The sequence below is a fragment of the Nonlabens dokdonensis DSW-6 genome, from assembly GCF_000332115.1.
GTDB classification, from domain to species: Bacteria; Bacteroidota; Bacteroidia; order Flavobacteriales; family Flavobacteriaceae; genus Nonlabens; species Nonlabens dokdonensis.
The window spans coordinates 57672-173014 of sequence record NC_020156.1; the positions used below are offsets into that span (position 1 = coordinate 57672).

The 115343-nt window shown below is 34.3% G+C and carries 90 protein-coding genes, 1 tRNA gene and 3 pseudogenes (2 of these 94 cut by a window edge); 50 read left to right on the forward strand and 44 right to left on the reverse strand.

The features are described from left to right. The 17 genes from secA to DDD_RS00355 form a co-directional block, all read left to right on the forward strand. Positions 1-2959, forward strand: partial view of a preprotein translocase subunit SecA gene (gene secA / locus DDD_RS00285; RefSeq protein ID WP_015360682.1) — the 3' portion only. It extends 461 nt beyond the left edge of the window; the window shows 2959 of its 3420 coding nt (coding positions 462-3420); the start codon falls outside the window, past its left edge; it ends in the stop codon at positions 2957-2959. Between the two features lie 133 nt (positions 2960-3092). Next, the gene (locus DDD_RS00290; RefSeq protein ID WP_170120286.1) at positions 3093-3602 is read left to right on the forward strand and encodes a hypothetical protein; all 510 of its coding nucleotides are present in this window, start codon (positions 3093-3095) and stop codon (positions 3600-3602) included. Positions 3603-3733: 131 nt separating this feature from the next. Next, the gene (locus tag DDD_RS00295) at positions 3734-4078 is read left to right on the forward strand and encodes a DUF3140 domain-containing protein (RefSeq protein ID WP_041566805.1); all 345 of its coding nucleotides are present in this window, start codon (positions 3734-3736) and stop codon (positions 4076-4078) included. A gap of 185 nt (positions 4079-4263) precedes the next feature. Further along, positions 4264-4683 carry a hypothetical protein gene (locus DDD_RS00300; RefSeq protein WP_015360685.1) on the forward strand — a complete coding sequence of 140 codons (420 nt, stop codon included), beginning with the start codon at positions 4264-4266 and terminating at the stop codon, positions 4681-4683. Beyond that, positions 4684-5697, forward strand: coding sequence for a methylmalonyl Co-A mutase-associated GTPase MeaB (gene meaB / locus DDD_RS00305; protein ID WP_015360686.1), 1014 nt, complete (start codon positions 4684-4686; stop codon positions 5695-5697). A 39-nt stretch (positions 5698-5736) separates the two neighbouring features. Beyond that, positions 5737-6207 (forward strand): hypothetical protein, encoded by a 471-nt coding sequence (locus DDD_RS00310; RefSeq protein WP_146250804.1) that lies wholly within the window; start codon positions 5737-5739, stop codon positions 6205-6207. Between the two features lie 37 nt (positions 6208-6244). Next, positions 6245-7378 (forward strand): helix-turn-helix domain-containing protein, encoded by a 1134-nt coding sequence (locus DDD_RS00315; protein WP_015360688.1) that lies wholly within the window; start codon positions 6245-6247, stop codon positions 7376-7378. Positions 7379-7530: 152 nt separating this feature from the next. Continuing rightward, on the forward strand, positions 7531-8589 hold the full coding sequence (locus DDD_RS00320; protein ID WP_041566806.1) for a serine hydrolase domain-containing protein: 1059 nt from the start codon (positions 7531-7533) through the stop codon (positions 8587-8589). Between the two features lie 228 nt (positions 8590-8817). After that, positions 8818-9234 carry a hypothetical protein gene (locus DDD_RS00325; RefSeq protein WP_041566807.1) on the forward strand — a complete coding sequence of 139 codons (417 nt, stop codon included), beginning with the start codon at positions 8818-8820 and terminating at the stop codon, positions 9232-9234. A gap of 201 nt (positions 9235-9435) precedes the next feature. Further along, on the forward strand, positions 9436-10521 hold the full coding sequence (locus DDD_RS00330) for a hypothetical protein (RefSeq protein ID WP_015360691.1): 1086 nt from the start codon (positions 9436-9438) through the stop codon (positions 10519-10521). A 225-nt stretch (positions 10522-10746) separates the two neighbouring features. Further along, positions 10747-12609 carry a M1 family metallopeptidase gene (locus DDD_RS00335; protein WP_015360692.1) on the forward strand — a complete coding sequence of 621 codons (1863 nt, stop codon included), beginning with the start codon at positions 10747-10749 and terminating at the stop codon, positions 12607-12609. Positions 12610-12868: 259 nt separating this feature from the next. Beyond that, a complete protein-coding gene (locus DDD_RS00340; protein WP_015360693.1) occupies positions 12869-13120 on the forward strand; it encodes an endonuclease domain-containing protein in 252 nt (83 codons plus the stop codon). Further along, positions 13077-13241, forward strand: a complete 165-nt coding sequence (locus DDD_RS18285; RefSeq protein ID WP_262491815.1) for a DUF559 domain-containing protein — start codon at positions 13077-13079, stop codon at positions 13239-13241. The genes DDD_RS00340 and DDD_RS18285 overlap by 44 nt, the downstream gene beginning before the upstream one ends. 219 nt (positions 13242-13460) lie before the next feature. Continuing rightward, positions 13461-13712 (forward strand): endonuclease domain-containing protein, encoded by a 252-nt coding sequence (locus tag DDD_RS00345; protein ID WP_083892357.1) that lies wholly within the window; start codon positions 13461-13463, stop codon positions 13710-13712. Further along, positions 13669-13833 carry an endonuclease domain-containing protein gene (locus DDD_RS18365; RefSeq protein WP_262509953.1) on the forward strand — a complete coding sequence of 55 codons (165 nt, stop codon included), beginning with the start codon at positions 13669-13671 and terminating at the stop codon, positions 13831-13833. The genes DDD_RS00345 and DDD_RS18365 overlap by 44 nt, the downstream gene beginning before the upstream one ends. A gap of 330 nt (positions 13834-14163) precedes the next feature. After that, on the forward strand, positions 14164-16470 hold the full coding sequence (locus DDD_RS00350; RefSeq protein ID WP_015360696.1) for an acyl-CoA dehydrogenase family protein: 2307 nt from the start codon (positions 14164-14166) through the stop codon (positions 16468-16470). A 110-nt stretch (positions 16471-16580) separates the two neighbouring features. Continuing rightward, the gene (locus tag DDD_RS00355; protein WP_015360697.1) at positions 16581-17204 is read left to right on the forward strand and encodes a MarC family protein; all 624 of its coding nucleotides are present in this window, start codon (positions 16581-16583) and stop codon (positions 17202-17204) included. A gap of 50 nt (positions 17205-17254) precedes the next feature. Here DDD_RS00355 and DDD_RS00360 read toward each other — a convergent pair whose 3' ends face one another. The 3 genes from DDD_RS00360 to DDD_RS00370 are packed head-to-tail and all read right to left on the reverse strand — an operon-like array spanning position 17255 to position 18513. Beyond that, the gene (locus tag DDD_RS00360) at positions 17255-17701 is read right to left on the reverse strand and encodes an OsmC family protein (protein ID WP_015360698.1); all 447 of its coding nucleotides are present in this window, start codon (positions 17699-17701) and stop codon (positions 17255-17257) included. Between the two features lie 6 nt (positions 17702-17707). Further along, the gene (locus DDD_RS00365; protein WP_015360699.1) at positions 17708-18286 is read right to left on the reverse strand and encodes a phosphatase PAP2 family protein; all 579 of its coding nucleotides are present in this window, start codon (positions 18284-18286) and stop codon (positions 17708-17710) included. Then, the gene (locus DDD_RS00370; RefSeq protein ID WP_015360700.1) at positions 18286-18513 is read right to left on the reverse strand and encodes a hypothetical protein; all 228 of its coding nucleotides are present in this window, start codon (positions 18511-18513) and stop codon (positions 18286-18288) included. The genes DDD_RS00365 and DDD_RS00370 overlap by 1 nt, the downstream gene beginning before the upstream one ends. A 105-nt stretch (positions 18514-18618) precedes the next feature. On the opposite strand from DDD_RS00370, the gene lptB reads away from it, so the two are divergent. From lptB to DDD_RS17445, 4 genes and pseudogenes are all read left to right on the forward strand, one after another. Continuing rightward, positions 18619-19365 carry an LPS export ABC transporter ATP-binding protein gene (gene lptB / locus DDD_RS00375; protein WP_015360701.1) on the forward strand — a complete coding sequence of 249 codons (747 nt, stop codon included), beginning with the start codon at positions 18619-18621 and terminating at the stop codon, positions 19363-19365. 78 nt (positions 19366-19443) lie between these two features. Further along, on the forward strand, positions 19444-19680 hold the full coding sequence (locus DDD_RS00380; RefSeq protein ID WP_015360702.1) for a hypothetical protein: 237 nt from the start codon (positions 19444-19446) through the stop codon (positions 19678-19680). Beyond that, positions 19670-19960: a type II toxin-antitoxin system RelE/ParE family toxin gene (locus tag DDD_RS00385; protein ID WP_015360703.1), complete on the forward strand. Its 291-nt coding sequence runs from the start codon at positions 19670-19672 to the stop codon at positions 19958-19960. Before DDD_RS00380 ends, DDD_RS00385 begins: the two co-directional genes overlap by 11 nt. Before the next feature lie 78 nt (positions 19961-20038). Then, positions 20039-20176 (forward strand): annotated as a pseudogene (locus DDD_RS17445) (ABC transporter ATP-binding protein C-terminal domain-containing protein); the annotation flags it as partial. 8 nt (positions 20177-20184) lie between these two features. On the opposite strand, the gene DDD_RS00390 reads toward DDD_RS17445, so the two are convergent. Then, the gene (locus DDD_RS00390; protein WP_146250803.1) at positions 20185-20646 is read right to left on the reverse strand and encodes a hypothetical protein; all 462 of its coding nucleotides are present in this window, start codon (positions 20644-20646) and stop codon (positions 20185-20187) included. A 246-nt stretch (positions 20647-20892) separates the two neighbouring features. Here DDD_RS00390 and DDD_RS00395 point away from each other — a divergent pair, with 246 nt between their 5' ends. Next, positions 20893-21432 (forward strand): RNA polymerase sigma factor, encoded by a 540-nt coding sequence (locus DDD_RS00395; RefSeq protein WP_015360706.1) that lies wholly within the window; start codon positions 20893-20895, stop codon positions 21430-21432. Further along, positions 21422-21820, forward strand: coding sequence for a DUF6768 family protein (locus DDD_RS00400; protein WP_015360707.1), 399 nt, complete (start codon positions 21422-21424; stop codon positions 21818-21820). The genes DDD_RS00395 and DDD_RS00400 overlap by 11 nt, the downstream gene beginning before the upstream one ends. A 7-nt stretch (positions 21821-21827) precedes the next feature. On the opposite strand, the gene DDD_RS17160 is transcribed toward DDD_RS00400, so the two are convergent. After that, positions 21828-22781, reverse strand: a complete 954-nt coding sequence (locus tag DDD_RS17160; RefSeq protein WP_052329245.1) for a hypothetical protein — start codon at positions 22779-22781, stop codon at positions 21828-21830. A gap of 10 nt (positions 22782-22791) precedes the next feature. Then, complete coding sequence (locus DDD_RS00410) at positions 22792-23547, reverse strand: CDP-alcohol phosphatidyltransferase family protein (RefSeq protein WP_015360710.1); 756 nt, start codon at positions 23545-23547, stop codon at positions 22792-22794. Positions 23548-23663: 116 nt separating this feature from the next. Between DDD_RS00410 and DDD_RS00415 the strand changes: the two genes are divergently transcribed. Both DDD_RS00415 and lnt read left to right on the forward strand, forming a co-directional pair. Continuing rightward, the gene (locus DDD_RS00415) at positions 23664-24734 is read left to right on the forward strand and encodes a putative type IX sorting system protein PorV2 (protein WP_015360711.1); all 1071 of its coding nucleotides are present in this window, start codon (positions 23664-23666) and stop codon (positions 24732-24734) included. Positions 24735-24798: 64 nt separating this feature from the next. Then, complete coding sequence (lnt, locus tag DDD_RS00420; protein ID WP_015360712.1) at positions 24799-26463, forward strand: apolipoprotein N-acyltransferase; 1665 nt, start codon at positions 24799-24801, stop codon at positions 26461-26463. Between the two features lie 141 nt (positions 26464-26604). Here lnt and DDD_RS00425 read toward each other — a convergent pair whose 3' ends face one another. From DDD_RS00425 to DDD_RS00450, 5 genes are all read right to left on the reverse strand, one after another. Next, positions 26605-27990 (reverse strand): exopolysaccharide biosynthesis polyprenyl glycosylphosphotransferase, encoded by a 1386-nt coding sequence (locus DDD_RS00425; protein WP_111474747.1) that lies wholly within the window; start codon positions 27988-27990, stop codon positions 26605-26607. A 33-nt stretch (positions 27991-28023) separates the two neighbouring features. Beyond that, complete coding sequence (locus DDD_RS00430) at positions 28024-29037, reverse strand: glycosyltransferase family 4 protein (RefSeq protein WP_015360714.1); 1014 nt, start codon at positions 29035-29037, stop codon at positions 28024-28026. Beyond that, a complete protein-coding gene (locus DDD_RS00435; protein ID WP_015360715.1) occupies positions 29037-30410 on the reverse strand; it encodes an O-antigen ligase family protein in 1374 nt (457 codons plus the stop codon). Before DDD_RS00435 ends, DDD_RS00430 begins: the two co-directional genes overlap by 1 nt. Positions 30411-30494: 84 nt before the next feature. Further along, positions 30495-30821, reverse strand: coding sequence for a MerR family transcriptional regulator (locus tag DDD_RS00440; RefSeq protein ID WP_041566809.1), 327 nt, complete (start codon positions 30819-30821; stop codon positions 30495-30497). A gap of 277 nt (positions 30822-31098) precedes the next feature. Beyond that, entirely contained in the window at positions 31099-32079 is a 981-nt protein-coding gene (locus DDD_RS00450) for a M23 family metallopeptidase (RefSeq protein WP_015360718.1), read from the reverse strand. A 155-nt stretch (positions 32080-32234) separates the two neighbouring features. Here DDD_RS00450 and alaS point away from each other — a divergent pair, with 155 nt between their 5' ends. The 6 genes from alaS to DDD_RS00480 all read left to right on the forward strand — a co-directional run bounded on the left by alaS (position 32235) and on the right by DDD_RS00480 (position 37266). Beyond that, positions 32235-34859, forward strand: a complete 2625-nt coding sequence (gene alaS / locus DDD_RS00455) for an alanine--tRNA ligase (protein ID WP_041567261.1) — start codon at positions 32235-32237, stop codon at positions 34857-34859. Between the two features lie 36 nt (positions 34860-34895). Further along, on the forward strand, positions 34896-35264 hold the full coding sequence (locus DDD_RS00460) for a hypothetical protein (RefSeq protein ID WP_015360720.1): 369 nt from the start codon (positions 34896-34898) through the stop codon (positions 35262-35264). Between the two features lie 311 nt (positions 35265-35575). Beyond that, the gene (locus tag DDD_RS00465; protein ID WP_041566810.1) at positions 35576-35788 is read left to right on the forward strand and encodes a hypothetical protein; all 213 of its coding nucleotides are present in this window, start codon (positions 35576-35578) and stop codon (positions 35786-35788) included. Positions 35789-35878: 90 nt separating this feature from the next. Beyond that, the gene (locus DDD_RS00470; RefSeq protein WP_015360723.1) at positions 35879-36649 is read left to right on the forward strand and encodes a Fic family protein; all 771 of its coding nucleotides are present in this window, start codon (positions 35879-35881) and stop codon (positions 36647-36649) included. 30 nt (positions 36650-36679) lie between these two features. Then, entirely contained in the window at positions 36680-36970 is a 291-nt protein-coding gene (locus DDD_RS00475) for a hypothetical protein (protein ID WP_015360724.1), read from the forward strand. A 5-nt stretch (positions 36971-36975) separates the two neighbouring features. After that, entirely contained in the window at positions 36976-37266 is a 291-nt protein-coding gene (locus tag DDD_RS00480; RefSeq protein ID WP_015360725.1) for a hypothetical protein, read from the forward strand. Between the two features lie 28 nt (positions 37267-37294). Here the strand turns inward: DDD_RS00480 and DDD_RS00485 are convergent, their stop codons facing one another. Then, a complete protein-coding gene (locus DDD_RS00485; RefSeq protein WP_015360726.1) occupies positions 37295-38131 on the reverse strand; it encodes a formate/nitrite transporter family protein in 837 nt (278 codons plus the stop codon). Between the two features lie 171 nt (positions 38132-38302). On the opposite strand from DDD_RS00485, the gene DDD_RS00490 reads away from it, so the two are divergent. Both DDD_RS00490 and DDD_RS18170 read left to right on the forward strand, forming a co-directional pair. Beyond that, the gene (locus tag DDD_RS00490) at positions 38303-39220 is read left to right on the forward strand and encodes a GSCFA domain-containing protein (RefSeq protein ID WP_015360727.1); all 918 of its coding nucleotides are present in this window, start codon (positions 38303-38305) and stop codon (positions 39218-39220) included. 165 nt (positions 39221-39385) lie between these two features. After that, positions 39386-39840, forward strand: a pseudogene (locus DDD_RS18170) (DUF4230 domain-containing protein). Between the two features lies 1 nt (position 39841). Here the strand turns inward: DDD_RS18170 and DDD_RS00500 are convergent. After that, on the reverse strand, positions 39842-40183 hold the full coding sequence (locus DDD_RS00500; protein WP_015360730.1) for a hypothetical protein: 342 nt from the start codon (positions 40181-40183) through the stop codon (positions 39842-39844). A 144-nt stretch (positions 40184-40327) separates the two neighbouring features. On the opposite strand from DDD_RS00500, the gene DDD_RS00505 reads away from it, so the two are divergent. Further along, positions 40328-41038: a DUF6498-containing protein gene (locus DDD_RS00505; RefSeq protein WP_015360731.1), complete on the forward strand. Its 711-nt coding sequence runs from the start codon at positions 40328-40330 to the stop codon at positions 41036-41038. A 75-nt stretch (positions 41039-41113) separates the two neighbouring features. Here the strand turns inward: DDD_RS00505 and DDD_RS00510 are convergent, their stop codons facing one another. From DDD_RS00510 to DDD_RS00520, 3 genes are read right to left on the reverse strand one after another with little or no spacing between them, the layout of a single operon-like run. Then, entirely contained in the window at positions 41114-41584 is a 471-nt protein-coding gene (locus tag DDD_RS00510) for a hypothetical protein (protein ID WP_015360732.1), read from the reverse strand. Then, on the reverse strand, positions 41581-42105 hold the full coding sequence (locus DDD_RS00515) for a hypothetical protein (RefSeq protein ID WP_015360733.1): 525 nt from the start codon (positions 42103-42105) through the stop codon (positions 41581-41583). Before DDD_RS00515 ends, DDD_RS00510 begins: the two co-directional genes overlap by 4 nt. A gap of 30 nt (positions 42106-42135) precedes the next feature. Then, a complete protein-coding gene (locus DDD_RS00520) occupies positions 42136-42684 on the reverse strand; it encodes an RNA polymerase sigma factor (protein ID WP_015360734.1) in 549 nt (182 codons plus the stop codon). A gap of 115 nt (positions 42685-42799) precedes the next feature. Between DDD_RS00520 and DDD_RS00525 the strand changes: the two genes are divergently transcribed. Then, a complete protein-coding gene (locus DDD_RS00525; RefSeq protein WP_015360735.1) occupies positions 42800-43534 on the forward strand; it encodes a Bax inhibitor-1/YccA family protein in 735 nt (244 codons plus the stop codon). A gap of 4 nt (positions 43535-43538) precedes the next feature. Then, entirely contained in the window at positions 43539-44384 is an 846-nt protein-coding gene (locus DDD_RS00530) for a zinc-dependent peptidase (RefSeq protein ID WP_052329246.1), read from the forward strand. Between the two features lie 210 nt (positions 44385-44594). Here DDD_RS00530 and ettA read toward each other — a convergent pair whose 3' ends face one another. The 3 genes from ettA to DDD_RS00545 are packed head-to-tail and all read right to left on the reverse strand — an operon-like array spanning position 44595 to position 46872. Then, entirely contained in the window at positions 44595-46286 is a 1692-nt protein-coding gene (gene ettA / locus DDD_RS00535) for an energy-dependent translational throttle protein EttA (protein WP_015360738.1), read from the reverse strand. Further along, positions 46273-46692, reverse strand: a complete 420-nt coding sequence (locus DDD_RS00540) for a hypothetical protein (protein WP_111474744.1) — start codon at positions 46690-46692, stop codon at positions 46273-46275. Before DDD_RS00540 ends, ettA begins: the two co-directional genes overlap by 14 nt. Further along, positions 46693-46872, reverse strand: coding sequence for a CAL67264 family membrane protein (locus DDD_RS00545; RefSeq protein WP_015360740.1), 180 nt, complete (start codon positions 46870-46872; stop codon positions 46693-46695). Positions 46873-47146: 274 nt separating this feature from the next. On the opposite strand from DDD_RS00545, the gene DDD_RS00550 reads away from it, so the two are divergent. Next, the gene (locus DDD_RS00550; protein ID WP_146250802.1) at positions 47147-51988 is read left to right on the forward strand and encodes a T9SS type B sorting domain-containing protein; all 4842 of its coding nucleotides are present in this window, start codon (positions 47147-47149) and stop codon (positions 51986-51988) included. A gap of 126 nt (positions 51989-52114) precedes the next feature. Here the strand turns inward: DDD_RS00550 and DDD_RS00555 are convergent, their stop codons facing one another. From DDD_RS00555 to DDD_RS00585, 7 genes are all read right to left on the reverse strand, one after another. After that, entirely contained in the window at positions 52115-52888 is a 774-nt protein-coding gene (locus DDD_RS00555; protein WP_015360742.1) for a TPM domain-containing protein, read from the reverse strand. Then, positions 52888-53325 (reverse strand): TPM domain-containing protein, encoded by a 438-nt coding sequence (locus tag DDD_RS00560; protein WP_015360743.1) that lies wholly within the window; start codon positions 53323-53325, stop codon positions 52888-52890. Before DDD_RS00560 ends, DDD_RS00555 begins: the two co-directional genes overlap by 1 nt. A gap of 3 nt (positions 53326-53328) precedes the next feature. Further along, the gene (locus DDD_RS00565) at positions 53329-53928 is read right to left on the reverse strand and encodes a LemA family protein (protein ID WP_015360744.1); all 600 of its coding nucleotides are present in this window, start codon (positions 53926-53928) and stop codon (positions 53329-53331) included. A gap of 72 nt (positions 53929-54000) precedes the next feature. After that, on the reverse strand, positions 54001-54837 hold the full coding sequence (locus DDD_RS00570) for an ABC transporter substrate-binding protein (RefSeq protein WP_015360745.1): 837 nt from the start codon (positions 54835-54837) through the stop codon (positions 54001-54003). Continuing rightward, a complete protein-coding gene (locus tag DDD_RS00575) occupies positions 54837-54989 on the reverse strand; it encodes a hypothetical protein (RefSeq protein WP_015360746.1) in 153 nt (50 codons plus the stop codon). Before DDD_RS00575 ends, DDD_RS00570 begins: the two co-directional genes overlap by 1 nt. A gap of 108 nt (positions 54990-55097) precedes the next feature. After that, positions 55098-57851: a M56 family metallopeptidase gene (locus tag DDD_RS00580; RefSeq protein ID WP_015360747.1), complete on the reverse strand. Its 2754-nt coding sequence runs from the start codon at positions 57849-57851 to the stop codon at positions 55098-55100. A 1-nt stretch (position 57852) separates the two neighbouring features. Beyond that, a complete protein-coding gene (locus tag DDD_RS00585) occupies positions 57853-58212 on the reverse strand; it encodes a BlaI/MecI/CopY family transcriptional regulator (protein WP_015360748.1) in 360 nt (119 codons plus the stop codon). Positions 58213-58381: 169 nt separating this feature from the next. On the opposite strand from DDD_RS00585, the gene trmD reads away from it, so the two are divergent. From trmD to DDD_RS00610, 5 genes are all read left to right on the forward strand, one after another. Continuing rightward, positions 58382-59062 (forward strand): tRNA (guanosine(37)-N1)-methyltransferase TrmD, encoded by a 681-nt coding sequence (gene trmD, locus DDD_RS00590; RefSeq protein ID WP_015360749.1) that lies wholly within the window; start codon positions 58382-58384, stop codon positions 59060-59062. A gap of 47 nt (positions 59063-59109) precedes the next feature. Then, positions 59110-59475, forward strand: coding sequence for a T9SS type A sorting domain-containing protein (locus DDD_RS00595; RefSeq protein WP_041566811.1), 366 nt, complete (start codon positions 59110-59112; stop codon positions 59473-59475). A gap of 127 nt (positions 59476-59602) precedes the next feature. After that, positions 59603-59956, forward strand: a complete 354-nt coding sequence (gene rplS, locus DDD_RS00600; protein ID WP_015360751.1) for a 50S ribosomal protein L19 — start codon at positions 59603-59605, stop codon at positions 59954-59956. Between the two features lie 349 nt (positions 59957-60305). Continuing rightward, positions 60306-62525 (forward strand): NADP-dependent isocitrate dehydrogenase, encoded by a 2220-nt coding sequence (locus tag DDD_RS00605; protein ID WP_015360752.1) that lies wholly within the window; start codon positions 60306-60308, stop codon positions 62523-62525. 168 nt (positions 62526-62693) lie between these two features. Next, a complete protein-coding gene (locus DDD_RS00610; RefSeq protein ID WP_015360753.1) occupies positions 62694-63098 on the forward strand; it encodes a DUF2306 domain-containing protein in 405 nt (134 codons plus the stop codon). Between the two features lie 115 nt (positions 63099-63213). On the opposite strand, the gene DDD_RS00615 is transcribed toward DDD_RS00610, so the two are convergent. The 3 genes from DDD_RS00615 to hutI all read right to left on the reverse strand — a co-directional run bounded on the left by DDD_RS00615 (position 63214) and on the right by hutI (position 66775). After that, positions 63214-64011 carry an MBL fold metallo-hydrolase gene (locus DDD_RS00615; RefSeq protein ID WP_015360755.1) on the reverse strand — a complete coding sequence of 266 codons (798 nt, stop codon included), beginning with the start codon at positions 64009-64011 and terminating at the stop codon, positions 63214-63216. A gap of 346 nt (positions 64012-64357) precedes the next feature. Continuing rightward, positions 64358-65377 carry a formimidoylglutamase gene (locus DDD_RS00625; RefSeq protein ID WP_015360757.1) on the reverse strand — a complete coding sequence of 340 codons (1020 nt, stop codon included), beginning with the start codon at positions 65375-65377 and terminating at the stop codon, positions 64358-64360. Positions 65378-65524: 147 nt separating this feature from the next. Further along, on the reverse strand, positions 65525-66775 hold the full coding sequence (hutI, locus tag DDD_RS00630) for an imidazolonepropionase (RefSeq protein WP_041566812.1): 1251 nt from the start codon (positions 66773-66775) through the stop codon (positions 65525-65527). A 127-nt stretch (positions 66776-66902) separates the two neighbouring features. Between hutI and DDD_RS00635 the strand changes: the two genes are divergently transcribed. From DDD_RS00635 to DDD_RS00665, 7 genes are all read left to right on the forward strand, one after another. Beyond that, on the forward strand, positions 66903-68057 hold the full coding sequence (locus tag DDD_RS00635) for a trans-sulfuration enzyme family protein (protein ID WP_015360759.1): 1155 nt from the start codon (positions 66903-66905) through the stop codon (positions 68055-68057). A 361-nt stretch (positions 68058-68418) separates the two neighbouring features. Next, entirely contained in the window at positions 68419-69135 is a 717-nt protein-coding gene (gene bshB1, locus DDD_RS00640) for a bacillithiol biosynthesis deacetylase BshB1 (RefSeq protein WP_015360760.1), read from the forward strand. Positions 69136-69254: 119 nt separating this feature from the next. After that, positions 69255-69330: transfer RNA gene (locus DDD_RS00645), tRNA-His, on the forward strand. Between the two features lie 209 nt (positions 69331-69539). Then, a complete protein-coding gene (gene pta, locus DDD_RS00650; protein WP_015360761.1) occupies positions 69540-71639 on the forward strand; it encodes a phosphate acetyltransferase in 2100 nt (699 codons plus the stop codon). 10 nt (positions 71640-71649) lie between these two features. Continuing rightward, complete coding sequence (locus DDD_RS00655) at positions 71650-72837, forward strand: acetate/propionate family kinase (RefSeq protein ID WP_015360762.1); 1188 nt, start codon at positions 71650-71652, stop codon at positions 72835-72837. Positions 72838-72898: 61 nt separating this feature from the next. Continuing rightward, positions 72899-73150, forward strand: a complete 252-nt coding sequence (locus tag DDD_RS00660; protein ID WP_015360763.1) for a hypothetical protein — start codon at positions 72899-72901, stop codon at positions 73148-73150. Between the two features lie 36 nt (positions 73151-73186). After that, positions 73187-73969, forward strand: coding sequence for a DNA-formamidopyrimidine glycosylase family protein (locus DDD_RS00665; protein WP_015360764.1), 783 nt, complete (start codon positions 73187-73189; stop codon positions 73967-73969). A gap of 71 nt (positions 73970-74040) precedes the next feature. Here DDD_RS00665 and DDD_RS00670 read toward each other — a convergent pair whose 3' ends face one another. From DDD_RS00670 to DDD_RS00680, 3 genes are all read right to left on the reverse strand, one after another. Beyond that, a complete protein-coding gene (locus tag DDD_RS00670; RefSeq protein WP_015360765.1) occupies positions 74041-75036 on the reverse strand; it encodes a metal-dependent hydrolase in 996 nt (331 codons plus the stop codon). Positions 75037-75579: 543 nt separating this feature from the next. After that, positions 75580-75792 carry an outer membrane beta-barrel protein gene (locus DDD_RS18290; RefSeq protein ID WP_015360766.1) on the reverse strand — a complete coding sequence of 71 codons (213 nt, stop codon included), beginning with the start codon at positions 75790-75792 and terminating at the stop codon, positions 75580-75582. A gap of 19 nt (positions 75793-75811) precedes the next feature. After that, positions 75812-76261, reverse strand: coding sequence for an outer membrane beta-barrel protein (locus DDD_RS00680; protein ID WP_015360767.1), 450 nt, complete (start codon positions 76259-76261; stop codon positions 75812-75814). Positions 76262-76919: 658 nt separating this feature from the next. Between DDD_RS00680 and DDD_RS00685 the strand changes: the two genes are divergently transcribed. Further along, the gene (locus tag DDD_RS00685; RefSeq protein WP_015360769.1) at positions 76920-78065 is read left to right on the forward strand and encodes a glycosyltransferase family 9 protein; all 1146 of its coding nucleotides are present in this window, start codon (positions 76920-76922) and stop codon (positions 78063-78065) included. A gap of 29 nt (positions 78066-78094) precedes the next feature. On the opposite strand, the gene DDD_RS00690 is transcribed toward DDD_RS00685, so the two are convergent. The 12 genes and pseudogenes from DDD_RS00690 to DDD_RS00745 all read right to left on the reverse strand — a co-directional run. Then, positions 78095-78802, reverse strand: a complete 708-nt coding sequence (locus DDD_RS00690) for a 4'-phosphopantetheinyl transferase family protein (protein WP_015360770.1) — start codon at positions 78800-78802, stop codon at positions 78095-78097. After that, positions 78771-79442 carry a thioesterase II family protein gene (locus DDD_RS00695; RefSeq protein WP_015360771.1) on the reverse strand — a complete coding sequence of 224 codons (672 nt, stop codon included), beginning with the start codon at positions 79440-79442 and terminating at the stop codon, positions 78771-78773. The genes DDD_RS00690 and DDD_RS00695 overlap by 32 nt, the downstream gene beginning before the upstream one ends. 361 nt (positions 79443-79803) lie before the next feature. Continuing rightward, a complete protein-coding gene (locus tag DDD_RS00705; RefSeq protein WP_015360773.1) occupies positions 79804-82110 on the reverse strand; it encodes a penicillin acylase family protein in 2307 nt (768 codons plus the stop codon). Further along, the gene (locus DDD_RS00710; protein ID WP_041566814.1) at positions 82110-83753 is read right to left on the reverse strand and encodes a cyclic peptide export ABC transporter; all 1644 of its coding nucleotides are present in this window, start codon (positions 83751-83753) and stop codon (positions 82110-82112) included. Before DDD_RS00710 ends, DDD_RS00705 begins: the two co-directional genes overlap by 1 nt. A 106-nt stretch (positions 83754-83859) precedes the next feature. Continuing rightward, positions 83860-86256, reverse strand: coding sequence for an ABC transporter permease (locus DDD_RS00715; protein ID WP_015360775.1), 2397 nt, complete (start codon positions 86254-86256; stop codon positions 83860-83862). A gap of 72 nt (positions 86257-86328) precedes the next feature. Further along, positions 86329-87006, reverse strand: a complete 678-nt coding sequence (locus DDD_RS00720; protein ID WP_015360776.1) for an ABC transporter ATP-binding protein — start codon at positions 87004-87006, stop codon at positions 86329-86331. A gap of 29 nt (positions 87007-87035) precedes the next feature. Further along, positions 87036-88286 carry an efflux RND transporter periplasmic adaptor subunit gene (locus DDD_RS00725; protein WP_041566815.1) on the reverse strand — a complete coding sequence of 417 codons (1251 nt, stop codon included), beginning with the start codon at positions 88284-88286 and terminating at the stop codon, positions 87036-87038. A 170-nt stretch (positions 88287-88456) separates the two neighbouring features. After that, a pseudogene (locus tag DDD_RS18175) lies at positions 88457-89266 on the reverse strand (ISL3 family transposase). 3 nt (positions 89267-89269) lie between these two features. Then, positions 89270-89575 (reverse strand): helix-turn-helix domain-containing protein, encoded by a 306-nt coding sequence (locus DDD_RS18295; protein WP_322785956.1) that lies wholly within the window; start codon positions 89573-89575, stop codon positions 89270-89272. A 158-nt stretch (positions 89576-89733) separates the two neighbouring features. Beyond that, positions 89734-91335, reverse strand: a complete 1602-nt coding sequence (locus tag DDD_RS00735; RefSeq protein ID WP_015360779.1) for an MBL fold metallo-hydrolase — start codon at positions 91333-91335, stop codon at positions 89734-89736. Between the two features lie 356 nt (positions 91336-91691). Further along, positions 91692-106499, reverse strand: a complete 14808-nt coding sequence (locus DDD_RS18185) for a non-ribosomal peptide synthetase (protein WP_015360780.1) — start codon at positions 106497-106499, stop codon at positions 91692-91694. A 33-nt stretch (positions 106500-106532) separates the two neighbouring features. Continuing rightward, positions 106533-115343: the 3' portion of a non-ribosomal peptide synthetase gene (locus DDD_RS00745; RefSeq protein ID WP_015360781.1), read on the reverse strand. It continues 552 nt past the right edge of the window; only the last 8811 of its 9363 coding nucleotides appear in the window; the start codon falls outside the window, past its right edge; the stop codon is at positions 106533-106535.

A 115343-nucleotide genomic window follows, 5' to 3' on the forward strand; every position in this document is an offset into this window, starting at 1 on the left:
AGTATGGAAAAACTCTTGGGATGCGGCTGGAAAACCTATCGTATGGGACATGATTCATTATGATGTACAATTAATAGGTGGTGCTACGTTACACAGCGGTAAAATTGCTGAAATGCAAACTGGAGAAGGAAAAACACTTGTTGCTACCTTACCTGTTTACTTAAATGCATTGACCGGTAATGGTGTTCACGTAGTAACGGTAAACGATTACCTAGCAAAACGTGATGGTGCATGGATAGGACCTTTATTTGAATTTCATGGTCTTACTATAGACTGTATCGATTACCACAAACCTAATTCTGAAGAAAGAAGACAAGCTTACTTAGCTGATATCACTTATGGAACCAATAATGAATTTGGTTTTGATTACCTACGTGATAACATGGCTCACGCCCCTAAAGATCTAGTACAACGCAAGCATAATTATGCCATTATTGATGAAACCGATTCGGTTCTTATTGATGATGCACGTACACCTTTGATTATTTCTGGACCTGTTCCACAAGGAGATCGACAAGAATTTGACGTTTTAAAACAACCAGTTGCAAATATTGTTGAAGTTCAAAGAAAGGAACTGATTAAGACTCTTGCGCAAGCAAAGAAACTCATTGCAGATGGTGATCTAAAAGAAGGTGGAAAACAGTTACTACGTGTTTATCGTGGTCTTCCTAAAAACAAAGCATTAATTAAGTTCTTGAGTGAAGAAGGAATTAAAACCTTACTACAAAAAACAGAGAACTTCTACATGCAAGATAACAATCGTGAAATGCCTAAAGTAGATGAGGCACTTTATTTTGTTATCGATGAAAAAAACAATCAAGTAGAATTAAGTGATAAAGGAATAGAATTCCTTTCTGGTGAAGACCAGCCAGACTTCTTCGTGATGCCAGAAGTAGGTATGGAAATAAGCCGTATCGAGAGCGCTGGACTTTCTAAAGAAGAAGAAGCTGAGAAAAAAGAAGAACTGTTCCGTGAATTCTCTGTAAAATCAGAACGTATTCACACTTTGAACCAGTTATTGAAAGCTTATACCCTATTTGAAAAAGATACGGAGTACATCGTTGACGCTCAAGAAAAGAAAGTTCCTAATGGTGCTGGAGGTTTTAGAGTAGAAACAGAGATGATCGTTAAGATCGTAGACGAGCAAACTGGTCGTGCTATGGATGGACGTCGTTATAGCGATGGTTTGCACCAAGCAATTGAGGCAAAAGAGAACTTAACGATCCAAGACGCAACACAAACTTTTGCTACCATTACATTACAGAATTACTTCCGTATGTATAAGAAGTTAGCTGGTATGACTGGTACTGCGGTAACAGAAGCTGGAGAATTCTGGGAGATCTATAAACTAGACGTTATAGAAATTCCTACTAACAGACCTATCGCGCGAGATGATAGACAAGATTTAGTTTATAAAACAAAGCGCGAGAAGTACAACGCAGTAATTCAAGAAGTAATAAAATTAAAAGAAGCTGGTCGTCCAGTGTTGATAGGTACGACTTCGGTTGATATATCTGAATTATTAAGTAGGACATTACAACGTGCAGGGATCGAGCACAATGTCCTGAACGCAAAACAACATAAACGCGAGGCAGATATCGTTGCTGAAGCTGGAAATCCAGGACAAATTACGATTGCCACAAACATGGCTGGTCGTGGTACAGATATCAAATTATCAAACGAAGTAAAAGCCGCTGGTGGACTTGCCATTATCGGTACAGAACGTCACGACTCTCGTCGAGTAGATAGACAGCTGCGTGGTCGTGCTGGTCGTCAAGGAGATCCAGGAAGCTCACAATTTTATGTATCTCTAGAAGATAACTTAATGAGACTTTTCGGTTCTGAGCGTATGGCTAAAACTATGGACAGACTAGGAATGAAAGAAGGCGAGGTAATCCAGCATTCTATGATTTCAAAGTCTATAGAACGTGCGCAGACTAAAGTAGAAGAAAACGCATTCGGTGTTCGTAAGAGATTACTAGAATATGATGATGTGATGAACGCGCAACGTGAAGTGATTTACAAGCGACGTCATAATGCGTTATTTGGTGATCGTCTTGCTGTGGATATCGCAAACATGATTTATGATATCTCAGAAAATGTAACCGAAGGAAATAAGCTGGCTCAAGACTATAAGAATTTTGAATTTGAATTGATTCGTTTCTTCTCTATGAGCAGCCCTATTTCTAAAGAAGAGTTTGAGTCTAAGGACGATAAAACCATCACCGACATTGTTTACAAAGCGGCTTACGAGCATTATAAACAAAAGATGGAGCGCACCGCTTCTGAGGTATATCCTGTGATTAAGAATGTAATGGAAAATGACGAGCGTAATTATGAGCGTATCGCTGTTCCATTTACAGACGGAATTAAAACCTTAAACGTAGCAACTAACTTACAAGAGGCTTACGATTCTGAAGGACGTTCCTTAGTGACTGATTTTGAAAAGAACATCACTTTAGCAATTATTGACGATGCTTGGAAAACACACCTGCGTAAAATGGATGAATTAAAGCAAAGTGTCCAACTGGCCGTACACGAGCAAAAAGACCCTTTATTGATCTATAAATTTGAAGCTTTTGAGTTGTTCAAATCTATGATCGACAAGGTTAACAAAGATGTTATTGGTTTCATGTTTAAAGGAGACCTTCCTTCCAGAGATGCCGCTGCAATTAGTGAAGCGAGACAACGTCAGGCTGTAAAAACGAGTACTCAAAAAGAAGAAGTTTTAAATAGCGACGAGCAAGCAGCACAAGCAAGAGCAGTAGGCGCAGGCGCGAGTCGCCAGCAACAAAGACCGCAGGTGACTGAAACCATTGTACGCGACCAGCCTAAAATAGGTCGTAACGATCGAGTTATTATCAAGAACATCATGAACGGTGAGACTAAAGAGGTAAAGTATAAAGCGGCACTTCCTTTAATTAATAATGGACAATGGGTTTTAGATAAGAAAGCTTAATTTATTTCTGAGAATTATAATTATTCCGCTTTCCGTCTTTTTAATGGAAGTTTATCCTGAGGTAGCTCAGGGCGAAAGCGAGAACATCAAAAATGCCTTACTGAAAAGTGAGGCATTTTGCATATATTTGATTATGAAACATTTGTCTTTTTATCCTTATTTAATAATAGTCTTTATTTTACTCCATCAAAATTTGTTAGGACAAGAAAACGAAACCACAAAAGCAAATAATAAAATATCTAAAGAATTAAAACTAAATGCAAACGAATGTTTTCTAGTAAATGCCATACTTAAACTTGATTCTCAAAAAGTAACGGCAAATCGTTGGAAACCTACTAAAGAACAAGTGAAACAAATGAGAACTCTGTATGATACAGCTGTAAAGAATGGAGTTTTTGATGGGATTAAAACCGCAAATTTTCAATCCAACTACTTTTTTCAATACATTCCTTACATTAATAATTATGGTGAAAAGATGATATTAATTAATGCGGTGATCTATAATAGTGAAACTTACAACACTTCGACTGATGATGCTGGTATCAATTTTTGTGAAGATTTAATAGAGATCCATCATAACAATCAATGGCAACTTTTTTTGAATTTAGATGACAATAGCTATGGTAATCTTTATATACTGTAGTATCATTTCGCTTTGAGAGTCGCAAACCCAAACGCTTTTAAAACCTAAGGAGTTAGGCGTTAAAATTATCTCATTTCAAAAGTCCTTAACAGCTGGAGCTGTAAAAAGATTCTATCTTAAAAGAAAAAATTATGAGCGATAGAACCAAAGACGAAACTTACGACGAATTTTATAACGTAGTCAACATGACACCTAGCGAGTTAGAGGATTGGCTCGATACCGATAAATCAAAAAGTGTTGGGAAAGACAGCGGTGACGGCGAATCCATAGGTCATAAATCTGGACGCAAAATCATCAAGATCAAAAGAAAAAAGAAAGACGAGCTTACTGACACTAATTACAATCACATGAATGAAGTAATAGGTTATGTGCATAGACATAGCGCGCAAAAGCCAAAAAGCGATATCAAAGAAAGTAACTGGAGATACAGTTTAAAAAATTGGGGACACGACCCATGTAAAGAAATGGACTGTTAATTAAAATAAACTCTGATTTACCAAGAAATAATATAGCTAACCTCAAAGTTTTTTTGAAATCTTTGGGGTTTAGCATTATAGAAAATTTTCCATTTAAAATCCAACCTCACAGGTTTTGGAAACCTGTGAGGTTTGGCTGTAGTAACAACTATTATTAGTATTTTTAAATCCTAAACCCAACCCTTATGAACCCTATTGTTAGAAATATTATCGCTGTTGTTGCAGGCTGGATTGTAGGAAGCGTAGTGAACATGCTGTTGATCAATGCTGGTCATAGCTTTTTCCCTGTTCCTGGAATCGACATTAATGATATGGATGCCTACGCAGGAGTTATGCCCGATTTAGAACCTAAGTATTTCTTATTTCCGTTTTTAGCCCATGCCGTGGGAACACTAGTAGGTGCTTTGATCGCCGCAAAAGTTGCTGTATCACATCATATGAAAATGGCGTTGATCGTAGGTGGATTGTTTTTGCTAGGTGGCATTGCTGTTAACTACATGTTACCAGGTCCTACTTGGTTTACGGCTTTGGACGTGCTTGTCGCATACATTCCTATGGCTTGGTTAGGTGGTAGAATCGGTATGAAGAAAAACCCAACAGCTTAATTGGCTACCAACTCACATATAAATCCTAACGCTAGACGCAGGAAAGAAAAGCTTGACGTAAATGAATTATTTAACGAGCTGCATTCTGGTCAAGTTAGCGCGTTGAGTAGAGCGATCACTTTAGTGGAGAGTACTGCTGGTGGTGATTCCGCTTTCGCGAAAGCAATAATAAAACAAGCCTTACCAGAGTCTGGAAAATCCTTTAGATTAGGAATAACCGGCGTGCCAGGCGTGGGAAAATCTACCTTCATAGAATCGCTAGGAAGACAGCTGATAGAACGTGGTAAAAAGGTCGCTGTACTCGCCATAGACCCATCCAGTAACATTTCACGAGGCAGTATATTAGGCGACAAAACCAGAATGGAAGAACTGGTTAAAAGCGACCAAGCCTTTATAAGACCAAGTCCAGCAGGAACCACATTAGGTGGCGTAGCTCGCAAAACACGCGAGGCTATCATTTTATGCGAGGCCGCAGGATATGATTTTATCATTGTAGAAACCGTAGGCGTAGGACAAAGCGAGACTGCAGTACATTCCATGACCGATTTCTTCTTACTACTCAAACTCGCAGGCGCTGGAGATGATTTACAAGGCATCAAACGCGGCATCATGGAAATGGCAGACGCTATCATCATTAACAAAGCCGATGGCGAGAATCAAACCGCCGCAAAACATGCCCGACGGGAATTTAAAAACGCGATACACCTCATGCCGCAAAAAGACCACGGCTGGCCTACACAGGTACTGACTTGTAGCGGATTGAACAACATAGGGATCACAGAAGTAATAGAAGAAATCAATAATTACCAAACTCACGCGACCGCAAACAGCAGCTTTACTAATAAACGCAACGCGCAAGAACTCTACTGGTTCCATCAGACAATAGAAGACGCCATTAAAACCAACTTCTACAACCGTCCAGAAGTCATCGCAAAACTGGCAGTTCTAGAACAAAAAGTATTGAGCAAAAAGAAAAGCCCTTTTGACGCGGCTGGGGAATTGTTGGCGTTGTGATAATTTGAAGAAATAATGCTAGTCATTTATAAAAAAACATTGAAAATAACTACCGATTCCATAAAATATTACTTTAAAATAAAAGAACTCCTAACATGTGATTTTGATGTAAATTGGACACCTGAATGGATTTATTGCGAAATGACGTCAGTACCAATTGAAGGACACTCTTGGACTTTATTAGTTAGAAACGGATCAGAAAATTTCAAACTAATTTATAGATCTAGTAAGCCTTCACAACAAAACGAAATGAATAATTTAGGTGTTTTTAATTTTGATACCATAAAAATAAACGAAAAAGTCGTACATATTTCTCATAATGATATTTCTGAAATTGAACATCTATTAGAATCTAACTTGACTGTAAACAAAACAAATAGGATAATTCTGGACGGTAATGATAATGAATTAACCGATTTTGAAAACCAAAACAATTATAGCTGGAAATTAGATGAAGAAATTAGTTCCAATCTGAAAGAACTAGTTCAGACAATTAAAAGAATTAATTAAATTTTTAAAAAAGAACTAGAACCAAAAGGAAGTAATAATGAATCTATCAAATTTATTAAGTCTTGTAGCGGTAATAACCATCTTCCTAGCGGTTTTACTATCCTTTTTTTTAGTTTCTGTAAAGACTCAAAATAAGTTGAGCAATAGGCTTTTTGCACTATTTTTAATTTGGACAGCGATTGATATAAGTGGTGTTGTGATCGACTCATTCCTTACTGAAGTTGGTAACCTTCAAATGTTGCGACCATTATTCATTTTTTTACAATTACCTACATTTTATCTCTATGTAAAATCGGCGTGTTATTCAGATTTTAAACTGAAGTGGATTCACTTGTTACACATCATTCCTTTTTTACTGGTGAATACAATCTTGATTCCGCGTTATTATGCTGTGGACTTGCTAGGTAAAGTAGATTTCTTGAGCAACATTCAATCCATGTGGGAAATACAGTTTAATTTTATATTAATTCATATTCAGATAGCTGTTTATTTGATTCTTGCTTTTTTAAACATAAAAAAAGCTAAGAGATTATACTTAGAAAATTATGCTGGAGAAAGTATAGAAACTTTTAATTGGTTGTTTCAATTTACCGTGGCTTTGTCTATTTTTTACGGAATTGCTTTATTGAAAAATATTTTCAAATTCTCAGAATATCAAGAATGGAGTGACTCTTTAACGGTAGGATTATTTGTATTTGAGTTATTAATTATAAGTTGGTATTTATTAAAAGCTCTGACGCATCCTAATTTGTTCAGAAGCTTAGATTCTAAGCTACAATTGGTAGAGCATATTATCTCTGAAGATGAACAGGAAGAAGATAACGACACCAACGAAACAAGCGAAGAGCTCATCGCTTTAAAAAAGTACATGGAAGAAGAGCAACCTTATTTGAATCCTGGGCTAACTATTCAAGATATTTCTGATGCCATTGAGATTCCTGTGCGCGAATTATCTCTGCTCATTAACCATCAATTGAATCAGCATTTTTATGATTTTGTGAATAGCTATCGCATAGAACACGCTAAGAAAATGCTTAAAGATCCCTCAAAAAATAAGTGGACGGTACTTGAAATTCTCTATGAATCTGGCTTTAATTCAAAATCTTCTTTTAATACTGCTTTTAAAAAGCATACGGGAACTACACCTACTTCCTATCGTAAGAGCTTGTAATAAAGCTGTTTGTAACTATTCGTACTTATACTTAAAACTACTCATACTCATTTTATTAGAAGAATTCGTTCGACTACTTGCATTCGGTCGCATAGGATGATGTCTTGCCACATATTTGTATCATTAAAATAATAATCTTAAAAAATGATACTATGAAAAATTCCATTCCAATGTTTACATTCTTCCTATTACTAAATACAATTTGTTATGCACAGGACATTACTCAAAAAATAGATTCTATTGTGCAAGAGGTGCATTTGAAATATCCTGAAGTTGGCATAAGTCTAGGTTTTATTCAAAACGATCAAGAGTTTTACACCGCTTATGGTAAGAACCATAAAGAAAGTACGGTTGATATTAATAAAAATTCGGTTTTTGAAATTGCTTCTATCACAAAACTGGTTACCGCAAACTTATTAGCACAAGCGGTTCTGGAGAATAAAATTAAATTAGAGGACTATATAGACGATTATTTACCAGAGGTATATGTCTTACAAGACGCCATTAAAAACAAAATTAAAATATCAGATCTGGCGTCACATCAATCGGGACTGGAAGATCTGGATTTTGGCAAACTAATCGCTGCAAATTCACAACAACCTATTGATGGAGTTACTCAAGAAGATATCAGCGCGATCATAAATAATTGCACAGAATTAATCGACTATGGAAGCTATCGCTACTCTACTATCGGTTATGTGTTGCTAGGAGACATTCTAGAAAAGGTTTATGGGAAAAGCTACGATCAGATCATCACAGAAAAACTAATCACGCCTTATCAATTAACTAACACGCTAACAAAAGAATTTGATGTTCCTAACCTTACCAAAGGTTATAATCAAGATGGTGGCGAACAAGAATTTTTTAACTGGCACACAACTGCACCAGCCGGATTGTTGAAATCAAGCACAGCAGATATGGTTACGTTTTTAAAAGCCATATTAAATAATAAAACAAAAGCTGGAAAAGCAGCTCAACTTTGTGAAACTACCTACTACAACAAGGATGATCGACAATTAGGATTAGGAACCAATATCCTTATAGACATCCAGAATACAATCTATGCAAAAACTGGTGATTCCATGGGACAGTCTTCCATACTTTGTTACAACAGAGGTAAAAACTGGGGAATTGTGATCTTTATTACTCAACGTAATTTCAAAATACGTTCAGAATTGTTTAATGGGATTTATGAGGTGGTTTTGAAGTGAGATGATCAAATATCATTCTAACGATATTGTGTAATAATTGCAAGAAACTGGAATTGACAGATAAATGATTTAGTATATTTATATCTTACTCAAAATCTCCCAACTTAGTTAGTTTAACTTGTTGTTCTAGAACAACAAGTCTTGAGTAAAGAGAAAAGCCCTTTTGACGCAGCTGGAGAATTGTTGGGGTTGTGATTTGTAGTAAAACTTTGACTGATATTATTGCTAATGAGAAATGTGATTTTGTATATATGGTATTGGAAAATACTCTGGACTCATAGGAATAAACTTCCTGAAAAATTAGAAATAAAAAATCCCAAATTACAATATGAAGGTATGTCCGGCGCATTTTTTTGGGAAGATGAAAATTTGTGGGAATTACGCTATCCTTTGACAGAGCCTTTTAAATCAGTATTATGTCACAGAACGAAATTAGTTTTAGGTACACAAAGTCAAATAGAAAACTTTTCTTCTAGTAAATTTGATAAAAGTATTTTTCAGTTAGCTAAAAATTACTTTCCTGATTGGATTGGTTTTGAAGAATCTAGATGTACTTATCATCCAAAATCAGCAAATAGAATGATAAGAATATTGAAAGTTGCTGATTGGAGAATGGAGAAATTAATGAATGAGGATTACGATTGAATTGACGCTATTAAAACCAACTTCTACAACCGTCCAGAAGTGATCGCAAAACTGGCTGTTTTAGAAAAAGAAGTATTGAGCAAAAAGAAAAGCCCTTTTGACGCGGCTGGGGAATTGTTGGGGTTGTGATAATTTTTAATTTTATAGAGTTTTCGAATTTAGTACTTGAAAATTTATAAGAAAAAGGATAAATTTTATTTATTGAATGAAACCCTTATTAAATCGAAAATAAAAACATTGAAATCGAATAAAATAATGTCACCTGAAAAAAAATTAGCTCAAATAGGATATTCTGGATTAAAGAAATTATTTGTGGTATTAATGGCTTTTATTGGATACTGGCAGGCTTATGAATTTATCAATGAGACTTCAGATTTAACAATTTACTTAGAAGAATCAAATAAAATATATAACAAATATGAAAGTATGATATCGATTAAAAATGGTTCCGAATCAATAATAGAAGGAGACATTGTTGAACCATTAACGATAAATTTAAATATTCATATAGATAGTTTAACTACTTCAAATAACTCAACCAAACTATTATTTGAAATTCAAGATAAAACTATTACCATTTCTTTTGACTTACTAAACCAAAATGAGAAAATAGACTTTAGAATTTATTCTAAAAAGAGACCTAAGATTAATTCAATTAACTTTAGAATCAAAAACATTACTTCAACTGATTTTTACGATTATGAAATTAAAAAGTCGCCATTTAATAGAATATTTAATTTCTGGCTAATAATTTCAATAGTTTCAATTATATTATTCATCGATGCTTTATTAGTGGTTGCGAAAGACAAAGAACTACAAGATATCAAGAATTTTGTAAATAACTTCCCACTGACCTCTAGTAACAGAAAAAAATTTACAAAAGGATATAAAAAAGTTTACAAAAGTTATAAAGTAAGAATAAAACCTAGTCACAAATTTATGACACAAATAATTAAAAATTTATTTAGGTCCTTCCCTATCCATACAGATACTGATAAGTTATTCATAAAGTCGATGGCTAATTTCAAAACTGAATTTTATATTTTTTATAGATTCAGAACAGCTTTTCTTATTATCTCTCCTATCGCTTTGCTTGCATCAATTCTTGCACTTACATTTAATTATTTTTATTATGAGATTGAAATTTTAAATAAGAACTTATCTATAAATTTTTTAAATAAAACCTCATTAACAATTATTTTAATGTTTTCATTATTAATAATTATCTTTCCGAGAAGAGCAATGAACATCGCTTTTTTGAAAAAAGGATTTAGAAAAGGTTTTTAAATTATTGTACAAATGGCATATCAAAGTTGGAGTACGAACAATTTACAGTGATAATTTTAGACAATAATTCTAATTTATTAGAATTCAGAACTTCGATTAAAATGCAGTTACACAATTAATCACTTTGCTTGCATTTATAACTTTTGATACATACTCAGCAAATACAATGCTGCATTCACGATTTAGAGCATAAGACATGATTTTAACACTATCAATACAATGTACATGAAAAACACAATTTTTCTAATTCTTACTAGCATATTGGCACTCACAAGCTGCCAAGAAAACAAACAAACACAACCAGCTGAAGAGAATGCAAAAACCTACCTACAAGAACCTCATTCCTACGCACAACCTAATGATGCTGTGATCACTCATTTAGATCTAGACATCAATGTAGATTTTAAAAGCCAAGTCATTAGTGGAACGGCAACTTATGATATTGAGAATAACGGTAGCAATAAAATCATTCTAGACAGTAAATATTTAGAAATTGAAAGCGTTACTCAAAATGGTGAAACAACTGATTTTAAGTTAGGAGGTTTTGATGAATCCTTAGGTCAACCGTTAACCGTTGCCATTAAAGAAGACACTAAGCAAATAGCCATCACCTACTCTACCACGGCAAAAACAGAAGCCTTACAATGGCTTACCGCTCAACAAACAGCTGATAAGACTAATCCATTTTTATTTACACAAGGTCAGGCGATTCTAACACGCACCTGGATTCCAATTCAAGACAGTCCACAAGTGCGTATTACTTATGAGGCAACAGTAAAAGTTCCTCAAGAATTGATGGCTGTTATGAGCGCCGAGAATCCTAAGGAAAAGAACGAAAATGGCGTTTATCATTTTAAAATGGAACAACCTATTCCGGCTTATTTAATTGCACTTGCTATAGGTGATATTGAGTATAAAGCAATAAGTAATAGAACTGGAGTTTATGCAGAGAAATCCATGCTCGATAAAGTCCAAGAAGAGTTCTCAGACATGGAAAAAATGGTTGTCGCGGCAGAGAATCTATATGGCGATTATGATTGGGAGCAATTTGATGTGATTGTATTGCCGCCTAGTTTTCCTTTTGGCGGTATGGAGAATCCGCGATTGACCTTTGCGACTCCTACGGTTATTGCAGGCGATAAAAGTTTGACATCGCTGGTCGCGCATGAGTTGGCGCATTCTTGGTCTGGGAATTTGGTGACCAATGCCACTTGGAACGACTTCTGGCTTAATGAAGGTTTTACCGTTTATTTTGAGATTAGAATCATGGAAGCATTGTACGGAAAAGACCGTGCTAATATGCTCGCCTTAATAGGTAGACAAGATCTTGAAGATGAACTAGAAGCTCTAAAAGAATCACCTAATGACACGAAGTTAAAACTAGATTTAAAAGGTCGTAATCCAGATGATGGAATGAACAGTATTGCTTATGATAAAGGTTATCTCTTTTTACGCACGCTAGAAGAAAAAGTAGGTCGTGAAAACATGGATGCTTTCTTAAAATCATATTTTAAAAAGAATGCTTTTTCCACCACAAATACTGAAGATTTCATCACTTACCTCAACGAGAATTTACTAGATAAAAACAACATCACCTTCAATACTGAGGAATGGATTTACCAGCCTGGTATTCCAGCAAACGCCGCTGTTATAGAGTCTGATGCTTTTTCTAACGTAGAGAAAACGCTAGAAGAGTTCTTAAAAACAAACAGAATAGACGTTACTAAAACTGAAAACTGGACACCACAAGAATGGGTGCACTTCGTCCGTAATTTCCCAAAGGATATTTCTGTAGAACAAATGCAGCAATTGGATAATACCTTTGACTTTACTCATTCCACTAACTCCTACATCACCATGGTTTGGTATGAGCAATCTATTTTGAACGGCTATCATGGTAATAACGTAGACGCTAAAATCGCTGAGTTTTTAAATACCGTTGGTCGTCGCTGGTATGTGACTACTTTATTTTCCGCTTTCGCGAAAGCGGAACGAATAGAAGAAGCAAAAGAAATTTACAAAACGGCAAGAGGCAACTATCATAGTGTCACTGCCAATACGGTGGATGAGATGTTGGGAATGGATTAGAGATTTTTCTCAAAACTAGCATCTTTCAACCACTCTTGGTTTGCAGCAAAGCTGCTGAACCTGTCTTGTGCATTCCTCTCGCTGAAAAAGCTCGTCGGATGCAGATTCTCAGGCGAGGAGTTTTATTCAATCTCTATATCAAAAAAACTCCTTTCCTTGGAAAAGGAAAGGTGGGCAAAATGAGCGAGAGCGAATTTTGGTCGGAAAGGATCGATTCGGTGCATAAAATTATCTAAGTAAATTTGATTAAATTCCTAACATGAAACGCAGGAAACCTATTCATGATTTGCCACATCTTAGAAATCATCGAAAATCCCTACGTAAAAACTTAACACCTGCCGAAGCCTTTTTATGGAATGAATTAAAAACCCAAAAGTTTCATGGATTGAAATTTCGCAGGCAGCATTCTATTAAAAATTACATAGTTGATTTTTACTGTGCACGATATAAATTGATCATTGAATTGGATGGAGATTATCATGATAGGCCTGGTCAATTTAAAAAAAGATGAATTGCGAGATCACGATTTGAAAAGTATGGGATTTACGGTTTTAAGATATGAGAATAAATATGTTTTTAGTGAGTTGGGGCATGCTTTAGAGGATATTAAAAAGTATTGTGAGATAGAATAATCTTCACTCTTTCATTCTAACATCTTTCAACCACTCCGAGATTTCTGCGAAATCCCACCTCGCCTTTTCTAAGGCGAGGAGTTTTATTCAATCTCGATTCTTTAAAACTCCTTTCCTTGGAAAAGGAAAGGTGGGCAAAATGAGCGAGAGCGAGTTTTGGTCGGAAAGGATCGATGCGATGCTTTTTATTATCTAAATTTATTTCATTAATTTCCAATCATGAAACGCAGGAAACCCATTCATGACTTACCTCATCTAACAAAAAACCGTAAATCCCTCCGTAAAAACTTAACACCTTCCGAAGCCTTTTTATGGAATGAATTAAAAACTCAAAAGTTTCATGGATTGAAATTTCGCAGGCAACATTCTATTAAAAATTACATAGTTGATTTTTATTGTGCACGATATAAATTGATCATTGAATTGGATGGAGATTATCATGATAGGCCTGGTCAATTTAAAAAAAGATGAATTGCGAGATCAGGATTTGAAAAGTATGGGATTTACGGTTTTGAGGTATGAGAATCAGTATGTTTTTGGTGAGTTGGAGCATTTGTTAGAGGATATAAAAAAGTATTGTAATGTTGAATGAGTTTGGTGCGATTTTCAGGCATCTTTCAACCACTCCTGATTGCGTCTCGGCGTTGCCGAGAAGTCAATCTGTCCTCGCCTGTTCTCAGGCGAGGAGTTTCTTCAAACCTCTGTTTTTTGAAACTCCTTTCCTTGGTCCCTGATAATTTGCTAAGGCAAATTTCTGGGATGGGAAGGTGGGCAAAGCGAGCGAGAGCGAATTTTGGTCGGAAAGGATCGATGCGGTGCTATTTAACATCTACTAACAGTTTTAAGATTTTATAAGGCTTATAATAGATAATTCAAAACTATCTTACTAGCAGTTTAAAAGCGATTCACAAATTAAGTATTTATGAAAACATCTATATCCATTCCAGATTCTTTATTGCCTTTTATTCCGTTACTATATATCGCTTGGGCAGATGATGTTTTGGAAGAGCATGAGATCGCTTACATTAAAAAACAGATTGACCAAAACAAAACTATAAAGGAAGAAACTAAATTAATAGTTTACAAATGGTTGAATCCAGAAAATCCGCCATCTGCAAGAGAATTGGCCTACTGGAAAAGTTATATAAAAGATCATGCAGATGTTCTAGATCCAGCTGCAAAAATGGATTTATTTACTCTAGGTAAAAGATTAGCAAAGAATCCAAATTCTGAAGAATGGGTGAATGATCAAACCAAACAATCTCTATCGCATATTGAGAATTATTTGGGTATTGCCAGTCATGAAGCCATACGATCTGTTTATGAAACAAATCCCGTTCAAGGCTATCAAACCTTCACCATTAATAAACCTAAAAAGGGTTATTCAGTACAATTAAAAACTTTATTACAACACTACAATGCAGATTTAAAAACGCGTGTACAAAATATTCTAGATAAACATAAAGAAGCTATAGAAAGTTATGATGACGACTTAATTACTCGCAAAGAGAAAGTTTTTAAATGGACTAAAGAACTTGCCGATGCTGGATTAGGAAAACTAGCCTATCCCAGTGCTTATGGCGGATCTGATTCTATGGTGCAATATGCAGCTGTTTTTGAAGAACTGGCTAAGTATGACTTAAGTCTTACCATAAAATTTGGAGTTCATTTTGGGTTGTTCGGTGGTAGTGTAGAATCTCTTGGAACAACTTATCATCACGATAAGTATTTAAAAGATATAGGTACTATGGCTTTACCAGGTTGCTTTGCCATGACAGAAATGTATCATGGTAGTAATGTAAAAGCATTACAAACTACGGCCATTTATCAGCCCGAAACTAATAGCTTTATCATCAACACGCCATCCCAGCACGATAGAAAAACCTACATAGGTAATGCTGGATTGCATGCACAAATGGCTACCGTTTTTGCACAGTTAATAGTTGATGGTGAAGAACATGGTATTCATGCCTTTCTAGTTCCTATAAGAAATGAGCAAGGCGATGCTATGCCCGGAATTACCATAGGAGATAACGGTCACAAAATGGGTTTAAATGGCGTAGATAACGGAACCTTACATTTCAATTCTGTACGTATTCCTAAAGAGAACCTGCTTAATAAATTTGGTGATATTGATGAAGACGGACAATATTTTAGCCCCATAATAAGTCCGTCAAGAAGATTCTTTACTATGTTGGGTACTTTAGTAGGTGGACGTTTATGTGTTCCTATTGCGGGAAATATGGCTAGTAAAAAAGCATTAAATATGGCGGTTTATTTTGCTTTAGACCGTAAACAATTCGGTCCACCAGGAGAACCAGAACAATCCATTATGGATTATCCTACGCATCAAAAAAAGTTAATGCCTTTAATTGCAAATGCTTATGCCTATGATTTTGCTCATGATCATTTACTGAAAGAATATACTAGCGATGCAGACCATGATGCTCAGGAAATGGAAGCTCTTGCCGCTGGATTAAAAGCGTTGAGTACTTGGAATACAACTACGACCATACAAACCTGTCGAGAAGCTTGTGGTGGAAAAGGGTATTTAAGTGAGATGTACTTTGATTTACTAAAGGCAGATTCTGATATCTTCACCACATTTGAAGGTGATAATACAGTCTTGTTACAACTTACTGCAAAAAGTAGGTTGACCTATTTCAGAAAGCAATTTGGTAAAATGGATTGGTGGGATACCTTAAAATATATTTCGAGCATTGCTTCTACTAATCTCAGTGAATTGAATCCGCTAGTGACGAGAGACACGTCAGAAGAGCATTTATTAAGCAACGATTTTCAACTAGCAGCCTTTACCTATCGTGAAGAATATTCATTGCGCTCGCTAGCCATGCGATTGAGTAAAAAGATAAAAGAAGGCATGGACAGCTATGATGCTTTTTTACATGTTCAAGTTCATTTGATAGATATGGCAAGCGCTTATATTGATCGCATTGTTTTAGAACGATTTATTGCCACAATTGATGAACAAGAAGATGCAAGTCTTAAAGAAATACTCACCTCTTTAAAGAATCTATATGCTTTACATCGTATAGAAGAAAACAAAGGTTGGTATCTGGAACACGACTATATTTCTGGCTCTAAATCTTTATCTATTAATAAATTGGTGCAAAAACTTTGTAAAGAACTCAAAGAAGAAAGTCAGCACCTAGTTGATGCTTTTGATATACCAAAACACATGACGGAAACAGCTTTGAAGTTTTATTAAAAAATACCTCAAAAAAAATTGCACAAGGTTTCTTTTAATTACTTTTGCGCGCTGAAAATTAGAGCCTAAACTGCTCTTTTTAAATCAAGTGATTTTAAGAATCTAGATTCATGAATGAAATAATGACATTTGCGTTATCAGTGTTCACTGGCTTTTTTGCCATCATGAACCCTATTTCTAATATGCCTATTTTTCTATCATTAACTGATGGTGCTGATAAAGAAACCAAACAAAGAATCAATCTAAAAGCAGTAATAGTCGCATTTATTATTGTGTCGGTTTTTGTATTACTCGGTAATTACATTTTTGATCTTTTCGGTATAACAATTCCTGCCTTTAAAATCACTGGTGGAATATTAATATTTTTCGTTGGTTTTCAAATGTTACAATCTAAAAAGTCAAATATTAAACGTCTCAAAACGGTTAATTATGATGAAAATATTGCAATATCTCCACTTGCCATTCCTATTCTCGCAGGTCCTGGAACCATAGTAACGGCAACTAACTTTGTAGCCAACACTACTTCTTACATTAACATTGCGGTCATTATTGTGGTATTTGCCTTGATGTGTCTTTTGAACTATATCGCCTTTTCCTTAAGTGACGTTATTGCAAAAAAGATAGGTGACAATGTGATTTCAGTAATTGGTAAATTGATGGGATTGATCATCGCTATTATAGGAACTAGCATGGTTATCTCTGGACTTAAGTTGTCGTTTGATGTTTTAAATTAATAAAAAGTCGACCACTATTAATTAGCAAACTGTAAAATCCAATAAAATAGTTAGTGGACTATTCTAGGAATTATTTTTATCGGGAAGTTGACAGAGTTGGCTATAAAACAAAGTTGGTGTGCTTTTTCATGAAGTTGCAAAGCGAGTTCCTGTTGAGAAGCATCTTTTAAAGTTACTATAGGATGCAATACCACTTGTGTAAAACCGCCGCTAGAATCCTCTTTCAACTCCAAAGTTCCTTTTGCGTTATCGTGATAATCTAATATTTCTATTCGGTTTTGACGGCACACGTAGAAATAAGACATCATGTGGCAGGAAGATAATGCGCTGAGCTGTAAATCTTCCGGATTGTGCAATGATGCATCGCCTTTAAACTCTGATGCTGCAGATATTTCTAATTCAGATTTTCCAGCAATTTTAGAGGTATGGGATTTAGCGTTCTGGAAAACTCCTGCTTTCCATTCCGTGAGCACTTGAAACTGAAATTGCTTTCTCATAAAGCTTTAAATTATGGTGGTGGATGTTCCATATCTCGCTTTCGCGAAAGCGTAAACCCAAGCAAAAAACAGTCCTAAAAGCAAGCCCATAAAACTGCCCATAAGCACATCGCCAAAATAATGTACACCCAAATAGACACGACTGTAAGCCACCAAAGCAGCCCAAATCATCATCACAAATCCTAAGGTTTTATGGTTGCGCCTCAATATAAACCACAGAAAAGTTGCCAAAGCAACCGCACTGCTCGCATGGCCACTGTAGAATCCATAAGTACCACCACTCTTCCCTACTTTAGAAATCAAACCTTCTAAGGCTGGTTCTCTAAATGGACGCAATCGCTCTAAACTATCTTTGAATAAATTTGCCAGCTGATCACTTAAAGCAATTAGTAAAGCAATAGAAATCAGCGCAATAACCAGATTACGAGTTCCTATTTTCTTGTATAAAACATATAGAACAAAAAGATACAATGGGATCGCATAGAATTTATGAGTGACCACATTAAAAAACAGGTCTACCGCATCATTTCCCCAATCGTTGAGAAATAAACTGATGTCCCAATCTAATTGTTTAACGTCTTCCATTACTGCTCGTACAATTCCATTTGCTCATCGTAAAAGCGGCTTGCTTCTTCAATGAGGTTTTTAGTTTCTTCTTCGAGCTCTTCTTTGTCAGTTTTAGTTACTTCTTCAAGAAATTCTACGCTGTCGTCTTTGAGATTAATGATAAAACGTGGATAATCTAAGTGAATGACAAAAATATCTTCAGGATAATGAACGTTATCGCCCATAAGAAATCTAGGAAGTTCCATAATTAGGTTGTTGAATTTCAATTAGGAATGCAATTTAGTAATTAGTGTAGAGTAAGAACTCATTAGGAGTGTAAAAATTGATTTCAAAACCATTAAATTTGTTTCATGCAAAAGAAATTAAGAGCAGATAACTTACAGAAATCATATAAAGGGCGTCCCGTAGTAAAAGGCGTTTCTTATGAAGTGAATCAAGGAGAAATAGTTGGCCTATTAGGACCTAACGGTGCTGGTAAAACCACTTCTTTTTACATGACGGTAGGACTCGTAAAACCTACTGGAGGCGATGTATGGCTGGATGATACAAAGATTACTCAATATCCTATGTACAAGCGTGCTCAAAGTGGGATAGGCTATTTAGCTCAAGAAGCTTCTATTTTTAGAAAACTGACCGTTGAAGAAAATATTCTAGGTGTTTTACAACTGACTAAACTCTCTAAAAAGGAGCAAAAAGAACGTTGTGAAAAACTGCTAGAAGAATTTAGTTTGCAAGACCGACGTAACAGAAACGGAGATTTATTGAGCGGTGGAGAACGACGTCGTACAGAAATCGCACGAGCGCTTGCTACAGATCCTACATTTATTTTACTTGATGAACCGTTTGCTGGAGTAGATCCTGTTGCAGTAGAAGATATTCAGCGAATCGTAGCGCAGCTAACTAAAAAAGACATCGGTATTCTGATTACCGATCATAACGTACAAGAAACACTAGCCATAACAGATCGTACTTACCTTATGTTTGAAGGAAAGATTTTAAAACACGGTTCTCCAGAAGAACTGGCTGAAGATGAAGTGGTGCGTAGAGTTTACCTAGGACAAAACTTTGAATTGAGAAAGAAAAAGATTTTTGATTGATTTTATAATGCATATTATAATTTAAAATATTAAAACACAATTATTTTATTAATTATAATTTTTCGGTATTTTTGATTTATGGATATTCACACAGTAAAACTAGATCTTATTAACTGGCTCGTCAACTTACAAGATGAGGCTGTAATAAACATTTTACAATCCATTAAAAATAATAAGCAAGATTCTATCGACGCCCTTATTTCTGAAAATAAAGAACTTCAACGACTTCTTAGTCATCGCTTAGAAGAAAAAACTTCGGACTTTACGGATGCTAGAAGTTCATTAAAAAAGTTGAAGCATCAATATGGGCTTTAAGCTTACCATTTCTCCTTTAGCAAATTTAGATCTAGCTAATGCATACAAATATTATTCTGAGATATCTATAAAAATTCTTGAAGATTTTGATACAGAGATTGAAATTGCTTATCAGTTGCTAGAAACAAATCCCTTCTTTCAAGTTCGATATAAAAACGTAAGAGGTCTACCGCTAAAAAAGTTTCCTTTCATCATATTTTATACGCTAGACGAAAAATCTCAAACTGTCGAAATTAGAAGTGTTTTTAATACACATCAAGATCCTTCAAAGTACCGATAGAATATAAAAATAAACTTGAGTTGTATTGCAAAAGTTTCGCACATTAAATACGCTGTGAAATTGCACTCGATATACTATAATAGATCGTATTTATCTTTTTTTGAAGGTAAAATCTTAAAACATGGTTCGCCAGAAGAGCTAGCCGAAGATGAAGCGGTGCGTAGAGTTTATTTAGGGCAAAACTTTGAATTGAGGAAGAGGAAGATTTTTGATTGATTAAAAAGTTATCGATACCATGGCTTATTTGGGATAAACGATCTTCTTAGCTTATCTAAAACGACATGTAACCTCAAATCCGTTTTTGAGTCCGTGATGGATGAATATTCAAAATCGACACCACTAGTCCCTACTATTCTAGATCTTTTCAATCTACCTTTTTTATCTAGAAGTTTTTTTATCCACTTGTTTTTTTCCGTTGGATGGTAATTTACCAAAGAGTTAATAGCTTTTATAGATACTATAGAAATATCATTATGAATAGTATTACAAATTGCCTCATAAACTTGATCATTTTGATTTGCATATTTTGATAGCTCTTCAACTGCTTTTATTCTGATATTGAAATCTTTATACACCAACCCTAAAAGCAGCAAATCAAGGTCTGCATTTTTTGATGCCTTTTCAATTACTTCTAGAGTGATTTTTAAAAAGCCTTTACTATATAAGAGTTTGAGAATCTTTTTCACTGTCATATTAATATAAATGGAATATGTTAGAAACCAGATTCTACTTTATTTTAATGAATCTAATTACATTTTAACTCTTTCCTATTGCATTGTTGTTTTGTAATTCATGAGCGTGACGCTTTTGCCAACAATATAGAACCCTGTTGACCTAAATTTACAATTTTCTTTATCAAAAAATGAACCTTTTTGAAATATAGCTGTCTTTAGATTGTAACCTATCTTTATTTAAGATTTAAAAAACAATCATTGACAGACTCCATTCTTATAGAAAAGATTGCCGCAGGAGAGAAAAAGCTTCTTCCTATCTTAGTTAGAAGATGGCATACTACATTCTGTAAAAAGGCATATTGGATTCTTAAAGATGCAGATCTTGCTAAAGATATAGCACAAGAATCATGGATTACTATTATAGATAAATTGCATACTCTAGATGACCCAGCAAAATTTAAATATTGGGCTTTACGAATAGTTTACAACAAGTCTATAACTGTCATTCAGCGCAACAGTCTTGAACAAAAAAGGAATAAAGGACTACATGTAGAGCAATCTGATAATGATGATGCTGTAAGTACCGAAAATGAAGAGAAGAAGCGTCACCTTCTAGAAGCAATCAAAAAGTTGTCGATAGAGAAACAAAATGTCATCAGGTTGTTTTATCTAGAAAACTATACTTTAAAAGAAATTGGCGATTTATTGAAAATATCAATCGGAACGGTCAAGTCCAGATTGTTCAACGCCAGAGAAGAATTAAAAAAACGATTAAAAAATAACAATTATGAAAACTAAAATGGAAGACATCGATCACTTAATCAAAGAAACATTATCTGAGGAAGAAGCAAAATTCTATGACGGCCTTGAAGAACAGAACTTATTAGGAATGGTTAAGGGTTTGTATAAAGGCAAAAACAGCTGGTTAGTACTTGCTATGAATATTTTTAACTTGGTTGTTTTTGGATTCCTAATTTACTTTATAATACAAAGCTTTGATGAAGAAAACACAAATAACCTCATCATTTACTTAGGTGTCATCTTATTATGCTTTATAACCATGAGTGTTATCAAAATACATATGTGGATGCACATGCATAGAAATGTTGTGACTCGCGAAATCAAAAGGCTCGAACTTCAGGTATCTTCTTTAGCCATTAAGTTATCAGAAAAAGAAGATTTTTGAGTAGGAATTAATTACGAAGGTTTTCTTTTAAATAAGTTTTTAAAATCCTGTAGTATTGCTTTCTTAATTCGCTCTTAGACAAGTTCTGTTTTACCCTAGCACTGTGAACAATTATTTTGGTTTTATTCTTTTTAAGTTTTAGCAATGAGAACTGTAATTCATTTATAGTATCCTCACCTACGATTAATTGGTCAATTTTATAATGAGCCGAATGGATATCGGCTTTCTTATACTCTTCGACTCTTTGTTTGTAGCCGCTATAAATGGACTCCTTATTGAAAATATCTGCCTGATATTTAGATGAGTCAGCCTCAATTAACTTGATGTACTCTTGCTCTGCTTCGTATCGCAAGTAAGTGTTATGATTCATTAATAATGTGTCTTGATAGGCATGCCATCCTTGTTCTGATAGTTTGCTTAGAATCTCACTTTTACTCAGTCGTACGTTTCTAGATTTATTTAGATATAAATTACCTGTAGATGCTTGATAATTATAAGCGTAGTAAGGTGGTGATGTTGCCATGAATGCAAAGGAACAAAGCACTAATGCAGGTATGGTCAATTTCCTTGAACTGAAATTTATACTACATGTCTCTTCTTTCTTTTTGATAAGGTAGTAGGAGAAGAAAAGAATTACCAAAGCCATGTAATCCGTATAATCAATTACTCTATAAATTTGGATGAAGGCTATTTCATTATATACATCTATAAACGGTTGTGAAAATGGCGTTTTCCAAAACATAAATAATAATCCAGAAAGCAAGACAGATTTAAGTGGTTTTCCATTAAAAAAGAAAGCGAAAACTAATGCTAATAATATCAGACCTACAACATCAGATAATTTACCTGTAAACCAATTATGAAATTGAAACTTTAGAAAGTGGTCATTAATAATTAAAACAAACAATGAAAACCAAAAAACAGGATGATTTATAAATCGACTTCTATTTCTACTCTTCATTTGTACTATATTATTGGCGTTTTATCATCAAATTATTTATAACACTCATCAGTATATAAATAATGATAATGCAAGGAACTGCATAAATCTGGAGTGTGATAAGTAATACTAGTGAAATGAGCAAAAACAAATACCTGATCACGTTTCCTTTAATTCCCCATTGTTTAAATTTTAGGGCAAACAAAGGCAATTCTGCATTGAGTAAATAAACGCTTATCAATGTAATTACAATAAGAATGTACGGATTTGTCAGAAAGTAAGTCAACTCATTATTATAATCTTGAGCAATTATTCCTAAAGAAATAATAAGAATCGCGTTTGCTGGCGTCGGTACTCCTATAAAAGAATCGGTCTGTCTGGTATCAATATTGAACTTTGCCAGTCTGTAGCAACTTCCTAAAGTTATTAGAAAACCTATAACAGGTGTGTACGGATGCGTGATCCAGTATAAATCTTCACCTAAAAAGAAGTTTATGGATTCCGTTGTTGTCAAATTCATGTGAATTGCTTCACTTAACATTTGATACATCACAATTCCAGGAACGAGGCCGCTGGTTACCATATCTGCCAGTGAGTCCAGCTGTTTTCCTAGCTCGCTAGATACATTTAGTAGTCTTGCTGCGAGACCATCAAAAAAGTCAAAAAATATTCCTGCGCCTACAAATATTCCCGCCAAAACCAACTGGTCGTTAAATGCGTAAATAGCAGCAATACAACCGCATAATAAATTTGATAACGTGATAATATTTGGAACCCATTTCTTCATGTTACAAATATGCAGTTTTTTCGTGATCTGTTTCGTTTACTTTTAGGCAATATCCACAGATTTTCTTAGTTATTAACTCAGAAACTTAGATATTTGCGACTTATTAAAAATTCTGCTTGAAAAATTTTCTCTATTTCATCTTGGTACTTGTTTCCGCTTTCGCGAAAGCGCAGACCTCAAGAGCCTACTCTAACGAATTCCTAAACATAGGAGTAGACGCGGCAGCGCTAGGTATGAGTAATGCGGTGGTTGCTAGCAGTGATAATGTTAACTCTGTTTACTGGAATCCTGCAGGATTAACAAGAATGCAAGATCAAGAACTATCCTTGATGCATTCCAGTTATTTTGCTAATATCGCTCAATTTAACTACGGCGCCTATGCGATGCCCATTGATGATGTGAGTTCCTTTGGTTTTTCTGTGATACGATTTTCTGTAGATGATATTTTAAATACCACTCAATTAATAGACGATCAGGGAAACATTAATTACGACCGTATTTCAACATTTTCTACTGCAGACTGGGCCTTTACTTTTTCCTATGCCAGAGAAGCAAAACTGGACGGTTTCTCTTATGGAGCAAATGCAAAAGTGATACGTCGTGTGATAGGAGATTTTGCTAATTCTTGGGGTTTTGGATTTGACGTAGGTTTACAATTCAAAAGAGGTGACTGGCAAGTAGGATTTATGGCACGTGACATCACAACTACGTATAACACTTGGTCTATAGATGAAGAGCAATTTGAGCAAGTAAGCGGCGCTGTAGAAAACCAAAATCAAGATTTACCAGAAACAACAGAAATCACATTACCAAAACTGCAATTAGGTCTAGCTAGAACATTTACTTTTCATTACGATCACGTTCTTACTGCAGAGGTAGATTTAAACATGCGCTTCATTCAAACTAATGATATTATCTCAAGCAGTGCAGTAAGTGCCACACCAGCTTTAGGATTAGAATACAGCTTCATCGACTTAGTTTTTGTAAGAGCCGGCGCAGGAAATTTTCAGAATATCCAGCAGCTTGATGGTAGTGATAACACCACTTTTCAACCTAATATAGGAATAGGTTTTAAATACAAAGGAATCTCTGTAGACTACGCATTAACTGATATCGGTGATTCTAGCGAGGCGTTATATTCTAATGTTTTCTCGGTAAACATAGATTTATCGGTCTTTAGCAAGTAGTTTCATAACATCTATTCTTTATTGTTATTCAAACAGTTTAATTTAGCAATTCATTCTGTAGTTCATGAAATTTAACAGCCTTTTACTAGCTCTTTTATCAGGAATACTTCTCTGGCTAGGCTGGCCTACTTCTGGTTTTGCAGGGTTGCTTTTAGTTGCATTTGTGCCACTGCTTATTGTAGAACGCCGTTTACGACTTTATGAAACGCGCAGAGCGGCTGGAAAAGTCTTTCTCTTCTCCTATCTGTCTTTCTTTATTTGGAATATGGCTACTACTTACTGGTTGTATTTTTCTACTCCTTTTGGAATGTGGTTTGCTGTTTTAGTTAATACTGCATTGATGAGTTTAGTGTTTTTAGGCTATCATTTATTAGCTCGAAAAGCCACACAAGGCGCTGCACTAACTTTTCTCGCCTGCCTTTGGATAAGCTTTGAACGCTTGCATCTAGACTGGGAATTCTCTTGGCCGTGGTTGAACTTAGGTAATGGTTTTAGCGAGACTACTTCTTGGATTCAATGGTATGAATATACAGGAACCTTTGGTGGTTCTTTATGGATCTGGCTGGTTAATATTTTTGTTTTTTTAAGTGTGTTACGCTTTCGCCCTGAGCTACCTCAGGATAAACTTCCATTAAAAAAAATGGAAAGCAAAATTATCTCCAAGCGTCAATTTATCATTAAGCGAGTTGCTGTACTTCTAGCTCTAGTAATTGTCCCTATCCTAATTTCTCAAATTATTAGTTATTCTAATTTTGAAATAAATAAAGGAGGTGGAACCCAAGTGGTCATCGTGCAACCGAACATTGATCCTTATAGCGAGAAATATTATATCACTAATGACAGTATTGTAAGTCATATTACCAATCTTGCATTACCTCTAACTGACCAATTCACCGACTTGATAATTACTCCAGAAACGGTGCTAGCTGATAATATCAAACTAACTAATTTAGACCGGCTAGAATACAATCGCGCAGTGAATCAACTGCGGTTATCGTTGTTAGATTATCCTAACGTCAATTATTTAGGCGGTGTTTCTATTACAGAAATAGTAAGGGATAGCGCTCAAATGAATCCGCAGACTAATCTTTATCGCGACGGTAGAACGTTGTACAATGATTACAATTCTGCTATGTTTCTAAAAGCGAGAGATTCATTGAAAATTTATCACAAATCAAAACTAGTCGTAGGAGTTGAGAATTTCCCGTACAAAAGCGTTTTGCAACCTATTTTAGGCGATGCAATGTTAGACTTAGGCGGCACCGTTTCTACAAAAACTATTCAAGAAGATCGGACTGTTTTTGAAATGAATAACTCTGCAAAGGTTGCTCCTGTAATTTGTTATGAGTCAGTTTATGGAGAATATGTTTCTGATTACGTTAAAAACGGTGCTACATTTTTAGCGATTATTACAAACGATGCTTGGTGGGGCAACACGCAAGGTCATAAGCAACATTTGAGTCTTGCACGATTGCGTGCAATTGAAAATAGAAGATGGATCGCACGTAGTGCGAATACCGGTATCAGTGCCATCATAGATCACCAAGGAAATATTAAGCAATCTCTAGGCTATGAGGAAGAAGGCGCTATACAAGGTTCTATTAGACCTCGATCAGGAATGACTTTTTATACTACTCATGGAGATTATATTGCAAGAATAGCTAGCCTCATGGGATTGTTTATTTTGCTATTTAGTGTTTTTAGAAGAGGTAAAATGAAACGTAAGTAAGTGTCTTTTTTAATTAGCTACTTAACGTCTATTAAAATTGATATTCTATCCTAATTTCCGTTTCTCAACCCTAATAGTTTGATGACATAATTTGTAGTACTATCCTCTATACTTAATAGATCTTTGCAGTATTATAAGGAGCTACTGCCCTTTAAAGAATACAATAGTACTTAAAGTTTTTACAATGATTCTCATGTCAAGAAAAACACTTCGTTTTTTTATATAAAAAAGATCGTACTGTAGCTTTCTCAAATGATCTTCGTCAGTAACACCATATTTTGTTTTTACTTGAGCCCAGCCTGTAAGACCTGGTTTTACTACATGACGCGTTTCATAAAAAGGGATTTTCTCTGAAAGTTGTTCAACAAATACTTCTCGTTCAGGACGTGGCCCTATGACACTCATTTCTCCTTTTAAAATATTCCAAAACTGCGGAAATTCATCAATTCTTGTTGCTCGCAAGAATTTACCGAATCTTGTAATGCGAACGTCGTTTTTAATCGCAAACTGTGCACCGAGCTTCTCGGCGTCCCTAACCATTGTTCTAAACTTGATTATCTTAAAGATTTTCCGGTTTAAACCGACTCTTTCTTGCATATAAAATAAACGACCTCGGTTAGCACAAATATTACCTATTAGAACAAATGGAATTAATATAACACAGAAAATAAGTCCTAGTAAGGAAGCTACAATATCAAACGCTCGGTGATAAACTTTGTATAATCGATTTTGATTATTGCGTGCAAATGGAAAATATTTATAAAAATCCTTGCCTACATATTGCACTGGGATTCTATCGGTCATTTCTTCATATACCTGAGTATATTCTCGCACAGAATAACCACTTTCAACTAATTCAATAAGCCATCGATACAAATTTGAGGTGATACCTTCTACTTCGCTACTAGCAACTACTACCTCAGTGATTTTTCTAGATTTAAATAATTCATGAGCATCGGTTAAAGACAACTCTTTGATTCCTACAAAATGTCCTGATTGGACAGCAGGACCTGTGTTGATATAACCTTTTATATCATAATTAGGATCGACATCTTGAAGCGATTGAGCAACCATTGCCGCCTCGCCAGCATCAACAATTAGGATGCTATTTTTATTAAATCTAGCACTTGCAAATAGTTTTATATAAATAGCTCTCCAAAGGAGCAAAGGCAAAGTAACCGCAAAGTAAAAATATAAGATCTGGATACGATTGTCAGGTAACTCTGGTGTAAAAAATGGAGTCAGTAAATAAAATAAACTAGTTATAGAGCCTACGGTAATGGCACTTTTTAGAGAACCTGTAATTCTACTTGCACGCTGCAAGTTGTACAATTCAAAAACAGTGGCAAAAAACAACAAATAAAAGGCAAGAATCACCGACCACATCCACTGTCGTTCATTTATAGAAAAGTATTCTAGCCCAAAAATTATCCCTACCAATTCTAAGGATGCCAAAACCACAAAAACATCAATGATACGTAGTAGTATCTTGCGTTCGGACATCTCAAAATGTATGGATTTGGACACTAAGAATTTAATTTAAAACCGTAAATATACACCTTAAGATTGGAGTAAGCCGTTCCATTGCTGTCGAACTAGACTCCAAGAATAAAAAGTTGCAGTTTCTCTAGCGTTATTTGTAATCTGCTGATAATGTGATGGCTGTTCAATCAAGTCGTTAATCGCAGTCACCATTTCTGACACATTGTTATCTGGAATTAACTTACCGTTTTTATCATTTTCTATCAAATATGAAATCCCTCCTACATCTGTAGACACTACTGGTAAGCCTAATGCCATTGCTTCAATTAAGCTCACTGGTAAATTATCAAAACGAGTGGTATTGATAAAAATATTATGATTTTTACTGAGTTCGATCCATTGACTTTTAGACAACAATCCTGTAAAATCAATTTGCAACTGTAAGATTTCCGCTAACATTTTACATTTTTCTAGCGATCCATCTTTTTCTGGACCGACCATAGTAAGTGTCGCTTCTGGGTATTTTTCTTTGATGAGTTTGAAAACTTTTATCGCCATTTCTGGGTTGTAAATTTGAGCAAATGACCTCACCCATAACAACTTTGGAGTTTTTATTTCCCTCCTTTGATATGGATAGTTTTCTAGCTCAATAAAGTTGTTGATCTTAGTAAGGTTGTGGTATCCCGCTTTCGCGAAAGCGGAAATCAAATAATCACTAGGACTTACTACTTGATAAGCGTTTTTTAGGTATGCATTTAGTGCTTTAGGGTTTTTGATGATCCTTTTTGGTAAATCGCCTCCATGAAGAATTGGTATGTACTTGATTTTTAAACTTCGGCAAATGCGTGAGATAGTAATCGCGTACCAAAAGTTTTTTGTACTGTAAGTATCAATAAGCATCACATGCGCCCAATTCCTATTAACATAAGTCATGCGCATCATGTGTAACATGCGCCTACTTATATTTTTTATTGAAGAAGCATACCTTAAATTAAATCCTTCCTTTTGTAAAAGCGGTCCAAGTGTATCAATCGTAGTTGCTGTCCTGCCTTGTGACGCTAACTTATTACCTATGTAAAGAATATTTTTCATCAAAGAGTAGCTAGTTCTGGCAACTTTTTTTCTGAAATTTGTTTCTTTTTCAGCTTGGGCTTTACAACATAAAGCAGTGCCATTCCATAGAAAAACGCTGGTGCAGCAATACGCATGGCACTATGATTAATCGTTGCGATCCAAAAAATTAAAAAGGCGTAAAAGTAAACGTTTCCTTTGTGAGATAGTCGAAATATGAGTGGCGTGATGATCAATACTAATAAAGATAAAATACCAATGCTTCCATGTTCTGATAGCAACCTACTCGTTTCATTATGAGATGCCGCGACAATACCGTCTTTTTTGGCTCTATAATATTTAACCATTCCTGCACCTATTCCACCGATAGGGTTTTCTAAAAATGCCTCTAGTTCAATAGTAATCAGCTCTGCTCTACCGGTGGATAAATCTTCCTTTGCTCTACCGGCAGCATCTTCATTTGCATATCTTTTATCTATTAAACCACTTGTGGCTAGTGAGGTATAACCCCAAGCTAGTACTAATCCGACGGCGATAACGCTCAATTTAGGTATAAATGCAAATCTAAACTCAGATCTTCTCAAAAAGAACAAGGTAAATATTACCGCAGCAATCATCAAAAAGGCGGTTAAAACACCACCACGCGAAAAAGTTACCCAACCACGATAAGTGAAAGCAAGGAATAAAATTATATCAAGAATATTTAAGCGCAAACTCTTGATTCGCAAGAATCTAATAAAGCAAATAAACATTCCTATTCCTAGTGCGGTGGCAACTTGATTAGGACCATAACCACCAGAAGTTGCATAGTTAGAAGCCGTATTTGTTACCACATCTCTAATATCTGGTGTGACAACAAATAAGTAAAAGCATAACATCACCAGAGGTCCAACAGATAGTTTTAATATTTCTTCTAAGCGAGTAGCTGTTATTCTCCTTTGAAAACAATACAAAGCAACGACACCTAGTGTTACCGGACCACTTAGATTAAAAGCAACAGCTTTTCTCAAGGACTCATCTATAGGAATATTTTGTGACGCTATTACAATACTGGGGACAAGTAGTAAAAGGTAGAATACAAAAGGAATCGATTTTAACGAAAATCCACGTAATGCCAGGCCAGCGACCATAAAAATGATGACTAAATATTTAATCATCTCATAGAATAACATGGCGTTATTCATTCTTAAAAAGACCTCTAGACAAGAAAGATAACAGGCTGCAAGAATGACCTCATTATTTTTGTTGGCACTCGTAAGTAGCCGCAATACAAAATATACAATCGCAGCATAAAAGAAAATCTTAACTAAAAAGGGAACTGCGATCATGAAAATGGTGATCACAATATGTCCTGCAATTATAAAAGTATAAGGAAGCTTCTCAAATTTGATCATTAAAATCGCAGTAATTAGATAGAATACTCAAGAAATACAAATCTACTGTTTTACCTTTATTAGACAGCCATGAACGAGAAGTAATTACAACTGTGATTTAATCTTAAGCAATTCTGTTTTTACAAATTCTAACTTGCTTATGATCTCTATAGTATTGAGTTCCTTTTTATGGTTTTTCATATAATCTCTAGCTCCTTCTAGTGTAAAACCTTTTTCTTTTACCAGATGGTAGATGGTTTTAAGGTTTTTTACATCTTCTTTAGAGAACTTGCGATTACCTCGGGAGTTTTTTTTAGGTTGTAAAACATCAAATTCCTTTTCCCAAAAACGCACCAAAGAAGCATTTACTTGAAACGCTTTTGTTACTTCTCCCATAGAGTAGTACAGTTTTTCAGGAAGTTCTATATGCATAGTTAGGTTATTTAAGATAAAGCTCTTTAAAGTACTTAAAGCGTGTACCTGGCAAAGCTAATTTCCAAATGCTTGATTCTGAAATAATATTTCTAGAGGCTAGTTTTTTGCCATCTGTATAAGTTCTATAGACAAAAGCATAAAATAATAGACTAAATACTAGCACACTATTATCTATCATCATCATTTTATTACAAAAAATTATAATTCCTAAAGGTGTTAAAATTATGATATAAAAAAACAATAAATTTTTCAGACCCATAAAACTTTATATTTATTAATCTAATGAAATATTCTCCTCTTGAGATTTTTTCAATAAAGCATTAAACTCTTGTGGGCTCAAGTTACCATAATAAAAGTTTATAGGATTAATGCGTTGCTCATCCTTGAAAACTTCATAGTGCAAATGCGGTGCTTGAGATCTACCAGTGCTTCCTACATAACCTATTATATCGCCACGTTTTACTTTTTGACCTGGTCGTACGTTGTATGGTTTAACGCTACGTAAATGTGCATAAAGCGACACGTAACCAAAACCATGATCAATTCTAATATGGTTACCATATCCAGAACTATTGGCATCTGCTCGCTCCACTACTCCATCTCCAGTTGCAAAAACTGGTGTTCCTCTAGGAGCTGTAAAATCCATACCGTAGTGAAACTTTCTAGTTTTATTGAAAGGATCAGTACGATAACCATAACCACTCGCCATGCGCGTTAAATCTTGATTACGCACTGGTTGTATCGCAGGAATAGAAGACAGTAGTTTCTCTTTATCTTCAGCGAGTGTCGCTATCTCTTCAAGAGATTCTGACTGGATCGCAGTTCTTTTTTTAAGCTTATCAATAGATTCTTTGAGTGATATGATTTTTTTTGCGCTAGGCTGTCCTTCAAATTCCTTATAGCGATTCACACCACCAAAACCAGCCTGACGCTGCTCAGCAGGAATAGGATTTGCATCAAAGTAAATTCTATAAATAGTGTTATCTCTTTCTTCTACATTCTCGATTACGGCACTCAATTGATTTACATCTTGCTGCATTTCATCCAGACGCAATTCTAGATACTCCACCTTACCTTTTGCTTTTCTTAATTGCGGAGATTCTAAAAACCTATCGGCAAACAAAAAGCAAACTAGGCCAAAACAAAAACTTGCCACTAAAAAGAGTAGACTTCTAAAAAAAACTCTCCTTTTTTTAGTCTCTATCTTTCTATAAGAAAGTGTTTCAGAATCGTAGTAGTACTTGACCTTTGACATACGGTTTATTATGCTATTTTTGTGCTGCTTTTAAGAACGGAATATAATATTAAAAGTTGTTTCTGGATCTCGCTTTCGCGAAAGCGGAATCCTTAAAAAACATTATTCCTCTAAGCAAAAATAAGAAAATTGAATTAACCGCTAGTGTAGCCAGAATGAAGTCAAAACAAATACGTCAAACATTTTTAGATTTTTTTGAAAACAAAAAACACCAAATCGTTGCTAGCGCTCCTATGGTGATCAAAAACGATCCTACGTTAATGTTTACTAACGCTGGTATGAACCAGTTTAAAGAATATTTTTTAGGCAATTCAGATCCTAAAAACAACCGCGTTGCAGATTCTCAAAAATGCCTGCGTGTAAGCGGTAAACATAACGACCTAGAAGAAGTAGGTGTTGATACCTATCACCACACGATGTTTGAGATGTTGGGGAACTGGAGTTTTGGCGATTATTTTAAAAAAGAAGCGATTGCATGGGCTTGGGAATTACTCACCGAAGTTTACGGTATCGACAAAGACTGTTTATATGTGACGATTTTTGAAGGTGATAAAAGTGAAAATCTAAATCGAGATACCGAAGCTTACGACTACTGGAAAGAACTGATTGCTGAAGACCGTATTTTAAACGGTAATAAAGCAGATAACTTTTGGGAAATGGGCGCACAAGGTCCTTGTGGACCATGTTCTGAAATTCACGTAGATATACGAAGTGACGAAGAAAAAGCAAAGGTAGATGGCGCTACATTAGTAAACATGGACCATCCACAAGTAGTGGAAATCTGGAACCTTGTTTTCATGCAGTACAACCGCATGGCAGACGGAAATTTAAAAAACCTTCCTGCACAGCATGTGGATACAGGAATGGGCTTTGAGCGTCTTGCTATGGTATTGCAAAACGTGCAATCTAATTATGATACTGATGTTTTCACGCCTTTAATAAGAGAAATTGAAACCATAACTGGTCATTCTTATGGAAAAACAGAACAAGAAGACATAGCAATAAGAGTAATTGCTGATCATCTTAGAGCAGTATCCTTCTCCATTGCCGATGGGCAATTACCTTCAAACAATGGTGCTGGATATGTGATACGTATGATTTTGCGTCGTGCCATACGTTATGGATTTACTTATTTGGGTAAAAAAGAACCATTTATCTATCAGCTAGTAAATACTTTATCTAAGCAAATGGGTGACGCATTCCCAGAGCTGAAATCACAAAAGAATCTTATTCTAAACGTAATTAAAGAAGAAGAAGCCTCTTTTTTAAGAACTCTAGAAAATGGACTTGCTCTTCTTGATTCTATGGTTGCAAGCATGAAAAATGATGGAGTGACTGTTCTTGACGGTAAAAAGGCCTTTGAATTAAATGACACTTATGGTTTCCCTAAAGAGCTGACTCGTTTGATTTTAAGCGAGCATGGTCTTCAGATGGATGAAGACGGTTTTGCAAAAGCTCTTAAGAAACAACAAGAAGGATCTAGAAAAGCTAGCGCGACTGAAACTAGTGACTGGACAACTTTACGAGAAGATGACACTCAAGAATTTGTAGGTTATGACAGACTTTCTGGTGACGTACGTATTTCAAAATATAGAAAAGTAGTAAGTAAAAAAGACGGTGAATTATATCAAATAGTCTTTAATATGACTCCGTTTTATGGAGAAAGCGGTGGACAGACAGGCGATAAAGGTTATATAGAAAGCGCTAGTGGAGACACGGTTTATATTATAGATACTAAAAAAGAAAATGGGCAAACTGTTCATCTAACTAAGAACCTTCCTAAAGAACTTGATGGTCCTTTTAAAGTAACAGTAGATGCTCATCAACGAGCACGTACTGCGGCAAATCATACGGCTACGCACCTACTTCATCAAGCATTACGTAAAATTTTGGGTACTCATGTAGAGCAAAAAGGATCTATGGTGAGAAGTGCCAGTTTGCGATTTGACTTCTCTCATTTTTCTAAGGTAACAAAAGAAGAGCTCGTAGAAATTGAGAACTTTGTTAATGCTCGTATCAGGGAACAATTGCCGCTAGAGGAAAATAGAAACAACACCTATGATCAAGCTATTGCTGAAGGCGCGATTGGACTTTTTGGCGAGAAATATGGCGACGTAGTTCGTACTATTAAATTTGGTGAAAGTCAGGAACTTTGTGGAGGAACTCACGTAAAAAACACAGCCGACATTTGGCATTTTAAAATTACAAACGAGACTGCAGTAGCTTCTGGAATACGACGTATTGAAGCAATTACGAGCGACGCAGTAAAAGATTTCTTTGCAGAGCAATCTAAAAGCTTTGAAGAAATTAAAGAAATTTTAAAAAATCCTACAAAAAGCCCAGCAGAATCTATTGCAGCTCTTCAAGAGGAAAACAATGCTCTTAAAAAGGAAATAGAACAACTCAAAAAGGCTAAAGCTGGAAACCTTAAAGGTGATTTAATAGACAGTACTCAATTGATTAATGGAGTGAATTTTATTTCATCCAAAACAGATTTAGATACAAAATCAGTTAAAGAACTTGCTTTTGACATAGAACGAGATATGGAAAACTTGTTTTTAATTATAGGAGCAGAAAATGATGGCAAAGCTACACTTACCGTGATTTTAAGTAAAAACTTGATCGAGGAAAAGAATCTGAATGCTGGTAGCATTGTAAGAGAATTAGGTAAACACATTCAAGGTGGCGGCGGTGGCCAGCCTCACTTTGCAACTGCTGGTGGAAAAAATGCTGCTGGAATTGATGCTGCGCTTGTTGCGGCTGAGGAAATGATTAAATAATTTGTTGATTTGTTGATTTGTTGATTGAAAATAAATATGAAAGAAGTAGAAATAGCTTATAGAATATCTAAAAAGGAGTTTGTCAGTTACCGAATGAGACAATTCTTTAAAAAACGAGGTCCAATTTATTTGTTGTTCATTATTGTGATTGCTGGAGTGACAATTTTACCAGATTTATTTATTGAGGATCAACAGTTTAGCCTTGATGATTTCTCGTTAATTTCATTTTTGCCATTAATCATTTTTCCAATAATTATGATTTTCGCAATTTGGTTTGCATTGCGTAAGGCATATAATAATACTAAAGGAATTGATCAAGAGATGCACATTAAGATGAATGATGAAGGTTATTTTGGTAAAACTCAAATAGCTGAAACATCAATGCAATGGGCAGCAATTTTATAATTAGATAAAAAGAGCGATATGTTAGATATTTACTTTAGTAAACTTCAATTTGCCTCTGTACCTATGCGATTTATCAACACTTCACAACTTGCTACATTAAAAATAATACTTAATGAAAATCACGTGAAGAACAATTTGTAAAACTTAACTTCAAGACATAACCTATAATTATTAAAAATCTAAAACAAATTCTTGAAGAATTAAACATTACAGCTAGTAATGAAGAACTTGTAGTCCATGAACAAGCGGTAATTGTTTATTTTAATTATAACTTAAACTCCCTAGATCCATTCTACAGTTTAGTTGATAAATTGAGAACTTGTATAGAAAATCATAATTTAGGAGAATATGATGGCCATGAGATGGCAATGGATCAAAGTGATGGCTCCATCTATATGTATAGTAAAGATGCAGTAGCACTTTTTAATGGTGTTCAAACTATTTTACGTAAAAAGGATTTCTTGAAAGATGCTGAGGTTATTATTAGAACTGATAATAATCATGTTAATCGTATTATTCTATAAGTTTAATTATAAGAATAATTACATACTTAGCAATTATCAAATAATGTTATAACTAACTTAAATATTATTTTTAGACCAGTAACCTATAGAATGAGAATCACCAATCAAAAATATCTAGAAACTTATAGCAAATCTATCGATGGTGACATTGATAAATTACTAAAAGAAAATGACAGCCGTCAGGAAGATATTCAGTTGGATTTTAGGGTGAAAACTTCTGCTGTATATTCAGCAAACATTGAGGGAAATTCTGTAGACTTAAATTCTTATCTCAATTCGGAAGTGGCGAAAGAAGCGTTTAAGCCCAGACAAGAAATTGAAGAAATAAAAGATTTGGTAAATGCTTATACCTATGCTATCAGAAACACGCTCAACCAAAGTAATCTTCTAAATGCACATAAGCTATTGTCAAAAAGCCTTTTGATTACAGATAAACAAGGTTCTTACAGAACGGACCGAATGGGCGTGTATGACAATTCAGGACTAGTATATCTTGCATTAGAACCAGAAAAACTACACAATGAAATTGATATATTTTTCGAAGATTTATCGCTACTCGTCAAGAAAAATATATCCATTACAGAAACTTTTTATCATGCATCGTTAATTCATCTTAAATTTGCACAAATTCATCCGTTTTGGGATGGTAACGGTAGGACAGCGCGCTTACTAGAAAAATGGTTTCTTGCTGAAAAACTTGGAGAAAAGGCTTGGAAAATTGAATCAGAACAATTCTATAAGAAAAATATCAGCTCGTACTATAATAATATCAATTTAGGAATGGACTATCATTCGTTGAACTATGATCGTTGTTTACCATTTTTACGTTTACTTATTGATTCTATTAAAAATAAACTGTAACATTTCCCTTACAAAAGCTACTCATATATTATGGGAGTAGCAACTAAACATTTACTTGACAAAATAGACCGTATACGTGCAAGAGGCGATCAACGTCGTGCAGATCGTATTACAGATGCTCGTACAGGCTCCATTGCTACGTATCAACCAGCAACAAAGAAACGTGTTTTCACAGCCGAACAAGTGGAGAAAGCTAAAGCACAATTTAGAAACAACCTTAAAAAAGATAGATGGAATGCTTTTAAAAGGATTCTGTTTGTATTTGTTATTCTGCCTGTTTGTCTTTGGTTGTTTATAGAACTTTTAAACTATTTCAATTAAAACCTATGAGTTTTGGCGGTTCAGTACAAGGAATGATTACAGCGATGAAGAATAATGCAGCGCTTAAAAAGTCCCGAAAGAAATTCAAAGGACTGGATGGAGCGACTGGAATCTATAAAAAAGGCACAAGAAAAGAATCCTTTACACCAGAACAAATTCAAGCCGCTAAAGACGCTTTTCAAATCGAAGTTAAAAGAGAAAAAAGAAAAACCTGGCTTACCCTATTTCTTACTTTGATCGCGGTACCATTAGTTCTTTGGGCACTTGTGGAACTATATCTTTTTACATTTAATTAATCCCAAATTAAAGTCTAAAAAATAATCCTTATTCCTTTGAATCAGAATTGTTTGCTAAAAAAGCTCCGTATTTTAATATAGCAACAAATACAACTCCACCTAATGCATTACCTAATAAAGAAGTCCCTTGGAAGGTCAGGTAATCTATAAACGTAATTTCATCTGTTACAAGAAAACCAGCAAACACTTCAATGCTTCCCACTATACTGTGGTGTAATCCTGCTAGGGCGATTATAAAAGTGATGACGTAAATGACTAAAATTTTTCCTGTCACTCGATGCGTAGAAGTAATGATCCAAGATAACAATGCCATTAACCAGCCAGCTAAAACGGAACTCGCTAAGATGACTTCCCTAGAAAAATGATTCACGTGTTCGGCTAGGTTTTTTATTCCAGAGTTTGTAATAATATCCAGCTCAGGACCTATCCAGACTAAGAAAGCGCCGATTAAATAACCACCTACTAGATTTCCTAGAATTACAGTTCCCCACAGGCCCATTAGGTCAGAGAACGTTTTTTTTCCTCCTAGAACAGGCAACGTTAGAAGCGAGGTTTGCTCTGTAAAAAGAACCGACTTTCCTAAAACTACTAATATAAATCCTAGCGGATAAACAAAAGCAGCCAGATACGGAATAAACTCCTTCTCTACTTTACCATCAAAAAGACTGTAGACAATAACAACCACTAAAAAACTAAACCCTATTTCTAGACCAGCCATAAAACTGCTTAGAAAAGTAGAAAGTCTGTTTTTCTTATATGTGTCAAGACCTTCGCAAAGTTGTTTTACCAGAATATCGTCTTGATCTTCTACCTCTTCTTTTTCTGATTTAGTCTCAATTACTTCTTCTACATTTTTATCTTCCATTATTATTTCAAATATGAGCAGTGGCCATAAAGACAATACGACTCAATTACCAACTAAAGATAAATAGTCTTAAACTAGATATATTAATCGTTAAGATTCATTTATGTTTATTTGTTGCAAATTGTTGTGGCACTTTAACGTTGTACCTTTATAAAAATATTGAAAACCATAATGAAATTAAGTACCGTCATTCCTTTAGCTCTCATAACCTCACCTATAGATTACAATTCTAAAGTGGTGCTTCTAGGCAGCTGTTTTACAGAAAATATAGGTGCTAAATTATCTTATTTTGGATTTCACACAACTGTTAATCCGTTCGGGATTATTTTTAACTCTAGTAGCTTGAAAATACTGGTAGATCGCGCTATAAATAAAGTAGCTTTTACTGCAAATGATTGCACTCAACATTTCTGTTATCTCGCGCATTCTGACTTGAATGATAGCGACATTACTCAGCTTCTCGATAAGTTAAATAACGCACGCTTATCTCTAGAAAATTCTCTTCATGAAGCAACACATTTATTTATTACATTAGGAACCGCTTGGGTTTACCGACATGTAGAAAGGAATATCATTGTAGCTAATTGTCATAAACAACCACAAAAAGAGTTCAAAAAAGAACTACTTCCCATTGAAGTGATTTCTTCAGATCTAGACCAAATTACGACACTAGTAAGGTCTATAAATAAAAATATTTCTATCAATTTTACTTTGTCACCGGTACGACATATTAAAGATGGTTTTATAGAAAACCAGCGTAGTAAATCTCGGTTGCACGAGGCGATTCAATCACATGTGGAGAAAACCACGTCTCAATATTTTCCTGCTTATGAAATTGCGATGGATGAACTAAGAGACTATCGTTTCTATAAGCGTGATATGGTTCATTTAAACGATGTAGGAATAGATTTTATTTGGTCTCGCTTTCGCGAAAGCGGTATCAACACAAACACCGTAACACAACAAAAAGCAGTAGAAAAATACAGAAAACTGATTGAACATAAGCCTACCAACCATCAAGCTCATGAATTTCAGGTGCAAAAAATGAAAGAAGAATTATTACGTAAGTTTCCTAAAACACATCTGTAAATGAAAGATATTTTTAAATATGTTATAAGTGGACTTATCGCAGTTTTGATTTTCTATTCCATCACATCTTTAATGGAAAGCAATAAAGAAAAAGAACAACTTCTTGCAGAAACGGCGCTGATTGAAAAGGAGATTAAAAACGTAAGCAAACTCGTGGTTACAGAAATGAAATATGCCAAGGTCTACACTTATGAAAGTACCAAATCGTACGGCTGGGATTTCTTTTCTAGTCAAAAAAGTGCGCTTCTTGTGTCTAATGCTACGGCACAAATTTCGTATAACTTAAAAAAGTTGAAGTACGAGGTTAATCCTCAAAACAAAACGATTACTTTACTCTACCTAAACCAGAGCTTCTTATAGATCCTAATATAAGTTTCTATAAAATGGATAATGGCTTAGTAAATAGATTTGAAGGCAGCGATTACAATAAGATTAAACGTAAAATACGATCTGATCTCAAAGGTCAAATTGAGAAAGATGATGTCATGAAAAATGCTCAAAATAGATTGCTAACAGAATTGAGCAATATTTATATTTTGAGCACTAGTATGGGATGGAAACTGGTATATAATGAAACTGAAATTCAAAACACCGTAGACCTAGAAAAAGTACTGTTCTAGATTATTCTTCCATAATTTTATGTTTTACAGCAGCAGTTTTTTCAAATTCTGCTTCCAGTAATTGGTAATATTTATTAAATATTTCCTTTTTGATATTACAAGATTTGGCATTTTTTTCTAGTGCTGCTGTAAACTCTTCTGAAGTTATTTTTTTCTCCATGAAATCGTTTGTGAGTTGAGGACGTTCCATCTTACAAGAGGCGTAGTCATTATAAGCGGCAACATACTTCTTGTAAGTCTCACTGCTTGTTACAGGGTTGTCCGTATTTGCAACTTCTTTTTCTGCAGGTTGATTACAACTCGTTAATAAGATAAATGAAAATAATAATAGTAGATTTTTCATAATGACCAATTAGATATTGGATAAAAATAAACACTCCATCATTTTTAACAAAGCAGCTTGCCTACTTTTTGATAAATAAAATAAGACAGTTGCCCCATGGCATAAATTAGTCATCTAGTTTACTTTTGATTTATAAACTTACCTATGTGGAAATCTGTTTTATATCCCAATAAAGCCAACTCAAACATATACATAGCTGCGGCTTTTGTCTTGTTTCTATATTTTACTGGTGCTTTAAGTGCTATAGCTGTTTTGTTTGCCTACTTTCTAGAAACTATTATCATAGGTCTATTTATGGTTATCAAAATGAGTTTTATTACTTTTCATAGTGATGAACATAAAGGAAGTAACGTAGGTAAAATTTTATTCTTTTGCGTTCATTATGGAGGTTTTGTAGCTATACAATCCATTTTTGCTTTTACTTACTTAGAAATAGAAGGCTCTGTAAAGATAGGAAGCGGCTTTAATATTATTGAAAATTACCACTACGTACTTCAATTAGAAAACATATGGTTGCTTCTAGGACTTACTGTTTTCTCTCACTTATACAACTTAGTTACTGTATTCTTAAACGAAAAAAGATATAAGGATATAACTGCCTCTGAAATCATGGTTGCTCCTTATGTTAGGATTTTTGTACAGCAATTTGTAGTGATTCTTGCCGGCTTTTTTATGTTTTGGAGCAGTGAAGTCGCTGCTGTCTTACTGCTAGTTTTAATACGTACATTTGTAGATTGCTGTATTATTTCTATTAAGGATGGTAGTCCTTTATTAGAATGGCTCGTAAAACAAAAACGTCCTCCAGAAATTACAGAAGAGGCATTTAGAAAACAATTAAAGAACCTAAGCGAGTAAAGAACAAAACTATTACAAAGCAAAAACCCTTTTCTAAATTAATAAAAAAGGATTTTATCCAAATAAACTAAACCATTATTTTCTACGCTTGCGATCTCTATATTCCTTCATCATTTTACGCCTGAAGTCTACTTCGGCCTTTTTTAATTTAAGAAATCGCTTTGCGCCTATCACAGCGATAATTTCGTCGTGTTTGTAATCAATGTTAGTAGCACTTATTTTTTGATCCAAAGCTACCATTTGGTCTACATAGACTAGAGCTTCTTTTTCGGTCATCGTGTCAAAAGACTTTTCCATTTTTTTAACTAGCATCTTTTTTTCTCTCTCTAGTTTATTACGCTCCTCTTTGATAGAGTTGTAAAGTGGCCAAAACTTTTGCGCTTCTTCAGTTGAGAGGTCTAATTCTTTAGTGAGATGGGCAATTAAAAGAGATTTTATTTGACTTCTCATCTCTTCTTTACGGCTCTCTCTATCACTTTGATCTGGCGGCTGCGCTGTCATGTTTAATGAAAGTAAAGCACAAATAATTATAAATATATATTTCATTCTGTTAGTATTTGATCTAATGAACCATCTTCCATAAGATAGTCTAACAGTTCATTATCTGTTATTTCTTGTTCTATTTTTATATCGCTTAAAACACTATTGTCAGCAAATAGTATTTCAATAGATTCTTCATCTTGTAAAAAGTTAGACTGAGCTAGATACTCTATAATTTCTTGATCTTCAACATCAGCAAATGTTACCATATTACTTTGACTAGACGTGAACATCCCATTTAAAGCTATTACTCCTATAAATACAGCAGCAACAGCTAGTAAAGGATATGACCATTTCTTTGAACTACTTAAATCAGTTTGATTTAAAGGAATAACTTTAGGTTCTTCCTCTAGATGACTCATTAATTTATCTTCTAGTTTCTCAAAATAGTCTTCTGGAACTTTGAAACCAGCATGATTGTTTGACTCTTTTACTTCAACATTTTCTAATACACGATCAGTAAGTTGCTCCAAATAACCATCTGGTATTTGAAAACCTGCCTTATTATGTATATCATTCTTTCTCATATTCTTATGACTCTTAAAAAGCCATTTAGTTTAATGTTCTTTAATATAATTTTCAACTTTCTTAGCTGCGATATGATAGGTACTTTTAACTGCTCCTTCCGTAAGATCTAATATTTCTGCGATCTCTTTAAACTTCAAATCGTCATAATATCTTAAGTTGAATACTTCTCTTTGTCTATCCGGTAATTGGATTAAAGCCTTTTGTAAAGCCAGCTCTATTTCATCTCCAGTATAATAAACATCAGCTTCAAGTTTTTCTGTCAGGTGATCTTGTAATTCTTGAGATGACAACTGCAAATTCCGCGCCTTTCTATTTAAAAACGTCATACTTTCATTATAGGCGATTCTAAACATCCAAGTAGACAGTTTACTGTTGCCATTAAAGTTTTTAATACCCTTAAAAATCTTTATAAAAACGTTTTGTAGCACATCATCGGTATCGTCATGAACAAGCACTATTTTTCTTATTTGCCAGTAGAGTTGTTCCTTATTTTGAGATACTAAAATACGAAACCCTTGATTTGCTGTCGCATCATCAAGAATCAAAGATAGTATCTCATCATCAGGCGTGTTATTCATACAATTCTATGACAACTAATTTGTCAAAAAGTTTAATTGATTATAAAAATAATTTAAATGAATCGTTAACGTTAAACAAGTACATAATAATTATCTTTACTTTTTATTTAAAATTATGAATCAAGACAATTTTCCTCAATACGATCAACCGTTTGAAGCATTATCTACTGTTACAGATGATGTAAGGGCAGCTTTTTATAAAAAGACCTATGCTCATGTTGCAATAGCTGTTCTCTTATTTGTTGTAGTAGAAGGCCTGCTTTTACAAATAGAGCCTTTAGTAAATTTCATGTTTAGCCTTACGCAAGGTTGGACGTGGTTAATTGTACTTGGAATTTTCATGTGGGCCACAAGCTATGCCGAAAAAATGGCTCATAAATCACATGATCGTAACAAACAATACTTAGGCTTATTCCTTTGCGTAGTATCCTATGCAATAATTTTTATTCCATTAATCTCAATTGCGCTTCAATATCAAGAAGTATATGCAGGACAAGAGGACAGCAATTTATTAAGTCAGGCTGGTATTGTAACGATATCCCTTTTTGCAGCACTAAGCGCTGTTGTAATAGTGACTAAAAAAGATTTCTCTTTCTTAAGAAGCATCCTTGCTGTAGGTTTCATAATAGCTTTGGGTTTAATTATCGCAGGAATGATCTTTGGTTTTGATCTAGGCCTTTTCTTTAGTGGCGCTATGGTTGTCCTAGCTGCTGGATCTATTTTATATCAAACATCAAATCTTGTACATGAATACCATACAGATCAATATGTAGGAGCTGCAGTCGGTTTGTTCTCTTCATTGATGCTACTGTTCTGGTATATTTTACAAATATTCATGTCTCGCGATTAATTTATTGATTCACATATTAGTAGTTCAACCTAATTCTGAAACTTTTTGGGTGGCGCCCTATGTCATTGGTGCATTTCTTTTTGGGTTAATCATGGTTATCATCCACTTTATCTTGCGCAGCCTGCAGATAAGTCGTGATTTTCTATGGTATAGACAACTGTTGTCGCATCGCAAGTTACCGCTTTCGCGAAAGCGGATTCTAGAAAATTATCCTTTCTATAAACATCTAAATTCAAAATTTAAAAAAGAATTTGAGCATAGAGTGGCTACTTTTATTGATGCCAAACAATTCAAACATCGCTATGATGATCAAGTCACTGACGAACAAATTGTGCTCGTTTCTTGTGTGGCGTGTCGATTGACCTTCGGGAGACGCAATTATGCTTATCCACTGCTTAATGCTGTATTGTTTTTTCCTGAACCTTTTATGAGCCCTACTAATGAGGCGTTGCACAAAGGAGAATTTAATCCTACGGCAAAAGTTCTTGCGATTTCATGGCCGGACTTTAAAGAAGGTATGGATGTTACCACCGATAATTTACATCTAGGTTTACATGAATTTACCCACGTGATACATTTTGAAAGTAAACATAGTAGTAATGTAGATGCAACACGTTTCAAAAAATTTACTCAAGAAATACTGAGAGAACTCATGAAGCCAGAAGTAAGAGCAAAAGTAGATGCCACAAGATTTTTTAGAGACTACGCTTTTACTAATCAATATGAGTTTATGGCAGTACTTTCAGAGTACTACTTTGAATCTAACGAATTGTTTAAAAAAGAGTTTCCGGCTATTTATAAGCACCTGACTAAGGCGTTGCTTTATAAAAAAGAGTGGATCTTGAATTAATTCTTAAAAAATATCTGGGAATATGACTCGCCGATCCATGATAATTTGCTAATTCAAATTTCTGGTATGATGCTATAAAACTTCATAGCTTTAAGATGAAATAACCTCAGAGATTTTCCTAAGCCTAGAATTAATTCCACCCTTAAAAACAAAACCCCAAAGATTTTGAAAATCCTTGGGGCTTAAAATTAAAAATACCTAGAAAGACAACTAGTCTCTAGTCAGTTTTTTATAACGTATTCTTTTAGGAGCGTGATCACCTAAACGTTTCTTCTTATTTTCTTCATACTCGGTAAAACTACCTTCAAAAGAATAAATTTGAGAATCTCCTTCAAATGCAATAATATGTGTACAAACTCTATCTAAGAACCATCTATCGTGCGAAATAATCACCGCACAACCAGCAAAGTTATCAAGTCCTTCTTCTAGCGCTCTTAATGTATTAACATCAAGATCATTTGTAGGTTCATCCAGTAGTAATACGTTACCTTCTTCCTTAAGCGTCATCGCCAGGTGTAAACGGTTGCGTTCTCCACCAGATAAGGTAGAAACCTTTTTATTTTGCTCACTTCCTGAGAAATTAAAACGACTCAAATAGGCTCTGGAATTCACCATTTTTCCTCCCATCATGATCAAATCTTGACCATCAGAAAAGTTTTCCCATATCGATTTATCAGAATCAATATTAGAGTGAGACTGATCTACGTAGGCTAGCTGTACTGTTTCTCCTACCGTAAATGATCCTTTGTCTGGTTGTTCTTGACCCATGATCATTTTAAAAATTGTTGTTTTACCAGCACCATTAGGTCCTATAATTCCCACGATTCCGTTTTGTGGTAAGACAAAGTTTAAATCTTCATAAAGTAACTTATCGCCAAAAGCTTTGCTTACTCCATTTGCCTCGATCACATTTGTTCCTAGACGTGGTCCATTAGGGATGTAGATCTCGAGCTTTTCTTCTTTAGCTTTTTGATCTTCGTTTAAAAGCTTGTCGTAATTATTAAGACGTGCTTTTTGTTTGGTCTGGCGACCTTTTGCTCCTTGACGTACCCAATCTAGCTCTCGTTTAAGCGTTTTTTGCCTTTTAGAAGCTGTTTTTTCTTCTTTGGCAAGTCGCTCTCCTTTTTGCTCTAACCAGCTGGAATAGTTTCCTTTCCATGGAATTCCTTCACCACGATCTAATTCAAGAATCCATCCTGCTACGTTGTCAAGGAAATATCTGTCGTGAGTTACAGCGATTACAGTTCCTTTATATTGAGCAAGGTGTTGTTCTAACCATAGAACAGATTCTGCGTCAAGGTGGTTTGTAGGCTCATCCAGCAATAAAATTTCTGGCTGCTGTAATAATAATCTACATAAAGCTACACGACGTCGCTCTCCACCAGAGAGGTTTTTAATCTCAGCATCTCCAGGAGGCGTTCTTAAAGCGTCCATCGCGATTTCTAACTTTGTATCTAATTCCCAAGCGTTTAATGCATCGATCTTATCTTGAAGCTCTGCCTGACGGTTCATAAGCTTCTCCATCTTATCTGCATCTTCATAAACCTCTGGCAATCCAAAATCGTCATTGATTTTATTGTACTCGTCAAGAACAGCAACAGTGTCTGCAACTCCTTCTCTCACGATTTCCATAACCGTTTTACTCTCGTCTAACTGCGGTTCTTGCTCTAGATAACCTACATTATAGCCAGGTAAGAAATTGATTTCTCCTTGGTAATTCTTTTCAATTCCAGCAATAATCTTCATCAAAGTAGATTTACCAGAACCGTTAAGACCTAGAATACCGATTTTTGCACCGTAGAAAAAGCTCAGGTGAATATTCTTTAGAACTTGCTTTCCTGTACTTTGATACGTCTTTGAAAGACCTGACATGGAAAAAATTACTTGTTTATCGTCGCTCATTTGATGTCGTTTTTTCTTTTAAAATTGTGTGTAATTGTGTTAGAGAATCGTCTTGATATCGCTTTCGCGAAAGCGTAACAGCATCCATCCCTTTTGATTTTATATAAAGACCTTTTTCTGAAAGATCCAGTACTTCTAATTCCTTAAAGGTAAACCCAAATGTTTTTCTACCTACTAATTTTATTGTGATAGATTTTAAACTGTAGGAAACCGAGTTGCGTGTTGAAAAGCCCTCAAAACTATTTATGTAAAATAATGTAATAGCTATTAATGCACAAATGGAACTATACAATATCGCATTTAAGAAAAATAAAATAGCCGCTAGAGCTAATCCTAGCAAGGCAAGACCCATGATAATTTTATACTTGGACGTGTTCACATCCTTGAAATGAATCTCTTCTTTCACCTATACTCTACCTTTAAGAGCATTAAAAACCCATGCAATAGCAAAAAAGCCTACTCCTATAGCAGCAAAACCAAATCCTACATCAGTGTAACGGTATGCTCCTAAAGCGATCAAACCTATACCGATGATGATCATTATTAAAGTAGCCCAGCCTAATACTCCATTCTTATTCAACGCCATGATTTATTCAAATTAGTTTGCAAATATACATAGTAAAAACGTGCTGGTAACTTAAATATACTCGATGAAAAGCGAGTTAATAGGTTGAATTATGTTAAATAATAACAGTTGGTGATAATGAAGCTTTTAATTCTTCGTTCTCTTTTCAAAATGTCGTTTATTTGTCCATCCCTCATTATAATATTTGACTTCTCAATTGGTTTCAATCATGATGTTCTCATCGTTGAAAATCAATTGATTGTATGATATTTAAAAATTAATAAAGAACTTTATTTTGAATAGTAAGATCTACTGTCGCCCGTTATTATACGCTGCATTTTTATTGTTGAGTTTTCAAGGTTTCTCACAGCTCATAAACACATCCACATCCTTACCAGTGGATCAACTAGTGCAGCAAGCATTAGGAAACGACTGTGTTGAGATAACTAATATTACTTCTAATATCAATGGTAGTGTAGATGGATTAAATAGTTTTGGTAGTTTTTCACAAGGCGCTTCTGCTTTTCCATTTACAGATGGTTTCTTTTTGAGCACTGGAGATGGAAACCGAATAGGAAACAATATTGTAAGTACCGATTTGAGCGATGGAACAACTGCATGGACGGGAGATAGCGACCTGGAAAGCCTTACCGGCATTTCAAATACGGTAAACGCAACAGTTATTGAGTTTGATTTAATAAGTACTTCTAACAGAATAAGTTTTAATTATTTACTCGCTTCAGAGGAGTACCAGCAAAACTTCCCTTGTAACGTAGGTGATCGATTTGCCTTGTTACTTAGGCCTTTAGGCGGCACTTATCAGAACATAGCTGTTTTACCAGGAACCTCTACTCCAGTAGGAATAGATACGGTCCATCCCGTAGTCGTAGGACAGTGTCCCGCAACAAATCCTAATTTCTTTGCAGGACAATCTTTAGGAGATACTAATTTTGAAGGTCGCACGGTCACTTTGACTGCTGCTGCAAATGTTGTTCCTAACACCACTTATCATCTCAAAATGGTAATTGCAGATCAGTCTAGCTTTGACCCTACAGCATATGATAGTGCTATTTTTATAGAGGCTGGAAGTTTACAAGCCGATGTTGATCTAGGTCCTGATTTATTTCCATGCGCTGATGCTACTCTAGATGCTAGTATTGCAAACACTCAAGCGACTTTTAGGTGGTTTAGAGACAATATTGAAATTATCGGGCAAACTAATAGCACTTTATTAGCTGACACAACTGGTACTTACCGAGTTGAAATAAGTGTAGCTTTACCTGGCTCCAACTGTATTATTACAGATGATGTCGTGGTAACTATTGATCCTAATCAATTGAATATAAACATTGCAGATCAAGAAAGATGTGATGACGCTAGCGCAGATGGCTTTGAATCATTTGATCTCATTACTTTGGGTACGAGTGCGCTCACGCAACTGCCTACAGGTAATTATACTGCTCAGTTCTATGGCAATCAAACTGATGCGCAAAATGAAGTTAATGAGTTAGCAGATAATTATACTAATACTTCAAATCCTCAGACCATTTTTATACGCATTAATGATCTAAACACAGGATGTCAAAGTATACGACCTGTAAATCTAATAGTAAGTGATGTGCTAGTCGCAAATGATGTTTCTTATACAACTTGTGATAATGATCAAGATGGAATAGTAGCAACAGATTTATCTCAATTTGACTCTCAAGTAACTACTTCCACATCAAATGTCAGTATTTCTTATCATTTAACTCAAAATGATGCGATTAATAATTCAGGAAGTTTATTTAATCCATATACTAACTTTGGAAATCCTGATACGATTTTTGCTCGTATTTCAAGCAACTTAAGTGGATGTTTTGCCACAAGTGAAATAACTATAAACGTCGAGTTGCCTCCTGTGTTAGATTCTGACTTTGAGTTTATTGATGCTTGTGATACCGATAATGATGGTTTTGCTACGTTTAATTTGACCGGTATTATTCCAGAATTTACCACTTCAACTTCTAACTCAACAATTTCTTATCATTTGTCCCAGCAAGATGCAGAAAATGATGTCAATCCAATAACCAATCCGAGTGCATTTAATAATACTAACGCACGCATCCAGACTATTTTCATAAGGTTTGAGTCTAATACTAATGGTTGTGCTACAGTGGTTCCTGTACAATTGTTTACTAATTTATTATTGGATAGAACTAATATCAGAGATTTTATTGCTTGTGATGACATAAGTAATGATGGTATTGAAGAATTTGGAATGGATATTATTGCTACTACCATTATAAATGGTTTAGATGACGTTACTATTGAGTTCTTCGAGACTCAAATGGATCAAATGGCCGATGTCAATCAAATTGATCCTACTATGGGTTATTTTAATACGTCAAATCCACAAACGATTTACATCAGGATAAACAGTCCTACTTGTACAGAGTTTGCCGAGTTTCTTTTAATTGTTGAGCCTTATTTTGAATCTGCTCCTATTCCTGATCAAACATATTGTGATGAAGATCAAGATTTATTTACTTTTATACCACTCAATGAATTTGATGATGCGGTAAGAGGAACTTTTGGTCAAGATCATAATGTTTTATATTATCTATCTCAAGCAGATGCAGATAATAGATTCAATCCTATAACCTCTATTTTTAATAATACTAATCCAGTGACTGTTTACGCAGAGTTGATTGCTCCTACTGGCTGTAGCGATGTGCAATCTCTCGATATCACAGTTCTACCAGCACCAGTGGCTGGCACTCCTAATGGCTTCATCATTTGTGATACCGATCAGGATGGTTTTTTTATAGTTGACTTGACTTCTCAGGAAGCACAAATAACTACTGATGCTAATAGGTCGATAAGCTATCACAATGATTTTTTTGATGCAGAATTAGGACTTAATCCCATCACAAATCCCTCAAATTACAACGCCCAAACTGAAACTGTGTTCATAAGAGTAGAAAATACCATTACAGGCTGTGAAACGATAGTTAGTCAACCTATCATTGTAAACACCTTACCTATTTTTCCGGCAATTAGTGTTTACCAATTATGTGAAACTGATGGTAACAATGTAGAAGATTTTTTCTTTTTTACCAGAGATACAGAGATATTAAACGGTCAAGCAGGAAAAGTCACAAGATATTTTACTGATCTTGTTGATGCTGATTCCGGCAATAATGAGATAGACAAGTTCACCGCTTATCAAAATATTAGTGATCCTCAAACAATTTGGGTAAGAGTAGAAAACATTAGCGATCCATCTTGTTTTGGCGTAGACTCTTTTCAACTAGTAGTAGATGAAGCACCTACATATAATGCACCATCAGACATTCGTATTTGTGATGATAACAATGATGGTGTTTCCACAATGGATTTGCAACTAACTATTAACGAAATAAGGCAAGGAATAACTTCAAATCTAAACGTGAGCTTCCACGAGTCCATTTTTGATGCTGAAATTAACAGCAACGCACTTCCTATTAACTTTACAAATACTTCAAATCCACAAACTATCTATGCTCGTGTAGGAAATGATGTCAACTGTTTTGAAGTAGAAGATATACTAATAAACGTAATAGACAGTCCTATCACAAATGCAGTTACCGCATCTACTGTTTGTGATGATGACTTAGATGGTTTCAATACATTTGATCTTACCAGTAGAGAGGCAGAAATTGTGGGAACAAGACCTTTCAATTCTACCCTATCATGGCATACCAGCATTGCCAATGCTGAAAGTGATCTCAATCCTATTACTAACGATACTTCCTTTACAAATACTGTAAATCCTCAAACAGTTTATTTGAGATTTTTCAATACCATATCACAGTGTTTTGCAATTGAACCTTTAGAGTTGATAGTAAATTTACCGCCTCAACTTAACGATAATACCAACTTTGCTATTTGTGATAATCCTAATGCAATCGCAAATCTAAATGATGCAATACCTCAGATTATAAGTCCAGTGTTGCCTACTCAAACGATAAGTTTTTACAACACGCTTGTAAATGCGCAAACTAATGCCAACTCTATTAATTCTAATTATACTTATACTTCTTCTAATACCACTATTTATGTAAGAGTAGAAGACTCTACGAGCGGTTGTTTTTCTACAGCTAGTTTTAATTTACAAGTTCAAAATCCACCACAAATTGCAGCTTCTGGTAGTTACAATATCAGAGGTTGCGACAATAATTTTGATGGAATTCGTAATTCTAATCTGGCAAATAATAATAATACCATCTTAAACGCACTAAACCCTGCAAATCACACTGTACAATACTTTACCTCTCAAACAGATGCAGAAAATAACACAAATGAATTGATAGATACTAACGTAACTGTAAATCAACAGGAAACATTTTATGTAAGAGTTACTGAAACAACCTTGGGATGTGTTTCGATAGGAGAATTTGAAGCGATAGTAGATCCGTTGCCAGTAGCAGATGTTGATCCTCTTCAAGTTATATGTAATTCTGGATTTGTTAATATAAACGCAAGTGCAGGTTTGAGTGGCGCAAGTTTTCTTTGGTCTACGGGAGAAACGACGAGTAGTATTAATATCAGTACACCAGGTAATTATAGTGTACAAGCAACAAGCTCCTTAGGCTGTGTAGGTCCGGTAGTGTCGTTTGATGTTACAGAATCTGAGACTGCGATGGTTGATTTTGTTGCTTCAACTAATTTTGGCGACCCAAATACCATAACTGTTACTGTAAGCGGTATAGGTGATTATCTCTATGTTCTAGATAATGGTCCTGAACAAGAAAGTAATATTTTTACAAATGTAAGTCGTGGTTTTCATGAAGTAAGAGTGATCGATCGCAATGGTTGTGAACCTACGCCACCGCAAATAGTATTAATCATAGATTATCCACGATTTTTCACACCTAACAGCGATAGCTTTAACGATGTCTGGTATGTTGACGGAATCGACACCTTTGATAAGGCAACATTCTACATTTTTGATAGACATGGTAAATTATTGAAAAGCTACGGCAAGAACTTCTCTGGTTGGGATGGAACCTATAATAATAATCCTATGCCTTCGTCAGATTATTGGTTTCTGCTAGAAATTGAAGACTCAAGAGGATCTTTTAAGGTAAAAGGACACTTTAGTTTAAAGAGGTAAATAAATAGCAAGCATATCTATTGAAAATAAATTAACGCAGAAGTTTTAAAGGATCTCGCTTTCCATATTTTTTAATGGAAATTTATCCTGAGGTAGCTCAGGGCGAAAGCGGAATAACAAAATCTATCACCAGCTTCCACCTGCGCCGCCACCGCCAAAACCACCGCCGCCGAAGCCGCCACCAAAACCACCACCGGAGCTACTGCCACCAAAGCCACCGCCAAAACCGCCACGTCCCATATTACTGAGAATAATGACATCTAGCAATGAACCACCATTGCGACTGCCTCCATTACGGTTGCCATCATTTTTGTTTCTAGCTTGCATGATAATGATCAATAAAAAGAAACCGAAGAAAATAAAAAACTGCCACGGTATCTGATTATTGGATTGTGGTGTACCTGTAAATTCACCTTCCAGACCTTGAAAAATAGCATCAGCTCCTTGATCTAGACCTGCGTAGTAGTTTTTATTTTTAAAGTTAGGAATGAGGACGCGATTTACGATGCGTTCTGCGTCCAGATCAGACAGTCTAGATTCAATACCATAACCGGTATTGATGTCTACCTGTCGGTCTTCTACGGCGAGAATAAGCAACACACCATTATCTTCATCTTCTTGCCCGATTCCCCATTTTTGTCCCCATTGCGCGCCCAATTGATCCAGCTCCATTCCGTTAGAGCTTTTTATAACAGCATATACTATTTGCGTAGAAGTAGTGTCTGCATAGCGTTTTAATTTACTACTTAGAGATGTAAATTCACTATCTGTTAGTATACCAGCATAGTCATAAATAGGTTGCTGCTTTGAAGTAGAAGGCTTCGGCGGTATTTCAAATTGAGCATCAACAAGGTTTGAAAAACTCAAAATCAGTACAATGGTTTGAAAAATATACCGCATCAGCTCACTGAGATTTCGTTAGGTAATTCATTTTTATCATCATGTTGCCATGGGAAATAGACCGCAAGCTTTTTACCTACTAGTTCAATACCTTCTATAAGTCCTTTTTGAAATTCGCTTTCGCGAAAGCGAGATAATACAACATCTCTAACAGCATTCCAGAAATCATCCCCTACTTGATTATGAATACCTTTATCTCCAATTAACGCAAACTTTTTATCATCAACGGCCACGTAGAAAAGAATTCCATTTTCTTCTTTAGTATTGTCCATTTTAAGTAGATGAAATAATTCTTGTGCTCGTGAAATAGGCTCATCACAGTGAGATTCTAAATGCACGCGTATTTCACCACTCGTGAGCAACTCTGCTTTGCGTATAGCTTCAATAATGGCTTGTTCTTGAGAAGCGGTAAGAAAATCTTCTACTTTTACTGACATGATTTAGTTATCAAATAATGCATCTACATCTGGAGCTACCTCAGCACCTTCATCTGCTTGATAGAAAGCAGCAGGCTCAAAGCCTAAAATACCTGCAAAGAATACTCCAGGAACTTTTTTTACTTTAACGTTATAAGAACCTACCGCATTATTATAGCGGTTGCGCTCCGTATTAATGCGATTTTCTGTCCTGCTCAACTCGTTGATGAGTTCTTTGAAATTTTCGTTTGCTTTTAAGTTGGGATAATTTTCATAAGTAGCCAGTAATCTACCCAAACCTGAGCTTACTTGACTTTGCGCTTTTGAAAATGCTGCAAGATTCTCTTCGGTTAATTCTGAAGCGTCTACATTTATAGAAGTCGCATTAGAGCGCGCCTCGATTACTGCAGTTAAAGTTTCTTGTTCAAACTCTGCATATTTTTGAGCTGTCGCAACAATATTCGGAATAAGATCATTACGACGCTGGTAACTACTTTCTACATTTGCCCAAGCATTATTTACACCTTCGCTCATGCCTACCGTACTGTTATACCAGTAAATTCCATAAAGGACGATAACTCCTAAAATAATTCCTGCTATTCCTAAGCCGCCTATTTTTTTCATTTATATAATTCTTTAATTGATTTGTATATAAGTTACAGTCAAAGTTACAAGAAATATTAAAATTGGTGCTTTTTAAATACTGAGATCAATTTTTTGAGGTTGCAAGGTTTGCAAGTATTCTGGTGTTTTGAGCAATCGAGATCCGTACCAAGAAAACAATTCTCCATCTACGACTTTAAAATCTGGAATTACATTTGGCTTTACAGGATCTTGAGAAGGAGCTGTCAGGAACGCAAGCTTAAGTTCTGCAATGTCGTCTGTAGAAAATGGATAAGGTTCTGACGACAAGAAAACAGTATCTGGTTGTAACTTGATCATTTCCTCTACTTCTAACTCTGGATATCTGGTTAGATCTTGGGCAGCATTTACAAATCCTGCTTGTTCCATCATATTATTAATAAAAGTTCCAGTACCTACCGTCATGTAAGGCTTTTTCCAGATCAAGTAAAGTGCTTTATGCTGTACTTCTGGTTGTTTTAAAGATTTAAAACCACTCAAAATATTGCGAGAGAGAGATTTAGCTTTAAATTTTGCTCCAGTAAGCGCTCCTACATCAGCAATCATCTCTAATGCTTGCTCTAAGTTATCAATATCTGAAACATAAGTGGGTGCGATGTGGTCACAAAATTCTACAATCTTTTGATTATTTTCTTCTCTATTGCAAATGATTAAGTCTGGTTGAAGTTCAAGAATTCTTGATTCTACTATTTTTTTTGTTCCTCCTACAACTGTTTTTTCATCTATTAATCCTGCAGGATGAATGCAGTATCTTGTGATTCCTACGATTCTATCTTTTAATCCTAGATCAATCAATAATTCGGTTTGTGATGGAACTAAGGAAATAATTCTTTCAGGTAATTGATCGAGTTCGATCATTCTACCCAATTGGTCTGGTATTTTACAAAACATTAGTCTAGTGCATTTTTAGTTACCCATAATTTGTATCCAAAAAGCGCCATTTGCCATTTGCTTGCTTTGGATAGATCCAACCGCTTTTTTGTAAAGCTGGGTAAGACCGCTTTATTTATTTTGGCAAGTGCCTTGAATACTTTCTTCTTCATTATTCAAATGTAAGCTTTTGAGCGCCCGATCTGTATTAAGGAAATAGTAAAACCCATTCTAAAAAAATAGAATGGGTTTTACAGGAATCTAAATGAAATTCTACAAACTTAATTCGGAATCATACTCACACGCGGTGTTTTACCATTTGCGTCAAATTGAATTTTCAATAATTTGATACCTGTCTTGGAAACATAGGTATATTCAGAACCATTGATCTCATACTTCAGTTTATTTAACTTACCGTTTTTCATGCGATGAGTCTTTAACTTGAAAGAATGACCAGCATCTTCTAGGTCTTTTTCAAGTTTTTCAAAGCCTTTCTTAGTAACGTCAAGTAAAATAAAGTTTGAACTATCACCTTTAACTAAATCCGTATATACTCTAAAATCTCCTGTTCTGTTCAATTCATCAACTTGTTGAGCGGTTAATTGCTCATTACGAAACCAATTTCCACTAGCGTTTAATTCATCTACTTGCTGGTCAGTTAAAGTGGAATCAGTTAGGAACCTTATTTGATTTTTGTTATTGAGTACAATAGCTTCTCTCCTTGCTTCTAACTCAGCTCGTTTCATATCGATAAGTTCTATTCTTTTTTCCATTAAGGAATCTCTTTTAGACTCCTGCCTAGAAATTAGAAGTTGTACTTTTTGCTCTGCTTTTTCACGTGCTTTCTTGCCAAGTTTTGCAAAGTCGTCATCCTTAGTCACAATAATTACCACACCATTTTTGGCCTTATCGCCATAAATTGAAGTATCCTTAGCATCTTTTAATACAGAAACACTTTCTATTAATTGAGGACTAAATGACATCATTTCTTCCTCGCTTACTTCTTTACCGTCAATAATAAATAAAGGCTGGTTTTCTCCAGATGTTAAGATACCTCTGCGTATTTCAGCTTGGGTAGTAGGAAGACCAGAGAAACTATTTCTAAAAATAAAAGTGTTTTGAGGATCGGTAAATTTGATATTTTTAATACTATAAGTGATACTATCCAAGTCTTCAAACCTAATATTCATGTCGGTTTGAATAGAATCCCAATTTTGTTTGCTCATTTGCATTTGAATGATGTTTTGTAGGCTATCCAAATTTTGTAAATCGAACTGAGCCATATCAAACTCCACCATTTGTTGCAAAGAATCTAATCGGTAAGCCTTAAACTGTCCGTTTATTGTTGCTATCAAAGAGTCTACTCTTTCTTCGTCTACTTTACCATTCATCAAATAATTACTGCTTGAATATGTTGTAAAAGAATTAGCAGCTTTTTCTTCACAGCTTCCAAGACTCCAGTTTGCCGAATCGCCTTTTACGATTGCTGTTACACACATAGGGTCGATACCATCAGTGTCGTTGTCAGATTTAGTGGCTTTATAACCATTCTTGTCGTCTAGACTTAATTTGAGCCTTACGATTTTATCATTTTTAAACTTCAGCTTACTGTAGTCAAATTTCACATTGTATTCTTCTTTTAAAAGATCTTTAATAGCTTCTAGATCTTTCTTTGTAGAAGTAGCGTCTATTTTAAAGGAAAGAGTGTGATCTTCACTAATACTTGTCTTTTTTATATTTGCTGAATTGCTGGATGCAGTTTTTAAATTGACTTTTGAAACAGCATCATAACCTTGGTCAATTTTATTCTTATCAATTTTAAATTCCATGAAATATTTTGGAACATTTAAAATAAGTTCGTCCTTTTTTGCGATTAAACTTAAATGTGAATTATCGTCTAATTCCACCATAAAATCTTTAATCCATTTGCTATCAGGAAACTTAATTGCTAAACTAAATGATGTTAATTTTCCATTTTCATTTCTTTTTAAATCCTCGTAGCGCATTTCATATTCAGCCTGTGACTCAATTTGCTTTTTATATTTATCTAATTGCTCATTTGTAGTAGCGCTGGTGATATCAAACACTAATTCTTTTGCATTTGTAACTGTTATCAAAGGCTTAGCAATCTCTGAATTAGAATTCTCCACATATTCTATCTCTTCTACTACATTAAAACTGTAGAGAAACAATACTATAACAGGTAATATCAAAGCATATTTATAGGCATTCCATTGGGCTGAAGCTTCTTTTTGTAACATCATAATTCGTTTTTTAATAAATGGTGTGAAGAAATTATTTGCCAGCGCTGGTTGCATGTGGCTGGCAGCTGTGCTCAGTAACGTGCGCTCATAGCTGATTCCTGAGGTGTTTTGAATTTTGGCTTTAGAGTCGGCAATAAACTCGAGGTTCTCTCCTATTTGTTTTTTCAACAACCACACTAGCGGATTGATCCAAAAAACTGCTCTAAAAATGTGCGATGCCAGTAAATCTATAGAATGCCATTGTCGGGCATGAACTTTCTCATGATCGATAATCAGATCTAGTTCGGCAGATTGCTGGTCACTTTCAGAATAACATATATAGTTAAAGAAACTGAAAGGAGTTAGCTTTCGCGAAAGCGTAACAAAAATATAGTTCCCAACTTTTTTCCTGTTTCCAGATTTGATCAAGCGATGTAAGGAACTCAACTCCACCATCATTTTACCTAAGAAAAACATGCTGATTGCTAGATAGACATAAATCGCAAGCATACTGTAATCAAAAGGTGTCGCATCTACTGCTGGCTGTTCTAAAACCAGCGCCATAGGAGTTGCAACTTGTTGAGGTAAGTAAAGTATTTGCTCCGGCTGCTCTACATATACTGTTTGTGTAATTTCAATTAAGGGAAAAATGATACTTGCGACAATTCCTGCAAGTAAAAACCAACGGTTTGCATTGAAAAAAGTCAAACGGCGTAATAAGAAATGGTAAACGAGCACAAAAATACTTAAGACTCCTGCGCTTTTTAAAAGGTATTCTATTATCGATTCCATATTACTTTTCTTTAGATTCTATCATTTCCAAAATCTCACGTAATTCATTTGCAGAAATTTTTTCCTCTTTAGCAAAAAAGGAAACCATATTCTTATAAGAATTATTGAAATAACTGGTCATCGCGTTGTTTACAAACTTATTACGGTAGCTTTCTTTTTCTATAATAGGGAAATAGCGGTGTGTTTTACCAAAGGCCTCGTATGCCACATAGCCTTTTTCTTCCAGCTTACGTACAATCGTAGAAACCGTATTATAATGATTAGTTCCTTTTAACTCAGGTACTATTTCTTTTACAAATGCTTTCTCTAGACTCCAAAGCACTTGCATTACCTCTTCTTCTTTTTGCGTTAATTTTTCCATTGTGATATAATGATTTTGAAATCGATAGTTCAAATGTATAACTATTTAATTAGTTATCAAACTATTTTTATAGTTATTAAACTAATCATATAGTTACTTAATGTTATTGACCTTTAATTATTTCTTCTAGATTGATCAATTGAATTAACTTTGTCCCAAAATCAGCATCGTGCGCATAGACATTATTACCTTATTACCTGAATTGATTAAGAGTCCTTTTGAAGCTTCTATTCTTAAAAGAAGTATAGAAAAAGGAATTGTGGACGTGCATATGCATGACTTAAGAAAATACGGTCTTAATAAATACAATCAAGTAGACGACTATCAGTACGGTGGTGGCGCCGGCATGGTGATCATGATAGAACCGCTTGATAAAATGATTCATGAACTTAAGGAAGCACGAGATTATGACGAGATCATTTATATGACTCCAGATGGTGAGACCTTAAATCAAGGAATCGCAAATCATATCTCTTTAAAAGAGAATATTATGATTATATGCGGTCATTATAAAGGAATAGACCAGCGCGTGCGTGATTTATATGTTACTAAAGAGATCTCTATAGGTGATTATGTGCTGTCTGGTGGTGAATTAGGAGCTGCTGTTTTATGCGATGCGGTCATAAGATTAATTCCTGGCGTGATTAGTGATGAGACTAGTGCATTAACTGATAGTTTTCAAGATGGTTTACTAGCTCCACCTGTTTACACTCGCCCAGCAGATTATAAAGGTCATAAAGTTCCCGAAATATTGCTGAGTGGTAATCTTAAAAAAATTGAAGAGTGGAGAGAAGATAAAGCCTATGAAAGGACAAAGAACCGTAGACCAGATCTTTTAAATGAAGATTAACATAGGTTTTTAGTTAAAAAGTTTTAACTTTACAACACAATATAATTATGAATAGATTTTTACTTATAGCATTCCTTAGCGTTTTCATGTTTATCTCTCCGGCCGCAATGATGGCACAAGGTAATAATGTAGCTACCTCAGAAGCTTCACTTATTTCGAGTGAGAAAGAAGAGCTTGTGGTATTAACTAACCCTGTAAAAGATGGTTACTTAAAGATAGCATTGAACCATTCACAGAATAACGAGCTTTCTTTAACCATTATCAATTCACTTGGTAAACAAGTTTATAATGCAAAAAGAACGATGAATAGTAAAGAACAGTCCTTTGATGTTTCTAAATTAAGTGCTGGAATTTATTTTTTACGTGTTAGCACCAACTCCTCAAATTTTGTAAAAAAACTTATTATTAGATAAGTTTTTTAATTCTTATTTTTATTTGTCATTTAAATTGAAGTTTGTATTTTTGCAATCCGTAAAAATCAACCTCTGACGATAATCGTGAATGTTGATCCATTACTACAACCTATTAATTCCAAATTAGATGGAAAATTTAGTAAAATTCGTTCAAGACGAATTCATAGAAAGAAAAGATTTACCAAAATTCTCAGCAGGTGATACCATCACTGTTTATTACGAGATTAAAGAAGGTGAAAAAAGCCGTACACAGTTTTTCCGTGGTGTTGTACTTCAGTTAAGAGGAACTGGTCACACAAAAACTTTTACGATTAGAAAAATGTCTGGCGGCATCGGTGTAGAACGTATCTTCCCTGTGAACTTACCTGCCATTCAAAAAATTGAAATCAACAAGCAAGGTGCTGTACGTAGAAAACGTATTTTCTACTTCAGAGAACTTACTGGTAAGAAAGCACGTATCAAAGAAGCAAGAAGAAAATAATCTTCTTTCTCATACTTATAAAAGCTGTCCAAAAGGGCAGCTTTTTTTATACCACTAATTCAAAATTGCTTTTGCTATCGTTTTTGAAAAAGTACGCTTTCGCGAAAGCGAGAAAAAAACCAAGCTATTCATACAACTATTGAGTATTTCATAATTTCAGGGCGTCCAAATTAATATTTAAACAATTTGAACCTTCTTAAAATAGCAATTTCGCATTGCATTTGTTATCACAAGCATAAGCTAAAGCTCTTTTAAAAATCTAGTTGAAACCTTATCTTTGCATTTCTCGTGAATTGAGGCATAATCGTTAAAAAACGATTATTAATAATTAATTATAATCCCATAACACATGTCAGATCAACCTAAGATCATTTATACTAAAACAGACGAAGCACCAGCACTTGCAACTGCTTCTTTTCTACCTATCGTTAAAAAGTTTCTTGCACCTGCTGGAATAGATGTAGAAACTAGAGATATATCCCTTGCCGGGAGAATCCTTGCTGTTTTCCCAGAAAGATTAAAGGAAGGTCAAAAGCAAGAAGATGCGTTAGCTGAATTAGGAAATCTAGTAAAGAATCCAGAGGCTAATGTGATCAAATTACCTAATATCTCGGCTTCTGTACCTCAACTTGTGGCAGCTATCAAAGAATTACAAGCAAAGGGTTATGATATTCCAGACTATCTAGAAGATCCAGAAACTGAAGAAGAAAAAGAATCAAAAAAGAGATACGATAAAATAAAAGGTAGTGCGGTTAATCCAGTTTTACGTGAAGGTAATTCTGACCGTCGTGCGCCTAAGCCAGTAAAGCAATATGCGCGCAATAATCCTCACTCGATGGGTGAATGGAGTAAAGATTCAAAATCTCATGTTTCTACTATGTCACATGGAGATTTTGCACACAATGAAAAAAGCTTTACAACTACAAAAGACACAACTGTTAACATTCAATTGATCGATAAGGCAGATCGTACTCATGTACTAAAGTCTGGACTTGCTCTACAAAAGGGAGAAATTCTAGATGCTACTTACATGAGTAAAAATGCATTAATTGAATTCTTAGAAGAAGAAATTGATGATGCGTTAGAGAAAGATGTTCTTTTTTCTTTACACATGAAAGCAACGATGATGAAGGTCTCTGACCCAATTATTTTTGGTCATGCTGTTGAAGCTTTCTTTAAACCGTTGTTTGATCAATACTCTTCTACATTCAATAAGTTAGGTGTAGATGTAAATAATGGTTTAGGAGATTTATTAAGTAAGCTTCACGATTTACCAGAATTAGAAAGAGAAGAGATTAAAGATGCTTTAAGAGACGTTTATAAAACAAGACCTTCTCTTGCCATGGTAAATAGCGATCATGGAATTACAAACCTACATGTACCTAGTGATGTGATCATTGATGCTTCTATGCCAGCGATGATTAGAAACTCTGGTCAAATGTGGAATAGTGAAGGAAAATCTCAAGATACTAAAGCGGTTATTCCAGATAGCTCTTATGCTGGAGTTTATGATGCGACTATAGAGTTCTGTAAAAAGAATGGTGCATTTGATCCTACTACAATGGGTACTGTTCCTAACGTAGGTCTTATGGCTCAAAAGGCAGAAGAATACGGTTCTCATGATAAAACATTTGAAATAGGTTACGGTGGTAAAATACAAGTTGTAGATCAAGACGGAACTGTATATTTAGAACATACAGTTGAGGCTGGCGATATATGGAGAGCATGTCAAACTAAAGATGCTCCAGTTCAAGATTGGGTAAAGCTTGCCGTTTCTAGAGCAAAAGCAACTGGTGATCCAGCAATTTTTTGGCTAGATGAAAACAGAGCTCACGATGCCGAAATAATTAAAAAGGTAAATCTATACCTTAAAGATCACGATACAAACGGTCTTGATATCACGATTGCTTCTCCTATAAAAGCTACAGAGCGTACGTTAGAAAGATTAAAAGATGGTCTCAACACCATATCTGTTACAGGAAATGTACTTAGAGATTACAATACAGACTTATTCCCTATTCTAGAAGTAGGAACTAGTGCAAAAATGCTTTCTATCGTACCATTAATGAACGGTGGTGGATTATTTGAAACTGGAGCTGGAGGAAGTGCTCCTAAACACGTGCAACAATTTGAACAAGAAAATCACTTGCGTTGGGATTCTTTAGGAGAATTTCTTGCGCTTGCAGTATCATTAGAACATCTTGCTGAGGCGTACGATAACAACAAAGCACAAATTATCGCTGACGCATTAACTACGGCTACTGAGAAATTTCTAACGAACAGAAAATCTCCTTCACGTAAAGTAAATGAATTAGACAACAGAGGTTCTCATTATTATCTAGCTTCTTACTGGGCTCAAGAACTGGCAAACCAAAAAGGAGATGAAGATCTTGCTGCACAATTCAGTTCACTTGCAAACAAGCTAGTTGAAAATGAAGAAAAAATTACTAAAGAATTAATTGAAGTTCAAGGAAAATCAATGGATATAGGCGGTTATTACAAGCCAGATGCTGATAAAGAAAATGCAGCGATGAGACCTAGCGCCACTTTAAATGAAATTATAGGTTAATCTTTAATTCATTAGATTATTTTTTTTAAAATTCCTCGAGCATAGCTTGGGGAATTTTTATTTTGCAGCAGTTAAAATTTGACAGTTCACACTCTTTTTGAGACAGTTGAGTAAATAATCTAGATAGTTTACTTTCATAGTTCGTTATCTTTATAGAAACAAGCAACCATGACAGACCATTATTCTACTTTATATACCGTATTGATGTACACGCATCTCATCACAGTGATTCCTTGCGTTTTTGTAGGAGCTTATTTACTATTCTTCAGAAAAGGAACCAGATGGCATAAGTTACTAGGTAAGTATTACATGCTTTCCATGGTCATTACCGCCATTGTTTCATTATTTATGCCTGCGATGGTTGGACCACAATTTTTAGGACATTTTGGGTGGATTCATTTGTTTAGTTTTCTAACTCTTTGGTCTATTCCTACCGCTTTAATTGCCGTAAGAAAAGGACAAATCAAAAAACATAAAATAAAAATGGTGCTGCTTTACATAGGAGCGTTAATGATTGCAGGCGGTTTTACATTTGTACCTGGAAGATATTTGTACGAGGTGTTTTTTACATAGTGTTATTATGTTGTAATCTCGCTTTCGCGAAAGCGGAACTTCTCAAAATAGAAATCATAAAAAAAGGGAACTACCTGTAGAAGTAATTCCCTTTTTACTGATTTTAAGTGAGGTACTATCCTTTTATAGGATACCATTCCATTAAAGTTACCTCAATATCGTCGTTCTTTTCATTTACCATAGACTTAAATTTTTCTACATCCTGAAAACCATCAGTACCTCTGTAATGATAAGGAATTACTTCTTTAGGAGTGAAATCTAATACGGCGCTTGCAGCTTGATTGATATCCATCGTGTATGGTAAATTCATACACACAAAAGCTTTATCAATGTTATCTAAAGATCGCATCTCTGGAATATCTTCTGTATCGCCAGATATATATACTCTGTAACCGTTTTTCTCAAGTACATAACCATTACCTCTACCTTTTACGTGTTTATCTAGTCTTCCTTCTGTAATATTATACATAGGAATAGCTGTAATTTTTAATTCATTTCTTGTAGTAGTTTCACCGTTATTAACAACTATTAGAGGCTTTAAATCGTCAGATAATTTATCAGAAACAGCTTGAGGTGCAAAAAGAAAATTCTTCTCTGTTTTTACCGACTTAAGTGTTTCTTCATTCATATGGTCTCCATGAATATCAGTCACTAAGATAATTTCAGCCTCTGGCATACCTTCAAAAGAGGCTGCTCCACCTACAGGATCTACATAAATAATCTGTCCGTCCCAGTTCATTACAAAAGTAGCATGTGAAATAGGCATTATTTCAATCTCGTTCATGGCTTCTTCACTGTTCTCTGTAACTACCTCTGAGGTCATCGTTTCTTCCTCGACAACTTCTTCTTTATTTTCTTTACATGAAGCGGCTAGTAATGAAACAGCCATTAATGTGATCCATAATTTTTTCATTTGATTAATTTTTAAGTTGATCCAAAGTTATAGACACCTCAATTGTTTTTAGCCAAAATAAAATTAAAATCAATGGTAGTCGCTTTAAGAATAAATGAAGTACACCAAAACATAAAAGATCACACAAGCAATCAAACCAATTATAGACCTCAAAAAGTACTTTTTCTTTAAATCATTGATTTGTAACTGACCCAACTCTGAAGATCGTTCTTTACGATCCATATTTTGGAACTCTTTTCTGAAACTAGAAAGGTTTTTCAATACAAACAACAACCAAAAAACGGTTAAGAAAATTGGCAGAAACATTAATTGCCAATTATCTGAAAAAGAATATAAACCTACCATACTAAGGAAGGTCATTTACTAAAGTTGCTAGCGCCTTACCTACTTGGTTTTCATAACCATATTTTGGTGCTGCCTCACATATATGAATGTATGTAGGAAAAGAAGATGCTTGCTTAATAATCTCGCTTATTAAACTTCTTACTTCTTGAAATGAATACCCTACTGGAGATTGCGCACTAGATGGAAAATTTGCCACTACGTCCATATCTATTTCTAAAGAAAATCTTGATGAGTCTATATGTTGAAGCGCTACTTGAGCAGCGCTATCTGCAAGACCATTAATGGATCCATAGGGACTATAATTGATATTTAAATTTGAGTCTATAAGATCCACCATAGGCTGGCTCAAATAATTTTCTTGAATACCTAGTATATAGTAAGACTTTAAATAACCATCATGAATTGCATGATTAAAACCATTGCCACTATGCCTTCCTTTTGCAGCTCTTAGATCTGTATGTGCATCTATATTAATACAATCTACTGGTTTAGAATAACCACAAGCTCTAAGTAATGGATAACAATTATTATGTCCACCACCTATAACTATGGGTACTTTACCAGCTTCCATAATTTTAGTAGCGATTTCACTCACTCGCTGATCTAACAAAGAAACAAGGTCACTAAACTGTTTTCTATCTTTATGTTTTGATGGATTCAAATCCTTTGCCTGATTCATTAAATCTTCTGTGAATACATTTCCTAAAATACAAAAGCGACTTACATCATTAACTGATGTTTGTTGTAAGCTCAAAAAGGATTTCAAAAAAGCGTTCCACGCTTCACTCGCGCCTGCTCTACCCATATTTGCGCGCACTCCTATGTCTTCTGGAATACCAATGAGAATATATTTTGCTTTCACGTTAGAAAGTTCTTCAGTATCAACACAAATTTCTAGGGATTGAGCAAAAGAAATTGCGTCATCTTCTGATTCTAAACTATCTGCATCATTCAGATCATAACGATTAGAAACATAATGATCTCGATGCTCTTCTGTAAAAAGGGTAAAATGCTTGCTCATAACTTCAATTCAAAAATATGATATTTAACTATAACGTCATTATTATATTTTACTAGTAGACTGAACATAAACACTATATGATAAATCTCTCCTAATTTAAACCAAGGTGTAATAAAGTCCTTTCCTTTGGAAAGGATTTAGGATAGGCTAAATAAATACCCCATCAATAACCACTTGATCAATCACAACCTGACCAAAATTATAAGGAACAGCAGCTATACTCTCAATATTCTTAAAGATCAAAAGATTGGCTCTTTTTCCCTTAGTAATACTACCTAATTCATCTTGCATTTCTAAAGCATGAGCTGCATTCACTGTTAACGCATTAAAAGCACGTTGTGGTGTCATCTTCATTTTTATGCAGGCTAATGAGAATACAAAATTTAAATTTCCAGATGGCGTACTTCCTGGGTTGTAATCACTTGCCAGAGAAACAGCAATATCTCGATCGATCATTTCATTTACAGGGGCATAATCTAATCCTAGAAAAAACGAACAGCTAGGTAATGCCGTGGCAATTGTTTTTGCCTTTGATAACGCCATAAAATCTGTCGATTCCATCACTTCCAGGTGATCGACACTTACTGCTCCTGCTTTTACAGCAGCATCGATAGCGCCCAAAGAAGTAAACTGATTCACATGAACTTTTGCTTTTAAACCATAAGCACTTCCTGCCTCAATAATGCGCAACATCTCATCTACTGTAAAATAATTGGTCTCGCAAAAAACATCAATATAATCGGCTAGTTTTTCTTCGCCTATTTTAGGCAACATCTCATGAATAATCAACTTGATATATCCTTCTCGATCATTCTTATATTTCTCAGGAAAAGCATGTGCTCCCAGAAAAGTTCTTTTAATTGGTATAATATGATGGGTGGTTGTTCCGCTTTCGCGCAAGCGAGATACAACTCTCAATATTTTCAATTCACTTTCTACACTCAGTCCATAACCACTTTTAATTTCTATAGCAGTAGTTCCTTGAGCAACGACTTCATCCAGTCGTAAACGAGCTTGTTCAAAAAGCTCATCTTCTGTCATTTTTCCTAAAGCGGCCGCACTATTCAGAATACCACCACCACGGACAGCAATTTCTTCATAAGTCAATCCATGAATTCTATCTTCAAATTCCTTCTCACGCGTACCTGCAAATACTAAATGTGTATGACTATCTACATAACCTGGAGTAATGATTTTACCGGTGCAATCATAAACTTCTTCTGCAGGATGTGGATGAAATTCATCCATACTTCCATAATCTTTGATGAGACCATCTTCTATCCATAAAAAGGCGTTTTTGATAGAAGGCAATTCATCCATCTGTTTGCCACGTAAGAGATCTTTTCCATGTTCGCGTACTTGAATTAATTCCTTGATATTTGTAAAAAGTGTGCTCATAGCGTGAAGATAATTAACTCTCAAATAATAAAAGGAACTTTATACGATCAATTATAACTTTGCGCAAAGTCTCATATTTCACATTTAATTTACTTTTACCACTTACTATCTTAGTAATTTCGACACCATGAAAGAAAAACAGCATCCTAATTACCTTTGCGTCCATGCTGGACAGTTAAAAGACACGATTTACGGTGGCGCGACAGCTCCTATTTACACATCAACTGCTTATGATTACCGCGGTGAAGGAACAAATTTATATCCGCGTTATTTCAACACACCTAATCAGGTAGCGTTAGGTAAGAAAATGGCAGCTTTAGAACATACAGAGGCTGGAATGATTTTCGGTAGTGGTATGGCTGCAATTAGTGCCGTTTTTCTCGCATTTTTAAAAACTGGTGATCACATCATTTTACAACGAGCCATTTATGGCGGTACATCACATTTTGTCGCGGCAGAATTTGAGAAACTAGGTATTGAGTTCACCATGATCGAACATGTAAATAAAGAAAGCTTGCAAACTGCCTTAAAGTCCAGTACTAAAATGGTGTACATGGAAACACCTAGTAATCCGTTATTAGAGGTTACAGATATGACTTTGGTTTCCGCTTTCGCGAAAGCGAACTCCTTAACAAGCGTCATTGACAATACTTTTGCTTCTCCTATTAATCAGAATCCAGCCGATTTTGGTATCGATATCATTATACATAGTGCGACTAAATATTTAGGCGGTCACAGCGATATTTGTGCAGGAACGGTAAGTTGTAGTCAGCAGCACATGGATCAACTGTGGAAAACTGCAAAAAATTATGGAGGAAGTTTAAGTGACCAGACTGTTTACCTTTTAGAGCGAAGTATAAAAACTTTAGGATTAAGAGTGAAGCAACAATCTAAAACCGCAAAGAAAATAGCGCGGTTTTTAGAAAAGCATCCCGACATAAAAAAAGTAAATTATCCAGGATTAAAATCTCATCCACAATACACACTTGCCAAAAAGCAAATGAAAGCATATGGCGGCATGATGTCATTTGAATTAGAAGATCATATAAATGAAACCCTTTTCTTAGAGCTACTAGAGGTCATATTTCCAGCATTGAGCCTTGCTGGTGTGGAGAGTACAATTTTAGCACCTACCACTACTTCTCACAGCTTATTAACTCCAGAAGAAAGAAAAGAACAAGGCATCTCTGATCGACTTTTGAGGTTTTCTGTAGGAATAGAAGAAGCCAGCATCCTAATAGCCGACCTTGAAAACGCCATCAATAACAGTAGAAGTAAATAAATACCTTTGTTTTAAGGTATAAATCAATATAATCAAAAACTCCTTTCCTTAGAAAAGAAAAGGTGGCTTACACGAGCGGTAGCGAGTTTTAGTCGGAAAGGTTGAAAGATATTAGTTTCAAACGTTGAAGCTGCTTAGTTGGGATGAACGGCTTAAGAACATAAGAAATGAAATAATGCGATTGACAAAAGCAGAAAAAATTATTAATTACCACTAAAAAAACTCCTTTCCTTAGAAAAGGAAAGGTGGCTAACACGAGCGATAGCGAGTTTTAGTCGGAAAGGTTGAAAGTTGCCTCTGTAAACCGAGCAATTGTAAATAAGCAAATAACCACTTTCAATTCTAACGCAAAATTAAAAACATGAAATTAGATATACTAGCCATAGGCGCACATCCAGACGACGTAGAATTGAGTTGTGCAGGAGTTCTTCTTAAAGAACAATCATTAGGAAAAAAAACAGGAGTATTAGATTTAACAAGAGGTGAGTTAGGGTCAAGAGGTAGTGCTGTAATTAGAGATCAAGAAGCAGCTAATGCTGCAAAAATTCTCAAGCTTTCAGCTAGAGAAAATCTAGCTTTCAAAGATGGATTTTTCACTAATGACGAAGAACACCAACTAGAAATCATCAAGATAATTAGAAAGTATAAACCTGAAATAGTTCTTTGTAACGCGATAATAGATAGACATCCAGATCATGCAAAAGGATCTGAATTAGCTAGTGTAAGCTGTTTCCTTTCTGGACTAAAACGTATTGAAACCTTTCTAGATGGTGATAAACAAGAGCACTGGAGACCTAAACATGTTTATCACTACATTCAGTGGTTGGACTTAGAGCCTGATTTTGTTGTAGATATATCTGGATTTATTGACGGAAAAATGGCCGCAGTTCAGGCTTATGGGACGCAATTTTATAATCCCGATGATAAAGGCCCTAAAACTCCTATTAATTCTAAAAATTTCTTAGACTCTATTAAATATCGAAGCGCAAACTTTGGAAGAATCATAGGAACTGAACATGCTGAAGGGTTTATTAGTGAAAGACATCCAGCGGTAAACAGCCTTTTTGACCTGATTTAAAAAAATCAAAAAAAAACATCATTTATATTCTCAGTATTGAGAATTATATTAAATTTGCATCCGCTTAAAGCGAGTGGTTGAATTCTTGAGACCCACTTTAATAAAACTCACATTGATATGGTGGTTGTAGCTCAGTTGGTTAGAGCGCTGGTTTGTGGTGCCGGAAGTCGCGGGTTCGAGTCCCGTCTTCCACCCTTAAGAGTCCTTGAGTAATCTTGGACTCTTTTTTATTATTATAAGTCAATTTTTCTCATCTACATGCTATTCGCAAAGCAAAGACATGTTAAAATGTCTCGATTCAAATTAAATTTATTAGAGAAATACGAGCACTATTTAGACGGTTCTATTTGATAGTATTATTTTTATAGTCGACCTATTATATAGACCTATATCATTACTATCATATGACTAACAAAGCTATTTATATCACCACTATAGAACCACATAGTGGTAAGTCCATTGTTTCACTCGGTTTAATGCAACTTTTGCTTAGTAAGACGCCTAAAGTAGGTTACTTCCGGCCTATTATAGACGATTTTGAATCCGGTAAAATGGATAATCATATCAAGACCATTATCTCGTATTTTAATTTAGATCTCAAATTTGAAGACGCTTATGCTTTTACTCGTGGAGAGGTAATTGCTATGAAAAACTTAGATCAAGAGGATGAAATAATCAGCAAGATTATTGAAAAGTACAAAGCGGTTGAAGAGCAATATGATTATGTGTTAATAGAAGGTACAAGTTTTAGCGGTGAAGGTTCTCTTATTGAGTTTGATATCAATGTGGCTATCGCTAGAAACTTAGGAGTTCCTGCTATAATTTTGGCAAGTGGTGTAGATAAATCTTTAGAAGATCTAACGGGAAGTTTGCGCATCGCATTTGACTCCTTTAAAGATAAAGGCGTTGAAGTACTCGCTGTGATTGCAAACAAAGTGATGGAAGAAAATGCTCATCTTGTGGTGTCTAACCTTCAGAAAAAGTTACCTCAACAAGTCATCGTTAATGCAATACCGCTCAATCCTATTTTGGCAAATCCTTCCATAAAAGAAATTGTAGATGTATTAGATGCAACAGTGCTTTTTGGAGAAAATTATTTGAACAATCAAGCAGGATATTTCAGCGTTGGAGCGATGCAGTTGCGCAACTACTTGACTCACTTGAAAGACAACGGGCTTGTTATAACCCCAGGAGATAGAGCAGATATTATATTAGGCGCTTTGCAGGCAAATATTTCTGCAAATTATCCTTCGATTTCTGGTATTGTTCTTACAGGTGGTTTAGTACCTGAAGAATCCATTACCAAATTAATTGAAGGACTTTCTGATGTCGTTCCTGTGATCTCCGTTCAAGGCGGTACGTACTCGGTTACAAACAGGATAGGTGACATTAAATCACAGATCTATGCAGAAAACACGCAGAAAATTCAATCTTCCATTAAGGATTTTGAAAAGCATGTCAATGTTGATGCGTTAGTAGAACGATTGATCACTTTCAAAACAGAAAAAGTAACACCTAGAATGTTTCAATATAACTTATTGAAAAAGGCCAAAACTCATAAAAAACACATCGTCCTTCCTGAAGGTATGGACGAACGTATTTTGAGAGCCACAAAACAACTTACCGATATCAATGCAGTTGACATCACTTTATTGGGCGATAGAAAACAAATAGCTGATAAAATTGCTGCTTTAGATATTCAGCTAGATCTGGGTAAAGTGACTGTAATTGATCCAGCAAAGAGTGATGATTTTCTCGCTTTCGCGAAAGCGTTATACGAACTAAGAAAACACAAAAATGTCAATCTTGCGATGGCAAAAGACCTCATGGAAGATGTCTCCTATTATGGAACCATGATGGTATATCAAGGAAAAGCAGACGGAATGGTATCTGGAGCTGTACACACTACGCAACATACCATTTTACCGGCTTTACAATTCATTAAAACTAAACCAGATGCGTCAATAGTATCTTCTGTATTCTTTATGTGTCTAGAAGATCGAGTTTCTGTTTATGGAGATTGCGCGATCAACCCAAATCCAACTGCGCAACAACTCGCTGAAATTGCGATATCATCTGCCGCAACAAGTGAAGCTTTCCAGATTGATCCTAAAATTGCGATGCTCTCCTACTCTTCTGGTAGCTCTGGTGTAGGTGAAGATGTTGAACGTGTAAGAGAAGCTACGAGTATTGTAAAAAAAATGCGACCAGATCTAAAAGTAGAAGGTCCTATACAATATGATGCGGCGGTAGATATGAAGGTAGGAAAGACTAAAATGCCAGATTCCGAAGTGGCTGGACAGGCAAATGTCTTTATTTTCCCTGATTTAAATACTGGAAATAACACCTATAAAGCGGTACAACGAGAGACTAAAGCACTTGCCATAGGACCTATTATTCAAGGATTGAACAAACCTGTAAATGACTTAAGTAGAGGCTGCACGGTTGAAGATATCTTTAACACAGTGGTAGTTACTGCCATCCAAGCTCAAGAAAACTTTTAAGACGACATCGATGAATATTTTAGTATTAAACGCAGGCAGTTCTTCTATAAAATTCCAGCTACTACAACTTCCTCAAGGAAAAGTTGTTTGCAGCGGTATGGTAGAACGTATAGGTGGAAAAGATGCTATTCTTTCTTATAAAACGGATGCTACAGAATTTAAAAAAGAAACTGATGTTACTACTCATAAGAATGGTTTGACAAAGATTGTTTCTTTATTACTAGACCACGATAAAGGAGTTATTACTATTGTGAATGAAATCCATGCGGTAGGTCATAGAGTGGTTCATGGTGGTAAATTATTTACCGATACAACACTTATCAATGAGGAAGTAAAAGAGAAGATCAAAGAATTTTCTTCCTTGGCACCATTGCATAATCCGCATAATCTAGAAGGAATTCTTATCGCCGAAGAACTATTTCCTGAGGCAAAACAAATAGCTGTTTTTGACACTGCTTTTCATCAAACCATGCCTGTTAAAGTAAAAAAATATGCGTTATCAAATAAGTTCTATGACGAAAATGATATCCAGATTTATGGCTTTCATGGAACAAGTCATAAATATGTAACAGCAAAAGCATTGGACCACCTAAAACTTGAATCGTCTAAAATAATTTCTATCCATCTAGGTAATGGTTGCAGCATGACTGCTGTTTTGAATGGCAAAAGTGTGGATACAAGTCTGGGTTTTGCACCATCAAACGGCCTGATCATGGGTTCTCGTAGTGGTGACATAGATCATGCAATTATTTTTCACCTTGTCCATAAACTAGGATATGAAATCGAAGATGTTGAAAAAATGCTGACTAAAGAGAGTGGCATGCTAGGTCTCACCGGTCATGTAGATTTGAGAGATATTCAAGAAAAAGCTGCAAATGGCGACAAGAATTGCCAGCTAGCGCTTGAAATGAATGCCTACCGCATCAAAAAATACATAGGCGCTTATGCGGCTGCAATGAATGGTGTAGATGCTATCATTTTTACCGCTGGAATAGGTGAAAACTCTGCTCTAATTAGAAAAATGGCTTGTAGTGATATGGACTTCTTGGGTATTCAATTAGATCAGGATAAAAATGATGAACGAGCTGGAAAAATAAGAGAGATTCAGAACTCTGATTCCAAAGTTAAGGTTCTCGTGATTCCAACTAATGAAGAATTAGAAATCGCTTCTCAGGTTTATGATTTGGTAGCTCACTAAATGTATTTAGTTTATAGGGCGTTTTATCCAGCTTTCGCGAAAGCGGAAATATTATCTAACTATGATCCTTAAAAGAATCCATTTATTACCAGTAGGATATTCCATCGTTAAGTATCACGGCAAAAGTTATGGCGTTACTAGTACAGACTATAATAATGGCAAAAGCCACAAGGTTTATGCTGAAGAATTGGGTGGTACAGATTTTATAAGTTTAAATTATTACACGTTGAAATCTAAAAGCATAATCAAGCCTTGTGAAATGCCAGAAGAAAAGGTGGTAGATTTCTTAATGAAATATGAAATGCACTATTAGTTGTAACTATTTCCTTTAATTTTAAACAAAAACATCATGCCCGAATTACCAGAAGTCCATGGTTATAAAGTTTATATAGACAGTACCTGCCTCCATAAAAAAATCACTTCCATCGATTGCCGAGATAAAAGATTATTCAAAAAACCTGCAGCCGATTTTGAAACGTTTCTGGTAGGAGAACAACTAGTCAATACCGTTCGAATAGGTAAATATTTGTTTATTGAGACAAGCGGCGAGAAAGTACTGGTGATGCATTTTGGGATGACTGGTCGTCCTAAATACTATAAGTCAAAAGAAGACCGACCTAAATTTGGTCACATTGTCCTGACTTTTGATAACGATTTTCATTTTGCTTTTGAGAATAAAAGAAAATTTGGATGGTGGGATTTAATCGATGATATACAAGAGTATAAAGAAGAACATGGCCTGAGTGATGATGCCAGAGAATTGAGCTTAGACGATTTCAAGAATTCATTAAAAACTCGCAAAACACACATTAAAAAAGTACTTCTAGATCAAAGCGTTTGTGCTGGTGTAGGCAACTGGATGGCAGACGAGATTTTATACCAAGCAAAAACCCATCCTAAAATTAAAGTGGAAAACATGATGGAAAAAGGCATAGAAGATGTCTTTAACGCGATGAAAAAAGTCATCGAAGTAGCCATTGAAAAAGACGCACATTATAGCGATTTTCCTCAAGATTTTTTGATGCATTTTAGAGAAGAAGGCGGCATTTGTTTTCATACCAATGACGAGATCAAAAAAATACAACTAGGTGGAAGAGCGACATATTTCTCGCCTAATTGGCAAGTATTATAGTAGTTTCTTTACACTCTAATGAATGTATAATTATCTCGCTTTCGCGAAAGCGATATTCATAATAAACACCTCTAATTACCTTTTAAGCGTGTCCATAATTGTGACAGTAGTTTCTGAGGATTGCGCTCTCCTTTTACCTCTGTAAATTCTACTTTTCCCGAATCGTTTACTTCTATTAAATATTGAAAAACAAAATCCTGAGATTGTGGCTCGGTACTTAAAAGACCAAATCTAAGATCGTTGAAATAAAGCTGGTCCTCTTTTTTAGTGATCGTGTACCAGTTTTCAGAATTGTGGATCATACTTTGGACAGACTCATCATGAATTAGCTCTCCTAATAGCTGGTGATTTTTAGGATAAGATTCAAAACTGATGGGTTGTGAGTCGAGAAAAGAATAATCGGCTAATAAATAGGCATCTTCTACCTCTACATTTGCATTCCATAAAATGGTATTTAACGCAGCAGGCCTTGTATCCATCTGGATATAATCAATGTTTTGAGTAGCTAAGGCTTCTTGAAACTGAGAATATGCGGCCCACTTTAAAAAACAAGTCACTACCAGATAAGAAGAACTTACTATCAATCCCATTTTATTATAAAAGCTTCTTTTGCTCGCAGTACGTTTTTGCCTCATAGCAAGAATCAAAAACACTAAAAATGGCACTGTATAAAGTGGATCCACGACAAAAATAGTTTTAAACGCAAGCCTTAAATCAAATGGCCAGAACAACTGTGTTCCCCATGTGGTGTAGGAATCAAGAATAGGATGCGTCACAAATGCCCAAAAGAACAACCACGACCAGCCTTTTATATCTTTATATTTTTCATACCTAGAAACAAGCCAACCCAAAATAGGCGCAAACACTACTGAAAAAACAATGGAATGTGTAAAACCACGATGCATAGAAAGTGCGGTAACCGTATCGGTAAAATGAGAAGCAAGTACATCTAAATCTGGAATAGTTCCAGCAATAGCACCATATAACATTGCCTTATTACCTACTTTATTACCTAAAACAGCCTCTCCTACTGCTGCTCCAAGCACTATTTGTGTCAGTGAATCCATAAAGGCGTAAAAGTAGGGAAATATTGAAGTGAAAAGAAAGCCTCAGCAAATAGTAATTAAAAAGGAATTAAGGTACGACGTCAAAAACAAGTGAGTTCAAACTTTTAGAGGAAACTCTATTTTTGCTCAAATAGCCTGTTCATCAGATAAGTTAGCAGAAAATAAAAGCGGGATTTTTCAAAATGATTTTGAAAAATCCCGTTTAGTGACCTCGAAGGGACAGAGTTCAAACTTTTTGAGTTTAGATCTTTAATTATTTATTGATACTCACGAACAAGATTCGCTGCGCGCATCCCTCAAAGCTCCGCTTTGAAAATAAGAAAAGGTTAAAAGAAATTTTGAGTAAACTCAATTTCTCTTAACCTTTTCTTGTTTATTCGTGACCTTAAACGGACAAAGTTCAAACTTTTTGAGGGAAGATATTAGCCTAATACTTTCAAAATCAGTATCTATTAAAATTTAAAATTATTTCTTGCAAACTGATCTGATTAGGATGTACCTTAAATTGATAAGGTTTTAATTAATTATTTCAAAATAATCATATTAATTCCCTTTTTTACCTCTGTGCTGTTTTTGATTAAATCTATAGGTGAGAGACAAGTTTATTTGACGAACTCGATATTGTAATTCTAAATCACTTGTAAAATCTGAGCCAAATGTGGTCACTAAGCGTTTATTGGAATTGAAAGAATCTCTAACATTAAAAGCTATAGATCCATTACCTTTAAAAATATCATTACTAATACCAATATTCATCTCATAAACCTCTTTTCGTCTATATTGACCTGTTTCTATTTGACCTCGATAATAATTTTGTATTGTATCTTCTAGAGACTAATAAACCATCACCATCAAAACTTGCTCCTCTAAACGAACCTCTTTGTCTAAATCTATTTAAAACGAGTTCTCCATACATATGCCACCAGTTAAAAGGTTTATATGAAACACGTAATTCTGTGCCATAAGCAGTATAATTCCCAATATTTGCAATTGTAGATGCAAAGATATCTTGAGTTTCACTACCAATAGTTATCTGTTGTTTTTCTAGAAAAAATAACATCTCATTAGCAGTATTTCTATAAAATAATTTATGGTATAGGCAAAATTTATTAGAAATCTTAATTGTATAACTTAGCTCTGTGGCTACTACAGAAGACGGATTAATATCTGTATTTCCTATAAAAATATTTCGCTCATCTGTAAAGGTAGAAAAAGACACTATCATTCAACTTCTAGGACGGTTTACACGTCTAGAGGCTGAAAAATTGAATTTTGCTTTTTTCATCAAACACATAATTTAAAAATACAGATGGAAACCAATCTATATAATTCTTAATTATTACTAAAAATATTTGCTTGAGAAGATATATCTATGCCTGATATTTCTGTTCGTAAGCCTAAGTTAACAGATAGTTTCTCAAACTTCTTAGATAGCTAATAATAAAAAGCATAAACTTTTTCATAATAATCGGTTTTATCTGTAAATTCGGTTACTATAAATGACGTGTTTTTAAATTGCCTTTTTATTGAAAAATGATTCATCAATAGATAATAACCCAATAAAGCTGAACCTAGCCAAATTCAATTAAAAGTTAATATAGCATAAGACATGAACTGGCAAGATGTGGATTTCATTAATGGTAGCAGATGTTATATAAATAAAGGGAGTGGTAATGAAATAAAAGTTATAATGTTGAATATATTTATTTGTTACGTTTAAGGTAAAACGGATTGACATTGAAGATATTCATAATGAGATTGGAAAGTATTTTCTAAAAATGTATTTTTAGATTTCTGAATAATGTCCTAGGAATGAACATTATTCTACTAAAACGGATTAATTATAAACTATGTCACCTAAGTTAGGTAATAAATTTATTTAAATGAAGTATTCGCAGATTACATATAATTCAACTTTAAGACAAATCAATGATATCAATAATGGTATAAATAGAGGAGCTCCAAAAGTACTTATTAATTATAAAGCTCAGAAATATTTTATAGGTGACTCTGTAGTATTTTTAACTTATTTAAAACTAATTCGTAATTATTTTTTTAATTCCAAAATAACTATTAATCTTCATCATCGGATTGACATTGCTATACTACAGCATAATCCATATGTTGATGAGCGCATTTCTGAGAATCTCAGTTCCCTGAATTTTATTGATTATGATTTAATTATTGCAGTAGGAAGTGATAAAGACTTGTTTACAGAAATAGTAAATAATTACAGTAGTGAATTACAAATCGGTAACTTTAAGACGGGTGTATTTTCACTTACTGATTATTTAAAGTTTGATGAAGAAGAATATAGCGGTATACCAAACTATCATAAATTATTTAACTTTATTAGGCAAGAGCAAAATAATATATCCTTAAAAAAGGAAATATTTATTTTAGACGAAGAAATAGAATGGGCAGATGAATGGTTAAGACAAAATGGTGTTAAACCTCATGAAAAAGTAATAATTATTATAGATAGTGCTTCTTTAAAAGAGAAATTGTTAACAATAGAAGTCCATTTTAAAATGATTGAATTTTTTCTAGAAAATGAATCGAATAAATTATTAGTTTTTGATGAAAATGGTATAGGGAAATTGCTATTTTATAATGAATGGCTTGGTGCTAAATATAGGGATAGATTAATTTTTGCTAATGAACTTAAATTTAGACATGAATTAAGCCTGCTATCTAGTAATTATGTGAAATTTGTGTTTGGCCCATGTACTGGTATTATGCATTGCGCCTCTGCAATACATAATGTTTTAGCCATGAAATATAAAAACACAAAAGAGCGACCAGGTATTATGGTATATGCAGGAGAAGATGCTGCAAAAAATCAACACAAATCTCAATGGTGGAGTGATGATGAAGAAGCTAAATGCTGTGTTTTGAAATATGTTGATAATAATAGAAAAGAAATTCTATGGATTAATCCAAATGTAAAAGATTATCTTCTTTGTTCAGAATATACACCGAAATTATTACAAAATGCTATTAAAGATAGATTTCTGTCTGTATATTAAACTCCGTCAGAGAAATTAGCCTGTTCAATTTAAAATTTAATCTCTATCCAATTTATTTTACTTCCTTTTTTAGTATAAGCTAAGGAACAATAATATTTATTTATTTTATATGATTTTAAATAGTAATTATGTTCACCTTCATAAATCATATTCTTAGTTGTGTTAATGCTATCCAAAGGGATAGTAATTCCATTCCCAATGGCTTTAGTATATGCTTCTTTTCTTGTCCAGTATTTATAAAATAAATCAATGTCATTAGTCTGCATTATTTTGTTAAACTCATCATAATGAAGCACGTTTTTAAATCCTTTAACATCTAGGTTTTTTATTTTTTCAATATCAATTCCAATTTGAACATTAGATTTAGAAATAACACACAAAATTGTTTTATCTGAATGAGAAATGTTAAAATTAAAAGTTGAATCTTGCAAAAAGGGCTTATTGTTTTTGTCTCTTCTATAATCTTCAAATTTTAATTCCTCACTTTTTACTATGTTATAGGCAATATAGACTAATAATTTGCCGATTAGTGTATTGTGCTGGTCTTCCCATTTTACATATTTTTCAACTTCATCTTTTAAATCAGCCGAGAGTAAATTAATTAGAGTATCCCAATTTTCACTTTCAAATGGATTCTTATAAGAGGCTTTGAGGACAATAATATCTGAACTAAAAAATGACTTTTTACTATATTTATTAAAATCCTTAAATAAAATGGTTTGCGATAACTTGAGCATGATTGTGTATAAAAAAATGATTTCCTTTAAAAGGATAAAAATTTACTGTATTAGTTGTCTTTTTATTCCAGCCCAAATAGTCATCCTCTCCATCTAATTCTTCATCTCCATATAATACTTCGATTGGAATATCTAGCGTATGCATTCTTCCATGAAAATATTCTTCCACAGCCTTAAAGTCTGCCCTAATTATTGGCTCAAAAAATTCTCTTAAAGATGTCTCTTGCTGTATTTCTTCTGGAATACCGCCCAAACTTATTAGTTCATTCCAAAATTGTTCACTTGGATAACACCATATTTTTTCTTTTTTTTCGGGATAAAATGGCTTTCTACCTGACACAATGAGCTTGGATGGTTTCTTTAAACCTTTCTTTTGTATTTGATGACACATTAAAAAAGCTATTAAAGCTCCCATACTATGTCCATAAATAATATACGGCGTATCTTTAATAAAATTTAGAGTGCTTTGCCATAAATCATCTACTATACTATCTATAGATTCCATTGGTTTTTCTGAAATTCTCTCACCCCTACCAGCATATTCTAAAACTTTAAATTGAATTTTCTGATTAAGATTTGGCCTTAAAAAATCAAAAGAGTATTTATTCCCACCTGCAAAAGGAAAAGCTAAAACTTTCATCAAATTTATAATAAAGAGTTATTAAAAGTTAATTTTTGAAGCCTATATCCAAATGAAAACAAAATAGAAAAATTCAGTGTATTGAATAATATAAAAATTACTGGTATGATGAATGCTGGCATACCTAAATTTTCTGCAACATTATTCAAGTAGGAGATATTTTTATTGGTTATGCAATACAAAATCGTAAAAAATACTAGCTGAAGGATAAGTGCTTTTAAGAAAATCTTCTTGTCATTAAGAAACCACCCGCTGATAAAGCCTATTATTATTATAGATATTAACACATATGTGTAGTTTTCAAATATTATTTGAGGAATCAAGGCTATTGCAATTGGCAATATATTTTTAATGATATTCATTATTTAAAGTATATAGTAGTAGTAATATTTTTCAATTCCTCTGGATTTTCAACAAACTGAGTTTCCTTATAGTTGCCGTTTTTCCAACCATTAATCTGATCTGCATAGTTTTTTGAGTTTAATTTTCCACTTTGACCACCAGCCATAATTGTATAACCTTTAATATTATTAGCTTTCATCTTATATATGGACCTAAATGTAGGATGCGCAGAAGCATTCATATTAATAGTATTTTTATTACCGCCTGCATCCAATACTTTGTACTCAAATCCAGGTAAAAAAGAGATATTATTTATAATTACTTCACTAATACTATTATACGCTTTGTCGTTTTTATCATTTCCTTGAGCAAGCATTGAGTCTGTTTTTCTTAAAATATTATTTATAATCGTTTCTTTGTTGCTGTACTGGCCTTTAGTGGAAATTTCATGATCTAAATAATTTAAGAACGATTCCATAGATGGTGATTGCTGAACTCCCAGTTCTTGCTGAGCGAACCTCCGTGCCTCTATTTCTGTACTTCTTCTTAATATTTCATATATGTAAGCCTCTTTAGAATTACTTTTCATATTACCATCCCAGTTTAATATGGCCTCACCAATACTACTTATTTCTGGGTTTGACAATTGATCCAAAAACACTTCTTTTAAATGAAGGAAGGAAATATCCACCTCATCAAGCTGCATCACCATAAAATCCTCTACACTCCAATTGTTTTTATTATTCAAAATATTATCAATATGGTTTACTCTGTAGCTATCTTTGTGCCAATGAGCTCCAAAATAATAGTCATTTTGTATAGGAAGTTGGTTGGCAGAAAAAAGGTAGTTTTTCCTCGGATTACTGGTCTCCCATTGTTTTGTTATATATCCTTCACTTAATGGTTTTAAAGTACCATCAAGTAGACCTCCCTGAAAACCTTGAGGTCTTTTCGGTAATTTTCCGGCACATACAATACCAATGGTATCTCTTACATCAGCATAAATAAAATTTTGAGGAGGATAGTCATAAATTTTTAAGACATTCTTAAACTCATTAAATGATTTAGACTTCATTACATTAAATAGAGCCTTTATAGAATAGTTTTTAGAAGAGGGGTACCATTTCTGTGCATAATATGTACTATCTTCCTTAATAACCCGACCATGTATAGTGCTCTTTATATTGAAGACTTCTTTTTCTTTTCCTCTTACTTCAATACTATACTGTTTTTCTTGAAAAGGAATCCAGTTCCCTTGATAAAGATATAAACTATCATTTTTTGTTTTTAGCAAATAACGATCTGTTAAGTCCCATTCTCCATTGGTAATTCCCCAAGATATTGTAGTGTTATGACCGCTTATGACCACAGGGACACCTGGAATTGTATAGCCATAGGACTTTATTGTATTTCCAAATAAGCCAACTTCATAAAAAGCTCCTGGTAATGTAAGAAATAAGTGCGGGTCATTTACAATTAACGGCTCCTTTGTGTTTGATTTTAAGCTATTTACCACCCAATTATTACTTCCTATATCGGTATTGAATTTGGTAGTTGATACCAACAATCCATTTAATGCGACTTTTTCTAATTGAGACGGTTCTTTTAGAATTGAAACTTTGTTATTAGAGGGTAGAATTGTTTTCAATTCATCTGACCTTTGAGGATATAAAATATCCAAAATTTCGTTAGGAACTTTGTCTAATAATTCTTGACGTTCACCATGATAGTCAAAGTAGGCCAAGTTACTACTCATATACCATGCTGTCAAGAGGCTGTATTCAGGTTTCCACTTTTGCGGTTCTAAATTGAATATTTTATATAATGGATCATTAGTTCTATTTTTTTCTAAATATTTGTTAATTCCTTCACTGTAATTCAATAAATAGGAATATAATTCAGGTGAACTAGTTTTAAACTCTTCGAGAACTTCTTTAGCTTTACCATCAAATTCAAAGGGTCTCCAGAAATTATCCGAACCAAGAACACGTTCACCTAAAATTTCTGACAACTCTCCTTTAACCATTTTTATCATTAGTTCCATTTGGAAATAACGATCTTTAGCATGCATATAACCTAAACCATAAGCTATATCATTATCGTTTTCAGAATATATATATGGAATTCCATATGTATCAATTTTGATCATTAATTCTTTTACAGAACCAACCTCTGACTCCATATCACTGGAAGTATTCACCCCTAAAAGCCCAGATTTAAATGTTAATAAGCTTGCTATATCACTTATTGGGAAGAATGCATAGTTTGTAGCAAATATCCATAAAAGTGATATGGATAAGGCAACTGAAAGTCTACCAATTTTCATTATGTCAAAATATTATTTTTTGTTTGTAATGTGTTCTCGCTGTTAATCTCTTCTAATTTTCCATAATCCATTTTAAAAAGTCTATCAGCCTCTTGATAATAATTGTCATCATGAGTAATGGCAATTATCGTTTTGTTTTCTTCTTGTACTATTTTGTGGATAATTTCAGTATAGAACTTTTTTCTAAAATATGGGTCTTGATCTGCTGCCCACTCATCTAAAACTAAAATTGGTCGATCTTCTAACACCGCAACTATTAACGCTAGCCGTTTTCTTTGACCTGCCGAAAGGTCTAATGTAGAAAACTTTCCTTCTTTTATTTTTACTTTATCATGTAGTTCAAACAATTTTAATAAGGAACTTACTTTTTCTAGATCAAAATTCTTAATTCCATAGAAATCATCGAATAAATAAAAATCACTAAACACTGGAGAAAATAATTGACTGACTTTTTCTGATGATTCAGGTTCATCATCCTTAAAGTAAATAGATCCTTTATCAGGGGTGAATAAATTCAACAACATATAAATAAATGTAGTTTTACCTGCACCGTTTCCACCATAAACAAATATAATCTCATTTGCATTAATTGTTAAATCAAAGGGACCGACTTCGAACGAGGTGTCTAAATATTGATAAAAACAATTTTCAAATCTTACTTGTTTAAAAACCTTAGGAGAATCATTATTTGAGTTTAAATACGAATTATTAAATTCTTCATATTCTAACTTCTTCTTTAAATCTTTTAACTTATTATAAGAAATGAGCCCTTGATTTAAAGGGGGAATTGCAAGCATTATTGTTACTATAGGGCTAAATAAAAATAGTAATGCAAAAACAAAACTTATTGATGTTCCTAGTGAAACGTCAAAAAAATCTCCTACAAACAAAAGAATAAATATGACAATAATATAAAATAAAACTTGACTGATTAACTGACTATTTAAATAACCTATGTATGCTACAATATTTTTTTCTTTCCCTCTTTTCAATAAAGGATAAACTCCTTTACTAAAAATCTCTTCACCTTTTTCTCGATTTACTTTAATTTCTTTATTACCACTTAAAATTCCGTCAAATTGATGCATAAACTTTTGCTCTATAGCTCTTACATCGACAAAATGCTTATTCCCAGATTTTGAGACAAAATAATATCCCAGAAGGCCAATTGAAATAATAAACGCACTAATGATAAATAGAGGAACAGATAAATACCACAAATAAATGAATGAAGATATTGTTAATATTACAGACGAAGTAAAACTAATAATTACTAAAGACGCATTGGTAATATTAGCGACATCAGCAGTCAAAGCTGAGTATATTTCATCTTTCATATTTTTTACTTTAAGATATGGTGACACTATTATAGCTTTCACAACATACGATCTAATATCCCAAAATATAGTCTGAGAAATTTCTATAACCCCTTCTGATAACAATCTCTTCGTCATAAAAAATAATGCTATTATTAGAGCAAAAAATAGCATATAATTATGTTCTTTTGGCATAACCTCAGATATCGATAAACTAATAATTTGATTAACTAGAGCTATAAATAAAAAACTTGAAAAACCAGAAAGAATACCAATTATCGAATAAGTAATAATTAGTTTGTAGTTATTTTTATAGATATTTTCCATTACTAGAATATTGTCTGAAATTAGATTAGGAACAAATTTATATTAAAAGACTTTGTCAGCTAAAATTCTCATAGATTAAAATTTACTGTTTTCCCTTTCGATTTTATTATTCTGTTCTTAAACTCTTTATTGGGTCTGCCTTAGCTGCTTTTATAGCTTGAAAACTAGTTGTTATTAATGTAATTAGTATTGCCCCAAGACACGTAATAATAAATACATCCCAACCTATTGAAGTACGGTAGCTAAACTTTTGCAACCACTGATTCATTATATAGTAAGCAAAAGGTGAAGCAACAACCAAAGCAATAGTAACTAATATTAAAAAATCTTTTGATAATAACAGCCATAATCGACCAGTAGAAGCACCCAAGACCTTACGAATACCTATTTCCTTGGTGCGTTGTTCAGCAACAAACATTGCTAATCCGAATAATCCTAGGCAACTTATAAAAATGGCTAAGATTGTAAATACTCTTGCAAGATTAGCTATGCGTTCTTCCGCCCTAAATTTTTTACCATACTCTTCATCAACAAATTGATAATCGAATGGTGCATTTGGAAAATTCTCTTTAAAAACACCTTCAACAAGTGCTAAATTTTCACTTACATTCTTTCTAGGGTTTAACCTAAGATTATAAAAGCTTGCATGCCCAAACCTGTCAAAAACGTATATAGATTGCTTAACGGGCTCATAAGGCGATTGCATAATAATATCTTCAATTACTCCTATTATTTTTAGTGGAGGAGCAGGATTGTCTTCTCTAACGTCTCTTATAAATTTACCAACTGGATTTTTAATATTCATGTATTCAACAGCAGTTTTATTCAAAATCACACCTAAGGAATCTGTAGAAAATTCTCTTGAAAATCCTCGACCCTCAATAATTTTTGCTCCTAAAGCTTCTACAAAATCATATGATACTGCCATATATGCAAAGTCTTCTTGAAGTCCTTGTGGTTTACCATCCCAAGTATAGCCACCATTATTAGACCATACTTCTGTAGTTGGACTACTAGACGTTGCCATTTCCACAACTCCTCCAGAGGCGATAAATTGTGTTCGCATAACTGGTGCTTTTCCTAAAAACTGTTCACTCATCACCGGGATTTGGATTAAACCCTCTTTATTATATCCCGTTGGTCTGTCTTTACTATATTGAATTTGATTCATAACAACCAGAGTTCCAATAATTAATGCAATAGAAATTGTAAACTGAGTAACCACAAGTATCTTTCGAAGCAAAGAGGAGTTACGACCAGTCTTAAAAGTTCTTTTTAAAACTGAAACTGGATTGAATGATGACAAATATAAGGCAGGGTAACTCCCTGAAAATAAAGATGTTAAATATATAAAGAGTAATGCAATTAACCAAAAACCTAGATCCGTCCATGGAAATTCTATTGTTTTACTTGCTAGCGTATTAAACCCATTTAGTGATAATAAAACTATGCCTATAGCAAAGACAAAAGCTAGTAAAACGATAAGAAAAGACTCTGATAAAAATTGGAATATTAACTGTCTTCGCTGAGAACCAAGACATTTCCGTATACCAACTTCCGTAGCTCGCTTTTCTGAACGCGCTGTACTTAAATTAATAAAGTTAATACATGCCAACAATAAAATAAAAACTCCTATGATGCCGAATAACCAAACATTTTCAATACGACCGCCAACTTGCTTACCGTTTTCAAAATCACCTCTTAAATGCCAATCTTTCATAGGAAATAAAAACATCTGAGGGTTAAATTGAGCCAAATCAGGCGCTGCATTTTTCTTTACATCCTTAATCTTATATGTTACAGACTCCATGGTAGTATTTTCATTTATTTGAACAAGAAGTTGAAATGAATTATTGTCCCATTGGTCTTTGGCATTTTTTATCCAGTTTTGAGTTATTATATACTTCCATGGAATTAAGTATTCCATATCACTAAAAAAGTTACTCTCTGGAATATCTTTATATACACCAGTAACTATTAAATTATCTGCATCATCTATTCTTACAGTTTTTCCTATTGCATTAGTGTTTCCAAATAGAGTAGTTGCAGCAGATTGAGAGAGCATAATTGAATTTTTCTCTTTCAGTCCATTTTTAATTCCTTGAGTAATTTCTAGATCAAGCATATCTGGCGCACCCTCTTGCATAGCATTTCCTGTAATGAAAATATTTTTATCTCCAACCTTTAAATACCTGGGATACTCCCAAGATGCCATCACAATATGCTTAAAATTATCTGCATAGTTTTCGCGCAATGCAAACTCTAAAGGTCTAGGTATAGCAGGACTTGTTCCAATTTCCCCGTTATTTAATTGATGTTGAAATACTTGTGCAATCTTGTCCTTATTTTCAAAATAACTGTTATAACTTAATTCATCATAAACCCAAAGGCCTATAAGTATTGTAGCAGCCATACCAATAGCCAAACCAAAAATATTAATGAATGAAGATAAGCCGTTTTTGAGAAGGTTTCTAAATGCTGTTTTGAAATAACTTTTTAGCATATTTTGTAACTTTTGATTAATCTAAAATTGAGTATTGTCTATGTTTAAATACATCCTATTGATTGATAATTTTTAAGACAATATATTTTCGGCCACTTTTTGACCGTCTAACATTCTAATGATACGGTGACTATACTTAGCATCGTGCTCACTATGCGTTACCATGATTATTGTTGTACCAGCTTCAACAAGACTATTAAACAAATCCATAATTTCGTTACCATTAGTACTGTCCAAATTTCCTGTTGGCTCATCGGCTAGAATTAATTTGGGATTATTTACTACAGCCCTTGCAACGGCCACACGCTGTTGTTGTCCACCAGATAATTGTTGAGGAAAGTGATTTCTTCGGTGCATAATCTGCATTTTCTCTAATACTTCTTCTAAGCGTTTCTTTCGCTCTGCTGGTTTCACTCCTATATAAACTAAAGGTAGCTCTACGTTTTCAAAAACCGTGAGCTCATCAATAAGATTAAAGCTTTGAAACACAAAACCAATATTTTGTTTACGTAACATTGAACGCTTACGTTCGTTATAACCCGAAACTTCCTCACCATTGAATTTAAAACTTCCTCCATCAGGATCGTCCAATAAACCCACGATGTTGAGCAAGGTCGATTTGCCACATCCTGAAGGTCCCATTATAGCAACAAATTCACCTTCTCTAACTTCAAAAGAGAGTTTATTTAAAGCAATGGTCTGAACTTCTTTAGTTCTATAGAACTTTTCTAAATCTGCAATTTGTATCATTGTATTCATTATTTTTTTGATTGTATCTTTTATCTTAAAATCAGTTCTTCAATGTCTCCAAAAGATTCATAACTAGAAGTGATAACTTTGTCACCTGGATTCGATCCTTCTAAGACCTCATAGTATTCTGTATTTTGACTACCAAGTCTACTATTAACTTTATAAGCACTGGTACCATATTCACTGACCTTAAATATCCAATTGCCTCCGGTTTTTTGAAAAAATCCACCTTTTGCCACTAACAAAGCTTGTTTTTCCGCGCTCAAAGCCACACGAATTTGAAGATTTTGACCTCTTCGAATACCTTCTGGAGCTTCACCCTCAAACCTCATATCTACTTGGAAACGCCCATTAGTGACTTGGGTAAACACCTTCGTAATCTCTAAAGTATAGGTCTTACCGTTAAGTATAAATGTTCCTCTTTGACCATTATAAATTCTAGAGATATAATTTTCATCAATATCTACGCGTACTTTATAACCACTGGTCACATCTACCTGTCCTAATCGTATTCCTTTATTAATAGATTGTCCAATTTCGGCATCTAAAGAGGTTAGTTGGCCATCTATTGGTGCACGCACAACCAAGTCACCTACTTTTTTTCGCATTAGCTCCAAAGCACTTTGTGTTCTGGCATAAGAATCTCTTGCTTGATTAATCTCCAATCGTGATGAGATTGAATCTTCAGAAAGTACTTGTTGCGCTAGTTTCATTCGTTCTTTCTGATATTCGAAATTATTTTGAGAGGACTCGTAATCTTGTCTTGCTTTAACTCCTTTTTCATACAAACGTTTGTTTAAATTATAAACGCGCTCCGCTTCAATTAGACCATTTTCTATATCCGTAAATTGGTTCTGTCTATTAATGGTATTTTGACGGGCAGCATTCCCGGAAATCTGCATTTGCGTTAATAAATTATATACTGAAGTTTCTTGATTAATAAGGCTTAACTCTAAATCTGTATTCGATAAGCGCAAAATTGGCTCCCCTTTTTTGAGTATCTCACCATCTTCGACAAATTTTTCTTCAACACGTCCACCTTCTAGAGCATCTAAATAAATCGTGGTAATTGGCAATACAATAACATTTACCGGGATATTTTCTTGAAACACATCTTTAAAAACTGTATAAATTGAAATTCGTTTTTTTTGAACTTCTAATTTAGAACCACCAGAGGTTTGCAAGATCACATAAAAGATTAAGGCTATAATTGCCAAAACACCGGCTATTAGTCCTATTTTTTTTTCTAGAGATTTTTTTTTTTTGAAGTGGTACGTCAACTAATTTTTGATTAATAATTAATATTTATAATTTTTTCAGTATGATATCGAAATAGTTAAATAGTTTTCTTTATACATATCTATAGGCTACTTTATTCCTCTTTTCTATATTTCTATATTTCTATAAATATATAACTTTTATAAACATTTCTTAGAAAGATTATTTGGCTCTATATTAAATATAGAGGGTAATCGAATTTGAGCTTTCCACAATTAAAGTAAATCATATTGATAAAGTTCTTTACGTTCCTATAACCTTTAACTCTCTTTTTAGCTAGTTGTATTTTTGAGTTAAGACCTTCTAAGATCCCATTGTTAATCCTACTTTCTATATAATTTATGATTCCTGACCAGTGTGCTTTTATCGTATTAGCAGCTTTTATAAAGGATTGTATTTTAGACTCTTCTACCATGTCGCACCAAAAGGCTAAATAGCTTTCAGCTTCTTGCTTATCCTTAATTTCTCAAAATTCTGTAAAGAGTTGTTTAAGCCTATAAGCTTCTCCAAGACGTGGGTAATACTCTAGTAATAAATCTCTTTCCTCTTTTATTTTGGGTGTTAATTTACTTTTTAAAAGGGTGTATTTATGCCCTTTTAAAAAGTCATTACCTCGCCTTTCTAACTTTCTAACTTCGTCCATAGCCTTGTTAACTTCTTTTACAACATGGAATTTATCAAAGGTGATACTGGCATTGGGTAAATAGTTATTACAGCCTGATATAAAGGCTGGAGACATATCAATACAAACCAACTTTACAGCACTAATATTCACTCGTTTTTCTTCTAAGTAATCCACACTCTTTTTAATACAATCTGAGTCTTTTCCTTCACTTACATAAAGTACTCTTCTTTGCTTTAAATCAACCATAGTAGTGACATAGTTGTGACCTTTTTTAGTTGAAGTCTCATCAAAACCTATCTGTTCTAAGTCCTCTATTTCATCTGCTTTATGAGCTCTTGATATCCAATAATTAAACACATTTCATAAACGATTAGGATAAACATTCATAATCTTAGCAGCTTTATTTACAGGCATTTCATTTTCTATAAGCAACATACTAAAGGTTTCAAAAAGCAAGGTAAAACCGCTTTGAGCTCTTGCCCAAGGAACTTGTTGGGTCTGGACTTTCCCATCTTTTTGCTTAACTCCAGGAACCTTGGCATGTAAATAACAGTGGTTCTGAAAAAAATTAAGATGTTGCCAGGAGCGCTCTATTGTATCATGCGCAGTGTATAAATCACCATCTACACCTTTAAACTTATATCCTTTGGTAAAACTTAAATGAATATCTAACCGTCAATGTTCTTTATCAAAACTGATGGAACTTATTGACCATGGCTCTTGTAAACCTAAGGCTATCGAAAAAAATTCTTGAGAATTTGTCAGAATCCAAATCTACTTTCTTTTAACCACCTACTCAAATCAACATAGAGCCGATTATTTTCTTAATATTCTATTGTCTTCTCTCCAAAAAGCCTTTCCGCATCTATACCTATTTCAATACATTTTTTAACCAACTTATTTGATTCAATAATTGGCTTAGATTCGTCAGTATATTTTATAGAACTAATAAACTCCAACCAAGGTTCCAATCCCATTGCATAAACAAAAGCATTTTTTGGATTAAAGATTTTTATTAAACTCATTCCTTGGTCATAGTCACACCCAGCAAGTCTTCTTGATTGATCTTTAGATCTTTCTAACTTATTATACATCAAAGGGCCATATAGCCAAGATAGTGGTGCCCCATCACATTCCATTCCTAAAAAAATAACATCTACATCTCCCAAAATTTCATGAACTCTTTCATAAATTTTAGGCTCAATATTGCATGAATCTGCAACAAACAGAACATTCAAATTGTTATTTAAAGAAACATGAAAAGCAGCTTTTGATCGTACATCTATATCACTATGTTCTCCTAGAAAAGGAATCGCGGTAATACAACAGTTATCTACATTAATAGATTGCATATCATCTAATTCAATGATATTATTAAATCCAATAACATTAAACATTAATTTAAGACTCGGGTCTTGTAAATTCCCTTTACTACCACTTGGAACGATTATGTTTTTTATACAATGTCTCAATTGCAATAATGTTTCTAATAATACATGATCTTGATGATTATGCGTTATCAAAACATAATCTATCGTTTCAGGAAGATCGTTAATTGTATATCTTTTAACGTCAGTTTCATATCCATCATAACTTAAAACTGGATCTACCAAAATAGAAATTTCATTTGTTTCTAATAAGACACAGGCATGACCAAAATACCTCGTTCTAATTCCTTTTCCTTTGTATTTTCTATTTTCACTTGGAGCTTCTTTAGTGAAAAAACTTTGAAATAGAGATTCTTGTTCTGGGCTAATATTAAATGCTTCTTTTATTTCTGTATAATCTGCTGGTATTCTTTTCATTTTAAATAAATCATCAATTATCCCATTTTTAAAAGGCATATCTAAATGAATTAAATTTTCATCATTAAGCCTAGGAGTACTAAAAACAAAAGAACGAGAATTATCTGATTCAACTAATTGTAACGAAATAGATTGTGCGGATTCATCATAATACTCCGTATTGTATAGTAGTGATTCGAAAAATCTGAAATTCGGTCTATTATTCAAGTCGTAATACAATTCAATCAATCCTTTTAATTCATTAGGTACTTTGGAATACAGGGTATTGAGTGAATGACCATCTGCTTCATTTTGAAGCAATTTATTAACCTGAGAAATTGCTTTAGTAAAATTCAACATTTTTTCTCTCTTCTTCTTTGTCATTTCTAGTAATTCAGAGATTTCTTCAATCCTTTCTCCTGAGTAATCAATAAAAGGCCCTCCTAGCATTTTAGGGTTGTTAGCCGCAGCTTTGTGTATTTGTGGATACTTAATATATGACTCCATAATTCCTATGTGTCTACCTTTAATATTTAGTGCAGCAGTTGCAGGAGATACTAGATGAGACCAAGCATACCACCTATCAATAAGGGCTTCTAATGCCACGTTTAATTTTAAATAAACTCTATTGTTATCTTTCATTTATATTTTTTATCAAATTAATAGTTATTAATAAATTCTCTTTGATTTATATTGGCATTCACTATTCTGACTTTAGTTTTTTTACTCTGCGACCTGTTGAGCCTTTAATAAAATTCGTTAAAACTCCAACCTAAATTTTTTCCCCTCACCCAAGAGTATCTTGTTCTTATTTTCTCTTTCTGTATATTCAGCTATATGCACATTGTAATTAACTGGAAAATAGCTTTTAAGAAGTATATTTTCAACTAATAAAAGAAAAAGCAATTATTTTCATCGAAAATTATATTAATAAATTTTATAATTGTGGCATGTTATAATTTTCAAACTAATTTCATGAATTACTTATTATCAAATTTTTATCTTTTGATATGTTTAAGAATATAATTACCAATTTCTTTATGTTTTAAGTCCAAAATATTTCCATGACTACAACCCTCTAATTGTACAACATCTATTTTAGAATTAACTGCTAAGTCTACAAAATTATATTTATTTTTTTTGTTAAGGTAATTAAACGCATTTCTGTACTCCTCAGTTTCTGAAAATTCTGAATCCAATAAATCAACTTTAAACAAAGTTACTTTTGAATTTTCTAAAAATTGAGATGTTAATGATCTTGAAATAGCTAATTCTGCATCTATGCAAGAAGCTATATTTTTCAAATATTCTTTATTTTCATTCTCGTCGTTTTTAAGTTCCTCTACAAGTTTCTGCTTTATTATTTCAATATTCTTTGAATGAAATTCTAATAAAAAATTATCTTTAAAAAATGTATCTAATAAAATTACATTCACATTTTTAAATCCCCTCATTTCTAGGATCACGGCCATTTCTAGTGCCAACAATCCTCCCATTGAGTATGATAATAAATTAATTGTTTCTTTTAATTTATACTGCTGTTCATATTTTGTCAAATAGTAGTTGGCTAGTTCACTTAAAAAATAAATCTTAGGAGAAAACTCCAAATTATAATTCTCTACTCCTATACAATTATAGCTCTCCTTTAATATTTCTGCTAAACTTAAATACGGTTCACTTCCTGCTCCTGCTGGATGTATAAAAATCATATTTTCTAAATCATTTCTATGATTTAAATAAAATGGTTTTATCAAATTTATTTTTTCTGATTTCCCTTGGAGAATTAACCTCTCTTGTGCCTCTAAATAAGCGGTATCTTCTCTTACATTTATTAATTCACCTTCTATTAATGATTCATAATAGTTATTCAAACTATTCATCAAAACAGTACTACTCCAACCCTTTCCAATACTATGATGTTCTGTTTTTAATATTGTATATAAAGTCTCTGATTGCTTAATTATATGTATTCGGATTAACGTCGGTTGTGTCAAATCAAAATCAATTAACTTGTCTTCTTGTTGAATTGACGATATATAAGCATTCTTTGATTTTTTTTGGACCAAATCACTAATATCATGAAATTTATATGAGAATTTCCCCTTATTATATATAATCTGAATTGGATTTTCCTCCCAATTAAATGATGACCTCAATATAGGATACTGATCAATACAATACTCCCAAGCTTTAAGATACTTAGGTATATCTAATACTCCATTGTAATCATTTAGCATTTGAACCCGGTAAGTATCATCTTTTGGTGAATTAATGGAATGATAAATAAAACCTTTTTGTAAACTATTGGCTGGGTAAATAGCGGATATTGACAACTCGTTAGAAAACGCTGCTTCTTGTAAGTTATCCAGTAACCTCTCATTAACCATTATATCCTTATCCTTAAAATCACTTGATGTATAAACCTTACCTCTAACCGCCAACACCCCTTCACAGTGTCCAATTATAGCTAATAAAGACTCTTTAAAACTAACCCCTAACCTATCTGTTATTGCTTCCCCAAACTTGCTTACAATACTAAAACCTAACTTACCCGATCGAACTGCTCCATTAATATTAATTAAATTATGATCCGAATTCTCTAAAGACCTCTGCAAACCACTATTTTCTGTAATAATTTGCCAATATTTTTTCTCTTCTCTGTTTTCAAATTGACCTAAATAATTAAAAGTTATTAGTGGTAAATCATTGTGACCATAATTAGTAGTATCACTAACTGCAAATGAGCCAAAGCCTACACCTTTATTGGGTATTTTTCTTAATTTTTCTTTAACTTGTTTTATACTTTGTCCTATATCATCTTCTGCAAGATTTAATTTTACTGGAAACATTGTAGTAAACCATCCGACTATATGACTATGATCTATAGTATCATTATCTATAACCTCTCGTCCATGACCCTCTAAAGTAATACTATGAGCAGTATTTCCTGTAATATCCTTTAAAGCATAACCTAATGCTGTCAAAAGCAAATCATTAATCTCTGTATGATAAGCTCCCCCTATTTGTTGTAGTAACTTAATCGTAGACAACTCATCTAACTCAAATAAAAATTGGCTTTCAGTTGAAAATTCATCTAGGGCTGATAAGCTAGAATCCTCTAAAAGATTAGATTCCCAATAAGAGGACTCTTCTGGATATAATGCTACATAATCAGAAGCTCTAGAAACCCATTGACGATAACTACTTTGTTTCTCTGGCAAACTAACTCCTGAGTATAACAATGCAATATCCTCTGTTAAAATACGCCAACTAACTCCATCCACAATCATATGATGCAAGGCAAAAAATATACGACAACTACCATCGCTATAACCTTCTAAATAACCCACCTGAAATAATGGTCCATTAAATAAATCAAAACCTGATTGCCAATCTGTAAGCTCTTCCTCAATATCATTTGCTGTTAAGTCTTTAACATCTAAAATTTTTAACGCTGGTATAGATATGTTAGACTGATATTTTTGAACCCATGTGCCTGTATCTAGATTCTTAATATAACAAATTCGCAATACATCATGATATGATACTAACTCTTTGATAACTGATTCTAAATTATTCAAGTCTAGTTTTGGAACCTTAATTAAAAAACTTTGATTCCAATGGTGAACTGCTTTAATATCACCTGAATTTACTCTATACACAAACCAATCTTGTATAGGTAATAAATCAAATACCCCTGTTAACAGACCTTGATCCACCTTTATTTCACTATTATCTTGCACTGTGCTTAAATAAGTGGATAGCTTAGATATTGTTCTATGATCAAATATATCTCGAACTTGACATGGTAATCCTATTCCTCGAATACGACTCAATACCTGGATACTCAATATAGAATCACCCCCTATCCTGAAAAAGTCATCGGTAACCCCTACCCGGTCCAACCCTAGTACTTCCTCCCAAATACCGCACAAGGCTTTCTCCATTTCCGTCCCAGGAGCCACATATACATCATCCTGTGATCCAAACTCGGCATCCGGCAAGGCTTTCTTATCAAGCTTCCCATTGATCGTCAATGGAAAACTATCCATCTTGACCAAACTACTGGGCACCATATATTCCGGTAGTACATTCGATAGTTCACCCAAGATAGATTCCTCCGATAAATCACTATCCACTCCATCTAAAACATAATACCCTACCAGATACTTACTGGTCCCTGATTCCGTTTCGCGCTCTTTGGTCAGAACACAACTCTGTGAAACCTGTTCAATGCTAGTTAAGGCATGCTCTATCTCCCCTAACTCTATCCGATAACCACGTATCTTGACCTGATCATCATTTCTCCCTATATATTCCAAATTACCATCGGGTAACCAGCGTACCAAATCCCCGGTCCTATATAATCTCGTATATCCCTTCTCTTTGTCTTTTTCCGTAGCAAACGGGTTGTCCACAAAACGTTCCTTCGTTAAATCCTCTCTGTTCAAATATCCCCTAGATAACCCTGCGCCTCCGATATATAACTCACCTATAACTCCCACCGGGACTGGGTGAAATGAACTGTCTAATACGTAAGCTCGAGTATTGTCTATAGGACTTCCTATATTTACTTCTTGGTTGATATTAGTTTCATAAAATGTTACATCTATAGATGCCTCTGTTGGGCCATAAAGATTATGTAACTTTAAATCTTTATTCTTTGAATTGGTATATACATTTATAACAGTTTGCTTTGACAAAGCCTCCCCACTACAAAACACTTGTCTTAATGAATTATTAAATGGTAATTCTTCTTTTAATACATAATAGTTATAAGCATCTAACATACTTGGAACAAAATGAAGTGTTGTTACGTTTTGATGCTTTATTAAGTTGTATAAATACTCACTATCCTTATGCCCTTCTGGTTTTGCCATTATAATTTTAGCCCCATACCAATTAGCCCATAAAAGTTCCCATACTGATACATCAAAAACATAAGGAGTCTTTTGTAAAACAATATCTTTTGAATTTAATGGATATTTAGTTTGCATCCACCTTAATCGATTTACTATCCCTGAATGTGTAATCATGACCCCCTTGGGTTTACCTGTAGTACCCGAGGTATAGATCACATAGGCCAAATCATTTGGACTACTATGACCGGATAAGTTAGAGCCATCCTCTTGCTGGTATAAGGCTTCCGTTAAATCTATATAAACTACACGGTCTTGCGGTAAGCTAGTACCCTTGTCTTTGAATACCTCGCGTTGGCTCAGTACCAATTCTGACTTTGTATCTTCCAGGATATAATCGATCCTATCCTGTGGATAACCAGGGTCCATCGGTACATAGGCTCCTCCAGCCTTCAATACACCCAATATACCAATGACCATCTCCAAACCCCTGTCCAGACACAAGGCTATAAGCGTATCTGGTCCTAACTCTTCCCCCGTTCTTCCTTGGTAACCTGCCCGTAGATGCCTGGCCAATTGATTGGAACGTTCATTAAGTTCTTTATAGGTAAGTTCCGACCCCTCATAAACCAAAGCGATATTATCCGGACTCTTCTCTACCTGCTCCTCGAACATCCCATAAATAGTCCTATCACTAGGGTAATCCACATCAGTGGCGTTCCAACTATGAACTATCTGATCGTACTCCTCTGAATTCAATAGACCGATGCCATTGTAGGGTTCATTTGGTGCAGATACTAACTCTGTGAGTAAATGAACATAATGGGCTACTAATCGTTCTATAGTATCATTATTAAACAAACTCGTGGCATAACTTATACTCCCTACTAACTCTTCACCCCCATCATCTATGAAAATAGACATATCGAACTTCTCTATCTCATCAGCTTGCTCTAATTCAAATACTTTGAAATAGTTATTAGTCCCCGATGCAGTATCTACTGATCCAAAACTCTGAACTCCGAACAACACCTGAAAAACAGGATGCCTTGAACTATCCCGCTCGACTCCCAAATCGTCTACCAACCTCTCAAATGGTAAATCCTGATAGGACTGTGCCTCTAACTGATCTTTATGAACATTAACTATTAGATCCTTATAATTCTGTCTTTTCTTTAAAATAGATCTGTTTACCTGTGTATTGACAAAGAATCCTATCAAATCCCCAGTTTGTGCATAATGCCTATTGGCGGTAATACTTCCTGTAACTATATCTTGTTGACCTGTATACTTGCTCAGCAAAACATTAACACTACTTAGCATAACACTATTCAAGGTAACTCCGTAATCCTGCGCCAGTGACCGCAACTTCTTGCTCAACTCCTTATCCAATACAAAATTCTCACTGGCCCCGCTATAATCTATTTCACTAGGACGTAAACAATCTATCGGAAATTCCAATGGCTCGTAACCCGATAACTTCTTTCTCCAATAAGCCAATTGATCATCTAAAACATCTTCGGTTAAATAGGAACGTTGCCACATAGCATAATCCTTGTACTGGATATTTAATGGCGGAAGATTAAACCCTTTGTCATTTTGGATATAAGCGTCATAGTAAGCATACAGCTCTCTTTGAAAAACATCCATGGACCATCCATCACCCGCTATATGATGAACATTAATCAATAATAAAGTCTTACCTGATCTAACCGTACCTAAAGGTGCTATTCTATATAATTGAACTCTAATTGGATATTCCTTGCTCAATTCAAAAGGACGATTAATTGCTTCTTTTATCAAAGACTCATAATCATCATCCTCCGTTAAAGAAAACTCCGCTATCTCCAATGGTAAATCTTGAACAACTTGAACCCCTGTACTCGAAGAATTATCTTGAACAATAAAACTCCTTAATACTTCATGTCTCGATACAACTTGAGCCAATCCATACTTTATACCCAATATATCTGTACTAGATTCCAACTCTAAAACTACTGGTATGTGATATGCATTGGTACCCCCTGAATACTGCTCTATAAACCATAGACGCTCCTGGGAAAAAGATAGAGTAGACGAATCTGATTCTATTCGTGGTATTACGACCTGAGAAGATCCTACATTATGAATCAATAACTCTGAAATTCTTGGATACTTAAAAATATCGGAACTCTTTATATCTCTATCTAAATACGCTCCCATACGATGGGTCAACTTAATACTCAATATAGAATCACCCCCTATTCTAAAGAAATTATCAGTAACCCCTACCCGGTCCAACCCTAGTACTTCCTCCCAAATACCGCACAAGGCTTTCTCCGTTTCCGTCCCAGGGGCCACATATACATCATCCTGTGATCCAAACTCGGCATCCAGCAAGGCTTTCTTATCAAGCTTCCCATTGATCGTCAATGGAAAACTATCCATCTCAACCCATAATTGAGGAACCATATAATCAGGTAATCTTGATTCTAGTTCATTGATAAACTTGTTTTTTACATCATGTATTAAATATTTATCTTCAATATGTACTTCAGACTTCGTTGTAAGTTGCTGATTATAAATATCAATAGCAATGGCATAAATATCATACAGTTGTGTGTTTTCCAAATCAGGACTTTGTTCAACTACAACATTAAAACCTTTATCTGTCAATAATTGTTGAACATAAGACACTCCTTTTTGGGGATCATCGTGTACTTCTAAAACGATTTGTTTGATTTTCCTCCAATCTTTTCCTTTAATTCCCTCTAGTACATCTATCTCTGCCTTTTCAACATCAATCTTCAACAAATCAATTATTTCAATACCCTCATCTTCTATAACTTGAGAAATAGTCCTTAGTTTACATTTATATTCTTCAGTCGTTAACATATCTTGTAAAATCTCTTCAATATTTGCATCGTCTTTCAGACCATTTTCTTCACTATTGACTATAAATTGTTTTACTGTTTTTACTACATTTTCTTTTTCTACGTACCGACTCGATAATATCGTAGAATTAGGATAATGTGTAAAAATAACTTCTTCTTCTTTATTAGATAATCCGTAGTTAAAAACTTTGAAGTTACTTTGAGTTCCATACAGCTCCGTGTTTAACTTTAAAACTTCGTAAGTTGGAGGTATAGGCTCAAATGAATATAATTTTATGTCCTTAGCTGCAAAATTTGCAAATACAGAAAATACACCTAAGTTTGCACCTACATCAATAATACAACCTCCACGAGGTATTTTTATTTTATTCCTTAGATAGGTTTTGTCTGTGAAAATCTCTTTATACAAAAAATCCATCTCGGATTTATTGTATCCGTACAAACCTATACCATTTGGCATTGTAAACAAGTTCACTTTATCCTTATATCCTCTTTTTTTGTGATTTGAAATTCTTTTAAGCGTAGGATATTTCATTTCATCCAAAACATAATATCCTACTAAATACTTTTTCACTTCACTATCGGTAGTATCTTCTTTAGCAAGCACACAAGATTGTAAAACACCTTCAATACCAGACAAAACAGATTCGATCTCGCCTAGTTCGATACGATATCCACGTATCTTGACCTGATCATCATTTCTCCCTATATATTCCAAATTACCATCGGGTAACCAGCGTACCAAATCCCCGGTCCTATATAATCTCGTATATCCCTTCTCTTTGTCTTTTTCCGTAGCAAACGGGTTGTCCACAAAACGTTCCCTCGTTAAATCCTCTCTGTTCAAATATCCCCTTGACAATCCTGCTCCACCTAAATACAACTCTCCTATAACTCCAATTGGAACTGGATTCATCCCTTGATCTAAAACATGTAATTGAGTGTTATTTATAGGTTTGCCTATATAAACATCTTTTTCTGAATTAGTCTCATAGAATGTAACGTCAATAGAAGCTTCTGTAGGACCATAAAGGTTATGTAATTTAAACTCTTTAATATTTGAATTATTATACGTATTTATCACCGTTTGTTTTGATAAAGCTTCCCCACTACTAAATACTTTTTTTAATGAACTATTAAATGTTAATTTATTTTCTGATAAATAGTAATTATAAGCCTCTAACATACTAGGAACAAAGTGAAGCGTTGTTACTTTATTCTGTTTAATTAATTCATATAAATACACACTATCCTTGTGTCCTTCTGGTTTTGCAATTATAATTTTAGCTCCATACCAATTAGCCCATAGAATCTCCCATACTGATACATCAAAAACATAAGGAGTCTTTTGTATAACAACATCTTCTGAATTTAATGGATACACTGACTGCATCCATTCTATACGATTAACTATTCCCGAATGATTAATCATCACTCCCTTTGGTTTCCCGGTTGTTCCCGAGGTATAGATCACATATGCCAAATCATTTGGACTACTATGACCTGATAAGTTAGAGTCATCCTCTTGCTGGTATAAGGCTTCCGTTAAATCTATATAAACTACACGGTCTTGCGGTAGAGTCGTATCCTTGTCTTTGAATACCTCGCGTTGGCTCAGTACCAATTCTGACTTTGTATCCTCCAGGATATAATCGATCCTTTCCTGGGGATAACCAGGGTCCATAGGCGCATAAGCCCCGCCAGCCTTCAATACGCCCAATATACCAATGATCATTTCCAAACCCCTGTCCAGACACAAAGCTATAAGCGTATCCGGTCCTAACTCTTCCCCCGTTCTTCCTTGGTAACCTGCCCGTAGATGCCTTGCCAATTGATTGGAACGTTCATTAAGTTCTTTATAGGTAAGTTCCGACCCCTCATAAACCAAAGCGATATTATCCGGACTCTTCTCTACCTGCTCCTCGAACATCCCATAAATAGTCCTATCACTAGGGTAATCCACATCAGTGGCGTTCCAACTATGAACTATCTGATCGTACTCCTCTGAATTCAATAAACTAATGCCACTGTGTAGCTGATCAGGCGTGCTTATAACCTGACCAAGGATCTGTTCTAATCGTACAAGATGACTATTAACCTTCTCTTCTGTTAAATAATCACCATCATACTGTAATTCAATTGTAAGCGCATCACTATATTCATAAGCTTTAATATTCAATGGGTAATCTGACTTCTCTATAGCATCTCGCATACGAGCCTTTGAAATTTCTCTTGAAGACCCTTTAGGGGTAGGGTAATTTTCGAAAACAAATAAACTATGAAATAATCGACCCTCTCCTTTTTGAAGTTTTGACAAATTTGCAAAACTATTTGAATTTAATCCTGTGATCTGTTTTTGAATGTCGTGCAATTGTGATAGAATGCTATTGTCATTATCCCAATTTACAACCAAAGGTAAGGTATTGATAAACAAACCAACACTCTCTTCTATCCCTTCAATTGGTAAATCCCTACCCGATACAGTAGTCCCAACAATACTATGAGGTGAACTACTATACACTTGTAATAATTTATGCCAAATAAACTGAACAATAACATTTATAGTGACCCCTTCTCGTTGACTAAAAGATTTTAATTCTTCATAAACCGATCCCTTAATCTCTATTGCATTAGAACTTGAATTCCCTACTGTTCTATAACTTGTAAGGTCTATGGGATTACTCAATAAAGCGTTAATATCATTCGCGCCCTCAACTTCTGATAAGAGTCCATCCCAGTAATTAGAAACAACAGACTTATGCGTATATATATACTCTTGAGTCTTTAAATAAGCAATATCTTCTTTAACGTCTATCGATTCACCTGCTATTAATGACTCATAATAACCGTTCAGACTCTTCAACAAAACGGGACCACTCCAACCATCTCCAATACTATGATGATCTGTTTTTAATATCGTATATAAAGTCTCTGATTGCTTAATAATATGTAACCTAAAAAGACTTGGCTTGGTTAAATCAAAACCATGCCCCCTATCTAATAATTGGATAGACTTGATCTTTTGATCTCTAGCCTCTTGTTTAACCAATTCACTAATATCATGTAATTCATATTCTAAATGACCTCGACGATAGACAACCTGAATAAGCTCCTCTTCCCAATTAAATGATGTCCTCAAAATAGGATACTCGGCTATACAATACTCCCAAGCCTGTAGATACTTATCGATATCTAATGCATCATGGTAATCATATAATAGTTGTACTCGATACGCATCATCTTCTGGCTGACTTATAGCATGATAGATAAAACCTTGTTGTAAACTACTAGCTGGATAAATACCTGATATACTATTTTGAGTACTACTTGCCCATACTTGTAAATCATCTAATAAAGACTGACTAAGATCAACTGACTCAAAATCACTAGAAGAATAAAGACTTCCTAACTCCTCTAAACTATCTTGACAATGCGCTATGATAGCTATCAAATGATGTTTAAAGCTATTACTAAAGTCTTCTGTTGCCTGAGCTCCTAACTTACTATCTATACGAAACCCTAACCTCCCTTTTTGAACCGCTCCATTGATATTTATAATAGTATGATCCTGATTCAATGGACCTATGGGCATACCACTATCTTCTGAAGTAACAACCTCCCAATCTCTTGCTTCATCTCCAACTTCAAACTGACCTAAGTAATTAAAACTAATGGGTACTAAATCACTAAAACTATAAGGACTCGTTTCTGATACAGCAAACGAACCAAACCCTATACCCTTATTAGGAACACGATGTAAAGTATCCTTTATAAACTGAATACTGCCCCTCAAGCTGTCCTTGAGCTCTAATTTAACAGGAAATATACTTGTAAACCAACCCAATGTATGACTATGGTCTATAGCAGGATCTATTGGCTCCCTTCCATGGCCCTCTAATGTTATCCCTTGGATATCTAATCCGTTGACATCTTTTAAAGCATATCCTAAAGCAGTTAACAATAAATCATTAATCTCTGTATAATAAGCTGTGGATATATCCTGCAATAAAATACGTGTATAAGATTCTTCTAACTCCAAATAAGATGTACTTTGAGAAGAGTCTGAAACTAACTGATTATAATGAGGAAGCCCGTTAAACTGAGACTCCCAATACAACCCCTCTTCTGGGTTAGCTTTAGTGTAATTACGTATACTTGAAACCCACTGTCGATAACTACTGCCTTTTAAACCTAAAGACTCTCCTATGTATAACTTCTTTAAATCATCCGATAGAATACGCCAACTAACTCCATCAACAAGCATATGATGCAAAGCAAAATAAATACGAGCACTATCATCTTCATAGCCGTGTAAATAACCTACCTGAAATAAAGGACCCAACTCTAAATTAAATGAACTTTGCCATTGGGTAAGTGCTAAATGAAGCTCTTCTTTACTTAATAAATTTACATCTAAAGTTCTTAATTCCGGTATTGATATATTAGACTGATAAAACTGTTTCAATTCAAATGAATCTCCTTCCATACGATAGCCTATGCGAAGCATGTCATGATGAGAAACCAAAGACGCTAAAATTGATAATAACTTAGCGGTATCTAATGCTGGAACACGTACTAAAAAACTTTGATTCCAATGATTCGCAGATCCTAATAAATTAACATTAACACGTTCTAAAAACCATTGCTGAATGGGTAATAAATCAAAATCACCCTCCAATACCCCTTGCTCACTTTTTATAAATTCCTTTGAATCCTTAGCTTCTATAAGCAAAATTAACTTTGATATAGTCTTACTCTCAAAAATATCTCTAACATTACAACTGAAGCCCAATTGTCGAATACGACTTGATACCTGAATACTCAATATAGAATCTCCTCCTATCCTGAAAAAATCATCCGTAACCCCTACACGGCCTATACCCAATACTTCCTCCCAAATACCACACAAAACCTTCTCTGTTTCTGTCGTTGGAGCTACATACAAATCATCTGAAACGGTAAATTCTGGAGCTGGTAATCCTTTCTTATCCAACTTTCCATTAATCGTCAATGGAAAACTATCCATCTTAACTAAACTACTAGGAATCATATAATCTGGTAATACTTTCGATAGCGCATCCAAAATAAAAGCCTCCGATACATCACTTTCTAAAACATAATACCCTACTAAATACTTAACAAACCCTAAATCTGTTTCTCGCTCCTTTGCTAAAATACAACTCTGAGTGATTCCTTCAATACTCCTTAAAGCATACTCTATCTCGCCCAACTCAATGCGATACCCTCGTATCTTGACCTGATCATCATTCCTACCAATATATTCTAAATTACCACCAGGTAACCAGCGAACTAAATCCCCTGTCTTATACAATCTTGTATATCCCTTCTCTATGTCTTTTTCTGTAGCAAAAGGATTAGAAACAAAACGCTCTGAAGTTAACTTTTCATTATTCAAATATCCCCTTGACAAACCTGCACCTCCAATATATAATTCTCCTACAACTCCCACTGGAACTGGTTGATCAGCATCATCTAAAATATAAATTTTGGTATTTTGAATACTCGGCTTATTTAATAAATAGGTATTAATAGAAACTAGAGAGGATATAGTCGTTTCTGTTGGACCATATACATTAATAACAATTGGAATATATTTTTTATAGCTTTCGAATACTTCTATAGATAAGTACTCCCCTCCAAATATAGTTCTCTTTACACTTTTTAGTTTTAAGGGATCCAAAGAGGCTAAATAAGAAGGTGTAGCGTTTAAATGAGTAATTACATTATTTTGAACAAAATTTATAAACTTTTCGAAATCTCTAATAGTCTCTTTACTTGGAATAAATAATATTCCTCCTGATAATAAGCACAGATTCATTTGTTCGCAAGAAGCGTCAAATACATAATTTGCAAAAAGCAAAAATCTCTCTAAATTTTCTATCCTATATTTTATCTTTAAATCACAGATTAAGTTAGTCACACTACTATGCTCAACCATTACTCCTTTAGGGTTTCCTGTTGTTCCTGAAGTATAAATTATATAGGCTAAATCATTTGGACTACTATAACTCGGTAACACGGAACCATCTTCATCCTTATATAATGGCTCTGTCAAATCTATATAAACAACCAGTTCTACTGGTAAAGTAGCATCCTTATCTTTTAATATATCTCGCTGACTTAACACCAATTCGGATTTTGTATCCTCTAAAATATAATCAATTCTATCTTGTGGATAACTAGGATCCATTGGAACATAAGCACCCCCTGCCTTCAATACACCTAATATACCAATAATCATCTCCAAACTCCTATCCAAACATAAAACTATAAGTGTATCTGATTTTAAATCAGTACCAGTTCTTTCCTTATAACGGCTTCGTATATGCCTAGCTAACTGATTACTTTTCTTGTTTAATTCACCATAAGTCAACTCCTGATTCTCATAAACCAAAGAGATATTATCTGGAGTCCTTAATACTTGTTCTTCAAATAAATCAATAAGAGTTTTATCATTTGAATATTCCGTATCCGTAGCATTCCAACTATGAATTATCTGATTGTAATCCACTGAATTTAATAAGGAAATTTCTGCATATGGCCTGGCTGGAGTAGTAGTTAGTTCGGTAAGTAAATGAATATAATGGTTAATTAGTTTAGTTATCGTCTCCGATTTAAACAAACTCGTGGCGTAACTAATCTGACCTACGAGCTCTTCTCCACTATCATCTACAAAAACAGATAAATCAAACTTCTCTATCTCATAGGAATCTGATAAATAATAAGGCTTCAAAAAACTTTTAGGTGCTTCTGATACTTTCAATTCACTGCCAAAACTTTGTAACCCAAACGTAACCTGGAAAATAGCATGTCTAGAAGAATCTCGAACAACTCCTAATTCCTCTATTAAATTCTCAAATGGTAAATCTTGGTATAATTGTGCTTCGATCTGATCTTTATGAACATTATCTATCAATGACTCAAAACTCTGTGAGTTATTTAAACGTGTACGATTCACTTGGGTATTAACAAAGAAACCTATCAAATCCTCTATTTGACGATAATGCCTATTTGCTGTTACACTACCAATCACAATATCATCCTGCCCTGTATACTTACCAAATAGTATATTTACACTACTCAATAACACACTATTCAATGTAACTCCTCGTAATCTAGAAAGCTTTCGAAGTTTATCACTCAAATCTTTGCTTAACCTAAACCCTTCAGAAGCACCTTTATAGTCAATAGTTAATGGTCTAGAATAATCTGTTGGAAAATTCAAAGTCTGGTAACCTGATAATTTATCTTTCCAATAGCTTAATTGTTCTTCTAATACTGACCCAATTAAATACTCGCGTTGCCATAAAGCATAATCTTTATATTGTATTTCTAAATCAGGCAACTTAAAGTCCATATCTCCCTTGAAATAAGCTTCATAATAAGCTAATAATTCTCGTTGAAAAATTCCCATAGACCAACCATCACCCGCTATATGATGAAGATTAATTAATAACAATGTTTTCTCTATAGAAGCTATCTTATATAACTTAACTCGTATCGGATATCCTGAACTTAAATCAAAAGGCCGATTTATATCTTTATTGATTTGCTGCTCATAATCAGAATCAATACCTAAGCTTATTTCTTCTATAGACAAAGGAAAATCGCATACCTTTTGAATGCCTCTATTATTTTTATCCTGAGCGAGTGTACTTCGTAAAACTTCATGCCTACTTACAACTTGTTGTAAACTATACTTTATACCCTCCACATCCGCATTGGCTGAAACCTCTAATAATGAAGGTATATGATAAGCATTTGTTCCGCTTTCATAGTGTTCCACAAACCATAAACGATTCTGAGCGTAACTTAATGGAAAATCAACTAAAGTTTTGTTTTTAAAAATTAATGTATTTTTAAATTTTTCTTTTGAAAAAATCTCATTTTCATAAAGAATGGTAATTAATTCATCCTTATTACTTCTTATAAAATCCTTAATTTCTTCGTTTTGATTTTGTTTTAAAATAAATAGTTTTAGGACATTGTCCTCAACCCAAATAGCTTCATTATTTATTTTAAGAGTATTTATAAAATTACTGTATTTTTTCATTTTTTGTTTTTTTGTTTTTTTTGAATTTTATATTCAAAATTCCCATATATCTCCTTCTACGGCTTCAGTAATTATAATTTCTTTTAATAAAGCTTTAATACTTTTATATTTAAAAATATCTGAAATTTTAATGTCCTTATACAAAAACTCACTCATTCGGTACGATAATTTAATACTCAAAATAGAATTACCTCCTATTCGGAAAAAGTCATCCGTAATTCCTACCCGATCTAATCCTAATACTTCCTCCCAAATACTACATAAAGCAATCTCTGTTTCTGTCTCAGGAGCTACATATAAAGCATCTGATGAACTAAAGTCAACATCCGGTAGGGCCTTTTTATCTAACTTCCCATTTATGGTTAATGGAAAACTATTCAACCCTATAAGACTCTTAGGCATCATATAGTTTGGTAATATTTTCGACAATTCACCCAAGATAGATTCCTCAGAAATATAATTATCTACTTCGTCTAAAATATAATATCCCACTAAATACTTAACTACCCCTGTATTTGTTTCGCGCGCTTTGACTAAAACACAACTCTGAGTGATTCCTTCAATACTCCTTAAAGCATACTCTATCTCGCCCAACTCAATGCGATACCCTCGAATCTTGACCTGATCGTCATTCCTACCTATATACTCCAAATTACCATCTGATAACCACCTAACTAAATCCCCTGTCCTATATAACCGCGTATACCCCTTCTCTCTATCTTCATCAGTAGCAAATGGATTTTCTATAAAACGCTCTTCTGTTAAATTTGGATTGTTCAAATAACCCCTAGACAAACCTGCACCCCCAATATATAACTCGCCTATAACTCCGATAGGAACTACTTGCTTGAATTTATCTAATACGTAAATCCGAGTATTTTCTATCGGTTTTCCTATATTCGTGTTTGAATCACCATTACGAAATAAATTCATCGTAGAAAGGACAGTACTCTCTGCAGGACCATAAGCATTAAATAAATTTATTCCTTTACTCCACTTTTTAAAGGAAGTTAAAGAAGCTATTCCTCCTCCCACATGAATACTTTTTAACTGATTAAGTTTTAAATATTCCGATTGTTCAAGTAGCATTGCTGGTATTGATAAATGAGTAATACTATCAGATTTTATAAAACTATTAATTTGTTCAATATTTTCTGACATAAGCTTTATTCTACCTCCAGATAATAGTACAGGGTAAATCTCTGAAACAGAAGCGTCAAAAGAAAAAGAAATAAGCTGTGATGAAATAGTATCTTTATCTAAATTAAATTTCTCTATCAAACTAAGACATAAATTATTTACCCCTTCATGCTCAACCATTACTCCTTTAGGTTTCCCTGTGGTTCCTGAGGTATAAATTACATAAGCTAAATCTGTTGAAGTACTATACCTTGTCAAGTTTGAACTATCCTCATCCTTGTAAAAAGGAGCTGATAAATCTATATAAACAACTCTATCCTCTGGTAAGCTAGTAGATCTATCTTTAAATCCCCCGCGTTGACTCAATACCAATGCCGCCTCTGTATCCTCTAATATATAATCGATCCTATCTTGGGGATAATCTGGGTCTATTGGTACATAAGCACCGCCTGCCTTTAAGACCCCCAAAATTCCTATGATCATCTCCAAACTCCTATCCAAACATAAAGCTATCAAAGTATCGGGCTTTAAATCATTACCCGTTCTTTCCTTATAACTGCTTCGTATATGCCTGGCTAACTCATTACTACGCTCATTTAGCTCATTATAGGTTAACTCTTTATCCTCATAAACTAAAGCTATATTATCAGGCACATTTTCTACCTGAGATTCAAACATCTCATATATCGTCTTATCCCTTGGGTAATCCACATCGGTAGAATTCCATTGATGAACAAGTTGCTGGTATTCTTTTTCTCCTAACAAACTTATGGTCGCATAAGATTCCTCTGGACAAGATACTAACTGATCTAATAAATGAATATAATGCTCTATTAGCCTAACTATGGTTTCTTGTTTAAACAAACTCGTAGCATAACTAATCTGACCTACAAACTCTTCTCCTCCGTCATCTATAAAAATTGATAAATCAAATTTCTCTACACTATAAGAATCTGATAAATCATAAGGCTTCAAAAAATTATTTGATGACCCTGAAACTTGAAATTCTCCTCCAAAACTCTGTACTCCAAACATCACCTGAAAAATAGGATGTCGTGAAGAATCTCGAACTACATCCAATTCATCTATCAAACTCTCAAATGGTAAATCTTGATGCAATTGTGCTCCTACCTGATCCTTGTGTACAAAATCTATCAAAGATTCAAAACTCTGTGAGTCAGTTAAACGTGTACGATTCACTTGTGTATTAACAAAAAAACCAATCAAATCTCTAGTTTGTCTATGATGCCTATTCGCTGTAACACTACCTGTAACTATATCTTCTTGACCTGTATATTTACCCAATAGTATATTGATACTACTCAACAATACACTATTCATCGTAACACCACGTAACTTCGCTAAACGACGAAGCTTGCCACTCAAACCCTTGCTCAACGTAAACTCTTCTGACGACCCCTTATAATCTATTGTTGTTGGTCTTGCATAATCTGTTGGAAAATTCAAAGGCTGATAACCTGATAATTTATCCTTCCAATAACTTAATTGTTCTTCTAATACTGACCCCGTTAAATACTCGCGTTGCCATACAGCATAATCCTTATATTGTATCTCTAAATCTGGTAATCTAAAGCCTAAATCCTCACTCAAATAAGCTACATAATATGCTGAAAAATCACGTTGGAAAATCTCCAAAGACCAACCGTCTCCAGCTATATGATGAACATTAATTAATAAAAGTGTTTTTCCTAATGAAGCTACCTTGTATAATTTAACCTTTATTGGATATTCTTTACTTAAATTAAAAGGACTATTTATATCATCCTTTATTAATCGCTCATAGTCTGAATCTAATCCCAAACTTACTTCTTCTATTGCTAAAGGATAATCACAAACCTTTTGAATACCCTCATTATTCTCATCCTGAATAAGCGTACTACGCAAAACCTCATGCCTATTTATAACTTGTTGTAAACAATACTTTATACCGCCTAAATCTGCTTCATCTCCAACCTCAAATATAGATGGTATATGATAAGCATTAGTGCCTCCTTCATAGTGTTCTACAAACCATAAACGCTCCTGTGAAAAAGACAGAATGGTACTATTAGAATCTATTTTAGGAATTATTATCTGAGCAATTTCAATATTTTGAAGTAACAACTCTGAAATAGTTTGATATTCAAATATATCTGCTACTTGAATATCTTTATCTAAAAACTCACTCATCTTATGAGATAAAATGACGCCTAATATAGAATCTCCTCCTATCCTGAAAAAATCATCCGTAATTCCTACCCGCTCCAATCCTAATACTTCCTCCCATATTCTACACAAAGCCTTCTCTGTTTCTGTCGTTGGAGCTACATACAAATCATCTGAAACGGTAAATTCTGGAGCTGGTAATCCTTTCTTATTCAACTTTCCATTAATCGTCAATGGAAAACTATCCATCTTAACTAAACTACTAGGAATCATATAATCTGGTAAGGCCAAAGATAGTGACTCTAATATAGATTCCTCTGATAGAGCTACATCTGAGACGTCTAATACATAATACCCTACTAAATACTTAATTGTTCCTGTTTCTGTTTCGCGCCCTTTGGCTATAACACAACTCTGAGTGATTCCTTCAATACTAGCTAATGTATGTTCTATTTCCCCTAATTCTATTCGATACCCTCGTATCTTGACCTGATCATCATTCCTACCTATATACTCTAAATTACCATCTGATAACCACCTAACTAAATCCCCTGTCCTATATAACCGCGTATACCCCTTCTCCCTATCTTCATCAGTAGCAAATGGATTTTCTATAAAACGCTCTTCTGTTAAATTTGGATTGTTCAAATAACCCCTTGACAAACCTGCACCCCCAATATATAACTCGCCTATAACTCCGATAGGAACTACTTGCTTGAATTTATCTAATACGTAAACCTTACAATTAAAATATGGTTTCCCTATCCCTTTGGTGTCAATTGCATGTTTATTTATATATGATGTTCCAACTGTTGCCTCTGTTGGACCATACTCATCAACGATGTTATCTATATAACTTAAGATATGAGCTAATTGGAAACTTTCTAATTTTTCTCCACCAATAAATGCTTGTGCTATTTTATAATTAAAGAAATCACCTGATGACAAACTAAATAATGATGATGGTGTACTCTTAATGAAATCTATATTATTTCTAACTAAGTGCTTTATATATCTATCTGTATCCTTTAGTTCACCTGAATAAATAAATATTTTCTTAGACAATAAAAGTGAACATATCGTTGTTGTAACTGTTAAATCAAAAAATAAATTAGTAGAAAAATCAATATTAGTAATATCATCCAAAAAAACTTCTTTTACATTATTTACATAGTTAATGACTGAGTTTTGCTCAACCATTACTCCTTTAGGTTTCCCTGTGGTTCCTGAGGTATAAATTACATAAGCTAAATCTGTTGGACGACTATACCTCGGTAAATTAGATGGTTGCTCTTTCTGGTAGAAGCCTTCAATCAAATCTATATAAACAACTCTATCCTCTGGTAAGCTAGTAGATCTATCTTTAAATACCCCGCGTTGACTCAATACCAATGCCGCCTCTGTATCCTCTAATATATAATCGATCCTATCTTGGGGATAATCTGGGTCTATTGGTACATAAGCACCGCCTGCCTTTAAGACCCCCAAAATTCCTATGATCATCTCCAAACTCCTATCCAAACATAAAGCTATCAAAGTATCGGGCTTTAAATCATTACCCGTTCTTTCCTTATAACTGCTTCGTATATGCCTGGCTAACTCATTACTACGCTCATTTAGCTCATTATAGGTTAACTCTTTATCCTCATAAACTAAAGCTATATTATCAGGCACATTTTCTACCTGAGATTCAAACATCTCATATATCGTCTTATCCCTTGGGTAATCCACATCGGTAGAATTCCATTGATGAATCACCTGATCGTACTCCGATGAATTCAATAAACTTATCTTACTATGTAACTGATCTGGTGTATTGATAACCTGATCAAGAATATCTTCTAGTCGGACTAAATGGCTATTGGCCTTCTCTTCTGTTAAATAATCACCATCATACTGTAACTCGATCGTAAGGACATCGCTATATTCATAAACCGTAATATTCAATGGATAATCTGATTTCTGAATAGCCCCACGCGTACTAAGCTTTGAAACTTCACTTGATGTTCCCTTGGGCATAGGGTAATTTTGGAAAATAAATAAACTATGAAATAATCGACCTTCTCCTTTTTGAAGTTTTGATAAGTCTGCAAAACTATTCGAATTCAATCCTGTGATCTGTTTTTGAATGTCGTGCAATTGTGATAGAATGCTATTGTCATTATCCCAATTTACAACCAAAGGTAATGTGTTGATAAACAAACCAACACTCTCTTCTATCCCTTCAATTGGTAAATCCCTACCCGATACAGTAGTCCCAACAATACTATGAGGTGAACTACTATACACTTGTAATAATTTATGCCAGATAAACTGTACAATAACATTTATAGTAACCCCTTCTCGCTGACTAAAACTCTTTAACTCCTCATAAACTGACCCTTTAATCTCTATTGCATTAGAACCCGGATTACCAACTATTCGATAACTTGTAAGGTCTATGGGATTACTCAATAAAGCATTTATATCATTGGCACCTTCTACTTCTGATAAGATCCCATCCCAGTAATTAGAAACAACAGACTTATGCGTATATATATACTCTTGAGTCTCTAAATAAGCAACATCTTCTTTAACGTCTATCGAATCCCCTACTATTAATGACTCATAATAACTATCCAAACTTTTCAACAGGGCAGGGCCACTCCAACCATCTCCAATACTATGATGATCTGTTTTTAATATCGTATATAAAGTCTCTGATTGCTTAATAATATGTAACCTAAAAAGACTTGGCTTGGTTAAATCAAAACCATGCCCCCTATCTAATAATTGGATAGACTTGATCTTTTCGTCTCTAGCTAACTGTGTCTTTAACTCACTAATGTCATGTAACTCATACTCCAAATCACCTCGATTATATACAACTTGGACTAGCTCCTCTTCCCAATTAAATGATGTCCTCAAAATAGGGTACTTCCTTATACAATACTCCCAAGCCTGTAGATACTTATCCACATCTAACTCATCATGGTAATCTAACAATAGCTGTACGCGATAGGCATCGTCATCTGGCTGGCTTATTGCATGATAGATAAACCCTTGTTGCAAGCTACTGGCAGGATAAATACCTGATATACTATTTTGAGTGCTACTTGCCGCTACTTGTAAATCATCTAATAAAGACTGACTAAGATCAACTGACTCAAAATCACTAGAAGTATAAAGACTTCCTGACTCAGCTAAACTTTCCTTACAATGATCTATAATGCTTATCAAATGTCTTTTAAAGTTTTTTCCAAAGTCTTCCGTAGCTATAGTCCCTAATTTACTATCTATTCGAAAACCTAACCTCCCTTTTTGAACCCCTCCGTTGATGTTTAAGATATTATGGTCCGTATTCAGAGAATCCACTTGTGAACCACTATCCTCCGAAGTAATAACATCCCAGTCCCTTAACTCTTCCCCAACTTCAAATTGACCTAAGTAATTAAAACTGATTGGTGCCAAATCACTAAAAGCACATGTACTATTACCTGATACTGCAAACGAACCAAAGCCTATTCCCTTATTAGGAACACGATGTAAAGTATCCTTTATAAACTGAATACTGCCCCTCAAGCTGTCCTTGAGCTCTAATTTAACAGGAAATATACTTGTAAACCAACCCAATGTATGACTATGGTCTATAGCAGGATCTATTGGCTCCCTTCCATGGCCCTCTAATGTTATCCCTTGGATATCTAATCCGTTGACATCTTTTAAAGCATATCCTAAAGCAGTTAACAATAAATCATTAATCTCTGTATAATAAGCTGTGGATATATCCTGCAATAAAATACGAGTAGTAGATTCTTCTAAATCAAAATAAAATGTACTTTGACTGGTGCCCAAAACCAACTGACTATAATCGGGAATACCCTTGAACCTAGATTCCCAATACAAACCCTCTTCAGGGGTGTCTTTAGCATAGTTCCTTATTCTAGAAACCCATTGACGATAACTGCTGCCTTTTTGACCTAAGGAATCCCCTAAATATAGACGCTTTAAATCATCCGCTAGAATACGCCAACTAACACCATCAACAAGCATATGATGCAAAGCAAAATAAATACGAGCACTACCATCTTCATAACCATGTAAATAACCAACCCGAAATAAAGGACCAGATTCTAAATCAAAATCACTTTGCCATTTAGTAAGTTCTAAATGAATCGCTTCTGCACTTAATAAACTAACATCTAAAGTCTTTAACTCTGGTATTAATACCTCTGATTCATAACGCTGATTTAACTCAAATGAATCGTCTTTAAAATCATAACAGACTCGAAGCATATCATGATGAGAAACCAAAACATCTAATATTGATCCCAACTTAATCACATCTAGTTCTGGTGTACGAACTAAAAAACTTTGATTCCAATGATTTGGAGAGACTAATAAATTAGCATTAGTACGCTCTAAAAACCATTGCTGAATCGGTAATAAAGAAAAATCCCCTTCCAATATCCCTTGCTCTTGCTCAACCATATCGTCTAGATCCTTCGATTCTATCCTTACAATTAGCCTTGATATGCTCCTACTCTCAAAAATATCACGAACATTACAACTCAATCCTATTTGTCGAATACGACTTGATACCTGAATACTTAATATAGAATCTCCTCCTATCCTGAAAAAATCATCCGTAATTCCTACCCGATCTAATCCTAATACTTCCTCCCATATTCTACACAAAACCTTCTCTGTTTCTGTCGTTGGAGCTACATACAAATCATCTGAAACGGTAAATTCTGGAGCTGGTAATCCTTTCTTATCCAACTTTCCATTAATCGTCAATGGAAAACTATCCATCTTAACTAAACTACTAGGAATCATATAATCTGGTAAGGCCAAAGATAGTGACTCTAATATAGATTCCTCTGATAGAGCTACATCTGAGACGTCTAATACATAATACCCTACTAAATACTTAATTGTTCCTGTTTCTGTTTCGCGCCCTTTGGCTATAACACAACTCTGAGTGATTCCTTCAATACTCCTTAAAGCATACTCTATCTCGCCCAACTCAATGCGATACCCTCGTATCTTGACCTGATCGTCATTCCTACCTATATACTCTAAATTACCATCTGATAACCACCTAACTAAATCCCCTGTCCTATATAACCGCGTATACCCCTTCTCCCTATCTTCATCAGTAGCAAATGGATTTTCTATAAAACGCTCTTCTGTTAAATTTGGATTGTTCAAATAACCCCTTGACAAACCTGCACCCCCAATATATAACTCGCCTATAACTCCGATAGGAACTACTTGCTTGAATTTATCTAATACGTATGCTTTTAAATCTGCTAGTGGTTTCCCTATATTCGACTGTACTGTAGTAATACTACTCTTTCTTAATTCTTTGTACGTTACATGCACTGTAGTTTCTGTTATACCGTACATATTTATTAATTTCGTAGTCATATTGTTTTCTTCATGATAACCCCACCAAAGTTCTAGCTGTTTTACATCCAAAGCTTCTCCTCCAAAAATTATATACCTTAAATTAAATGCTAATTGATTTGAAGCGATCTCTAAAAATCTGTAAAA

Excerpts from the sequence above, each read along its gene's own strand:
- DDD_RS00585 (WP_015360748.1), bottom strand. The coding sequence starts at position 58,212 with ATGGAAAAATTAACGCAAAAAGAAGAAGAGGTAATGCAAGTGCTTTGG.
- DDD_RS00355 (WP_015360697.1), top strand. The coding sequence starts at position 16,581 with ATGAATGAAATAATGACATTTGCGTTATCAGTGTTCACTGGCTTTTTT.
- DDD_RS00410 (WP_015360710.1), bottom strand. The coding sequence starts at position 23,547 with ATGAAGAAATGGGTTCCAAATATTATCACGTTATCAAATTTATTATGC.
- DDD_RS00520 (WP_015360734.1), bottom strand. The coding sequence starts at position 42,684 with ATGAATAACACGCCTGATGATGAGATACTATCTTTGATTCTTGATGAT.
- DDD_RS00460 (WP_015360720.1), top strand. The coding sequence starts at position 34,896 with ATGAAAGAAGTAGAAATAGCTTATAGAATATCTAAAAAGGAGTTTGTC.
- DDD_RS00570 (WP_015360745.1), bottom strand. The coding sequence starts at position 54,837 with ATGTTTTGTAAAATACCAGACCAATTGGGTAGAATGATCGAACTCGAT.
- DDD_RS00565 (WP_015360744.1), bottom strand. The coding sequence starts at position 53,928 with ATGAAAAAAATAGGCGGCTTAGGAATAGCAGGAATTATTTTAGGAGTT.
- DDD_RS00300 (WP_015360685.1), top strand. The coding sequence starts at position 4,264 with ATGAACCCTATTGTTAGAAATATTATCGCTGTTGTTGCAGGCTGGATT.
- DDD_RS00470 (WP_015360723.1), top strand. The coding sequence starts at position 35,879 with ATGAGAATCACCAATCAAAAATATCTAGAAACTTATAGCAAATCTATC.
- hutI (WP_041566812.1), bottom strand. The coding sequence starts at position 66,775 with ATGAGCACACTTTTTACAAATATCAAGGAATTAATTCAAGTACGCGAA.
- DDD_RS00525 (WP_015360735.1), top strand. The coding sequence starts at position 42,800 with ATGAATCAAGACAATTTTCCTCAATACGATCAACCGTTTGAAGCATTA.
- DDD_RS00560 (WP_015360743.1), bottom strand. The coding sequence starts at position 53,325 with ATGTCAGTAAAAGTAGAAGATTTTCTTACCGCTTCTCAAGAACAAGCC.
- DDD_RS00345 (WP_083892357.1), top strand. The coding sequence starts at position 13,461 with ATGAAACGCAGGAAACCCATTCATGACTTACCTCATCTAACAAAAAAC.
- DDD_RS00515 (WP_015360733.1), bottom strand. The coding sequence starts at position 42,105 with ATGAGAAAGAATGATATACATAATAAGGCAGGTTTTCAAATACCAGAT.
- DDD_RS00435 (WP_015360715.1), bottom strand. The coding sequence starts at position 30,410 with ATGATCAAATTTGAGAAGCTTCCTTATACTTTTATAATTGCAGGACAT.
- DDD_RS00635 (WP_015360759.1), top strand. The coding sequence starts at position 66,903 with ATGAAAGAAAAACAGCATCCTAATTACCTTTGCGTCCATGCTGGACAG.
- DDD_RS00580 (WP_015360747.1), bottom strand. The coding sequence starts at position 57,851 with ATGGAATCGATAATAGAATACCTTTTAAAAAGCGCAGGAGTCTTAAGT.
- DDD_RS18365 (WP_262509953.1), top strand. The coding sequence starts at position 13,669 with ATGGAGATTATCATGATAGGCCTGGTCAATTTAAAAAAAGATGAATTG.
- rplS (WP_015360751.1), top strand. The coding sequence starts at position 59,603 with ATGGAAAATTTAGTAAAATTCGTTCAAGACGAATTCATAGAAAGAAAA.
- DDD_RS00510 (WP_015360732.1), bottom strand. The coding sequence starts at position 41,584 with ATGAAATATATATTTATAATTATTTGTGCTTTACTTTCATTAAACATG.
- DDD_RS00380 (WP_015360702.1), top strand. The coding sequence starts at position 19,444 with ATGGATATTCACACAGTAAAACTAGATCTTATTAACTGGCTCGTCAAC.
- DDD_RS00710 (WP_041566814.1), bottom strand. The coding sequence starts at position 83,753 with ATGGAAAATATCTATAAAAATAACTACAAACTAATTATTACTTATTCG.
- alaS (WP_041567261.1), top strand. The coding sequence starts at position 32,235 with ATGAAGTCAAAACAAATACGTCAAACATTTTTAGATTTTTTTGAAAAC.
- DDD_RS00680 (WP_015360767.1), bottom strand. The coding sequence starts at position 76,261 with ATGATAGTGTCTTTTTCTACCTTTACAGATGAGCGAAATATTTTTATA.
- DDD_RS00720 (WP_015360776.1), bottom strand. The coding sequence starts at position 87,006 with ATGATACAAATTGCAGATTTAGAAAAGTTCTATAGAACTAAAGAAGTT.
- DDD_RS00370 (WP_015360700.1), bottom strand. The coding sequence starts at position 18,513 with ATGGAACTTCCTAGATTTCTTATGGGCGATAACGTTCATTATCCTGAA.
- DDD_RS00430 (WP_015360714.1), bottom strand. The coding sequence starts at position 29,037 with ATGAAAAATATTCTTTACATAGGTAATAAGTTAGCGTCACAAGGCAGG.
- DDD_RS00480 (WP_015360725.1), top strand. The coding sequence starts at position 36,976 with ATGAGTTTTGGCGGTTCAGTACAAGGAATGATTACAGCGATGAAGAAT.
- DDD_RS00385 (WP_015360703.1), top strand. The coding sequence starts at position 19,670 with ATGGGCTTTAAGCTTACCATTTCTCCTTTAGCAAATTTAGATCTAGCT.
- DDD_RS00450 (WP_015360718.1), bottom strand. The coding sequence starts at position 32,079 with ATGTCAAAGGTCAAGTACTACTACGATTCTGAAACACTTTCTTATAGA.
- DDD_RS00295 (WP_041566805.1), top strand. The coding sequence starts at position 3,734 with ATGAGCGATAGAACCAAAGACGAAACTTACGACGAATTTTATAACGTA.
- DDD_RS00695 (WP_015360771.1), bottom strand. The coding sequence starts at position 79,442 with ATGAAAGTTTTAGCTTTTCCTTTTGCAGGTGGGAATAAATACTCTTTT.
- DDD_RS00350 (WP_015360696.1), top strand. The coding sequence starts at position 14,164 with ATGAAAACATCTATATCCATTCCAGATTCTTTATTGCCTTTTATTCCG.
- DDD_RS00290 (WP_170120286.1), top strand. The coding sequence starts at position 3,093 with ATGAAACATTTGTCTTTTTATCCTTATTTAATAATAGTCTTTATTTTA.
- DDD_RS00660 (WP_015360763.1), top strand. The coding sequence starts at position 72,899 with ATGATCCTTAAAAGAATCCATTTATTACCAGTAGGATATTCCATCGTT.
- DDD_RS18185 (WP_015360780.1), bottom strand. The coding sequence starts at position 106,499 with ATGAAAAAATACAGTAATTTTATAAATACTCTTAAAATAAATAATGAA.
- DDD_RS00610 (WP_015360753.1), top strand. The coding sequence starts at position 62,694 with ATGACAGACCATTATTCTACTTTATATACCGTATTGATGTACACGCAT.
- DDD_RS00690 (WP_015360770.1), bottom strand. The coding sequence starts at position 78,802 with ATGCTCAAGTTATCGCAAACCATTTTATTTAAGGATTTTAATAAATAT.
- DDD_RS00320 (WP_041566806.1), top strand. The coding sequence starts at position 7,531 with ATGAAAAATTCCATTCCAATGTTTACATTCTTCCTATTACTAAATACA.
- DDD_RS00335 (WP_015360692.1), top strand. The coding sequence starts at position 10,747 with ATGAAAAACACAATTTTTCTAATTCTTACTAGCATATTGGCACTCACA.
- DDD_RS00485 (WP_015360726.1), bottom strand. The coding sequence starts at position 38,131 with ATGGAAGATAAAAATGTAGAAGAAGTAATTGAGACTAAATCAGAAAAA.
- DDD_RS00705 (WP_015360773.1), bottom strand. The coding sequence starts at position 82,110 with ATGAAAATTGGTAGACTTTCAGTTGCCTTATCCATATCACTTTTATGG.
- DDD_RS00605 (WP_015360752.1), top strand. The coding sequence starts at position 60,306 with ATGTCAGATCAACCTAAGATCATTTATACTAAAACAGACGAAGCACCA.
- lptB (WP_015360701.1), top strand. The coding sequence starts at position 18,619 with ATGCAAAAGAAATTAAGAGCAGATAACTTACAGAAATCATATAAAGGG.
- bshB1 (WP_015360760.1), top strand. The coding sequence starts at position 68,419 with ATGAAATTAGATATACTAGCCATAGGCGCACATCCAGACGACGTAGAA.
- DDD_RS00505 (WP_015360731.1), top strand. The coding sequence starts at position 40,328 with ATGTGGAAATCTGTTTTATATCCCAATAAAGCCAACTCAAACATATAC.
- DDD_RS00735 (WP_015360779.1), bottom strand. The coding sequence starts at position 91,335 with ATGAAAGATAACAATAGAGTTTATTTAAAATTAAACGTGGCATTAGAA.
- DDD_RS00325 (WP_041566807.1), top strand. The coding sequence starts at position 8,818 with ATGAGAAATGTGATTTTGTATATATGGTATTGGAAAATACTCTGGACT.
- DDD_RS00400 (WP_015360707.1), top strand. The coding sequence starts at position 21,422 with ATGAAAACTAAAATGGAAGACATCGATCACTTAATCAAAGAAACATTA.
- DDD_RS00315 (WP_015360688.1), top strand. The coding sequence starts at position 6,245 with ATGAATCTATCAAATTTATTAAGTCTTGTAGCGGTAATAACCATCTTC.
- DDD_RS00615 (WP_015360755.1), bottom strand. The coding sequence starts at position 64,011 with ATGAAAAAATTATGGATCACATTAATGGCTGTTTCATTACTAGCCGCT.
- DDD_RS00575 (WP_015360746.1), bottom strand. The coding sequence starts at position 54,989 with ATGAAGAAGAAAGTATTCAAGGCACTTGCCAAAATAAATAAAGCGGTC.
- DDD_RS00360 (WP_015360698.1), bottom strand. The coding sequence starts at position 17,701 with ATGAGAAAGCAATTTCAGTTTCAAGTGCTCACGGAATGGAAAGCAGGA.
- DDD_RS00545 (WP_015360740.1), bottom strand. The coding sequence starts at position 46,872 with ATGGCGTTGAATAAGAATGGAGTATTAGGCTGGGCTACTTTAATAATG.
- DDD_RS00555 (WP_015360742.1), bottom strand. The coding sequence starts at position 52,888 with ATGCGGTATATTTTTCAAACCATTGTACTGATTTTGAGTTTTTCAAAC.
- DDD_RS00685 (WP_015360769.1), top strand. The coding sequence starts at position 76,920 with ATGAAGTATTCGCAGATTACATATAATTCAACTTTAAGACAAATCAAT.
- DDD_RS00715 (WP_015360775.1), bottom strand. The coding sequence starts at position 86,256 with ATGCTAAAAAGTTATTTCAAAACAGCATTTAGAAACCTTCTCAAAAAC.
- DDD_RS00365 (WP_015360699.1), bottom strand. The coding sequence starts at position 18,286 with ATGGAAGACGTTAAACAATTAGATTGGGACATCAGTTTATTTCTCAAC.
- DDD_RS00490 (WP_015360727.1), top strand. The coding sequence starts at position 38,303 with ATGAAATTAAGTACCGTCATTCCTTTAGCTCTCATAACCTCACCTATA.
- DDD_RS00655 (WP_015360762.1), top strand. The coding sequence starts at position 71,650 with ATGAATATTTTAGTATTAAACGCAGGCAGTTCTTCTATAAAATTCCAG.
- DDD_RS17160 (WP_052329245.1), bottom strand. The coding sequence starts at position 22,781 with ATGAAGAGTAGAAATAGAAGTCGATTTATAAATCATCCTGTTTTTTGG.
- DDD_RS00475 (WP_015360724.1), top strand. The coding sequence starts at position 36,680 with ATGGGAGTAGCAACTAAACATTTACTTGACAAAATAGACCGTATACGT.
- DDD_RS00670 (WP_015360765.1), bottom strand. The coding sequence starts at position 75,036 with ATGGATTCACTGACACAAATAGTGCTTGGAGCAGCAGTAGGAGAGGCT.
- DDD_RS00625 (WP_015360757.1), bottom strand. The coding sequence starts at position 65,377 with ATGAGCAAGCATTTTACCCTTTTTACAGAAGAGCATCGAGATCATTAT.
- DDD_RS00595 (WP_041566811.1), top strand. The coding sequence starts at position 59,110 with ATGAATAGATTTTTACTTATAGCATTCCTTAGCGTTTTCATGTTTATC.
- DDD_RS00340 (WP_015360693.1), top strand. The coding sequence starts at position 12,869 with ATGAAACGCAGGAAACCTATTCATGATTTGCCACATCTTAGAAATCAT.
- lnt (WP_015360712.1), top strand. The coding sequence starts at position 24,799 with ATGAAATTTAACAGCCTTTTACTAGCTCTTTTATCAGGAATACTTCTC.
- DDD_RS18285 (WP_262491815.1), top strand. The coding sequence starts at position 13,077 with ATGGAGATTATCATGATAGGCCTGGTCAATTTAAAAAAAGATGAATTG.
- DDD_RS18290 (WP_015360766.1), bottom strand. The coding sequence starts at position 75,792 with ATGAATATTGGTATTAGTAATGATATTTTTAAAGGTAATGGATCTATA.
- DDD_RS00440 (WP_041566809.1), bottom strand. The coding sequence starts at position 30,821 with ATGCATATAGAACTTCCTGAAAAACTGTACTACTCTATGGGAGAAGTA.
- ettA (WP_015360738.1), bottom strand. The coding sequence starts at position 46,286 with ATGAGCGACGATAAACAAGTAATTTTTTCCATGTCAGGTCTTTCAAAG.
- DDD_RS00665 (WP_015360764.1), top strand. The coding sequence starts at position 73,187 with ATGCCCGAATTACCAGAAGTCCATGGTTATAAAGTTTATATAGACAGT.
- DDD_RS00500 (WP_015360730.1), bottom strand. The coding sequence starts at position 40,183 with ATGAAAAATCTACTATTATTATTTTCATTTATCTTATTAACGAGTTGT.
- pta (WP_015360761.1), top strand. The coding sequence starts at position 69,540 with ATGACTAACAAAGCTATTTATATCACCACTATAGAACCACATAGTGGT.